The 112,472-nt window shown below is 70.7% G+C and carries 103 protein-coding genes and 2 tRNA genes (2 of these 105 cut by a window edge); 53 read left to right on the top strand and 52 right to left on the bottom strand.

What is annotated here, in order from left to right; translation table 11 throughout:
- The 3 genes from HDC37_RS08210 to HDC37_RS08220 form a co-directional block, all read left to right on the top strand.
- Positions 1 to 193, top strand: partial view of an alpha-E domain-containing protein gene (locus HDC37_RS08210; RefSeq protein WP_179559918.1) — the 3' end only. The gene continues 740 nt to the left of window position 1, outside the view; 193 of the gene's 933 nt are visible here — the last part of the coding sequence; its start codon lies off the left edge, out of view; its stop codon occupies positions 191 to 193.
- Between the two features lie 55 nt (positions 194 to 248).
- Positions 249 to 1,094, top strand: coding sequence for a transglutaminase family protein (locus HDC37_RS08215; RefSeq protein WP_179559919.1), 846 nt, complete (start codon positions 249 to 251; stop codon positions 1,092 to 1,094).
- A 117-nt stretch (positions 1,095 to 1,211) separates the two neighbouring features.
- Entirely contained in the window at positions 1,212 to 2,693 is a 1,482-nt protein-coding gene (locus HDC37_RS08220; RefSeq protein WP_179559920.1) for a radical SAM domain-containing protein, read from the top strand.
- Positions 2,694 to 2,817: 124 nt separating this feature from the next.
- On the opposite strand, the gene HDC37_RS08225 is transcribed toward HDC37_RS08220, so the two are convergent.
- From HDC37_RS08225 to HDC37_RS08240, 4 genes are read right to left on the bottom strand one after another with little or no spacing between them, the layout of a single operon-like run.
- The gene (locus HDC37_RS08225) at positions 2,818 to 3,969 is read right to left on the bottom strand and encodes an ABC transporter ATP-binding protein (protein WP_179559921.1); all 1,152 of its coding nucleotides are present in this window, start codon (positions 3,967 to 3,969) and stop codon (positions 2,818 to 2,820) included.
- A complete protein-coding gene (locus HDC37_RS08230; protein WP_179559922.1) occupies positions 3,966 to 4,850 on the bottom strand; it encodes an ABC transporter permease subunit in 885 nt (294 codons plus the stop codon). The genes HDC37_RS08225 and HDC37_RS08230 overlap by 4 nt, the downstream gene beginning before the upstream one ends.
- Positions 4,847 to 5,725, bottom strand: a complete 879-nt coding sequence (locus HDC37_RS08235; protein ID WP_308472142.1) for an ABC transporter permease subunit — start codon at positions 5,723 to 5,725, stop codon at positions 4,847 to 4,849. The genes HDC37_RS08230 and HDC37_RS08235 overlap by 4 nt, the downstream gene beginning before the upstream one ends.
- The gene (locus HDC37_RS08240; RefSeq protein WP_179559923.1) at positions 5,722 to 6,960 is read right to left on the bottom strand and encodes an ABC transporter substrate-binding protein; all 1,239 of its coding nucleotides are present in this window, start codon (positions 6,958 to 6,960) and stop codon (positions 5,722 to 5,724) included. Before HDC37_RS08240 ends, HDC37_RS08235 begins: the two co-directional genes overlap by 4 nt.
- 94 nt (positions 6,961 to 7,054) lie before the next feature.
- Here HDC37_RS08240 and HDC37_RS08245 point away from each other — a divergent pair, with 94 nt between their 5' ends.
- Both HDC37_RS08245 and HDC37_RS08250 read left to right on the top strand, forming a co-directional pair.
- Positions 7,055 to 7,819 (top strand): TVP38/TMEM64 family protein, encoded by a 765-nt coding sequence (locus HDC37_RS08245; protein WP_179559924.1) that lies wholly within the window; start codon positions 7,055 to 7,057, stop codon positions 7,817 to 7,819.
- Positions 7,812 to 8,441: a CDP-alcohol phosphatidyltransferase family protein gene (locus tag HDC37_RS08250; RefSeq protein ID WP_179559925.1), complete on the top strand. Its 630-nt coding sequence runs from the start codon at positions 7,812 to 7,814 to the stop codon at positions 8,439 to 8,441. The genes HDC37_RS08245 and HDC37_RS08250 overlap by 8 nt, the downstream gene beginning before the upstream one ends.
- 10 nt (positions 8,442 to 8,451) lie before the next feature.
- Here HDC37_RS08250 and HDC37_RS08255 read toward each other — a convergent pair whose 3' ends face one another.
- Complete coding sequence (locus HDC37_RS08255; RefSeq protein WP_179559926.1) at positions 8,452 to 9,933, bottom strand: FAD-dependent oxidoreductase; 1,482 nt, start codon at positions 9,931 to 9,933, stop codon at positions 8,452 to 8,454.
- A gap of 95 nt (positions 9,934 to 10,028) precedes the next feature.
- Here HDC37_RS08255 and HDC37_RS08260 point away from each other — a divergent pair, with 95 nt between their 5' ends.
- Positions 10,029 to 10,721, top strand: coding sequence for a class I SAM-dependent methyltransferase (locus HDC37_RS08260; protein ID WP_179559927.1), 693 nt, complete (start codon positions 10,029 to 10,031; stop codon positions 10,719 to 10,721).
- A 94-nt stretch (positions 10,722 to 10,815) separates the two neighbouring features.
- Here the strand turns inward: HDC37_RS08260 and HDC37_RS08265 are convergent, their stop codons facing one another.
- Together HDC37_RS08265 and HDC37_RS08270 are read right to left on the bottom strand one after the other, a co-directional pair.
- Entirely contained in the window at positions 10,816 to 11,010 is a 195-nt protein-coding gene (locus tag HDC37_RS08265) for a hypothetical protein (RefSeq protein ID WP_179559616.1), read from the bottom strand.
- Positions 11,007 to 12,659, bottom strand: a complete 1,653-nt coding sequence (locus HDC37_RS08270; protein WP_179559928.1) for an MFS transporter — start codon at positions 12,657 to 12,659, stop codon at positions 11,007 to 11,009. The genes HDC37_RS08265 and HDC37_RS08270 overlap by 4 nt, the downstream gene beginning before the upstream one ends.
- A gap of 84 nt (positions 12,660 to 12,743) precedes the next feature.
- Between HDC37_RS08270 and HDC37_RS08275 the strand changes: the two genes are divergently transcribed.
- Positions 12,744 to 13,982: an amidohydrolase gene (locus HDC37_RS08275; RefSeq protein ID WP_179559929.1), complete on the top strand. Its 1,239-nt coding sequence runs from the start codon at positions 12,744 to 12,746 to the stop codon at positions 13,980 to 13,982.
- A gap of 3 nt (positions 13,983 to 13,985) precedes the next feature.
- Positions 13,986 to 14,303, top strand: a complete 318-nt coding sequence (locus HDC37_RS08280; RefSeq protein ID WP_179559930.1) for a hypothetical protein — start codon at positions 13,986 to 13,988, stop codon at positions 14,301 to 14,303.
- Here the strand turns inward: HDC37_RS08280 and HDC37_RS08285 are convergent.
- Genes HDC37_RS08285 through HDC37_RS08295 form a run of 3 tightly spaced genes read right to left on the bottom strand, consistent with a single transcriptional unit; the run spans position 14,265 to position 16,982 of the window.
- A complete protein-coding gene (locus HDC37_RS08285) occupies positions 14,265 to 15,155 on the bottom strand; it encodes a hypothetical protein (protein ID WP_179559931.1) in 891 nt (296 codons plus the stop codon). The genes HDC37_RS08280 and HDC37_RS08285 overlap by 39 nt on opposite strands.
- Positions 15,156 to 15,189: 34 nt before the next feature.
- The gene (locus HDC37_RS08290; protein WP_257021376.1) at positions 15,190 to 16,554 is read right to left on the bottom strand and encodes an MFS transporter; all 1,365 of its coding nucleotides are present in this window, start codon (positions 16,552 to 16,554) and stop codon (positions 15,190 to 15,192) included.
- Positions 16,551 to 16,982, bottom strand: a complete 432-nt coding sequence (locus HDC37_RS08295) for a MarR family winged helix-turn-helix transcriptional regulator (protein WP_257021377.1) — start codon at positions 16,980 to 16,982, stop codon at positions 16,551 to 16,553. Before HDC37_RS08295 ends, HDC37_RS08290 begins: the two co-directional genes overlap by 4 nt.
- Before the next feature lie 702 nt (positions 16,983 to 17,684).
- On the opposite strand from HDC37_RS08295, the gene HDC37_RS08300 reads away from it, so the two are divergent.
- Positions 17,685 to 18,533, top strand: coding sequence for an alpha/beta fold hydrolase (locus HDC37_RS08300; RefSeq protein WP_179559932.1), 849 nt, complete (start codon positions 17,685 to 17,687; stop codon positions 18,531 to 18,533).
- 146 nt (positions 18,534 to 18,679) lie between these two features.
- On the opposite strand, the gene HDC37_RS08305 is transcribed toward HDC37_RS08300, so the two are convergent.
- The gene (locus HDC37_RS08305; protein ID WP_179559933.1) at positions 18,680 to 20,197 is read right to left on the bottom strand and encodes a DEAD/DEAH box helicase; all 1,518 of its coding nucleotides are present in this window, start codon (positions 20,195 to 20,197) and stop codon (positions 18,680 to 18,682) included.
- A 267-nt stretch (positions 20,198 to 20,464) separates the two neighbouring features.
- Here HDC37_RS08305 and HDC37_RS08310 point away from each other — a divergent pair, with 267 nt between their 5' ends.
- Genes HDC37_RS08310 through HDC37_RS08320 form a run of 3 tightly spaced genes read left to right on the top strand, consistent with a single transcriptional unit; the run spans position 20,465 to position 23,587 of the window.
- Positions 20,465 to 21,514 (top strand): biotin/lipoate A/B protein ligase family protein, encoded by a 1,050-nt coding sequence (locus HDC37_RS08310; protein WP_179559934.1) that lies wholly within the window; start codon positions 20,465 to 20,467, stop codon positions 21,512 to 21,514.
- Complete coding sequence (locus HDC37_RS08315) at positions 21,511 to 22,590, top strand: site-specific DNA-methyltransferase (RefSeq protein WP_308472143.1); 1,080 nt, start codon at positions 21,511 to 21,513, stop codon at positions 22,588 to 22,590. The genes HDC37_RS08310 and HDC37_RS08315 overlap by 4 nt, the downstream gene beginning before the upstream one ends.
- Positions 22,591 to 22,600: 10 nt before the next feature.
- The gene (locus HDC37_RS08320; RefSeq protein ID WP_179559935.1) at positions 22,601 to 23,587 is read left to right on the top strand and encodes an LLM class F420-dependent oxidoreductase; all 987 of its coding nucleotides are present in this window, start codon (positions 22,601 to 22,603) and stop codon (positions 23,585 to 23,587) included.
- Between the two features lie 527 nt (positions 23,588 to 24,114).
- Here the strand turns inward: HDC37_RS08320 and HDC37_RS08325 are convergent.
- Complete coding sequence (locus tag HDC37_RS08325) at positions 24,115 to 25,605, bottom strand: carboxylesterase family protein (RefSeq protein WP_179559936.1); 1,491 nt, start codon at positions 25,603 to 25,605, stop codon at positions 24,115 to 24,117.
- A gap of 117 nt (positions 25,606 to 25,722) precedes the next feature.
- On the opposite strand from HDC37_RS08325, the gene HDC37_RS08330 reads away from it, so the two are divergent.
- Genes HDC37_RS08330 through HDC37_RS08340 form a run of 3 tightly spaced genes read left to right on the top strand, consistent with a single transcriptional unit; the run spans position 25,723 to position 28,296 of the window.
- Positions 25,723 to 26,574 carry a sugar phosphate isomerase/epimerase gene (locus HDC37_RS08330; RefSeq protein ID WP_179560090.1) on the top strand — a complete coding sequence of 284 codons (852 nt, stop codon included), beginning with the start codon at positions 25,723 to 25,725 and terminating at the stop codon, positions 26,572 to 26,574.
- Complete coding sequence (locus tag HDC37_RS08335) at positions 26,571 to 27,698, top strand: Gfo/Idh/MocA family protein (RefSeq protein WP_179559937.1); 1,128 nt, start codon at positions 26,571 to 26,573, stop codon at positions 27,696 to 27,698. The genes HDC37_RS08330 and HDC37_RS08335 overlap by 4 nt, the downstream gene beginning before the upstream one ends.
- 4 nt (positions 27,699 to 27,702) lie before the next feature.
- Complete coding sequence (locus HDC37_RS08340; RefSeq protein ID WP_179559938.1) at positions 27,703 to 28,296, top strand: TetR/AcrR family transcriptional regulator; 594 nt, start codon at positions 27,703 to 27,705, stop codon at positions 28,294 to 28,296.
- A 47-nt stretch (positions 28,297 to 28,343) separates the two neighbouring features.
- On the opposite strand, the gene HDC37_RS08345 is transcribed toward HDC37_RS08340, so the two are convergent.
- The 3 genes from HDC37_RS08345 to galT all read right to left on the bottom strand — a co-directional run bounded on the left by HDC37_RS08345 (position 28,344) and on the right by galT (position 31,708).
- Positions 28,344 to 29,180, bottom strand: coding sequence for an alpha/beta fold hydrolase (locus HDC37_RS08345; RefSeq protein ID WP_179559939.1), 837 nt, complete (start codon positions 29,178 to 29,180; stop codon positions 28,344 to 28,346).
- A gap of 111 nt (positions 29,181 to 29,291) precedes the next feature.
- Entirely contained in the window at positions 29,292 to 30,497 is a 1,206-nt protein-coding gene (gene galK / locus HDC37_RS08350; protein WP_179559940.1) for a galactokinase, read from the bottom strand.
- Positions 30,494 to 31,708 (bottom strand): galactose-1-phosphate uridylyltransferase, encoded by a 1,215-nt coding sequence (galT, locus tag HDC37_RS08355; RefSeq protein WP_179560091.1) that lies wholly within the window; start codon positions 31,706 to 31,708, stop codon positions 30,494 to 30,496. Before galT ends, galK begins: the two co-directional genes overlap by 4 nt.
- 98 nt (positions 31,709 to 31,806) lie before the next feature.
- Here galT and HDC37_RS08360 point away from each other — a divergent pair, with 98 nt between their 5' ends.
- Complete coding sequence (locus HDC37_RS08360; RefSeq protein WP_179560092.1) at positions 31,807 to 32,799, top strand: LacI family DNA-binding transcriptional regulator; 993 nt, start codon at positions 31,807 to 31,809, stop codon at positions 32,797 to 32,799.
- Positions 32,800 to 32,909: 110 nt separating this feature from the next.
- On the opposite strand, the gene galE is transcribed toward HDC37_RS08360, so the two are convergent.
- From galE to HDC37_RS08380, 4 genes are all read right to left on the bottom strand, one after another.
- Entirely contained in the window at positions 32,910 to 33,890 is a 981-nt protein-coding gene (gene galE / locus HDC37_RS08365; RefSeq protein WP_179559941.1) for a UDP-glucose 4-epimerase GalE, read from the bottom strand.
- Between the two features lie 36 nt (positions 33,891 to 33,926).
- On the bottom strand, positions 33,927 to 34,484 hold the full coding sequence (locus HDC37_RS08370; RefSeq protein WP_179559942.1) for a LacI family DNA-binding transcriptional regulator: 558 nt from the start codon (positions 34,482 to 34,484) through the stop codon (positions 33,927 to 33,929).
- Between the two features lie 94 nt (positions 34,485 to 34,578).
- Positions 34,579 to 36,219 carry a phosphoglucomutase (alpha-D-glucose-1,6-bisphosphate-dependent) gene (gene pgm / locus HDC37_RS08375; RefSeq protein WP_179559943.1) on the bottom strand — a complete coding sequence of 547 codons (1,641 nt, stop codon included), beginning with the start codon at positions 36,217 to 36,219 and terminating at the stop codon, positions 34,579 to 34,581.
- Between the two features lie 61 nt (positions 36,220 to 36,280).
- The gene (locus HDC37_RS08380) at positions 36,281 to 37,237 is read right to left on the bottom strand and encodes a LysR family transcriptional regulator (RefSeq protein ID WP_179559944.1); all 957 of its coding nucleotides are present in this window, start codon (positions 37,235 to 37,237) and stop codon (positions 36,281 to 36,283) included.
- Positions 37,238 to 37,309: 72 nt separating this feature from the next.
- On the opposite strand from HDC37_RS08380, the gene HDC37_RS08385 reads away from it, so the two are divergent.
- The 3 genes from HDC37_RS08385 to HDC37_RS08395 are packed head-to-tail and all read left to right on the top strand — an operon-like array spanning position 37,310 to position 40,553.
- Positions 37,310 to 38,275, top strand: a complete 966-nt coding sequence (locus HDC37_RS08385; protein WP_179559945.1) for an EamA family transporter — start codon at positions 37,310 to 37,312, stop codon at positions 38,273 to 38,275.
- A gap of 5 nt (positions 38,276 to 38,280) precedes the next feature.
- On the top strand, positions 38,281 to 39,255 hold the full coding sequence (pheA, locus tag HDC37_RS08390; protein WP_179559946.1) for a prephenate dehydratase: 975 nt from the start codon (positions 38,281 to 38,283) through the stop codon (positions 39,253 to 39,255).
- Between the two features lie 47 nt (positions 39,256 to 39,302).
- Complete coding sequence (locus HDC37_RS08395) at positions 39,303 to 40,553, top strand: low temperature requirement protein A (RefSeq protein ID WP_179559947.1); 1,251 nt, start codon at positions 39,303 to 39,305, stop codon at positions 40,551 to 40,553.
- Here HDC37_RS08395 and HDC37_RS08400 read toward each other — a convergent pair.
- Positions 40,529 to 41,014, bottom strand: a complete 486-nt coding sequence (locus HDC37_RS08400; RefSeq protein WP_308472145.1) for a MarR family transcriptional regulator — start codon at positions 41,012 to 41,014, stop codon at positions 40,529 to 40,531. The genes HDC37_RS08395 and HDC37_RS08400 overlap by 25 nt on opposite strands.
- Before the next feature lie 108 nt (positions 41,015 to 41,122).
- On the opposite strand from HDC37_RS08400, the gene HDC37_RS08405 reads away from it, so the two are divergent.
- Positions 41,123 to 43,306: an MMPL family transporter gene (locus HDC37_RS08405; RefSeq protein WP_179559948.1), complete on the top strand. Its 2,184-nt coding sequence runs from the start codon at positions 41,123 to 41,125 to the stop codon at positions 43,304 to 43,306.
- Positions 43,307 to 43,812: 506 nt separating this feature from the next.
- On the opposite strand, the gene HDC37_RS08410 is transcribed toward HDC37_RS08405, so the two are convergent.
- The 5 genes from HDC37_RS08410 to HDC37_RS08430 form a co-directional block, all read right to left on the bottom strand.
- Positions 43,813 to 44,892 carry an LLM class flavin-dependent oxidoreductase gene (locus HDC37_RS08410; protein ID WP_179559949.1) on the bottom strand — a complete coding sequence of 360 codons (1,080 nt, stop codon included), beginning with the start codon at positions 44,890 to 44,892 and terminating at the stop codon, positions 43,813 to 43,815.
- A gap of 17 nt (positions 44,893 to 44,909) precedes the next feature.
- The gene (locus tag HDC37_RS08415) at positions 44,910 to 45,584 is read right to left on the bottom strand and encodes an NADPH-dependent F420 reductase (RefSeq protein ID WP_179560094.1); all 675 of its coding nucleotides are present in this window, start codon (positions 45,582 to 45,584) and stop codon (positions 44,910 to 44,912) included.
- Between the two features lie 109 nt (positions 45,585 to 45,693).
- Complete coding sequence (locus tag HDC37_RS08420) at positions 45,694 to 47,046, bottom strand: deoxyribodipyrimidine photo-lyase (protein WP_179559950.1); 1,353 nt, start codon at positions 47,044 to 47,046, stop codon at positions 45,694 to 45,696.
- A gap of 40 nt (positions 47,047 to 47,086) precedes the next feature.
- The gene (locus tag HDC37_RS08425; protein ID WP_179559951.1) at positions 47,087 to 47,941 is read right to left on the bottom strand and encodes an alpha/beta hydrolase fold domain-containing protein; all 855 of its coding nucleotides are present in this window, start codon (positions 47,939 to 47,941) and stop codon (positions 47,087 to 47,089) included.
- A gap of 33 nt (positions 47,942 to 47,974) precedes the next feature.
- Positions 47,975 to 49,363: a diacylglycerol kinase family protein gene (locus HDC37_RS08430; RefSeq protein WP_179559952.1), complete on the bottom strand. Its 1,389-nt coding sequence runs from the start codon at positions 49,361 to 49,363 to the stop codon at positions 47,975 to 47,977.
- Positions 49,364 to 49,407: 44 nt separating this feature from the next.
- Between HDC37_RS08430 and serS the strand changes: the two genes are divergently transcribed.
- From serS to HDC37_RS08470, 8 genes are all read left to right on the top strand, one after another.
- Entirely contained in the window at positions 49,408 to 50,682 is a 1,275-nt protein-coding gene (gene serS / locus HDC37_RS08435; protein ID WP_179559953.1) for a serine--tRNA ligase, read from the top strand.
- Positions 50,679 to 51,599, top strand: a complete 921-nt coding sequence (locus HDC37_RS08440; protein WP_179559954.1) for an HAD hydrolase family protein — start codon at positions 50,679 to 50,681, stop codon at positions 51,597 to 51,599. The genes serS and HDC37_RS08440 overlap by 4 nt, the downstream gene beginning before the upstream one ends.
- Positions 51,600 to 52,166: 567 nt before the next feature.
- A tRNA-Ser gene (locus tag HDC37_RS08445) sits at positions 52,167 to 52,251 on the top strand.
- Between the two features lie 22 nt (positions 52,252 to 52,273).
- Positions 52,274 to 53,578: an LCP family protein gene (locus HDC37_RS08450; RefSeq protein ID WP_308472146.1), complete on the top strand. Its 1,305-nt coding sequence runs from the start codon at positions 52,274 to 52,276 to the stop codon at positions 53,576 to 53,578.
- A gap of 71 nt (positions 53,579 to 53,649) precedes the next feature.
- Positions 53,650 to 53,741 (top strand) — tRNA-Ser (locus HDC37_RS08455).
- 355 nt (positions 53,742 to 54,096) lie between these two features.
- The gene (locus HDC37_RS08460) at positions 54,097 to 55,464 is read left to right on the top strand and encodes a 3' terminal RNA ribose 2'-O-methyltransferase Hen1 (protein ID WP_179559956.1); all 1,368 of its coding nucleotides are present in this window, start codon (positions 54,097 to 54,099) and stop codon (positions 55,462 to 55,464) included.
- Complete coding sequence (locus HDC37_RS08465) at positions 55,461 to 57,980, top strand: polynucleotide kinase-phosphatase (protein WP_179559957.1); 2,520 nt, start codon at positions 55,461 to 55,463, stop codon at positions 57,978 to 57,980. Before HDC37_RS08460 ends, HDC37_RS08465 begins: the two co-directional genes overlap by 4 nt.
- Positions 57,981 to 58,104: 124 nt before the next feature.
- Complete coding sequence (locus tag HDC37_RS08470; RefSeq protein WP_179559958.1) at positions 58,105 to 59,076, top strand: Abi family protein; 972 nt, start codon at positions 58,105 to 58,107, stop codon at positions 59,074 to 59,076.
- A 397-nt stretch (positions 59,077 to 59,473) separates the two neighbouring features.
- On the opposite strand, the gene HDC37_RS08475 is transcribed toward HDC37_RS08470, so the two are convergent.
- Entirely contained in the window at positions 59,474 to 59,791 is a 318-nt protein-coding gene (locus HDC37_RS08475; protein ID WP_179559959.1) for a DUF222 domain-containing protein, read from the bottom strand.
- A gap of 113 nt (positions 59,792 to 59,904) precedes the next feature.
- On the opposite strand from HDC37_RS08475, the gene HDC37_RS08480 reads away from it, so the two are divergent.
- The gene (locus tag HDC37_RS08480; RefSeq protein WP_179559960.1) at positions 59,905 to 61,278 is read left to right on the top strand and encodes a hypothetical protein; all 1,374 of its coding nucleotides are present in this window, start codon (positions 59,905 to 59,907) and stop codon (positions 61,276 to 61,278) included.
- Between the two features lie 26 nt (positions 61,279 to 61,304).
- Here the strand turns inward: HDC37_RS08480 and HDC37_RS08485 are convergent, their stop codons facing one another.
- The 8 genes from HDC37_RS08485 to HDC37_RS08520 form a co-directional block, all read right to left on the bottom strand.
- The gene (locus HDC37_RS08485; protein ID WP_179559961.1) at positions 61,305 to 62,999 is read right to left on the bottom strand and encodes a DEAD/DEAH box helicase; all 1,695 of its coding nucleotides are present in this window, start codon (positions 62,997 to 62,999) and stop codon (positions 61,305 to 61,307) included.
- 50 nt (positions 63,000 to 63,049) lie between these two features.
- A complete protein-coding gene (locus HDC37_RS08490) occupies positions 63,050 to 64,744 on the bottom strand; it encodes a thiamine pyrophosphate-binding protein (protein ID WP_179559962.1) in 1,695 nt (564 codons plus the stop codon).
- A 180-nt stretch (positions 64,745 to 64,924) separates the two neighbouring features.
- On the bottom strand, positions 64,925 to 65,731 hold the full coding sequence (locus HDC37_RS08495; RefSeq protein WP_179559963.1) for an HpcH/HpaI aldolase/citrate lyase family protein: 807 nt from the start codon (positions 65,729 to 65,731) through the stop codon (positions 64,925 to 64,927).
- Positions 65,716 to 66,501 carry a 2-keto-4-pentenoate hydratase gene (locus tag HDC37_RS08500; protein WP_179559964.1) on the bottom strand — a complete coding sequence of 262 codons (786 nt, stop codon included), beginning with the start codon at positions 66,499 to 66,501 and terminating at the stop codon, positions 65,716 to 65,718. Before HDC37_RS08500 ends, HDC37_RS08495 begins: the two co-directional genes overlap by 16 nt.
- Before the next feature lie 18 nt (positions 66,502 to 66,519).
- On the bottom strand, positions 66,520 to 67,665 hold the full coding sequence (gene hpaD / locus HDC37_RS08505; protein WP_179559965.1) for a 3,4-dihydroxyphenylacetate 2,3-dioxygenase: 1,146 nt from the start codon (positions 67,663 to 67,665) through the stop codon (positions 66,520 to 66,522).
- Between the two features lie 26 nt (positions 67,666 to 67,691).
- Complete coding sequence (hpaE, locus tag HDC37_RS08510) at positions 67,692 to 69,230, bottom strand: 5-carboxymethyl-2-hydroxymuconate semialdehyde dehydrogenase (RefSeq protein ID WP_179559966.1); 1,539 nt, start codon at positions 69,228 to 69,230, stop codon at positions 67,692 to 67,694.
- Between the two features lie 18 nt (positions 69,231 to 69,248).
- Positions 69,249 to 69,950, bottom strand: coding sequence for a GntR family transcriptional regulator (locus HDC37_RS08515; protein ID WP_179559967.1), 702 nt, complete (start codon positions 69,948 to 69,950; stop codon positions 69,249 to 69,251).
- Entirely contained in the window at positions 69,932 to 71,413 is a 1,482-nt protein-coding gene (locus HDC37_RS08520) for a fumarylacetoacetate hydrolase family protein (RefSeq protein ID WP_179560095.1), read from the bottom strand. The genes HDC37_RS08515 and HDC37_RS08520 overlap by 19 nt, the downstream gene beginning before the upstream one ends.
- A gap of 128 nt (positions 71,414 to 71,541) precedes the next feature.
- On the opposite strand from HDC37_RS08520, the gene HDC37_RS08525 reads away from it, so the two are divergent.
- Together HDC37_RS08525 and HDC37_RS08530 are read left to right on the top strand one after the other, a co-directional pair.
- Positions 71,542 to 72,924 (top strand): MFS transporter, encoded by a 1,383-nt coding sequence (locus HDC37_RS08525; RefSeq protein ID WP_179559968.1) that lies wholly within the window; start codon positions 71,542 to 71,544, stop codon positions 72,922 to 72,924.
- 164 nt (positions 72,925 to 73,088) lie between these two features.
- Positions 73,089 to 73,316, top strand: a complete 228-nt coding sequence (locus HDC37_RS08530; protein ID WP_179559969.1) for an RNA-binding S4 domain-containing protein — start codon at positions 73,089 to 73,091, stop codon at positions 73,314 to 73,316.
- Between the two features lie 117 nt (positions 73,317 to 73,433).
- On the opposite strand, the gene HDC37_RS08535 is transcribed toward HDC37_RS08530, so the two are convergent.
- Positions 73,434 to 74,846: an MFS transporter gene (locus HDC37_RS08535; protein ID WP_179559970.1), complete on the bottom strand. Its 1,413-nt coding sequence runs from the start codon at positions 74,844 to 74,846 to the stop codon at positions 73,434 to 73,436.
- Between the two features lie 75 nt (positions 74,847 to 74,921).
- Between HDC37_RS08535 and HDC37_RS08540 the strand changes: the two genes are divergently transcribed.
- Entirely contained in the window at positions 74,922 to 76,142 is a 1,221-nt protein-coding gene (locus tag HDC37_RS08540) for an FAD-binding domain-containing protein (RefSeq protein ID WP_179559971.1), read from the top strand.
- Positions 76,143 to 76,174: 32 nt separating this feature from the next.
- Positions 76,175 to 77,026 (top strand): DUF2207 domain-containing protein, encoded by an 852-nt coding sequence (locus HDC37_RS08545; protein ID WP_179559972.1) that lies wholly within the window; start codon positions 76,175 to 76,177, stop codon positions 77,024 to 77,026.
- Here the strand turns inward: HDC37_RS08545 and HDC37_RS08550 are convergent.
- From HDC37_RS08550 to HDC37_RS08565, 4 genes are read right to left on the bottom strand one after another with little or no spacing between them, the layout of a single operon-like run.
- Positions 77,017 to 77,712, bottom strand: coding sequence for a hypothetical protein (locus HDC37_RS08550; protein ID WP_179559973.1), 696 nt, complete (start codon positions 77,710 to 77,712; stop codon positions 77,017 to 77,019). The genes HDC37_RS08545 and HDC37_RS08550 overlap by 10 nt on opposite strands.
- 34 nt (positions 77,713 to 77,746) lie before the next feature.
- Positions 77,747 to 78,286: a flavodoxin domain-containing protein gene (locus HDC37_RS08555; RefSeq protein WP_179559974.1), complete on the bottom strand. Its 540-nt coding sequence runs from the start codon at positions 78,284 to 78,286 to the stop codon at positions 77,747 to 77,749.
- A 10-nt stretch (positions 78,287 to 78,296) separates the two neighbouring features.
- Entirely contained in the window at positions 78,297 to 78,710 is a 414-nt protein-coding gene (locus HDC37_RS08560) for a TM2 domain-containing protein (protein ID WP_179559975.1), read from the bottom strand.
- Positions 78,711 to 78,767: 57 nt separating this feature from the next.
- On the bottom strand, positions 78,768 to 79,520 hold the full coding sequence (locus tag HDC37_RS08565; protein WP_179559976.1) for an SDR family NAD(P)-dependent oxidoreductase: 753 nt from the start codon (positions 79,518 to 79,520) through the stop codon (positions 78,768 to 78,770).
- A 208-nt stretch (positions 79,521 to 79,728) separates the two neighbouring features.
- On the opposite strand from HDC37_RS08565, the gene HDC37_RS08570 reads away from it, so the two are divergent.
- The 5 genes from HDC37_RS08570 (at position 79,729) to HDC37_RS08590 (ending at position 83,883) form a co-directional block, all read left to right on the top strand.
- On the top strand, positions 79,729 to 80,511 hold the full coding sequence (locus HDC37_RS08570; protein ID WP_179560096.1) for an aldo/keto reductase: 783 nt from the start codon (positions 79,729 to 79,731) through the stop codon (positions 80,509 to 80,511).
- Between the two features lie 140 nt (positions 80,512 to 80,651).
- Positions 80,652 to 81,170: a thioredoxin family protein gene (locus HDC37_RS08575; protein WP_179559977.1), complete on the top strand. Its 519-nt coding sequence runs from the start codon at positions 80,652 to 80,654 to the stop codon at positions 81,168 to 81,170.
- 10 nt (positions 81,171 to 81,180) lie between these two features.
- Entirely contained in the window at positions 81,181 to 81,921 is a 741-nt protein-coding gene (locus HDC37_RS08580) for a cytochrome c biogenesis CcdA family protein (protein ID WP_179559978.1), read from the top strand.
- Entirely contained in the window at positions 81,911 to 82,711 is an 801-nt protein-coding gene (locus tag HDC37_RS08585; RefSeq protein ID WP_308472147.1) for a response regulator transcription factor, read from the top strand. The genes HDC37_RS08580 and HDC37_RS08585 overlap by 11 nt, the downstream gene beginning before the upstream one ends.
- Positions 82,708 to 83,883: a sensor histidine kinase KdpD gene (locus HDC37_RS08590; protein ID WP_179559979.1), complete on the top strand. Its 1,176-nt coding sequence runs from the start codon at positions 82,708 to 82,710 to the stop codon at positions 83,881 to 83,883. Before HDC37_RS08585 ends, HDC37_RS08590 begins: the two co-directional genes overlap by 4 nt.
- Here HDC37_RS08590 and HDC37_RS08595 read toward each other — a convergent pair.
- A complete protein-coding gene (locus tag HDC37_RS08595) occupies positions 83,858 to 84,748 on the bottom strand; it encodes an SDR family oxidoreductase (protein WP_306457552.1) in 891 nt (296 codons plus the stop codon). The genes HDC37_RS08590 and HDC37_RS08595 overlap by 26 nt on opposite strands.
- A 137-nt stretch (positions 84,749 to 84,885) precedes the next feature.
- Between HDC37_RS08595 and HDC37_RS08600 the strand changes: the two genes are divergently transcribed.
- The gene (locus HDC37_RS08600) at positions 84,886 to 86,697 is read left to right on the top strand and encodes a glycoside hydrolase family 15 protein (protein ID WP_179559980.1); all 1,812 of its coding nucleotides are present in this window, start codon (positions 84,886 to 84,888) and stop codon (positions 86,695 to 86,697) included.
- Between the two features lie 16 nt (positions 86,698 to 86,713).
- Here the strand turns inward: HDC37_RS08600 and HDC37_RS08605 are convergent, their stop codons facing one another.
- From HDC37_RS08605 to HDC37_RS08630, 6 genes are all read right to left on the bottom strand, one after another.
- Positions 86,714 to 88,267 (bottom strand): GMC oxidoreductase, encoded by a 1,554-nt coding sequence (locus HDC37_RS08605; RefSeq protein WP_179559981.1) that lies wholly within the window; start codon positions 88,265 to 88,267, stop codon positions 86,714 to 86,716.
- Positions 88,264 to 89,637 (bottom strand): alpha/beta fold hydrolase, encoded by a 1,374-nt coding sequence (locus HDC37_RS08610; protein WP_179559982.1) that lies wholly within the window; start codon positions 89,635 to 89,637, stop codon positions 88,264 to 88,266. Before HDC37_RS08610 ends, HDC37_RS08605 begins: the two co-directional genes overlap by 4 nt.
- Positions 89,634 to 90,533, bottom strand: a complete 900-nt coding sequence (locus HDC37_RS08615) for an SDR family oxidoreductase (protein WP_179559983.1) — start codon at positions 90,531 to 90,533, stop codon at positions 89,634 to 89,636. The genes HDC37_RS08610 and HDC37_RS08615 overlap by 4 nt, the downstream gene beginning before the upstream one ends.
- A 61-nt stretch (positions 90,534 to 90,594) precedes the next feature.
- Complete coding sequence (locus HDC37_RS08620; protein WP_179559984.1) at positions 90,595 to 91,896, bottom strand: glycosyltransferase family 2 protein; 1,302 nt, start codon at positions 91,894 to 91,896, stop codon at positions 90,595 to 90,597.
- On the bottom strand, positions 91,893 to 92,882 hold the full coding sequence (locus tag HDC37_RS08625; protein ID WP_218869496.1) for a hypothetical protein: 990 nt from the start codon (positions 92,880 to 92,882) through the stop codon (positions 91,893 to 91,895). The genes HDC37_RS08620 and HDC37_RS08625 overlap by 4 nt, the downstream gene beginning before the upstream one ends.
- On the bottom strand, positions 92,879 to 93,757 hold the full coding sequence (locus tag HDC37_RS08630) for a WcbI family polysaccharide biosynthesis putative acetyltransferase (RefSeq protein ID WP_308472148.1): 879 nt from the start codon (positions 93,755 to 93,757) through the stop codon (positions 92,879 to 92,881). The genes HDC37_RS08625 and HDC37_RS08630 overlap by 4 nt, the downstream gene beginning before the upstream one ends.
- Before the next feature lie 218 nt (positions 93,758 to 93,975).
- Between HDC37_RS08630 and HDC37_RS08635 the strand changes: the two genes are divergently transcribed.
- The 4 genes from HDC37_RS08635 to HDC37_RS17530 are packed head-to-tail and all read left to right on the top strand — an operon-like array spanning position 93,976 to position 97,998.
- A complete protein-coding gene (locus HDC37_RS08635) occupies positions 93,976 to 95,025 on the top strand; it encodes a glycosyltransferase (RefSeq protein ID WP_179559987.1) in 1,050 nt (349 codons plus the stop codon).
- The gene (locus tag HDC37_RS08640; protein ID WP_179559988.1) at positions 95,022 to 96,176 is read left to right on the top strand and encodes a glycosyltransferase; all 1,155 of its coding nucleotides are present in this window, start codon (positions 95,022 to 95,024) and stop codon (positions 96,174 to 96,176) included. Before HDC37_RS08635 ends, HDC37_RS08640 begins: the two co-directional genes overlap by 4 nt.
- Positions 96,173 to 97,177, top strand: a complete 1,005-nt coding sequence (locus HDC37_RS08645; protein ID WP_179559989.1) for a glycosyltransferase — start codon at positions 96,173 to 96,175, stop codon at positions 97,175 to 97,177. Before HDC37_RS08640 ends, HDC37_RS08645 begins: the two co-directional genes overlap by 4 nt.
- Complete coding sequence (locus HDC37_RS17530; RefSeq protein ID WP_179559990.1) at positions 97,174 to 97,998, top strand: glycosyltransferase family 2 protein; 825 nt, start codon at positions 97,174 to 97,176, stop codon at positions 97,996 to 97,998. The genes HDC37_RS08645 and HDC37_RS17530 overlap by 4 nt, the downstream gene beginning before the upstream one ends.
- Positions 97,999 to 98,019: 21 nt before the next feature.
- On the opposite strand, the gene HDC37_RS08655 is transcribed toward HDC37_RS17530, so the two are convergent.
- Positions 98,020 to 98,289 carry a hypothetical protein gene (locus HDC37_RS08655; protein ID WP_124292477.1) on the bottom strand — a complete coding sequence of 90 codons (270 nt, stop codon included), beginning with the start codon at positions 98,287 to 98,289 and terminating at the stop codon, positions 98,020 to 98,022.
- Positions 98,290 to 98,350: 61 nt separating this feature from the next.
- Here HDC37_RS08655 and HDC37_RS08660 point away from each other — a divergent pair, with 61 nt between their 5' ends.
- Both HDC37_RS08660 and HDC37_RS08665 read left to right on the top strand, forming a co-directional pair.
- Positions 98,351 to 98,827 carry a GNAT family N-acetyltransferase gene (locus HDC37_RS08660; protein WP_218869498.1) on the top strand — a complete coding sequence of 159 codons (477 nt, stop codon included), beginning with the start codon at positions 98,351 to 98,353 and terminating at the stop codon, positions 98,825 to 98,827.
- A gap of 164 nt (positions 98,828 to 98,991) precedes the next feature.
- Positions 98,992 to 100,707: an alpha-keto acid decarboxylase family protein gene (locus HDC37_RS08665; protein ID WP_179559992.1), complete on the top strand. Its 1,716-nt coding sequence runs from the start codon at positions 98,992 to 98,994 to the stop codon at positions 100,705 to 100,707.
- Between the two features lie 2 nt (positions 100,708 to 100,709).
- Here the strand turns inward: HDC37_RS08665 and HDC37_RS08670 are convergent, their stop codons facing one another.
- Both HDC37_RS08670 and manD read right to left on the bottom strand, forming a co-directional pair.
- Positions 100,710 to 101,243 carry a gluconokinase gene (locus tag HDC37_RS08670; protein WP_308472149.1) on the bottom strand — a complete coding sequence of 178 codons (534 nt, stop codon included), beginning with the start codon at positions 101,241 to 101,243 and terminating at the stop codon, positions 100,710 to 100,712.
- Positions 101,240 to 102,478, bottom strand: coding sequence for a D-mannonate dehydratase ManD (gene manD / locus HDC37_RS08675; RefSeq protein ID WP_179559993.1), 1,239 nt, complete (start codon positions 102,476 to 102,478; stop codon positions 101,240 to 101,242). Before manD ends, HDC37_RS08670 begins: the two co-directional genes overlap by 4 nt.
- Before the next feature lie 136 nt (positions 102,479 to 102,614).
- Here manD and HDC37_RS08680 point away from each other — a divergent pair, with 136 nt between their 5' ends.
- Both HDC37_RS08680 and HDC37_RS08685 read left to right on the top strand, forming a co-directional pair.
- Positions 102,615 to 103,601 carry a LacI family DNA-binding transcriptional regulator gene (locus HDC37_RS08680; protein WP_179559994.1) on the top strand — a complete coding sequence of 329 codons (987 nt, stop codon included), beginning with the start codon at positions 102,615 to 102,617 and terminating at the stop codon, positions 103,599 to 103,601.
- Between the two features lie 191 nt (positions 103,602 to 103,792).
- Complete coding sequence (locus tag HDC37_RS08685; RefSeq protein ID WP_218869502.1) at positions 103,793 to 104,614, top strand: hypothetical protein; 822 nt, start codon at positions 103,793 to 103,795, stop codon at positions 104,612 to 104,614.
- On the opposite strand, the gene HDC37_RS08690 is transcribed toward HDC37_RS08685, so the two are convergent.
- The gene (locus tag HDC37_RS08690; protein WP_179559996.1) at positions 104,604 to 105,473 is read right to left on the bottom strand and encodes an ABC transporter permease; all 870 of its coding nucleotides are present in this window, start codon (positions 105,471 to 105,473) and stop codon (positions 104,604 to 104,606) included. The two genes, HDC37_RS08685 and HDC37_RS08690, sit on opposite strands and share 11 nt — an antisense overlap.
- On the bottom strand, positions 105,470 to 106,447 hold the full coding sequence (locus HDC37_RS08695) for an ATP-binding cassette domain-containing protein (protein WP_179559997.1): 978 nt from the start codon (positions 106,445 to 106,447) through the stop codon (positions 105,470 to 105,472). The genes HDC37_RS08690 and HDC37_RS08695 overlap by 4 nt, the downstream gene beginning before the upstream one ends.
- Before the next feature lie 170 nt (positions 106,448 to 106,617).
- Between HDC37_RS08695 and HDC37_RS08700 the strand changes: the two genes are divergently transcribed.
- Genes HDC37_RS08700 through HDC37_RS08715 form a run of 4 tightly spaced genes read left to right on the top strand, consistent with a single transcriptional unit; the run spans position 106,618 to position 110,555 of the window.
- Complete coding sequence (locus HDC37_RS08700; protein ID WP_179559998.1) at positions 106,618 to 107,613, top strand: MetQ/NlpA family ABC transporter substrate-binding protein; 996 nt, start codon at positions 106,618 to 106,620, stop codon at positions 107,611 to 107,613.
- Positions 107,614 to 107,642: 29 nt separating this feature from the next.
- The gene (locus HDC37_RS08705; protein WP_179559999.1) at positions 107,643 to 108,698 is read left to right on the top strand and encodes a methionine ABC transporter ATP-binding protein; all 1,056 of its coding nucleotides are present in this window, start codon (positions 107,643 to 107,645) and stop codon (positions 108,696 to 108,698) included.
- Entirely contained in the window at positions 108,691 to 109,353 is a 663-nt protein-coding gene (locus HDC37_RS08710) for a methionine ABC transporter permease (protein WP_179560000.1), read from the top strand. The genes HDC37_RS08705 and HDC37_RS08710 overlap by 8 nt, the downstream gene beginning before the upstream one ends.
- A gap of 5 nt (positions 109,354 to 109,358) precedes the next feature.
- On the top strand, positions 109,359 to 110,555 hold the full coding sequence (locus HDC37_RS08715) for an acyl-CoA dehydrogenase family protein (protein WP_308472156.1): 1,197 nt from the start codon (positions 109,359 to 109,361) through the stop codon (positions 110,553 to 110,555).
- A gap of 67 nt (positions 110,556 to 110,622) precedes the next feature.
- Here the strand turns inward: HDC37_RS08715 and HDC37_RS17165 are convergent, their stop codons facing one another.
- The gene (locus tag HDC37_RS17165; protein WP_257021379.1) at positions 110,623 to 110,931 is read right to left on the bottom strand and encodes a hypothetical protein; all 309 of its coding nucleotides are present in this window, start codon (positions 110,929 to 110,931) and stop codon (positions 110,623 to 110,625) included.
- Positions 110,932 to 111,057: 126 nt separating this feature from the next.
- On the opposite strand from HDC37_RS17165, the gene HDC37_RS17170 reads away from it, so the two are divergent.
- Together HDC37_RS17170 and HDC37_RS08725 are read left to right on the top strand one after the other, a co-directional pair.
- Positions 111,058 to 111,768 carry an acyl-CoA dehydrogenase family protein gene (locus HDC37_RS17170; RefSeq protein WP_308472150.1) on the top strand — a complete coding sequence of 237 codons (711 nt, stop codon included), beginning with the start codon at positions 111,058 to 111,060 and terminating at the stop codon, positions 111,766 to 111,768.
- A gap of 17 nt (positions 111,769 to 111,785) precedes the next feature.
- Positions 111,786 to 112,472: the beginning of an NtaA/DmoA family FMN-dependent monooxygenase gene (locus HDC37_RS08725; RefSeq protein WP_179560001.1), read on the top strand. Its footprint extends 729 nt past the window's final position; the window shows 687 of its 1,416 coding nt (coding positions 1–687); it begins with the start codon at positions 111,786 to 111,788; its stop codon lies beyond the right edge, outside the window.

Raw genomic sequence — 112,472 nt, forward strand, 5'->3', positions numbered from 1 at the left:
CTCCAACACGGTGCTCCGTGCGCTCGGGCGCATCCGCAACGACCTCGAGTACCGGCCGGTCAGCGAGATCCTGAACGAGCTCCCGCATCACATGCAGCGGGTGCAGAAGGTGACGCGCGAGGCGTCGGAGGCGATCAAGTCGCGGTTCTTCCCCACCCAGGCCGAGCCCAGCTGGATCGGGGAGATCTCGTGACCCTTCGACAGGCTCAGGGACCGGTGCGGCGCTCCCGCGGACGGGAGCGCGTCTCATGAAAAGGCTCCGCATCGAGCACTCGACCGGTTTCTCCTACCAGGGCAACGTCTCCGCGTCGTACAACGAGGCGCGGATGCTGCCGGGATCGACCGACAGCCAGTTCGTCCTCAACTCCTCGCTGGAGATCGAGCCGTCGACATCCGTCAATCACTACGTCGACTACTTCGGCACGCGCGTGGCATCGTTCGATGTGCTCTCGCCCCACGCGGCACTGCAGATCACCGCTCGCTCGCTGGTGGAGGTGCGGTCGCGTCCGATCGCCCACACGCCCCTCACGTGGCATGGACTCGGCGATGAGGCGGCGGCCTCGGTGGCGACCATCGAGCAGCTCGGCCAGACCGCACGCACCCGTCCGCACCCCGAGGTGGCCGAGCTCGCCCGATCGATCGCGGCCGAGCACACCCACCCCGGTGAGGCGGCGCACGCGATCTCGATCGCCGTCGGCGACGCGGTGGAGTACATGCACGGGGTCACCGGGGTGCACTCCACGGCCAGCGATGCCTGGACGGCGCGCAAGGGCGTCTGCCAGGACATCACCCACATCACCCTCGGCGCCCTTCGCGAGGTGGGGATCCCGGCCCGTTACGTCTCGGGCTACCTGCACCCCCGGCCCGACGCAGAGGTCGGCGTCGCCGTCACGGGCGAGTCGCACGCCTGGGTGGAGTGGTTCGCCGGCGACTGGCACGGCTTCGACCCGACGAACAACATCGAGATCGGCGACCGCCACGTGCTCGTCGGACGTGGCCGTGACTACAACGACGTGCCGCCGCTGCGCGGCGTGTATGCGGGACCGTTCAAGAGCCAGCTCAACGTGAAGGTCACCATCACTCGAGAGATGTGAGGGCGCGTCGCGATCCGATCCGCGGCTCGTGCCGAAAAACCACCGAGGCGGGTTCTGCCTCCTCGTCCACGCGCCGCGGCGCGGGGCGTGACGACGACGACACGGCAGGGTGAACAGATGAGTTTCCGGCGGAGTCTGCGCGAGTTCGAGCTGGCCACGCGGCCGATCCACCCCGAGTCGAAGGCGGCGCTGGAGAAGCGGTGGCGCGAGCTCCCCCCGCATGCCCAGACCGACAACCAGCTGCTCGGACGGTGCGCGGTCGGATGCGAGGGGACCCACGGCGTCTTCCCGAAGTGCAACCTCACGTGCTCGCCGTGCTACCACTCGGCCGACGCGAACAAGGTGCGCATCGACGGCGCGCACACCGTCGACAACGTCGATGAGCAGATGCGGTACCTGCGCCGGATCCGGGGCCCGCGCGCCCACGCCCAGCTGATCGGGGGCGAAGTCAGCCTGCTGCCGGCCGCCGACCACGCTGCGGCCCTGCTGGCGATGCGCGCCCAGGGACGCGAGCCCATGTCGATGACCCACGGCGACTTCGATTACGACTACCTTCTCGACGTGGTGCTCGATGCCGAGGGTCGACCCAGGTTCGACAAGGTGTCGTTCGCGGCGCACTTCGACTCGCTGATGCGCGGCCGCCGCGGCGCGGTGCGGCCGCGCAGCGAGGTCGAGCTCCATCCGTTCCGCGAGGAATTCGCGCGGATGTTCGTCGACCTGAAACGCGATCACGGAGTGAATCGCTACCTCGCGCACAACATGACCGTCACCCCGTCGAACGTCGACGAGGTCGAGGAGGTCACGCGGGCGGTGCTGGAGATGCCGTACGACATGATGTCCTTCCAGCCCGCCGCCTTCATCGGCGACGACCGGCGCTGGCGCGAGGACTTCGGCGAGGTCACCATCGACAAGGTCTGGGAGCGCATCGAGAAGGGCGCGGGTCAGAAGCTGCCCTGGCAGGCCACGCAGTTCGGCGACCCCCGCTGCAATCGGTCCACGGTGGGGGTGCGCGTGGACGGCGTGTTCGCGGCGCTGCTCGACCCCGAAGACCCCAAGGACATCGCCGCCCGCGACAGGTTCCTCGCCCACCACGGCGGGATGGTTTTCGGCGACGTGCCGAGGCTTGTGCTCGCCTTCAAGGTCGCCCGCGCCGCGCTTACGCACCCCGGCGACATCCCGCCCCTCATCGGGCTGGCGCGCCGGGTCGTCCGCCGTGCGGGCGGTCTTCGCCGGATGCTTCGTGCCGCTCGTCGCGGCAAGCTGTCGTTCAAGACGTTCGTCGTGCACAACTTCATGGACGCTGAGCAAGTGGCGCCGGCGTGGGAGCTCATGGAGAAGGGCGTCGTCGCCGATGACCCGGTGCTGAAGGAGACGCAGGAGCGACTCGGATCGTGCATGTACGCCATGGCGCACCCCGAAGACGGCCGACTGGTGCCCGCGTGCGTCCAGCACAGCGTGCTCGACCCGCTCGAGAACATCGAGCTGCGCCGTGTGCTGCCGCTCGTCGGCGCGGGCGCCGCAGGTGCGGTCACACCCGCGGTCGTCTCGCGCCCCTCGGGTCTGACGGCGGTGCGCAGCACCGGTCGCGCGAGCGCCTGACCCACGCCGGCGTGCCGCCAACCGCTCGTCCCCCGTCACGTTCCGCCCCGCGGGGGAGGAACGAGGGGCGGATGTTGACGGGGGAGCGTGTCGGCGGGAGACCGCACCGGACGCGCCGCGAAGGTCAGGCGGTGACGACGTGCGCGGCGCCGGCGGGGATCGCGAGAGCGACGCGTTCACCGAGCCGGGGCGCCTGCGCCGAGGTGACCTCGGCGTGCAGCAGCACCGACGGGGTCACGCGTACGGTGAGATCCGTGCGGGCGCCGGAGGCGCGGGCCGATTCCACTGTTCCCGCCCACCATCCCGCAGCCACGTGCGCAGGCGTGGCGGTCTCCACCGCGAGCGGCGCCCGCCCGGCGGCATCCACGCTCCGGTCCCCATCGGACGGGGTGCCGAGTGGATGCTGCGACGGCGGCGTCTCCTCGGAACGCCACAGCTGCACGTCCTCCTGCCGGACGATGAGCACGGCAGGCCCGTGAGCCGTGGCATCCGGAATCGGAATCTCCCCCAGCTCGCTGCGGTGGATCCCGTCGGTCATGACGCCGGGAATGAGGTTCCGCGCTCCCATGAGCTCGGCCACTCGCACCGACGAGGGTGCGCGATAGGCGCCGGCGACATCGCTCTCGTGCTGCAGCTCGCCACCGTCGAGAACCGCGATGCGGTCGGCGACCCGCGACGCCTCGTCGCGGTCGTGGGTGACGAGGAGGATCGTGGGGCCTACGGTCAGGCGCAGTTCGTCCAGGAGTGCATGCATGTCGGCGCGGAGCGCGGGGTCCAGAGCGCTGAAGGGCTCATCCAGCAGCAGCACCGCCGGATCCGCGGCGAGCGCCCGCGCGATCGCTACGCGCTGCTCCTGCCCGCCCGAGAGCTCGTCCACCCGTCGCGCTCCGAAGCCGCGCAGCTGCACCATCTCGAGGAACTCCGCCGCCTGTGCGCGAGCTCGGCGGCGCGACTCACCGCGCACCCTGGCCGAGAAGGCGACGTTGTCGAGCACCGACAGGTGCGGGAAGAGCAGGGACCTCTGGAAGACCATCCCCACGCCGCGGCGCTCGGCGGCCACACCCGCCACGTCGTGGCCGCCGATGAGGACGCGTCCGCTGTCGGGGGCTTCGAGCCCGGCCACGAGCCGCAGAAGGGTACTCTTGCCCGACCCGCTCGGGCCGAGGACGGCGGTGCACGACCCGGCCGCGACGTGGAGCGTGACGTTCGAGACCGCTGTCGCCCGTGCGCCGCGAAAGCGCTTGGAGACGGCGTCGAGGGTGAGTGAGGCGGTCATGCCGGGATCCTCTCCGGGGTGGGCGGGACGACGGTCGCGGCAGGCGCGTATGCGGACCGCGTCGGCCGGCGGCGCCCCAGCGACACCGTCGCGAGCAGCAGGACGATGGGAGGGATGATCGCCGCGAGCGACATCACAGCCACGGCGGCGTCGTTGCCGACGGCGGCAGCGGCGCCCGCGACGACGAGGGGGAGCGTCACCAACTCACCGGCGCCGACGATGACGGTGACGAGGTAGTCGCTCCAGGCCACGAGGAAAGCCAGGAACGCCGCGCGCGCGAGCGCGGGGGCCAGGAGCGGCACCTGCACGCGCAGCAGCACGTCGCGGCGCGACGCCCCGAGCAGCCGTGCGTTCTCCTCGTACGACATGTCGTAGGCGCCGTAGGCGGTCCGCATCACGAACGCCGTGTAGGGGAGGGCGAGGACCACCAGCACCAGCACCGTCCCGGCGACCGGGGGCACGTAGGTGCGCAGCAGAACCACATTGACGCCGAGCACCGCCGCGAACGGCGGAAGCGCGATCGGCGACAGAAGCAGGGCGGCAACGGCGCGCGGCCACGGCACGCTGCCGAAGGTGAGCGCCCGGGCGGCCAGCGCCCCGAGCGGGGTCGCGACCGCCGCGACCGTCACCGCGAGCGCGGTGGAGGTGAGGAAGGCAGGCACGGCGCCGAACCCCTCCGCTGCGACGAGACCGCGCGTACCCCACGCGGTCGGGAGAGGCGAGGGGAACGACCAGCGGTCGGCTCCGGCCCAGAGCACCAGCGGCACGAACGGCAGGGCGAACCACGCGATGAGCAGGATGCCCGTGACAAGACGCACCGCACGGCCGGCGCCGTGCGAGGCGACCAGGGTCGATCCGGGTGATACCGGCCCCGGCCTCATCGCCACACCGCCGTTCGCCGCAGGATCGCGAACGTGCCGGCCACGACCGCCAGCGCGATCGCCGAGGTGGCGACGGCGACGGCGGCCGCATCGGGCCGCGAGTCGAGCGAGACGCCCTGGAACAGGCGGACCGCAAGGACCGGAAGCGGCTCGGGGTAGGTGCGGCCCAGGAGCCACGAGACCTCGTACGAGGCGAGGGCGTAGACGAAGCTGATGGCTGAGCAGATGAGCAGCGTCGGCGCGGTGAGCGGGAGGAAGACGCGGCGGAAACGCTGCCACCGCCCCGCACCGAGGAGGGCCGCGCTCTCGTCGAACCGGGCGATGCGCGTGGCGAGCGTGCCCGTCACCACAAGCGCGATGAACGCGGACTCCTTCCACGCGAACTCGAAGATGGCGGCGGCCCACAAGGGTCCGCCCACGAACGCCGGCCAAGCTTCGGGCGGTACCCCCAGCATCCGCGAGAGCATCCCCCCGTCGGCCAGCAGCAGTCCGATCGCGGCGGCCCCGATGAGGTGGGGGACGGTGACCGTCACCGCTCCGAGGGCAGCCACGACACGTCCGCCCCAGCGACCCGAGACCATCACGACCGCGGCGGTCATGCCGACGACGGCGGCGATGAGCGTCGAGGCTCCGGCTACCCAGAGCGAGACACCGACCGCCGCCCAGAGCGCCTCGGGGTCGCGGCTGTAAGCCGCGAACGACAGCTCGGCGTCGCCGACGACGGGCAGGAGCCCGAGGCTCTGCAGCACGGTTGCTCCGAGACCGCCGCCGACGACGATCACGGTCGCCGCCACCGCCGGCAGCACCATCAGCGTGCTCGCCCGGCGGTGCCGGGCGGACGGCGCGGGATGGGCGACCAGCGGAGTCAGGGTCACCGGCCGAGAACCTCCGTGCGCCACCCTTCGTCGATGGCGGGCACCCACTCGGCCGCGAGCTCGGCGTGGGCGTTCTGCGACAGCACCTCGTAGGGCGGCACCACCGGCGAGGCCGGCAGCGTGTCGAACAGCGCCCGGTCTCCCGGTTCCAGACCCTGGATGTCGAGGACGGTGAACTGTCCCCAGACCTCCGGCTCGGCCTTGGCGACCTGCTGCTGGACCGACAGGGACTCGTTCGCGACGACCATGGCGCCGGCGATGGCGTCGGAATTGGCGGGGAGGCCGAGGAAGCTGGCATTGCCGACCGTGCCGTCGGCGAGCTCCAGCACCTTCGTCCCCGCGGGGTAGGTGCCATCGGCGACGAGGCCGGTGAGGGTGGCGGGGCCGTAGGTCATCATCATGTCGATCTGACCGTCGGCGAAGAGCTGGCCGAGCTCGGCCTCGTTCGCGGGATACGTGTCGCCGCCGCGCCAGAGGCTCGGCGCCAGTCCGGCGAGTCGGTCGTACAGCGCCGGTGTGAGCTCGTCGAATGCCTCCTGCGAGAAAGCGGTGGGCACCTCATCGGCGCCGCCCGACACACTCGCGAGCACTTCGCGGACGAACACCGAGCCGGTGAAGTCCGGCGGCGCGGGGTAGGTGAAGCGACCGGGGTTGGCTTCGGCCCATTCGAGCACCTCCTCCATCGAGGTCGGGACGTCGGTGACGGTGTCGGCGTTGTAGACGAGGGTGAACTGCGCCTTGTGCCAGGGGGCCTCGCACCCGTCGACCTCGGTGCCGAAGTCCGACAGCAGCAGCGGGTCGTCGGGATCGGTGTTCGCCATGTTCGGCAGCAGATCGGTCCACCCGCAGAGCCAGGCGTCCGCCTCCTTGCCGGTGCGGAAGTTGTCGCCGTTGACCCAGATGAGGTCGACGGTGCCGTCGTCGCGTCCGGCCTGTATCTCGGTGAAGACCCGGTTCAGGGCGTCGCGCGTGTCGGTGACGGGCACCCGCTCCAGGGTGACGCCGTACTCGGCGACAGCCGGAGCGAGGATGTCGTCGACGTAGGCGTTGCCCTGGTCGTCACCGCCGTACATCCACAGCTGCACGGTCTGCCCCTCGGCATCGGCGAGCACCTGATCCCAGCTGCCGGGAACCTCGCTTCCGGGCGCCGGTGGGGCGGAGCAGGCGGCGAGGGCGAGCGCCGGAACGGCGAGGGCGGCGAGGGCCAGGCCTCGGCGGCGAGATACGAGGTTCATTGCATCGATCCTTCCAGGTGCGGGGAGCTCGGATATCGTGAGCGGGTCCACACCGACCGAGACCCGTGACGCGAGCACAGACGACGAGAGGCGCATGATCACGCGAAGCCGCCGCAGCGTTTCCCGGGGTGCGATCATCCGGCTGATCTCTCTCGGTGTCTTCGTCGCCGCGGCGGTTTCGGTTGGGCTGCTCCTGCCTCCACTCGACGTCGACGGCCTGCGTGATCGCTTCGGTGACCTCGGGTGGATCGGCCTCGCGACATTTGCGGCGATCTACGGGCTGCTCACCCTCTCCCCTGTGCCGAAGGGGGTGCTGAGCATCGGGGCAGGCGTGGTGTGGGGCTTCGGGGTCGGAGTGGTGGCAGTGTACGCCGGGGCGCTCCTGGGGGCGACGCTGGCGTTCTGGGCGTCTCGACTGCTCGGACGCGACGCGGTCGCACGGCTGATGGGGCGCCGGGTCGCCGCGATCGACGACCTGTTCGAGCGTCGCGGGTTCCTCTCGATCTTGGGCTTGCGCCTCGTGCCGGTGGTGCCGTTCACCGCCCTGAACTACGCGTCGGGCCTGACCGGTGTGACCTATCCCGCCTACGTTGCGGCGACAGCGGTGGGGATCATTCCCGGCACCGCTGCCTACGTCGCACTCGGCGCGTTCGGCATCGAGGCAGGACCGCTCTTCTGGGTCGCCCTGGGGGCGCTCGGGGCGCTCTCCCTCCTCGGGGCTGCCACAGGGGTGGTCGTGCAGCGCCGCCGCGTGCGCGCAGGCGCCGCGGGCGTGGCATCCGATGCTCCTTCCGGCTCCGAACAAGAAGCACCGACCGGCTTCGGAGACCGGAGCGGAAAGGGGTCCGAGCATGCTTGACGCGGCGCTGCGCCCCCGTCTCGCCCGCCCGCTCGAGGCCCTCACGGCACTGCTCGACCGGCCGGGGATCACGCCCGATCGGCTCACCGTGGCCGGACTCGCGCTGGGCCTGGGCTCCGCCGCGGCCGCGTCATTTCAGCTGTGGGCCGCGGCGCTGGTGCTCTGGCTCGTCTCGCGGGTCGTCGATGGCCTCGATGGCACGCTCGCACGCCGCCGAGCGGTGGCCAGGGGTGACGCGGAAAGCGGTACGCACGCGGGCGGGTTCCTCGACATCGCCGCCGACTTCGTCGTCTACGGCGCGACCGTCGTGGGAGTGGCGATCGGGGCCACCGCCGGCGGGGCGCCGTGGTGGCCGTTCCTCCTCGTTCTCCTGACCTACTACATCAACGGCACGGCCTTCCTGGCCTTCTCGTCGATCGCCGAGCGTGCCGGGCGCCGCATCGACGACGGGCGGTCGCTGTCGTTCCTCGGCGGGCTCGCCGAGGCGACCGAGACCATCGCGGTGCATGCGCTGTGGCTCATCCTGCCGTTCTGGGCGGCCGAGATCGCCGTGGTGTGGGCGGTGATCGTCGGGGTGAGCGCGACGCAGCGGATCGTCGTCGGCTACCGGACGTTGCGCTGACCCCGTCGAGTCACAGTGCGGTCCGGCGAGCGTGCCGCCGCCGCAGGAATCGGATCCCGCGGCCCACGATTCCGCGATCGAGGCCCTCTTGGGCGGCGCCGATCGCGGCGTTCCAGGCGGCGTCGGCGTAGGTGGGGTAGGCGTGGATCGTGCTCGCCAGCGCTCGGACGTTCAGCCCGGCGGCGACCGCGGTGGTCAGCTCTCCGAGGACTTCTCCCGCTCGCGGACCGACGACCGAGGCGCCCTGCAGTCGTCCGCGGCGGTCGATGACGAGCGTGGTGTGCCCGGCGGTGTCGTGGTCCGCCACGGCGCGGTCGACGTCGTCGTGCTCCTTGGTCACGACACGCAGGCCCTTCGCCTGGGCGTCGACCGGTGCCACGCCGATCGCGCCGACTTCGGGGGCGGTGAAAGTGACCCGGGGCACGGCCGCGACATCCACCGTGCGTGAGAGACCCAGTACGGCGTTCGTCGCCGCCGTGCTGGCGAAGAAGCCCGCGGTGTGGGTGAAGCGCGGGAGCGCGGTCACGTCCCCGGCCGCGCGGATTCGAGGGTTGGAGGTGCGAAGCGTGCGGTCGACCTCGACGTCGCCGTCAGGAGTGAGCCGCACGCCGGCCGCGTCGAGACCCAGGCCGGCGGTGGCGGCGCGGCGGCCGATCGCCGCCAGCATCCGGTCGAAGGCGACGTCCTTCCCGTCGGAAAGGCGAGCGGTGCCGGCACCGGAGGATCCGGCGGGTGTCAGGGCCGTCACGGTCGTCTTCACTCGGACGTCGACGCCGTCGCGGACGAGCGCGTCGTGGACGAGTCGGCTCGCCGCGGCATCCTCCCGGGGGAGGATCCGCTCGCCCCGGTGCACCAGCGTGACGCGGGTGCCCAGGCGCGCCATGGCCTGAGCGAGCTCGCACCCGATGGGCCCGCCGCCCTGCACGAGAAGCGACTCCGGCTGCTCGTCGAGATCCCAGAAGGTCTCGTTGGTGAGGATCGGCAGATCGGCGGCTCCGGGCACGTCCGGAGTCACGGGGTGGCTGCCGGCCGCGATGACCGCATCGCGGAACCGGAGGCGGTGTCCGTCGACCACGAGTTCGGTCGAGCCGGTGAGTCGCGCGTGCCCGGTGAGCACGAAGACGCCCTTGGCCACCAGGGCCTCGGGTGCATCGACCGGCTCGATATGCGCGATCGACGCGCGGACGTGGGCCATGACCCGCGCGAAGTCGACGGTGACTCCTTCGACGTCGACGCCGAGGCGCGAGGCGGTGCGCGCGGTGTGCGCGGTGTGTGCCGCCGCGATGAGAGCCTTCGAGGGCACGCAGCCGGTGTAGAGGCACTCTCCGCCGAACCGCGCGGCTTCGATCAGGAGCGTGCGTGCGCCCAGCGATGCCGCGGTCCGGCTGGCAACGAGGCCCGCGCTTCCTGCGCCGATGACGATGAGATCCCAGTCGCCGGCGGCCTCGGCGGCGGAGAGGATGCGGGGGCGGCGGGACGAGGGGGCAGTCACGGGCGTCAGCCTACGCGGCGGCCCGAGGGGTGGGTCGCGGGTGGCATCATCGAGGACACCGGCTCGTCGCGCGCCGCCTGATCCGAGGAGACCCGATGGCCAGGCCCTTCCGCCGCTACAGCGCGGGAGCTCGGTGGTACGACCTGCTCTCGGGGGAGCGGTGGGTCTACCGGGCGGGTCGTGTCGCCGGCATCGGGCTCATGGATCTGCAAGCCGGCGACGTCGTGCTCGACCTCGGCTGCGGCACAGGGCTGAACTTCCCGCTGGTGCGCGCCGCTGTCGGAGAGACCGGCCACATCGTCGGCGTCGACCGGAGCGCGGAGATGCTCGCCGTCGCGCAGGGCCGGGTGCGCCGCGCGGGCTGGCCGAACGTCACCCTCATCGAGGCGGACGCGGCCGAGCTCGACGTCGAGGAGGTGCGCGCACGGGTCGCAGGGGTCACCGGGCGCACGGACGGTGTCGATGCGGTGCTGTCGACGTACGCGCTGAGCGTCATGCGCGGCAGCGCGCGGGAGGCGTGGGTGCGAGCGGTGGAGGTCGTGCGTCCTGAGGGTGCACTCGCCGTCGTCGACATGCAGCCGCCCACCGGACGCTGGCGGATCTTCTCGCCGCTCGCGCGCCTCGCGTGCGCTTTCGGTGGCGCAGACATCCAGGCCCGGCCCTGGCATCTCGTCGCGCGCGACGCCGCGACCGGGTCGGTGCGGGAGGCCGTGGTGCGCGGCGGCCATATCGTCGCGGCCGTTGGCCGGTTGCCCGGTGAGGACGACGCCCCCGCCGCCTGCTCGTGATGACGGATGCAAGACCCGTGGTGCGGATGGCGCGTGGTGGGGCGGGTGAGGCGTGCCGGAGCGGGTCGACCCGGCAGGCGTCACCCCATCAGCGTCAACCCGTCGGTGCGTCGGGGTCGAGGGCGCGGATCTGATCCTCCTCGACGGCGTTGTCGGCCTCGAGGCGGTCCTCGGTCTTCTCGTCGCCGCCGGCCGGCCCGTCGCCGGGGGTCTCGTCGTCAATGGACTCGTCGACAGGGGCCTCGCCGGATCCGCGGTGGTCGTCCGGACGGTCGTGGTGCTCGCTCATGTCTCCACGGTAGGCCCGGGCACCCGATCGCTCGGAGGGCTTGCGCCAGCCCCCTCGTCGGTGCGCGACCGCGAGCCCGCACTGCCCGCGCCGCTCCCCAGTGACGCGGTGGCGGCCAGGCCGACGACGAGGAAGGCGGCGGCAGCCCACGTGGCGTAGCGGGTGCCGTCCGAGAACGCCTGCGCCGCGGCATCCGCGATCTCTGCCGTCTCGGGGTTCTGACGCAGGCCCGCGATCGCCCCACCCGCACTGTCGACCACCGACGAAACGACCTGGTCACGCTGCGCGGCAGGAACCCCCTGGTCATCGAGCGAGGCGGTGAGGGCGGCCGACGTGCTGGTGAAGAGGATGGTGCCGAGCACCGCGATGCCGAGCGCCGCGCCGACCTGGCGCGCCGTGGACTGCGTGCCCGATGCCTGGCCGCCCTCGGCGACCGGCACGTCGGCGAGCACCACACCGGTCAGCTGTGCGGTGGCGAGGCCCACGCCCAGGCCGTAGACGAAGAGGAAGGGCAGCAGCAGCACCCAGTTCGCGTCGGGCGTGATGACGAATCCGAGGCCGGCGATGCCGATGATCTCGGCGATGAGGCCCGCGCGCACGACCCACACCGGCGCGACCCTTCCGCTCGCAGCCCCCGCGACCCCACTCGCCACGAAGGAGCCGATCGCGAGCGCGAGGAGGATGAAGCCCGTCTGCAAGGCGTCGAAGCCCAGCACGAACTGCAGCCAGAGCGGCAGGGCGAGGATCACGCCGAACTCGCCGAGCGAGACGATCATCGCGGCGATGTTGCCGTTGCGGAACGAAGGGATGCGGAAGAGGTCGAAGCTCAGGAACGTCGAGCGCCCGAGCCTGCGGCGGCGCAGTCCCCACGCGATGAAGCCGACGAGGCCCAGCACGGCGACCGCGAGAGCGATCGGAACGGGGGAGAGCTCCCACGGCCAGGTGACCCCGGCCAGCTCGATGGGCCGGTCCGTCGTCCACCAGCCGTAGTTGCGTCCCTCGATGAGACCGAACACCAGGGCGGCCATCGTGATCACCGACAGGACGGCGCCGACGGCGTCGGTGCGGCGGGTGTCGGTGCCGCGCGACTCGGCGACGGTCATCATCACGCCGACGAAGATGAGGATGCCGAGGGGGATGTTGATCCCGAACGCCCAGTGCCACGAGAACGCGGTGGTCAGCCAGCCGCCGAGGAGCGGGCCGATGGCGGCCATGCCGCCGATCGTCGAGCCCCACACCGCGAAGGCGATGCCACGCTCGCGCCCCCGGAAGGTGGCGTTGATGAGCGACAGGGTCGTCGGCAGGATCATCGCACCGCCCACACCCTGGACGAAACGGGCGGCGATGAGCATGCCGCCCGAGGTCGACAGGGCGGCGAGGATCGAGGATGCCGCGAAGATGACCACGCCGATCAGCAGCATCCGCTTCCGGCCGATGCGGTCGGCGACGCTGCCGAAGACGAGGAGGAGGGCGGCGAAGACGAGGGTGTAGGCCTCCTGGACCCACTGCACCTCGGTCGAGGAGATGCCGAGGTCGTCGACGATCGCGGGGATCGCGACGTTGACGATGGTGGAGTCGACGATGATGAGCGACACCGCGATGCTGATGAACACCAGGCCCGCCCACCGGCGGCGCGACAGATCTGCCATATCGCTAGATTATCTAGTTATTGCGATGCGTCAAGCTTCTTGGCGAGCGGCGGCGGCCCCACGCCGCCCGCCTAGGGTGGAGGGATGTCTGACGCACTCGCGATCACCGGTGGTTACATCGTCCCCATCGTCGGGGACCCGATCGACGGGGGGACGGTGGTCATCACGGGCGGGGTCATCACCGCCGTCGGAGGCGCCACGACCGACATCCCCGAGGGCGCCCGCGTCGTCGACGCGACGGGGAAGTGGGTGCTTCCCGGGTTCGTCGAGGCCCACGGTCACCTCGGCGTCCATGAGGACGGCGAGGGGTGGTCGGGCAACGACACCAACGAGATGACCGATCCCGACGGCTCCCGTTTCCGGGCGCTCGACGGCATCGACATCGAAGAGGTCGGTTTCCGCGACGCGCTTCGGGGCGGGGTGACGACCGCGGTCATCAAGCCCGGGTCGGGAAACCCCATCGGCGGGCGCACGGTGGCCATGAAGACGTGGGGCGGCCGGACGGTCGACGAGCAGGTGCTGGCGCACGACGTGTCGGTCAAGTCCGCCCTCGGCGAGAATCCCAAGCGCGTCTACGGAGAGAAGAAGCAGACGCCCTCCACGCGGCTCGGCGTGGCGGCGGTGCTGCGTCAGGCGTTCGTCGAGGCGCGCACGTACGCCGAGAAGCGCGCGGCAGCCGCGACGAAGGGCGAGCCGTTCGAGCGCGATCTCGGCAAGGAGACCCTTGCGGCCGTCCTCGACGGCGACCTGCTGTGGGACCAGCACTGCCACCGCCACGACGACATCGCCACCGCCATCCGCCTCTCCGAGGAGTTCGGCTACCGCCTCGTCGTCAATCACGGCACCGAGGGGCACAAGATCGCCGACGTGCTGGCGGAGAAGGACATTCCGGTGATCTTCGGCCCGATGCTCACCTCGCGCTCCAAGGTCGAACTCCGCGACCGCGCGATCGGCAACCTCGCGCTCATCGCCGCCGCCGGCGTGCGAGTCGCGATCACCACCGACCACCCCGTGGTGCCGATCGAGCAGATCCGGCTGCAGGCGATCCTCGCCGTCCGCGAGGGTCTTCCCGCCCGGACGGCGCTCGAGGCGCTCACCGTGAATCCGGCGTCGATCCTGCGCCTGGACGATCGCGTGGGGGCGCTCGCCGAGGGCCTCGACGGCGACGTCGTCGTGTGGTCGGGCGATCCGCTCGACGTCGACTCGGCCGTCGAGCAGGTCTTCATCGGGGGCGCGCCCGTGCTCGAGCCCGCGGGCGACGATCCCGCACCGCGGGTGGTGGAGCGCTGGGAGCGCTTCGGCCGGCGTTCGTGGACGGCCTGAGACGTGGATGCCGCGCCGGCGCCGGCCGACCCGCCGCCCACCACGCGACGGGTCGAGCTCACGCTGCGCACGCCCGCGCTGAGGCTCTGGGGCGGCATCCGTCCGACCCTGGTGATCGGGGGCCGCGGTCAGCCGGTGCAGTGGGGCGTCGGAACCTGGCAGGTCGCCGCCGACCAACCCGTCGAGCTGGAGGTGTTCCTCTACGCGCGGGGATGGCGCTTCGGAGATGCCCGGGTGGTGCTCGCTCCGGCCGATCCACCCGCCCTGGCCTATCGCGCGCCGTCACTGCCGTTCGGCCGTGGGCGGTTCACCTCCGTCTGAGCGTTTCGCGTCGTCATCCGTCCGCGTCAGTCCCACGGGGAGCCCGGCCGCGCGACGAGCGGCGCGGTCGACCCGCTGCGTGCGGACGATGAAGACCACGAGGCCGATCCCGACGGGGATGAGGGCGAGACCGACGAGCCAGGCCGCGTCTGCGAGATACCACCCCGGGTCGGTGAAGAACCGCAGCGCGTTCTGCGCCCGCTCGACCCATGACCCTCCGCGTGCGTCGTTTCCTCCCCACACGATGAGCGTCGGGATGAGGAAGACCAGCGTGAGAACCCACGCCAGCGCGATGTTGGCGCGACGCACCTGCGCGGCGTAACGGGGGGTCACGTCGTTCATGTTCGCCGCGGCGAAATCCCGCGGGCGTCGGTAGGCGAAGACGAGCACGACGAGGAGGGATGCCACAAGCCCGGCGAGCATGCCGAGAAACCACCCGGCGAGGAACGGCAGCACGAACGGGTGGGGCTCTTCGAACCAGTAGTGGAAGCCGCTGGCGCGGCGTGAGGCGGCCATGGTGTCGGCGACGGCGGGTACCCAGGTGGTGAGGTATCCCGCGACAGCGGTGAGCAGGGCGACGAGGGGGCTGTAGATCATCGTGCGGCGGAACGCGTCGAGGAGGTTGCCGCCGCGACGCCAGACCACCTGGAGCACGACGGCGAAGGTGGCGAGCACGGGTCCTGCGAACATCCCGTTCCCGATCAGCGCATCGCCGCCGACGTCGGCCGCGGCGAACACGGTGGACACGAAGGTGAGGATGACGGCGAGCACCGTCACGGTGACGACGAAAGGGTTCGTCAGAAGCTCACGGAGCGGGGCGAAGGGCTTCGCCTCGTCGTTCTCGGAGCGCATCCCGACATCCTCTCAGGCCGCACGCGGCGCCGCGTCAGCCGGCGCGGCGGGCGGGAGCCTGACCGCGCTTGTCGCCGATCGGCAACGTGATCGGCGTGGTCTCGGCGACCTCGTCGCTGAACTCCTCAGGCGAGGCCTGCACCACCGACAGCGGGCGGGTCTCGTCGATCGTCAGGCGGAAGCGCGCGTTCTCGCGGCGGTGCAGGCGGCCGGAGACGATGAGCCAGGTGGCGCCGATCGCGAAAGCGACGAAGCCCGCACCTGCGCCGAGCAGGATCGCAGCGCGAGGGCCGAACTCCGCGGCGACCCAGCCGACGATCGGCGCGCCGATCGGCGTGCCGCCCATGAGGATCGCCATGTACAGAGCCAGCACGCGGCCGCGCAGCGCCGGGTCGGTCGTGGTCTGGACGTACCCGTTCGCGGTGGTCAGCATCGTCACGACGGCGAATCCGGTGAACATGAGCGTCACGGCATACAACCAGTACACGGGCATGAACGCCGACACGACGGCGGCGCCCACGAACAGCAGCGCTCCGCCGATGACGACGCGGATGCGGGCCCGGTCGCGGCGCGCAGCCAGCAGGGCGCCGAACAGCGACCCGATCGCGAGGATCGAGCTGAGGAGGCCGTATCCGTCGGCGTCGCGGCCGAACTCCAGCGCCATCGTCGACGCGAAGATCGGGAAGTTCATGCCGAAGGCGCCCAGCAGGAACACCATCGAGAACGTCACGATGAGGTCGGGGCGGCGGGCCACGTAGCGGAAGCCGTCCGCCAGCCGCGCTGCCCCGGGCGCCTTCGCACGGGGTATGAGCTCGTGCGGGCGGATGAGGGCGAGCGCGACGATCATCGCGAGGAATGTGGCGCCGTTGAGCAGGAACACCCACCCGGTGCCGACCGCGACGATGACGACCCCGGCGACGGCGGGACCGATCATCCGAGCGCCGTTGAACGATGCCGCGTTCAGGGCCACGGCGTTCGAGGCGTTCTCGCGCGCCACCAGATCCGACACGAAGGCCTGCCGGGCGGGGTTGTCGAAGGCGGCGATCACGCCGAGCGCGAGCGCGAAGGCGTACATGAGCCACAGCGTCATCACGCCGACGAGAAGCAGGATGCCGATGATGATGCCGAGCGCCATCAGGAGGCTCTGGGTCACCACGAGCAGCCGCCGCCGATCGAACCGGTCGGCGACCCAGCCCGTCACGCCGACGAGGAGGAGCGGCGGCGCGAACTGCAGGGCCATCGTCACGCCCATCGCCGCGGCGTCGTTGTCGGTCAGCTGCGTGAGAACGACCCAGCTGAGCGCCGTGGCCTGCATCCACTGACCGATGTTCGACACCAGTGCGCCGATGAACCACACCCGGTAATTGAAGATCGAGAACGAACGGAACATCGCGCTCATCGGTCGGCCACCTTTCGCATGAGGTCCGCCGCCTCGGCGAGGAGGTGCCGCTCGGCCGGTGTCAACTCCGACAGCGCCTGTTCGAGCCACGCGTCGCGGCGACGGACGGTCTCCTCGACGACCTCGAGGCCGGCGGGGGTCAGGGTGATGTTGACCTTGCGCCGGTCGGCGTCATCCGGAGTCCTGGTGAGGTAGCCGGCCTCCTCGAGGCAGTTCACGGTCCGGTTCATCGAGGGGGCGGTGACCCGCTCGCGCTCGGCGAGTTCGCCGAGGGTGTGGGAGCCGAACATCTTCAGCACCGCGAGGACGGCGAACTGCCCGTCGCTCATGCTGTCGATCGCGCGTTCGGCGCGGAGTCTGCGGGCGAGGCGGAAGGTCGCCATGCGGAAGTCGGATGCCTCGTCGGACAGGTTCTCGGGTGCGCTCATGTGTTTACTTAGCATAGCTCATTAGTTCTGCTAAAGGTCTGGGTTGCCGCCGGGCGGAGCGACCGGTGCCGCGCCCTCCACCGGCCAGCGCGCCGCGCGTCGCCCCCCGCGGCCGGTCCGCGCGCCGCGCGTCGCCCCCGCGGCCGGTCCGCGCGCCGCGCGTCGCCCCCGCGGCCGGTCCGCGCGCCGTGCGCCGCCCCCGCGGCCGGTCCGCGCGCCGTGCGCCGCCCCACTCCCACTTCGTTCGTCGCATATGCACGGCAGCAGGGCTCCGCGGCGTACATATGCGACGGACGAAGCCGGGGGACGGTGTGGGGCGCGGCGTCGCGCCGGTCGGCCCGCCGCGGCGCAGTGCGCGGCCGGCCCGCCGCAGCCCGGGCCTCCGCCGACCGCCGCACCCTTAGGCGCCCCACCCGACCTCGCCCCGGACGGACGCCCCCCGTTCGTTCGTCGCATATGTACGGGAGCGGAGCCCCGCGGCGTACATAAGCGACGAACGATATGCGGGGACGCGGGTGGGGCGCGCGATACGTACGACGGCAGAGGGAGGGGCAGCGAGGGAAGGGGGAGAAGGGGCGAGGGGAGAGGGGAGAGGGAAGGTGCAACGACGCGAGGGGAGGGACGACACGTCGGAGAGCTACCCCGACGGCAGGGCGAGAACCGGGCGGATGGTGCGGGCGCGCACGCCGTTAGGCTCGACGCATGCCCGAGTTCATCGACGCACACGGCATCACCATCCAGTACGACCTGCACCCTGCATCCTCCCCCCGGGGAGTCGTGCAGCTCCTCCACGGCGTCGGTGAACACGTCGGCCGGTACGGCGCCCTGATCGGCGCCCTCGTCGGCGCGGGCTGGACCGTGTACGCCGCGGACCACCGCGGCCACGGCCGGACCGGAATGGCGCAGCACAGGGACGATGCGTCCCGACTCGGACACCTGGGCGTCGGCGGCGTGCGGGCCACGATGGCAGCGATCTGGCAGCTCACCCAGACGATCCGCGAGGACAACCCCGGTCTGCCGCTCGTGGTGTTCGGGCACTCCGGCGGATCGTTCCTCGCTCAGATGCTCCTCGACGAACACCCCGACGCGATCGATGCGATGATCCTCTCCGGATCAGCCTTGCGCACCGTCCGCGACCTCCGGGCTGTCAACCTCAACAAGCGGTGGAACGGCCCTGAGGCGACGGGGCTCGAGTGGCTGGCATCGGACCCCGCGGTGGGTCGTGCGTTCCGCGCCGATCCACTGACCACCGAGGCGACCCCGATGCAGCTGTTCGGTCCGATCGAGGTGCTGAAGATCATGGGCAGGCCTCGGCGCAATCTCGGCCACGACATCCCGATGCTCCTCATGGTGGGGCGAGACGATCCCGTCGGCGGACCGCGCAGCGTCCACAAGCTCGCCGCCGCCTACCGCGAACGTTCGGGGCTCACCGACGTGACGACGCTCGTCTACCCGGACGTGCGACACGAGATCCTCCAGGACCGCACGCAGGCCGAAGTGCGCGCCGATCTCCTGGCGTGGCTCGATGCGCGATTCGCCGCGCGGGACTGAGCCGCGGCGGAGCTCCCGACCGGCGCCGTCGTCGGAGAATCACCGCGTTGTCGGAGAATCCCTGAAGGATCCCCCGACATTCGCGCCATTCTCCGACGGTGGAGACGGAAGAAGAGCGGATGCCGCGGCGCGGCCCTGCGCTCGACTCAGCCGCGCGCGCGGCGCGGCCGGCGGGTGCCCCGCTGGATGTCGGCGACGGTGCTGCCGGTGGTGAAGCGAGGCGTCGTCTGCGTGCGGCCGCCGCTCGCGGCCTGACCCGCGCGAGCTTTCGACTGACCCGACCGCGAACCGCCGGCCGTCGAGCCGGCGGAGCGCTCGCCGGACTGCGCCGAGCGCTCGCCCGCGGGTCGGCGTCCACGGGAGCGCCCGCGTCCGCCGCCTCCGGCGCTGTCGGCGTTGCGGGCCGCGCCGGAGGCGCTGCCCGAGCGGGTCCGACCGCGTCCGCCGCCGTTGCCCCCGCCGTTCGACGGCGCGACGACGGGAGTCGGCGTGACGTGCTCGGCAACCGCGCCGACGAGGGACGACACCGTGGCGTCATCGGCTGAGACCTGCTCGAGAGGCGCGGCGACCTGGGCCTTGCGCAGCAGGTCGCCGACCTCGCGACGCTGATCGGGGGTCGCGACGGTGACGACGACACCCTCCGCGCCCGCACGCGCGGTGCGGCCCGAACGGTGCAGGTACGCCTTGTGCTCGACCGGCGGGTCGACGTGCACCACGAGCTCGACCTCGTCGACGTGCACGCCGCGCGCGGCGACATCCGTCGCGACGAGCACGCGCACGCCGCCCTGGTCGGCGGGGGCGCCGAAGGCGGCGAGGTTGCGCTCACGGGCGTTCTGGCCGAGGTTCCCGTGCAGGTCGACCGCGGGGATGCCCGCGGCGGTGAGCTGCTTGGCCAGCTTCTTGGCCTGGTGCTTCGTGCGGGTGAAGAGGATGCGACGCCCGCGGCCCGATGCGAGGTGGCGCACGAGCGCGGCCTTGCCGTCGGAGGGCACGACGAACACGCGGTGGGTCATGACGCCGGCGGGCACGCTCTCCTCGTCGACCTCGTGACGCACCTCGTTCTGCAGGAAGCGGCGGACGAGCGCGTCAACGCCGCGGTCGAGGGTCGCGCTGAACAGCAGCCGTTGCCCACCCTGCGGGGTGGCGGCGAGGATGCGCGTCACGCCGGGAAGGAACCCGAGGTCGGCCATGTGGTCGGCCTCGTCGAGTACGGCGATCTGCACCGCATCCAGTCGGATGACGCCCTGCTTCATGAGGTCTTCCAAGCGGCCGGGGCAGGCCACGACGATGTCGACGCCGCGGTTCAGGGCCTGCTCCTGCGGCTTCTGGCTGACGCCGCCGAACACGGTGGTGACGGTGAGGTTCGCTGCCGCGGCGAGCGGCGCGATCGTCGCGGCGATCTGCGTTGCCAGCTCACGGGTGGGAGCGAGGACGAGGCCGCGGGGCCGGCGCGGCTCGCGGCGACCGCCGGCCAGGCGGGCGACGAGGGGCAGCGCGAAGGCGATGGTCTTGCCGCTGCCGGTGCGGCCGCGGCCGAGCACGTCGCGCCCCGCGAGGGAGTCGGGGAGCGTGTCGCGCTGGATGGCGAAAGGCTCGGTCTTACCGTCCGCGGTGAGGACGGCAGCGAGGTTCTCGGGCACGCCGAGGGAGGTGAAAGAAGACATGGATGCTTTCGATGAGGCTCGACGCCGCGAAGCGAGCGACGAGCAGAAGGAGGCGACGGCGCGGGATCGCGCATCGGTTCGCCGTTCGTCGTATGGCGGATCGGGGAACCAGCCGGTGGCCTCGCGAGAGGCGGGAGCGTGACGACGACGCAGCGGCAAGGAACTGCCGCGGGTCAACCGTAGCAGGCCGGGGGCCGGCGAAGCTGAACGCGCCCCGCACCAGCCCGCGCCGCGCCCGGCCCGTGGGCCCGCGGCTAGGCTGAGGCCATGCACGGCGAGTACAAGGTCCCCGGCGGAAAACTCGTGGTCGTTGACCTCGAGGTGCAGGGCGGCCGCATCGCCGACTTCCGCCTCGCGGGCGACTTCTTCCTCGAGCCCGACGACGCGCTGCCCCTCATCGACGCCGCCGTCACCGGGCTTCCGGTGGAGACGGATGTCGCGGGCATCGCCCTCGCGGTGCGCTCGGCGCTCCCCGAGGGGGCGCAGCTGCTGGGCTTCACTCCCGAGGCTGTCGGCACCGCCGTGCGTCGTGCCCTCGTGACCGCCCCCGGGTGGCGCGACTTCGACTGGGAGGTCATCCACGACGCCCCGGTCTCGCCCCGCATGAACCTCGCCCTCGATGAGGTGCTCACCGAACGCGTCGGCGACGGGCGGCGCCGCCCGACCCTGCGACTGTGGGAGTGGAACGAATCGGCCGTGGTGATCGGCTCGTTCCAGTCGTACCGCAACGAGGTCGACCCCGAGGGCGCGAACCGTCACGGCTTCGACGTGGTCCGGCGCATCTCGGGCGGCGGGGCGATGCTCATGGGTGCCAACTCGATCGTCACGTACTCCCTCTACGTGCCGGCTTCGCTTGTGGCGGGGATGACCTTCGCCGACTCCTACGCCTTCCTCGACGACTGGGTGCTGCAGGCGCTGCGGTCGCTCGGGGTCGAGGCGGTCTACCAGCCGCTGAACGACATCGCCTCCCCGGAGGGCAAGATCGGCGGCGCCGCGCAGAAGCGGCTCGCCAACGGCGGGGTGCTCCACCACGCCACCCTCAGCTACGACATGGACGGCCGGGTGATGACCGAGGTGCTCCGCATCGGCCGCGAGAAGCTCAGCGACAAGGGCACGGCGTCGGCGGCGAAGCGGGTCGACCCCCTGCGGCGACAGACGGGCCTCGCACGCGAGGCCATCATCGAGCGCTTCATCGAGACCTTCACCACGCTCTACGGCGCGGAACCGGGCACGGTCACCGACGAGGAGTACGCCGCGGCTCAGGCGCTCGTCGACAGCAAGTTCGCCACCTCCGCCTGGCTGCACCGCGTGCCGTGACCACCCCGCCTCAGCCCGCAGCGCCGCGCGGCTCGGTCATCGTGCACCACGGCGACAACCTCGACATCATCCGGGCCTTCCCCGATGCGTCGTTCACGCTGATCTACCTCGACCCGCCCTTCAACACCGGACGGATGCGGGAGCGCAGCGTCGAACGCGCCCGCGCGTTCCTCCCTGAGTCCCCCTCCCCCTCACCGTCCTCCGCGAGAGCGCAACGGGGCGCCGAGGATGCGGAGTCCACCCGCATTCTCGGCGCGCAGATGCACTCTCGCGGCCGGGGCGGGGACGGGGACGGGGCCGGGGACAGGGACGGGGCCGGGGACGGGGCCGGGGGCGAGGTGGGGGTCGTCCGGCGCGGGTTCCACGGGCGCGAGTACGAGCGGCTGCGCGGCGACCTCCGCACCTACGACGACCGGTTCGATGACTACTGGGGGTTCCTCGAGCCGCGCCTGGTAGAGGCCTGGCGTCTCCTCGCTCCCGACGGCACGCTGTACCTGCACCTCGACTTCCGCGAGGCGCACTACGCCAAGGTGCTGATGGACGCCCTGTTCGGCCGCGAGAACTTCCTCAACGAGCTCATCTGGGCCTACGACTACGGGGCGAAGACCCGGCGCCGCTGGCCGACCAAGCACGACACGATCCTCGTCTACGTCAAGGACCCCGACCGCTACTGGTTCGACTCCGACGGTGTCGATCGCGAGCCCTACATGGCCCCCGGCCTCGTCACCCCCGAGAAGGCCGCGCGCGGCAAACTCCCGACGGACGTCTGGTGGCACACCATCGTCCCCACCACCGGCCGGGAGAAAACGGGCTACCCCACGCAGAAGCCCGAGGGGATCCTCCGCCGCATCGTCCAGGCGTCCAGCCGCCCCGGCGACCGGGTGCTCGACTTCTTCGCCGGAAGCGGCACGACCGGCGCGGTCGCGGCATCCCTCGGTCGCCATGCGGTGCTCGTCGACGACAACCCCGCCGCGATCGAGGTGATCCGCCGCCGCATCCCCGACGCCGAGTCGGCGGCATCCGCCCCTCTCGATCAGGGCGCGCGATCGGATCCCGCCCTGGAGCCGCTCCCGTAGGCTGAGGCCCGTGCGATACGGACTCTTCATCCCCCAGGGCTGGCGCCACGACCTCGTCGACATCGACCCCGCAGATCAGTGGCGGGTGATGCGCGAACTCGCGCAGCACGCCGACCGGGGTCCCTGGGAGTCACTGTGGGTCTACGACCACTTCCACACCGTCCCCGTGCCGAGCGAGGAGGCGACGCATGAGGCATGGACGCTCATGGCGTCGTTCGCCGCCGTCACCGACCGCATCCGCCTCGGGCAGATGTGCACGTGCATGGGGTACCGCAACCCCGCCTATCTTGCGAAGGTCGCCGCCACCGTCGACATCGTCTCGGGCGGACGCACCGAGATGGGCATCGGCGGCGGCTGGTACGAGCACGAGTGGCGGGCCTACGGCTACGGGTTCCCGAAGATCGGCGATCGCCTGGGCATGCTCGAGGAGGGCGTGGAGATCATGCGCCAGGCCTGGACCACCGGCACCGCCACGTTCCACGGCCGTCACTACGACGTCGACGGCGCCCTCGTGCGCCCGCTGCCGCTTCAGGACGGCGGCATTCCGCTGTGGATCGCCGGCGGTGGCGAGAAGGTGACCCTGAAGATCGCGGCGAAGTACGCCCAGTACACCAACTGGTCGAGCGACCCCGAGGAGTTCACCCGCAAGGACGAGATCCTGCGCGCGCATGCCGACGACATCGGTCGCGACCAGGCCGAGATCGTGCGGTCGGCGAACTTCAACACCGTCATCGGCGAGAACGAGAAGGATGTCGCGGCGCGACTCGATCGCATCGAGCAGCGCGTCGCGCCCTACCTCGGGGACCGGACGGCGGCCTTCATGGCGGAATACCACTCCGGCCGCGGCCTCGTCGGCACCCCCGAGCAGGTCGCCGAGCGCCTCGCCGCGCTGCGCGAACGCGGCCTCGGCTACGCCATCCACTACTTCCCCGAGCACGCGTACGACCGATCAGGTGTGAGCGAGTTCGAGCGCCAGGTCATCCCGGCGCTGCGGTGAGGCGCAGGCCCAGGCCCAGGCCCGCTCTTCGCGCTCGCGAGGATTTTCGCGCTCCTGAGGATCGGATGCTGCGGGAATCTCCTCGTGAGCGCGGATCTCCGCCTGACCGAGGAATCACGCGTGTGCCCCTTCCCGGAAGGGTTCTCGCGCTCCCGAGGATTTTCGCGCTCCTGAGGATCCCGCACCGCCCGGTGATCCTCGTGAGCGCGGATTTCCGCGTGGGGGAGGAATCGCGCGTCTGCCCCTTCCCGGAAGGGTTTTCGCGCTCCCGCGGACTTTCGCGCTCCTGAGGATCCCGCACCGCCTGGCGATCCTCGTGAGCGCGGATTCCCGCGTGACCGAGGAATCACGCGTCTGCCCCTTCCCGGAAGGGTTCTCGTGCTCTCGAGGATTTCCGCGCTCCTGAGGATCCCGCACCGCCCGGCGATCCTCGTGAGCGCGAAAATCCTCGCGGAGGAGGGTCACACGAGCGCGGCCACGCCCGCGAAGGAGGGTCACACGAGCGCGGCGACCCTCGCGGAGGAGCGTCACACGAGCGCAGCGACGCCCGCGAACGCGTCGCGCACCACATCGGGTGCGGACGCGGGTCCGCCGAAGACACGCGCCGTTCCCGGCGTGCTCGCCCAGGTCGGCCACCCCGGGTCGCCGTCGCGGATGAGCGCCACCGCCGAACCGTGGACGGCGTCGGCGAGAGACCGCGGCGGGCTGTCGCCCGCGATCGCGGCGACGCCGTCGAGGTCGAGGCCGTCGAACCAGAACGGCACGTCGAGGCAGTGCAGCGACCACCTGCGCGTCGGGGAGGGCCACGAGAAGGCGTACACCCAGGTGTCGGCGTCGCCGCGCGCCTCGGCGGCGCGCACCACGGTCGAGCGGAAGATGCTGTCGCTGATGAAGCGGCCGATCAGGGCTGCCCCGCCCGTGCGCCGCTGAGGCCCGTTCGCGGTGAGGTAGGCCCTGACGACCTCGCGGCCGACGCCGATCCGTCGCAGCAGGAGAGCAGGCGGGATCAATCGCAGCGGCACGCGGAGGCCGTCCGTGATCATCGTGAACTCGTCGTCCGTCGCCCCGACGACGAGCGCCTTCTCCCCGCCCACGCCGGCGCGAAGCGACTCGATCGTCGCGCGGGGGAGGAGATCGCCGTCGACGACGGGCCCCCAGGGGAGTCCGTCGCGGAGGATGCCGGTCAGGGGCGCCAGCGGATCCTTCGACGCCACCTTCGCGGCATCCCGTTGCCGCGCGAGCAAGTGCTCCTCGGGAACGGAGCGGAACCCTTCGAGGGTGGCGGGGACGCCCGCCAGGTCGGCGAGTCGCTTCGAGCGCTCCCGTGCAAGCGACGCCGGGACGTCGCCGAGGGCGGGCGAGAGCGCCCACGCGGCGTGGAAGAGGTGCTGGGCCGCCGGCATGCCGAGAAGGGTGAGCACCGCCCCGCCGCCGGCGGACTGACCCGCGATCGTCACGCGCGACGGATCGCCGCCGAAGTCGCGGATGTGCCGCTGCACCCACTCCAGCGCCGCAAGCCAGTCGCGGACACCGCGGTTGCTCGGCGCGCCGGGGATCTCACCGAACCCGTCGAAACCGAGGCGGTAGGAGATCGAGACGGTGACGACCCCGTCGCGGTTGAACGCGCGCCCGTCGTACCAGGGGCTCGCCGGCGACCCCGAGGTGAACCCCCCGCCGTGGATGTAGACCAGCACGGGCAGAGCCGCCTCGGCGTCACCGGGGCGGGGCGTGAAGACATTGACGTTCAGGGTCGATTCGCCGTCGACCGAGGGCTCGGGGATCAGCGTGATGCCGGTGTCACCGCGCTGCGCCGTCGCGCCGTACGTGGTCGCGTCGCGCACGCCCTCCCAGGGTGCGACCGGGACCGGGGCGGCGAAGCGGCGTTCGCCGACGGGGGGCTCGGCGAAGGGGATGCCGAGGAAGGCAGCGGATGCTCCGGGGTCGCCCGGCTCCCCCCGCCACACGCCCCGCACCGCGCCGCAGGAGAGGGTGATGACCGCATCGTTCACGGTGGTCATCGTACGGCGTGCGCGCCACCGACTCCGGAGGAGAAAACCTCCACGTGGAGGTTTTCTGGTAGCCTCGGCTCCAACGTCCCGATCGGCCGACGAGCCGACGTGAGAGAAGAGGTCGCGATGGCGCATCCGGAAGCCCTGCCCGAAGCCCTGCCCGAAGCGTCGGTCCAGCTGTACACCCTGGCCGAGCAGTTCACCGCCGATCCCCGCCGATCGCTCGACCGCCTCGCTGAGATCGGGCTCCGCCACGTCGAGGCGTTCGCGTTCGTCGACCGACCCGACGAGATCCGTGCGGCGCTCGATGCCAGCGGGCTGGACGCCCCCACCGGGCACGCGCCGCTTCTCAGCGACGAGCTGTGGACCCCCGACGGCGCGATCCCCACGCCCGCTCCCGAGGTGGTCCTCGAGGCCGCCGCGCGCATCGGTGTGCAGACCGTGATCGATCCCTTCGTCCCGGTGGACCGCTGGCTCACCGAGGACAGCGTCGCCGAGCTTGCGGAGCGCCTGAACCGGGTCGTCGACCTCGCAGCGACGTTCGGGCTCACCGTGGGGTACCACAACCACTCGCAGGAGTTCGTCGCGAGCTTCGACGGGGTGACGGCCTATGAGCGCTTCGTCGCGCTCACCGATGCCCGCATCGCGCTCGAACTCGACCTGTACTGGGCCGCGGCCGGCGGGCAGGACGTGCCCGCGCTCGTCTCGCGGTTGGGCGGGCGGCTGCTGGCCGTGCACGTGAAGGACGGCGCCGTTCCGGCATCCAATCCCTTCGCCCCCGACGCCCCCGCCTTCGGGTCGGGCACGCTCGCGCAGCGCCATGCCGGCACGGGCGACGTGCCTCTCGCCGCGGCGCTCCGCGCCGGCGAGGGCGCGATCCGCTATGCGGTCATCGAGTACGACAACCCGCCGGGCGACGTCTTCGACGACATTGCCGCGAGCCTGGCCTTCCTTCGCGACGGGGGGTTCGTCCGATGAGCGGTGCGGTCGGGGTCGGCGTCATCGGCGCCGGGGTCATCAGCGACACCTACCTCGAGAACCTGCAGTCCTTCCCCGACGTGGACGTCGTCATCGTCGGTGACCTCCTCGTCGACCGTGCCGAGGCGCAGGCCCGGAAGCACGGCGTCCGGGCCTGGGGCACCGTCGACGACGTGCTGGCCAACCCCGACGTGCAGGTCGTGGTGAACCTCACGATCCCCGCCGCGCACATCGAGGTGTCGATGCGGGCGGTCGCGGCCGGCAAGCACGTGTGGACCGAGAAGCCCATCGGTCTCGATCGCGAGGGCGCCGCCGAGCTCCTCGCCGCCGCGGCGGCCGCGGGCCTGCGCGTCGGCTCGGCGCCCGACACCATCCTCGGACCCGGCTTCCAGACGGCCAAGCGCGCGATCGCCGCGGGTGTGATCGGCGAACCGCTCTTCGCGCAGACGCTGTTCCAGACGCAGGGGCCCGACCTCTGGCATCCGGCACCGCAGTTCCTCTTCGCCAAGGGCGCCGGCCCGCTGCTCGACATGGGGCCGTACTACTTCTCGGGGCTGGTCAGCCTCTTCGGCCCGGTCAATCGGGTGTCGGCTGTCGGGCGGAAGGCACGCGCGGAGCGCGACATCCACACCGGACCGCTCGCGGGCACCTCGTTCCCGGTGGAGGTACCCACGACGGTGCAGGTCGTCACCGGCTTCGAGAGCGGACAGCAGGCGCAGAGCCTGCTGAGCTTCGACTCCGCGCTCGAGCGCACGGGCGTGTTCGAGGTGCACGGCACCGAGGGCTCGATCGTGCTGCCGGACCCCAACCAGTTCGCCGGGCGCATCGCGTACGTGAAGCCGCTGGGGGTGCTCCGAGACGGCATGAGCGTCGAGCAGGAGTGGATCGACATCGCGCAGGAGGGTGTGGTCGTCGGCCGCGGGCTGGGCCTTCTCGACATGGTGCGCGCGGTCGCCGGCGGGCGACCCCACGTCGCGAGCGGAGACCTGGCGCTGCACGTCCTGGACGTCATGCTCTCGGCGGAGCAGTCGATCGAGACGGGCGAGTCCGTCCGTGTGGCGAGCACCGTCGACCCCGTGCCCGTCGTGGACGCGGACTTCGACCCGTTCGCCCGGACCCTCTGAACGGATGACCGCGGAACCGGCGTCGCCGGAGAGCCGGGGCGTCTCGCCGAAGGGCATCGCGCGGCGGCAGGAGATCCTCGATCGTGCGATCGAGGTCTTCGCCCGCCGAGGGTCGGACCGCACGAGCCTCCGCGCGATCGCCAGCGAGGTGGGGGTGACCCACGCTGCCCTCCGGCACTACTTCGGATCTCTCGAGGAGCTGCTGGTCGAGGTCTACCGCGAGTCGCAGCGGGAGCGCGCCGTGCCCCTGGCCTCCGAGATGACCCCGACCGAGCTCATGCGTCTCTCGGCCGAGCGCAACCGCGAGATCCCGGGCCTCGTGCAACTGTACTCGACCCTCGTCGCCGCCGCTCTCGAGGACGACCGCCCCGTCGCCCGCGAATTCGTCTCGACCCGCTTCGCGCGACTGCGCGAGGAGCTCTCGACCCGCGTCCGGGAGAACCAGGCTCAGGGGCGGATGCGCGTCGACGTCGATGCCGACGACGTCGCCGCCCTCGTCATCGCCGCCTCCGACGGACTTCAGTCGCAGTGGCTGCTCGAACCCAGCCTCGACCACGCCCGCATCCTCGCCGTGCTCGAACGGCTCCTCGCGCCCTGACGCGACGCTGGGTGCCGGCGCTTCGCTGTGCGCGCCGTCGCCCGGCTTCAGGACGCGAGGAATCGCAGCAGCGCCTCGTTGACCTCGTCGCCGTGGGTCCAGAGCATCCCGTGCGGGGCGCCCTCGATCTCGACGTAGGTCGCGTCCGGGAGCATCTCGCGGAACCGGCGACCCGTGGCGTCGATCGGCAGAATGTTGTCGGCGGTCCCGTGGACGATGAGGGTCGGGACGTCGATCTTGGCGATGTCGGCGCGGAAATCGGTCGGCCATGTCAGCGGGGCCGCCGCGATCGCGGTGTTCCCCGCGCGGTTCGCGGTCTGGATGCTGGCATCCACGGCTTCCTGCGAGATGCGGGAGCCGAGGGTGTCGTCGAGGTTGTAGAAGTCGTGGAAGAAACCGGTCAGGAACGCGTACCGGTCCTTCTTCACCGCGGCCGCGGTCTCGTCGAAGAACTCCTGCGGCGCGGCACCGTCGGGATTGTCGTCGGTCTTGAGGAGGAAGGGCTCGAGCGAGCCCAGGAACGCGGCCTTCGAGACCTGCCCGCTGCCGTAGTGGGCGAGGTAGCGGGCGATCTCGCCGGTGCCCATCGAGAATGCCACGAGCACGGCGTCGGCGAGGTCGAGGCGCTTCATCAGGGCGTCGAGGTCGGAGGCGAAGGTGTCGTAGTCGTACCCCGTGCCCACCTTGCTCGAGCCGCCGAAACCGCGTCGGTCGTACGCGATGACGCGGTACCCGGCGTCGAGCAGCGCGGCCTGCTGCTTGTTCCACGACTCTCCGTCGAGGGGGAAGCCGTGGATGAGCACGACCGCCTGCCCCGATCCCTGGTCGGTGTAGAAGAGCTGGATATCGGCAGAGTTGTCGGTTCCGACGGTGACGAAGGCCATGCGAGTTTCCCTCTTTCCGGTGGCGGCGCCGGGTGGCGCCATCCGCCAGCGTAGGACGGGGGATGCCACGGCGGCAGGTCTTGCGCGGGGTGGGGTGGGGGAGTAGACCGGTCAGCTCTCGCGGCGCGCGCCGTCGGCAGCGGTGACCGGGAAGATCGTCGGCGCGGCGAAGCCGCGCTCGACGAAGGTCCGCGTCACCGCGTCGGTCACCTCGGCGATGCGATCGCGGTCCACGAGGGCGATCGCCGCTCCGCCGAACCCGCCGCCGGTCATCCGCGCGCCGATCGCTCCGGCCTCGACGGCCGCGTCGACGGCCGCGTCGAGCTCGGGAACCGAGATCTCGAAGTCGTCACGCATCGACGCGTGCGAGGCGAGGAGAAGATCGCCGATCGATCGCGGACCGTTGCTTCGCAGCATCCGCACCGTATCGAGCACCCGCTGATTCTCGGTGACGACATGACGCACGCGCCGGAAGGTGACGTCGTCGAGCTCGCGCTCGGCGCGGTCGAGGTCGTTGATGTCCAGATCGCGGAGTGACGTGACCCCGAGCGCTGCCGCACCCGCCTCGCAGGAGGCGCGGCGCTCGCCGTAGCCGCCCGAGGCGTGCGAGTGCTGCACGCGCGTGTCCATCACGAGCAGGGTCAGTCCGGCGGCGTCGAACCCGAGGTCGACGGTCTCGACCTCGAGGCTCCGGCAGTCCAGGAGGATCGCCGCGTCGGCGGCGCCCAGGATCGAGGCCATCTGATCCATGATCCCCGTGGGGGCGCCAACCGCCTCGTTCTCGGCGCGCCGCCCGGCACGCGCGAGGGCGGGGCGATCGAGGCCGAGCTGCCACAGATCGTTCAGAGCGACGGCGACGGCGCCTTCGATCGCCGCCGACGACGACAGGCCGGCGCCGACGGGCACGTTCGACGCGATCGCGATGTCGAGCCCGGCCGCGTGCGCGGCCGCCGCGTCGGGAGCGGCCGCCTGCAGCGCCCAGGCCACGCCGAGCGGATAGCGCGCCCACTCGGTGATGGACTCCCGCGCCTGCGGGAACAGGCCCTCGAGGTCGGCGAGGGCGACGGAGACCGGAGCATCGGCGAAGGTCGAGGTGACACGAAGGACGTTCTCGCTGTTCGGCGCCACGGCGGCGACCGTGCGGTGGGGGATCGCCAAGGGCAGCACGAAGCCGTCGTTGTAATCGGTGTGCTCGCCGATCAGGTTCACCCGTCCCGGGGACGACCAGACGCCGGCCGCGGGGGCGTCGGTGAGGCGGGTGAGGGCGTCGAGCGCCGCCTTCCGCGGGTCGAGGGCGTCGGGCGATGCAGCGGTCACAGTGCTTCCTCGGGGACGGATGCCACGGCGTCGCGCAGACGCTCGGCAGCGGACTCAGGGGGGATGTCGCCGATCCATGCGCCCATCGCCGCTTCGGATCCGGCGAGGAACTTCAGCTTGTCGGCGGCGCGACGAGGCGAGGTCAGCTGCAGGTGCAGGCGTGCGCTGTCGCGGGCGACGTGGACGGGCGCCTGGTGCCAGGCGGCGATGTAGGGGGTGGGCGAGTCGTACAGGGCGTCGATGCCGCGAAGCAGTCGCAGGTACAGCGGCGCGAGCTCGTCGCGCTCGTCGGAGCTGGTCTCGGCGAAGTCGGCGACGTGGCGATGGGGGAGCAGGTGCACCTCGATCGGCCAGCGCGCGGCGAAGGGGACGAACGCCGTCCAGTGCTCGCCGCTGAGGATCACGCGGCCGGACGCCCGCTCGCTGTCGAGGATGCGCGAGAAGAGGTCGGGCCCGGCCTTGTCCAGCGAGCGGAGGAGCTGCTGGGTACGCGGGGTGACGTAGGGGTAGGCGTAGATCTGTCCGTGCGGGTGGGCGAGCGTGACGCCGATCGCTTCGCCGCGGTTTTCGAAGGGGAAGACCTGCTCGATCCCGGGGAGGGCCGACAGGGCGGCGGTGCGGTCGGCCCACGCCTCGATCACCGTGCGGGCGCGGATGGGTGTCTGGGTGCCGAACGAGCCCTCGTGCGCGGGACTGAAGCAAACCACCTCGCAGCGGCCGACCGAGGTGCGGGTGCGGCCGAGCGCCAGGTCGTCGAGGTCGTCGAGCCCCTGCGGCGGGTCGGCGGCTGCGGGCGCGTCGTCGCGGGCGGTGCGCAGCGCCGGGCCGAACGAGGGAGATCGGTTCTCGAAGACGGCTACGTCGTAGCGCGAGGGGATCTCGGACGGGTTGGTCGGCGTCTGCGGGGCGAGCGGGTCGAGTTCGGCGGGCGGGAGGAAGGCGCGGTTCTGGCGGGATGCCGCCACCGAGATCCAGTCGCCGGTGAGCACGTCGAGGCGCATCGTGGCGGTCTCGGGCCGAGGATCCAGGGCGCGGGCGTCGACCGACCGTTCCGGGCCGAGCGTGGTGTCGGGATCGTCGAAGTAGATCAGCTCCCGACCGTCGGCGAGGCGGGTGGGGCGTTTCGTGACGCCGCCGGACAGCGTCTCGGCAGCGGGGATCGTCGACGGGGCCTCGGTCGACGGGGCATCGGTGGCGCCGAACTCCTGCATGTTCACGTCAACATGCTAGCCCGACCCCCGTGATAACGTCAACACGTCGCGAATCGCCGGAGTTGCGTCGGGGGGAGTGAGCCGTGCGTCGAGTGTCGATGGCCGATGTCGCCGCCGCTGCCGGGGTGTCGGGTCAGACCGTCTCCCGGGTCGTCAACGCCAGCCCGCGCGTGGATCCGGCGACGCGCGCACGGGTCGAGGAGGCCATGGCCCGGCTCGGCTACCGCCCGCACCGCGCCGCGCGCGCGCTGCGCACCGGCCGTACGCAGACGATCGGCCTCGTCGTCGCCACCCTCGCCACCGTGGGGAACTCCCGCATGCTCCAGGCGGTGGCGGCAGCCGCCGCCGGGCGAGGGTACGGCCTGGCCATCGCGACGGTCGCCGGACCGGAGTCCGCCGACGACGCGTTCGCCCGGCTCGCCGATCAGGGGGTCGACGGCGCTGTGGTGCTGAACGAGGCGACGCCGTTCGCGGCGGCGGTTCCCGCGGCGGCGGGCTTCCGCCTCGTGCTGGTCGACGCTCCCGCGGATCCCCGATCGAGCGCGACGGAGGGGTCGGGAGCGCACGTCGTCCAGACCGACCATGCCGCGGGCGCGGCCGCGGCCACCGCTCACCTGCTCGCCCTCGGTCATCGCCGCATCGCCCACATCGCCGGGCCCTCCGATTCGTTCGCCGCCCGGGAGCGGGAGCGGGGATGGCGGACGGCGCTCGCCGAGGCCGCGCTCGAGGCGCCCGTGCCGGTGCGCGGCGATTGGAGCGCAGCATCCGGTCATGCCGCCGCTGGGAGCCTCGGCGGTGCCACCGCCGTCTTCGTCGCCAACGACCAGATGGCCCTCGGCGCCCTGCGGGCCCTGGCCGACGCCGGCCACGATGTGCCGCGCGATGTCAGCGTGGTCGGCTTCGACGACATCGCCGACGCCGCCGAGTACCGTCCGCCGCTGACGACGGTCCGTCAGGACTTCGACGCTCTCGGTGCCCGCGCCGTCGAGGTGCTCCTCGACGATGTCGAGTCGGCGGCCGACACCGCGCCGGTCGTCGAGACGCTCACTCCGACCCTCGTCGTGCGCGACAGCACCGCTCCCCGGCGCTGACCCACGGACCGCTTCCCGGCGCTGACCCGTGCCGACGCCTCGATGTCGGGGTTTCCCACCCTCCGCAGCGGGTGCAGCTGATGCGGGCGTCGCGCGGCGCCAAGAGAGCGTCACGCTTCGGCGGCCCGCCGCGCCTCCCACCCCGTGCGGACCATCTCGTCGACGCTGTAGCTCATCTTCCAATCGAGGTCGCGGGCCGCGAGCTCTCCGGTTGCGACGATCCGGTCGGGGTCGCCGGGGCGACGCGGCCCGATCTCGGGGGTGAAGTCGATGCCGGTGACACGCACCATGGCGTCCATGATCTGGCGCACCGACAGGCCGTCGCCCGACCCCAGGTTGTAGGCGGCCTCGACCGGGTCGCCCGCCGCAAGGCGCTGCGCGGCGACCGCGTGCGCGGCGGCGATGTCGGCGACGTGGACGTAGTCGCGCACGTTCGTGCCGTCGGGGGTGTCGTAGTCATCGCCGTTGATGCGGGGGGTGCGTCGCTCGATCAGCGCCTCGAAGACGAGGGGGAAGAGGTTGTGCGGTGAGGTGTCGGAGACCGAACGGTCGCCCGATCCCACCACGTTGAAGTAGCGCAGCGAGGTGTGGCGGAGCGGAGCGGCCGACTCGGCGGTAGCGACCGCCTGATCGCGGATCAGCCACTCGCCGATGAGCTTCGACTCGCCGTACGGGCTCGCGGGGCGCTTGGGGAGGTCCTCGGTGACGAGCGGTACGTCGGGGGTGCCGTAGACCGCGGCGCTGGAGGAGAACACCAGGTTCGTCACCCCTGCCGCCTCCATCGCCTCGAGCACGATGCGCGTGCCCTCGACGTTCTGGGCGTACGTGTGCAGGGGCCGCTTCACCGAGACGCCGGCGTACTTGAAGCCCGCGACATGGATGACGCCGGTGACGGCGTGCTCGCGGAGCGTGTGCTCCATGAGCTCCCGGTCGAGGATGCTGCCGCGCACGAACGGGACGCCGTCGGGGATGAACCCCGGGTGACCGCTCGAGAGGTCGTCAATGACGACGGGGGGAAGGCCCGCGGCATCCAGTGCTCTGACGATGTGCGCGCCGATGTAGCCGGCTCCGCCGGTGACAAGCCAAGACATGGCTCCATCCTGCCCCACCTGGCGGCGAGGCCCGGATCAGTCCTCGGGAAGGTTGCGGATGACACGGATGGCGCGGGCCGCCTCCTCCGCATCATCGTCGATGCTCTCGGGCGCGAGCGTGACCACCCGCGTCCCCATGGCCTGCAGCGCGGTGATCTCTGCCGCTGCGGGACCTTCGGCCCCAGCGACGCCAGCCCCGAGGATCAGCCCCTGCGGCCGCTGGCCGCGAAGCGTCTGCAGGATCTTGCGCTCCCGCTCGGGGTCGCCGCAGGTCTCCGCCACGGTGAGGATCAGTCCCGCCGCCTCGGTTTCGCGCGACAGCGCACGGGTCAGCGCGCCGAATCCCTCATCGGTCATGTCGGTGACGACGAACGCCGTGATCGCCGAGGCGCCGCGCGCGATCGCCTGCGCGGCGACGTTCGCGGTGTAGCCGAGTTTCGTCGCAGCCGCCTCGACGCGGACCCGGTAGCTGTCGGCGACCTTGCGGTTCGAGCCGTTGAGAACGCGCGATGCAGTCGCCAACGACACCCCCGCTTCGCGGGCGACATCGTGGAGAGTGGGGGCACCTCGGGTAAGTGCGACGCTCTCGGTCACAGGGTCAGTGTATGCCCCACGGGGTCGACGTGGGCGGATGAATTCGGTACGCTCCGCCCGCGCGTCGGCGCAGGGTCGAAAAGGGGGCGGCGGATCAGCCGTCCAGGGCCGCCGCGACGACCGCCCGTGCCTCCTCCTGGACCTGTCGCAGGTGCTCTTCGCCGCGCAGCGACTCGGCGTACAGCTTGTAGACGTCCTCCGTGCCCGAGGGGCGAGCGGCGAACCACGCGTCGGCCGTCTGCACCTTCAGCCCCCCGATGGCCGCGTCGTTCCCGGGGGCGTGCGAGAGCTTCGCCGTGATCGGGTCGCCGGCGAGCTCGGTCGCCGCGACGGCGTCGGGCGACAGCTTCGCCAGCTTCGCCTTCTGCTCGGGGGTCGCCGGGGCGTCGACGCGCTGATAGGCGGATGACCCGAACTCGGCCTCGAGCTCGGCGTAGCGCTTCGACGGGGTCTTCCCGGTGACGGCGAGGATCTCGGCGGCGAGCAGGCACAGCAGGATGCCGTCCTTGTCGGTCGTCCACACCGTGCCGTCCTTGCGGAGGAAGGAGGCGCCCGCCGACTCCTCGCCGCCGAAGGCGACCGAGCCGTCGAGGAGCCCGGGGACGAACCACTTGAACCCCACCGGGACCTCGTAGAGAGTGCGGCCGAGGCCCGCGACGACCTTGTCGATGATCATCGATGACACCAGGGTCTTTCCCACCGCCGCTCCGGCGGGCCAGTTCTCACGGTGGGAGAAGAGATAGTCGATCGCAACGGCGAGGTAGTGGTTCGGGTTCATCAGGCCCGCGTCGGGGGTGACGATGCCGTGCCGGTCGGCGTCGGCGTCGTTCCCGGTGAGGATGTCGTAGTCGTGACGCTTCGCCACGAGCGACGCCATCGCCGACGGCGACGAGGGATCCATGCGGATCTTCTCATCCCAGTCCAGCGTCATGAACCGCCACGTCGGATCGACGTCGGGGTTCACGACCGTCAGGTCGAGCTCGTACATCTCGGCGATCCGCGCCCAGTACTCCACCGAGGCGCCCCCGAGCGGGTCGGCGCCGATGCGCACCCCGGCCGAGCGGATGACGTCGATGTCGATGATGGTGGCGAGGTCGCGCACGTACGCCTCGCGGAAGTCGTAGCTGCCCAGGGTGTCGGCGTCGATGTCGCTGTACTTCGTGCGCGCGACGCCCGCGAGACCGGCCGCGATCAGCTCGTTCGCGCGGTTCGCGATCCACCCGGTCGCGTCGGTATCGGCCGGCCCGCCGTGCGGCGGGTTGTACTTGAATCCGCCGTCGGCGGGAGGGTTGTGGCTCGGAGTCACCACGATGCCGTCGGCCCGCCCCGGGTCATCCGCGCTCTTCCCGCGGTTGTAGGTGAGGATCGCGTGGCTCAGTGCCGGCGTGGGGACCCACGAGTCGCGGGAGTCGACGCGGACGTCGACGCCGGAGGCGACGAGCACCTCGATCGCGCTCCGCTCGGCGGGGAGGGAGAGCCCGTGGGTGTCGCGACCGAGGAACAGCGGGCCCTCGATGCCCGCCATCCGGCGGTAATCGACGATCGCCTGCGTGGTGGCGAGGATGTGGTCCTCGTTGAAGCTCGTGTTCAGCGACGATCCGCGGTGACCGCTCGTGCCGAACGCCACGCGCTGCGCGGGGAGGGAGGCGTCGGGTCTGCGGTCGTAGTAGGCGGAGATGAGGGCGTCGATGTCGATGAGATCGGAGGCCTCGGCGGGCTGTCCTGCGCGCGTCATGTCCCCAGTCTGCCTGTTGCGACCGCTGGGGAACACCGCTCCCGTGCTCGACGCTCCTCTGCTATGCCCGCGTGTCTTCGAGGGCGGGCTCGGCGCCGCGCAGGGGGAACCGGCGCCGCGCCTCCGCGATGAGCGCTCCCAACGTGGCGTGCAGGGCCGGTGAGTCGGCCTGCGATCGACGGTGCACCGCGACGACGTCGCGGGTGGAGGCGGGGTCGACGGTGGGAATTGCGACGAGATCCGGGTCGAGATCGCCGCGACCGAGCCGCGGAACGAGCGCGACGGCGAGCCCCGCGCGCACCAGCTCGAGGTGACTGTGAAATTCCATCGACTCGTAGCCGATCCGCGGCGCATTCGGCACTCCGTCGAAGAGGCGGCGCAGCCACTGACGACAGATCGTCGACTCGAAGGTGGCCACCCATGTGTCGTCGGCGAGGTCGGCGGGTCTCAGCACCGGGCGGTCAGCGAGGGGATGATCGCGGCGGAGAATGACGTCGGCAACGTCCGTGAAGAGGGGTGTGACGACCAGGTGCTCAGGCATGCTCAGTGCGACGCCGCCCCACTGATGCACGATACCGAGATCCCGTTGCCCGGATGCCACCAGCGCGACCGTTTCCCACGGCTCGCTCTCGCGCACCGGAACCCTCAAGAGCGGATGACGCCCGACGAGCACCGCCAACGCCGGAGCGACCAAACCTCGCACTGCCGTCGAGAACGCCGCGATGCGCAACTCGCCCGTGATCGCGGCGTCCTCGCTCGCGGTGGCGTGCAGGTCGGCACGCAACCGCTCGAGGTCGGCGAGGATCGGTGTGGAGTGAACCACGAGGCGTGTTCCGGCATCGGTGAGGATCACACCGCGTCCGACGCGCTCGAGGAGGGGCACTCCCGTCTCCCGCTCGAGGCGCTTGACCTGCTGCGAGACCGCGGAAGGGGTGTACCCGAGGGCGCCCGCCGCTGCCGACACGCTGCCATGCGTGGCGACCGCCCGCAGTGAGAGGACGGCCTCGAGATCGATCATGAAGCAACGTTATCGAATTATCGGAAGATCACGTTGCTTGTGCTTAATCCGCGACCGCTCTGTACTGAGGACGTGAGCCGTCGTGACATGATCCTCGCCGCCGCCGTGGCATCCCTTTGGGGCTTCAACTTCCTCGTCATCGACTGGGGGATGACCGGCGTGCCACCCCTGCTGTTCGTCGCGATCCGATTCCTCCTCGTCGCGGCGTTCGCGGTGATCGTGCCGCCGCCGGCAACGTCGTGGCGAACGGTCGTCGGGGTCGGCCTGTTCATGAGCCTCGGCCAGTTCGGGCTGCTCTACACGTCTCTTGCACTCGGACTGAGCCCCGGTCTCTCCGCCCTGCTTCTGCAGGCGCAGGCGGTGCTGACCGTCGTGCTCGCCGCGGGGGTCCTTCGCGAGCGGCCGACGACGGCTCAGAGCCTCGGGGTCGCGCTCGGCGTCGTCGGGTTGGCGCTCGTCGCACTCGGCCGCGGCGGACAGGCTCCCGCATTCGCGGTCGCCCTGGCTCTCGCTGCCGCGCTGTCGTGGGCGATCGGTAACGTCATCGCCCGCCGCGCCGGTGTCGTGAGCGGCCGAGGACGGCTCGGAGCGCTGTCCCTCACCGTGTGGTCGGCGCTGGTGGTCCCCGTGCCCGCGCTCGGGCTTGCGTTCCTGATCGACGGGCCGGCCGCGGTCGTCGGAGGAGTCGCCGCGTTCGGCGTCGAGGCCGTGCTGTCGACGCTCTACACGGGGGTCCTCTGCACCCTCATCGGCTATGCCGTGTTCAACTCCCTGCTCGCCCGCAATCGGTCGGCGTCGGTCGTGCCGTGGGTTCTCCTCGCCCCCGTCGTCGCGATGGCGTCGGCGGCGCTTCTCCTCGGGCAGCTGCCCACCGCCGGTGAAGCCGTGGGCGGGGTCATGCTGATCGGCGGCGTCCTGGTCGCCTCCCGTCCGGCGCGGGGTCGACGGCGGCGGGCCCGCCACCGCCTCCGCGGCGCACCCGTCACCACCGGTCTTGCTGGCTCGCACCCGGTGGAAGAGGTGGCCCGGCTAGGCTGAACGCCGTGACTTCCGACGCCGCCGGGCCCGTGGCATCCGTTCCCCGCCGCCGGACCTACAGCTTCCTCGGACCGGCCGGCACCTTCACCGAAGCGGCGCTCGCCCAGGTGCCCGAAGCGCGTGGTCAGATCTGGCGACCGGTGCACAACGTCGGCGAGGCACTCGCCGATGTCATCGACGGCCGCGCCCACGCGGCGATGATCGCGATCGAGAACTCCGTCGACGGTGGCGTGTCCACCGCCCAGGATGCCCTCGCCACCGTCGCGGGGCTGCGCATCATCGGCGAGTACCTGGTGCCGGTCGACTTCGTCCTCGTCGGGCGCCGGGGGATGCGGGTGGACGACGTCTCTCTCATCGCCGCGCATCCGGTCGCCTACGCGCAGTGCCTGCAATGGCTGACGCGCACCCTTCCCACCCACGCGCACATTCCGGCATCCAGCAATGTGGCCAGCGCCCTCGGCCTCCTCGACGGCACCAGCGACGCAGACGCCGCGATCGCCCCCCCGGGGATCCTCGAGCATCACGACCTGGAGCTCCTGGCCGAGAAGATCGGCGACAACGCCAACGCGGTGACCCGATTCGTGCTGGTGGGGAAGACCGTCGCCCCGCCCGAGCCGACGGGCGCGGACAAGACCTCGCTCATCGTCGAGCTTCCCGACGATCGCCCGGGGGCGCTGCTGGAGATGCTGGAGCAGTTCGCCACCCGGGGGATCAACCTCTCGCTCCTGGCCTCGCGCCCGATCGGCGACGAGCTCGGCCGCTACCGCTTCGTCATCGACGCCGACGGGCACGTCCACGACGAGCGGATGGCCGATGCGCTCATGGGTCTTCGCCGCTTCAGTCCGAAGGTGATCTTCCTCGGCTCGTACCCGCGGGCCGACCGCGCGGTCGTGCGCTACCCAGACCGCTACTCCGACGATGTCTTCGTCGAGGCGCGCGACTGGCTGCGGGGCCTTCTCAGCGGCGAGCCCGAGGGCTGACCCGCCGCGTCCTCCCGCCGGTCGGCTGCTCGCCCTACACTGACGTCGTGAGCCACGCCGACCCCCCGGCTCCCTCCGCCGGCCGCCGCCCCGGTCGGGTGCGCCTGCCACGACCGATGACGAGCGGCGAAGACAGCCGGGTCACGACCTTCGAGCTGTTCTTCGATCTGGTCTACGTCTTCGCCTTCACGCAGGTGTCTCGGCTCATGGCTGAGACGCACAGCGCGCCAGGCATAGCCCAGGCACTCATCGTCCTGGCCCTGTTGTGGTGGACCTGGGTCGGCTACGCGTGGCTGGCCAATCGCCTCCCGGCCGACCAGCCGTTCCTGCGCACCGGCATGACGGTCGCGATGATCGGCGTCTTCGTCTGCGCGCTGGCCATCCCCGAGGCCTTCGACGACTTCGACGGCGGGCTGGACGGTCCGCTGGTCTTCGCCGTCGCGTATGCGGTGGTGCGTGCCGTGCACCTCATCCTGTTCTTCGTCTCCGCGACGGACGACCCCGGGCTGCGCCGTCAATTGACGGTGTGGAGCCTCTCCTCGGTGCTCCCCGCGTGCGCGGCCATCGTCGTCGGCGCTGCGATCGGTGGCGAGGTGCAGGCGTGGATCTGGGTGCTGGCGATCGTCTTCGAAGGACTCGGCACCCGGGTGCTGGCACCGGGTGGCGGCGGGTGGCGTATCCATTCCGTCGCCCACTGGTCGGAGCGGCACGGTCTCATCGTCATCCTCGCCCTCGGTGAATCCATCGTGGCGATCGGCGTGGGGGTGGCCCGTGATCCGGTCAGCGTGCCGATCCTCCTCGGCACCGCGACATCCATCGTGATCTCCGTGCTGCTGTGGTGGTCGTACTTCCGTCGCCTCGCGACCGTGGGTGAGCACGCGCTCGCCCGGCTCTCGGGCGGGCCCCTCGTCAAGCTCGCTCGCGACGCGTACTCGTACGTCCACTTCCTGATCGTGGCGGGGATCGTGCTGACCGCCCTCGGCATCGAAGACGCCATGGCCCACATCACCGATACCGAGCCGCTCGGATGGTTCGGTGCGGCGGCCCTCGGGTCGGGCATCGCCCTGTTCGCTGCAGGGACGATCTGGTTCGCCGTGCTGGTCGGCGAGCGACGCCCCCTGTTCCGCGGCGCGGAGGCGGTCGTGGCCGTCATCTCCATCCCGCTTCTGGCGGTCCTCCCCCCGGCGGGGGCGTTGACGGCGGCGGTCGTCCTGATGGGGGTGGTCGCCGGCGCGGAGGGCTGGGTGCACCAGCGTGCGGACCGGCGTGAGGCTCAGTCGTCCTCGGCGGCGGCGTGAGCCCGGTAGGTCGCGATCACCCGTGACAGGTAGCGGGCGATGACCTGCTGCTCCTCCGGGGTGAAGTCGTTCAGCTCGCGGTCGACATCCTGGATCATCGGCATGAGCATGCCGAGCGCCCGGGCACGGGATGCGGGGGTCGGGACGACCATGACGCCGCGGCGATCGGTGGGGTGCGGCTCGCGGGTGACGTGACCGAGAGCGACCAGCCGGTCCACGGCGGTGGTCGTCGACGCCGTCGAGATGCCCAGGCGCTTGGCCAGCTCGCTGGGAGCCAGGGGGCCCGCCATCAGCAGGTGCTCCATCGCCTCGAGGTCTGTGGGGTTCACCGTGAGCTCGCGGCGCATCCGCTCCTCGAACAGCTCGGTGACCTCGAGCACTTCGCGCAGCAGAGTGGTGGGCGCGCGGAAGGACGGTGCGCCGGAGCGCGCCGGCGCAGGAGGGAGGTCTGCGGCGTGCACCCCCTCAGTATATGTGCGCTAGTCTTCCTCATATCTAGGCTTTCTAATTAAATGTCTCTCATCGATCACCCCTCTCCATTCCTCTGACCAAACCCCGGGAGAAGACGGATGTCCGGCTACCTGCGCTTCATCACTGCGGCCAAGACCTCGTGGATCGTCCTCGTGCTGGCTGCTGCGGCGGCTGCCGCCCTGTTCGCGTGGGGGAGCGGAGGCGGCTCCGACAGCGCGCCCCCGGTCGGTCTGCCGGACTCGGCGGAGTCGGTGCAGGTCGATCAGCTGCTCGAGGAGTTCCCGAGCGCCGACGCCACCTCGGCCTTCCTGGTGTTCCAGGCCGAGGGCGACGAGTTGAGCGTCGATGACCTCGAGACGATCAACGCCAAGGTGTTCGGCGACCTCGTCGACTTCACCCCCGACGGCTTCGTCCCGCCCGCTCAGGTCTCCGATGACGGCCGGGTCGCGTTGGTGATCGTTCCCCTCGAGCCCGAGACGAGCATCGAGACGCAGTCCGAGCGTGCAGATGAGATCCGGGATGTCGCCATGGCCGACCTGGGTGACGACGTGCAAGTCTTCTTCACCGGGCCTGAGGGCTTCGAGATCGACCTCGCCGCGGTCTTCGCCGGCGCCGATATCACCCTGCTCCTGACCACCGTCATCGTCGTGGCGATTCTGCTGCTGGTCACCTACCGGAGCCCGTGGCTGTGGCTGGTGCCGCTGGTGGTGATCGGTGTCGCCGACGCCCTTGCCGGCATCGTCGCCCGCAATGTCGCCGCCGCCGTCGGGGTCGAGCTCGACCCGTCGATCACCGGCATCCTCTCGGTGCTCGTCTTCGGTGCCGGAACCAACTACGCCCTCCTCCTGATCGCCCGCTACCGCGACGAACTCCGACTCCACGAAGACCGTCGCGAGGCGATGCGCCGCTCGGTGCGCGGCGCAGGACCGGCGATCATCGCCAGCGGCTCGACCGTGGCCCTGGCGCTCGCAACTCTGCTGTTCGCCGAGCTCGCGGGCAACCGCGCCCTGGGCCTTGCCTGTGCGGTCGGAATCGTGGTGGCGATGATCTTCGCCCTCGCGGTGCTCCCCGCCGCTCTGGTGCTGTTCGGTCGCGGCCTCTTCTGGCCTTACATCCCGCGTTACGGCTCGCGCGATGCCATTTCGCGCAGCCCCTGGGGCAAGCTCGGGCGCGCCGTCTCGCGCCGCCCCGCGATCGTCGCGATCAGCGGGTTCGTGGTGCTCGGGGCGCTCGCCTCGGGCGTGTTCTTCGTGCAGACCGGTCTGTCGCAGAACGACCGGTTCCTCGACAAGCCTGAGGCGGTGGTGGGCCAGGAGATCATCGCCGACGCGTTCTCGGCTGGGGCGACCTCGCCCGCCACGGTGGTGATCAGCCGGGATGACGCCGAAGCGGCCGTCGCAGAGATCGAGGCGCTCGACGGCGTGGACGCCGCAGCGATCGCCGAGGAGACCGACGATCTGGCGCGCATCGACGTCACGCTCGACGCCAGCGCCGAGACGCCCGAAGCCTATGCCGCCATCTCCGCGATGCGCGCCGCGCTGAATGACGTCGGCGCCGGCGACGGACTGGTCGGCGGACTCGACGCGCGCTCGCTCGATGTCGCCAACGCGCAGGCGCGCGACCAGGCGCTGGTGATCCCGCTCATCCTGGTGCTCGTCTTCATCGTGCTGGTCGTGCTGCTGCGAGCTCTCGTCGCGCCGCTGCTCCTGCTCGTCGCCGTGGTGGTGAGCTTCTTCTCGGCGGTCGGGGCGAGCTGGTGGCTGTTCCAGACGCCGCTGTTCGGCTTCCCCGCGATCGACACGAACGTCCTGCTCTTCAGCTTCCTGTTCCTCGTCGCCCTCGGCGTGGACTACAGCATCTTCCTCGTAACCCGCGCCAAGGAGGAGGCTGACCGACTCGGCATCACCCAGGGGATGATCCGGGCGCTCGCCGCCACCGGCGCCGTCATCACCAGCGCCGGCATCCTGCTGGCCGCCGTCTTCGCCGTCCTCGGGGTGCTGCCGCTCATCACCCTCACGCAGATCGGCATCATCGTCTGCATCGGCGTGCTCATCGACACCCTGCTCGTGCGGACGGTCATCGTGCCGGCGCTCACGTTCCTGCTGCGCGATCGCGTGTGGTGGCCGCGTCGCCCGAAGCTCAGCGACGCCGAAGCGGCCGCGCAGGGCGCGGACGCGTTCGCCGACCCGCTGGAGGTCGAGCGTCGCCGCGCGGCCGCCGCCGCGGCGGATGGGGTGGGGTCGGACGATCCGTCGAAGGAACCCGCCGTCGCAGAGCGCTGAGGCGTCTCCTGCGCCTCGCGCGGTGCAGCCTCGGGGATCCGCGCAGCCTCGGCCCACACCCCCGGATGGGCCGAGGTTGCGCCGATCTCCGAGGCTGCGTCGGAACGGGTGCCGCGGGTGCACTCCTCAGCGTCTTCCACCGCGGGCCTCGCCGCCCGCGTCGGCCCCGCGTCGGCCCCGCGTTGCCCGCGTTGCCCGCGTTGCTGAGGATTTTCGCGCTCACGCGGATCGGAAGCCACTTTCCCATCCGCGCGAGCGCGGAAATCCGCGCGAGCGAGCGACGAGGGCGGCGCGACCCACCCCCGCTCGCTGAGCGAGCGCGACCGACCCCCCGGTCGTTGAGCGAGCGCTTCCGCCCCCGTCGTTGAGCGAGCGCAGCGAGTCGAAACGCCCGCGCGCGCGACCGACCCCCGGTCGTTGAGCGAGCGCAGCGAGTCGAAACGCCCGCACATCTCCTCTCGTCGCTGCGCTCTACGCTCGACGAACGCCGCGTCAGCGGTCAGCCGTCAGCCGGCGACGAGCGCGGGCGTTGTCCCGGCGCGAGACCCCATCGCCTCGGCGAGGAGGGTGAGCGACCGGGTACGGCCCGCCGCGGCATCCGTCTGCTCCGACGCGAATGACCCGGCGATCGGCGAGACCATCACCTCGTCCACCCCGGCGCGCGCAGCGAGGCCCGCAAGCCCCGCGGCCACGTCATCGCCGGTGCCGACGAACCAGGTCGCGCGGGCAGCGGCCATGATCTGGTCGGCCATGGGGGCGAGCGGCGGCGCGCTCTGCGCGTCTTCGACGGTCTCGAGCGGGGTGAGGGGCTGGTTGGTGCGCAGGCGCACCATCATCCGCAGCTGCGGTAGCGCCCGAGCCTCGGCCTCCTCGGCGGTGGCCGCCGCGACGATGTTCGCCGTGACGAAGGTGCGCGGTGCCGGGTGCGCCTCGGACGGGCGATACTGATCGCGGTAGAGCTGCAGCGCGCGCTCCAGCCCAGACCCGGAGAAGTGGTTCGCGAAGACGTAGGGAAGACCGAGCGAGGCCGCGAGCTGGGCGGAGTAGTCGCTCGACCCGAGCAGCCACACGTCGGGGGCGCCCTGCGCGGCCGGCGTCGCCCGCACCTCGTAGGTGCTGCCCGACGTCAGGCGGATCGCCGCTCCGTCGGGGGAGGTGAGGGTGAGGATGTCGCCGATGTGGTCCGGGAAGCGCTCGACGTCGCTCGTGGTCCCCGACATCCGCAGCAGCTGTGTGATGACCGGGTCGCTGCCCGGCGCCCGCCCGATCCCCAGATCGATGCGTCCGGGGGCGATCGCCTCGAGCGCGGCGAACTGCTCGGCCACGACGAGCGGGGAGTGGTTGGGGAGCATCACCCCGCCGGACCCGACCCGGATCCGTGAGGTGCGCGCCGCCGCCGCCGCGATCAGCACCGGCGGCGTGGTCGACGCGACGGCGGGCATGTTGTGGTGCTCGGCGAACCAGTACCGCTCGTAGCCGAGACGTTCGGCGGTCTCGACGAGGGCGAGGGATGCCGCGACCGCCTCGGCGCTGGTCTGACCGGCGCGCACCGGCACGAGGTCGAGGACCGACAGGGTGATGCTCATACCGAAGGGTGCTCCGATCAGGGAAGACGGCTCGCGCGGGCGAGGTTCGCGCGCATCTCAGCGGCGGTCTGGCGCTGCCCGTACCCGGGGCGGTCGCGCTCGAGACGCCACGATTCGCTGAGTGGGCCGGCGTTGACGGTGTCGAAGCCGAGCTCGTCGTAGAGGCGCGTCATCGCCTCGATGGCCTCGGGGAAGTCGCTGGCGGTGCCGAGCGCGCGGCGGTTCGGCGTTCCGGCGGGCGAGCCGTCGGTGGTGATCTGCGCGGAGAGGATGTTGTTGAACGCCTTCACGACCTTCGAGGTCGGGAGGTGATCCTGCAGCAGCTGCGAGGTCGTGGTCTCGCCGCGGTCGAGGGCCTCGATGTGGCCGTCGCGCTCGAAGTAGTAGTTGTTGGTGTCGAGCACGATCTTGCCGGCGAGGGGCTCGACGGGGATGGCGCCGATCGCCTTGAGCGGCACCGTCACGACGGCGATGTCAGCCGCCTCGGCGGCCTCCTGCGCGGTGGCGGCGCGGAGCTTCGGCCCCACCTCGTCGACGAGACCCTGGAGGGTCTCGGGTCCGCGGGAGTTCGCGATGACGACGTCGTAGCCGACGCCGGTGAAGGCGCGGGCGAGCTGACTGCCGATGTGTCCGGCCCCGATGATTCCGATAGTGGTCATGTGTGGGCCCAACGGGCGGACCCGGTCGGGCATTCCCACCGCGCGCTTGTCCCGACCTCCAGCACGATGCGGCCGAACCCGCCTCCGCGGCCCGGATCAGCACCGCTCCGGCCGGTTATGCAGGAGTTGGGGACACACCTCGTCAGCGCGGCGCGCGCTTGACCTTCTCGTACGCCTCCAGCGCCGCCTTGCGCGATTCCTTCAGGTCGACGATCGGCGCGGGCGCATCGCCCGAGACGTGCTCGGGTGCCCACTCGCGGATGTACTCCCGCTTCGGGTCGAACTTCTCGGCCTGCAGCTCGGGGTTGAACACCCGGAAGTAGGGCGCCGCGTCGGCGCCCGAGCCCGCGACCCACTGCCAGCTGAAGGGGTTGTTCGCCGCGTCGGCATCGACGAGGCAGTCCCAGAACCACTCCTCGCCCCGCCGCCAGTCGATGAGGAGATTCTTGATGAGGAACGACGCCGTCACCATCCGCACCCGGTTGTGCATCCAGCCCGAGATCCAGAGCTCTTTCATGCCGGCGTCGACGAGCGCGACCCCGGTCTCGCCCTTCTGCCAGGCCCGCAGGTGCGAGGGCTTCAGCTGCGGCCACGGGAAGGCGTCGAACTCGCGGCGGAGGTTCACCGTGGCGAGGTCGGGGTGGTGGAAGAGCGTGTGCCAGGCGAACTCGCGCCACCCGAGTTCGGAGAGGAACCGGCGCGGGTTCCCCTCGTCGACCGCGGCGTCCCAGATCTGGTAGGGGCTCAGCTCGCCCCAGCGCAGGCGCGGCGACAGCATCGATGTCGATCCCGACGCCGGCTCGTCGCGACTCCGGTCGTACCCGCCGAGGTCGCCGGCGATGAAGTCCTTCAACCGACGCCTCGCCGCCGCCTCACCCGGTGTCCACCGCTCGCGAAGCCCGCCCGCCCAGTCGGGGTCGGTGGGGAGCAGCCCCCAGGCGTCGAGATCGTCGGAGTCCACGCGCCCCGAGAAGCCCGGCACCTCGCGGGGCTCGGGCAGCGGCGCCCGCGGCGCCGGCAGCGACAGGCACGCCCGCCAGAACGGGCTGTACACCGAGAAGGGGGTGCCGGCGCCGGTCTTCACCGTCCACGGCTCGAACAGCAGCGAGGCGGCGAACGACTGCACCGTCACGCCCCCCTTCCGCAGGCTCGCCTTCAGGTCGGCGTCGATGTCGCGTTCAGGCAGGCTGTAGCGCCGGTTCCAGAAGACCGCGCCGGCGCCGGTGTCGGCGACGAGAGAGGGGAGGACATCGGATGCTGCGCCCCGCTGCAGTACGAGGCTCGCCCCCTTCTCGGCGAGGTCTTCGCTGAGCGAGGTCAGCGAGTGGTGCAGCCACCATTTGGCCGCTCCGCCGAGCGGGCGCATGCCCGGGGAATCCTCGTCGAGCAGGTACAGTCCGATGACGGGCGCGTCCCGGTCGAGCGCCGCGCGCAGCGCGGGGTTGTCGGCGAGGCGGAGGTCGTCGCGGAACCAGACGATCGAGGGCGCAGCCATGCACCCATCCTGGCCTCCGCGCGACGCCCGGGGGTCGCGTTCAGGCTCCTGCCGTCGCCGTCGACCGTGTGCGGATCCACGTGCCGGACGTGGCGATGGCCTGGCCGGCTTCGGGGAACACGCCGAACCAGATGGGCCAGACGTGCTGCATCCCTTCGCCGACGACCAGTTCACCATCGGTCGATCGGGCGACCAGGCGCCGCGCGTCATCCAACAGGATCTCGTCGCTCCCCGCGAAAGCGAGGAGCGGAGGAAGGGCGTCGGGAGGACTGAATACGGGTGAGAGCCGGGGGTCGTGCGGCTCCGTGCCCGCCGCGTACCATCCGGCCATCTCGAGGAGGCTGTCGCGCGTGCACTCGATGTCCACCGCGGCGTTGGAGGCCATGGTGTCGCCCGAGCACGTCAGATCGCCCCAGGGCGAGAAGAGCACCAGGCCGTCCGCGTCGACCTCAGCGGCGGTCGCAGCAGCGAGTCCGCCCCCGGAGGAGTCGCCCGCGATGAACCGCGGGAGATCTGTCGGCAGGGAAGCGAAGGCCGCCCGGGCATCCTCGAAGGCGGCGGGGAACGGGTTCTCGGGTGCGAGCCGGTACGCCGCCACGACGACCTCGGCGGACGCTGCGCGCGCGAGGTGGCCGGCGGTCTTCCTCCGCGAGGCCGGGGACCCGAGCATGTAGCCGCCGCCGAAGAGATACAGCACCCTCGCGTGGATCTCGCCCTCTGCGGGACGGACCGACAGACCGAACGGATGGGCGCGCGTCGTCACGCCGATTGGCTCCGCGGTGGCGTCCTCGGCGTGCTCGCCCGCCTCGCGTCGCTGCGGGATCGGCAGCGACACCTGCTGAGGGGCGGACGCCATCGCCGCCCAGAAGGCGATCGCCTCCGGGGATGCGGTCATGCGCGACACGGTAGTCGCCGAACTGTCGCGCCGCTACAGCCCTTCGACCTTGTGCCCGCGAGGGAGGGCGAGCAGGAGCGAGGCGGGCTCCAGTCGCACCCGCACCTGAGCGGCCTCGCCGAACTCGTCGCCGTCGAGCTGGACGGGGTGGGGCTCGGAGGTCGCGAGGTCCACACCGAGGCCACGCGAGTAGCGCACCGCGTTGTCCTTCGTGCGCAGCGCCATGACGCGACGGCCGCTTCGGAACCGGCGGAGGAAGCTGTTGTCCCACGCCACTCGGCGCCAGACGAAGATCCAGCCGAGGAGACCCTTGGGCTGGATGAAGACGATGTCGAGGTTGCCGTCGGCGACCGACGCCTCGGGGATCAGCTCGAGCCCCGCCGGGAGCGACCCGCAGTTGGCGAACAGCACGCTCTGCACGCGTGCCGCGTGGATGCGGCGCTGCGGCAGCTGGTACATCAGGCGGAAGGGCTTCGCGGCGGGAAGCGACCGGGCCACGCCATCCACGTACGCCACCCAGCCGACCTGCTTCTTCAGTTTCGGGTTGGTGTTGGCGATCATCGCGGCGTCCAGGCCCATGCCGCCCATGACGACGAACGCGTGCTCGTCGACCGTGCCGTCCTGGCGTCGGAGGCTGGCGAAGCCGACATCCATCGCGAGGGAATCACCGTCGAAGGTCGCCCTGATCATGGCGTCGGGGTTGTCGAGGGGGAGGAGGAGGTTGCGGGCGAGGAGGTTGCCGGTGCCGCTCGGAACGATCGTCAGGGGAACCTCGGTGCCGGTCATCGCCTCGGCCACGGCGCGGACGGTGCCGTCTCCGCCGGCGACGAGCACAGCGGTCACGCCTTCCTTCAGGGCCTGGCGGGTGACGTCGTCGCCGAGGTCGTCGACGGTGGTCTCGTAGAACAGCGGTTCTGACCAGCCCGCGTCCTGCGCCGCGCGCTCGACGCGCGCGCGCAGGTCGTCGGCGTCGACCTTGGTCGGGTTGTACACGAGGGCGGCCTTCGGGGTCGGGCGCTCCTCGGTGTCGGCCATCGGCTCGGGCTCACCCTCCGCCGACACACGGCGGGCCTCGCCTTCTTCGCCGTCGGTGGTGTCGGGCTCGACGTCGTCGGGCTCCCGGATGACGTCATCGGGGGCGGCGGCCTCGGTCGGGTCGGGGGTGTTCTCAGAGCCGCTCGTCGGCTCCGGGGCGTCGGACGACGCTCCGCTGTCCATCTCCTCGCCGTCCAGGAGGTCGCCCGGCGTGATGTCGTCGTGCGAGAGCGCACCTTCCGCGACCTCTTCGACCTGCTCGGTGAGTTCTTCGTCGGCGGCGCGGAGTTCGGGCTCGTCGGGCCCGTCGGAGTAGACCGCATCGGACGGATGCGGCGGGTCGGCGCGGTCGGGCGCCTCGTCGTTGTCGTTCTGTCCCCCTGGCATGCACTCAGACTAGGACCCGGGAGGCCGGTGATTAGACTCGTCCCGTGATCGATGCCGTGCTTCTCCGTGACAATCCCGAGCTGGTCAAGCGCTCGCAGGAGGCACGGGGGGAGTCGGCGGACACCGTCGACGCCGCCCTCGACGCCGACCGCGCCCGCCGCGCGGCCATCACCGCGTTCGAGGAGCTGCGCGCGACGCAGAACGCCCACGGCAAGCGGGTGGCCCAGGCGCCGAAGGATGAGAAGGCCGCGCTCGTCGCCGAGGCGAAGGAGCTCAGCGAGCGGGTCAAGGCCGCCCAGCACGCCGTGACCGCGGCCGAGGAGGCCGCGGAGGCCGCGTTCGCGCGCATCGAGAACATCGTCATCGACGGGGTGCCCGCCGGCGGCGAGGACGACTTCGTCACCCTTCGCACCCACGGCGAGACCCCCACGTTCGACTTCACGCCCCGCGACCACCTCGAGCTCGGCGAGCTTCTCGGTGCGATCGACATGGAGCGCGGCACGAAGGTCTCGGGGAGCCGCTTCTACTTCCTCACCGGCATCGGCGCCCGGTTGGAACTCGCGCTCATGACCCTCGCGCTCGACCGCGCGCTGGAGGCCGGCTTCACGCCGCTCGTGCCGCCGACCCTCGTGCGCCCGGAGGTGATGCGGGGCACCGGGTTCCTCGGCCAGCACGCTGACGAGGTGTATCACCTCGAAGAGGACGACCTCTACCTCGTCGGGACGAGCGAGGTCCCCCTCGCCGGCTACCACATGGACGAGATCCTCGACCTCTCCCGCGGCGCCAAGCGGTACGCCGGCTGGTCGACCTGCTACCGCCGCGAGGCGGGCTCGTACGGCAAGGACACCCGCGGCATCATTCGCGTCCACCAGTTCAACAAGCTGGAGATGTTCGTCTACACCACCGTCGACGACGCCGAGGCCGAGCACCAGCGCCTCGCCGACATGCAGGAGGGCATGCTGCAGGACCTCGGCCTGTCGTACCGGGTGATCGACGTCGCCGCCGGCGACCTCGGCTCGAGCGCGGCACGCAAGTACGACATCGAGGCGTGGGTGCCCACCCAGAACGCGTACCGCGAGCTGACCTCGACCTCTAACTGCACGACGTATCAGGCGCGGCGCCTGAACATCCGCCACCGCCTCTCGGCCGACGAGGGCGGCAAGACCCAGTTCGTCGCGACCCTCAACGGCACGCTCGCTACCACCCGGTGGATCGTGGCGATGCTCGAGACCCACCAGCGGGCCGACGGCTCGGTGGTGGTGCCCGAGGTGCTGCGTCCCTACCTGGGTGGCCTCGAGGTCATCGAGCCGGTCTCATGACCCCCGAATCCGCGGAGACCGGGCTCCCCGACACGGGCGAGATCGAGCGCACTGAGCAGGAGGACGCCGCCGAGCTCGTCGAGGACCTGGCGACAGGATCCGAAAGACCGGATGCCGCGGGGGAGCGCCTTCTCATCGTGCTCGACATCGACGGCACGGTCCTCCTCGAAGACGAGACGCTCAGTCCCGGGGTCGTCGACGCCGTCGCGCACGCCGGCTCCGCCGGCCACGAGGTGATGCTCGCCACCGGACGCAGCTGGGAGTCCACCCGCGGCATCCTTCGCGTCCTCGACATCGCCCCCGAGTACGTGGTCTGCTCCAACGGCGCGATGGTGATGAAGCGGGTCGAGGCCGACGAGGTGCGCTACGACCGGTGGCACACCGAGACCTTCGACGCCGCCGAGGTGCTGCGCCTGCTGCGCGAGCACCTGCCCGACGCGCGGTACATGGTCGAGCTCCCCGACGGCAGCCGCCTCTACACCGAGTACCTCGAGGACTGGAACCTCGCAGGCGCCCGCCGCGTGTCGTTCGACGAGCTCGTCGCGCAGCCCGTGTGCCGTGTCGTCGTGGTCTCGCCCGGCGACAGCGAGGACGACTTCATCGAGCTCGTCGAGCGCGTCGGGCTGAACGAGGTGTCGTACGCGGTCGGCTGGACGGCCTGGCTGGATGTCGCCCCGCAGGGCGTCGACAAGGGCACCGCGCTCGAGCTGGTGCGCAAGGAGCTCGGCATCGACCCGTCGCGCGTGATCGTGATGGGCGACGGGCGCAACGACGTCGGCATGTTCGAGTGGGCGCTCCAGCACGGCGGCCGAGCCGTGGCCATGGAGCAGGGGCCCGACGAGGTGCGCGCCGCCGCCGGCGAGGTCACGAGCACCGTGCAGGCCGGCGGCGTGGCCGCCATCCTCCGCGCTCTGTAACGGCGGGTGCCGGTTCGCCGCCGGCCCGCCCGCTCCATCCGCCGCCGGTCCGTCCCGGCCCCGCCCGCTCCATCCGCCGCCGGTCCTCACCGGCTCGGCCGCTACATCCGCCGCCCGTTCTCACCGGCCCGCCCACTCCATACGCCGCCGGCCGGTCCCCACCGCTCACCCACCCCATCCGCCCCGGCCCGCCCGCTCCATCCGCCGCCCGTTCCCACCGGCCCGCCCACTCCATCCGCCCCGGATGTCTCAGAAGCGGCGGTCCCGAGGTGCTTTCTCCGCACTTCCTGAGACATCCGTCCTGGGGATGTCCCAGAAGGTGCGGCGTCACGGTCGCGAGCGCGCATCTTGTGCGACATCGGTGGCGGGAGGTGGAGACGGATAGGCGCGGTGGAGACGGATAGGCGCGGCGGAGACGGATAGGCGTGGTGCAGACGGACAGGCGCGGCGAAGACGGGCAGGCGCGCCTCCCAGGGCTCTGCCAGGCGCTGTGGGAAGAATGAGGGGTTGGCGCTGTCGACTAGACTCGACGCCGATTCGAGCGGATGCCGCAGGGCATGCGTTTCGGGAGGGTTGTCCGAGCGGCCGATGGAGCTGGTCTTGAAAACCAGTGGGCAGAGATGTCCCGTGGGTTCGAATCCCACACCCTCCGCTTCCTACCTGTGAGGACCCGAGTGAGTCAGACGAGCAGAACCGGCACGCGTGGTCGCAAGACGGTCGCCCGGCACGGCCGGCTGCGGTCGCCGCATCCGTTCGCGTCGATGATGAAGATGCTCGGCATCGTCGCGGCCGTCGTGCTGGTCTCGGGGCTCGGTGTGAGTGCGTACGCGTATTACGACCTGACCACGAGCTTCGCGTCGGAGGCTGTGGAGCTGGAGGGTCAGGGGTCCGTGCCGCCCGATATCGGGGCGATCGAGGGTGGGGTCAATCTCCTCCTTGTCGGCACCGATGAGTGCGAACCGGAGTACGCGCAATACTTCGGCGCGCGGTGCACAGGTCCGGAGGCGTCGGGGCAACTCAATGATGTCAACATGCTGCTGCACATCTCCGACAACCCGCGACGGGTGACGGTCATCTCGTTCCCCCGAGACCTCATGGTGCCGATCCCCTCGTGCACGCGTGAAGACGGCAGCGAGACGAGCGGATCGAGCTACGAGCAGATCAACTCCGCGTGGAACTACGGGGGCCTGAACTGCGTGGTGAAGACCGTCTCGCAGCTGAGCGGCATGAACATCCCCTTCGCGGCGAAGGTCAGCTTCGGCAATGTGATCAACATCACCGACGCGATCGGTGGCGTCGACGTCTGCATCGGCAACGGCGGCATGCGCGATCGGAACACCGGCATCGACTGGGCTGCGGGGCCGCGTAATGTCCAGGGCTTGGAGGCCCTCCAGTTCCTGCGCACGCGCTACGGCCTGGAGAACGGCAGCGACCTGGCGCGTATCAGCAATCAGCAGCAGTACATGTCTTCTCTCGCGCGGAAGCTCGTGAGCGAGGAGGTGCTGTCGAACCCGTCCACGTTGCTCCGACTCGCCACCACGGTCGTCGACAACGTCACTCCCTCGCAGAGCCTCACGAACCCGGTGACGCTCGTACAGATCGCGCGGGCCGTTCAGGGGGTGCCGTTCGAGGAGATGGTGTTCGTCCGCTACCCGGTCGTCACCGACCCCTACGACGCAAACCGTGTGGCACCGGACGAGGACGCGGCCGAGCAGCTGTGGGCAGCCCTCGAGGCCAACCAGCCGCTGCAGCTGACGAGCGATCCGAACACGAGCGGCGGCGTCATCACGGCCGACCCCGCGCCGACCGATGCACCCGTCGAGGGTGAGCCCGTCGAGCCCACTGAGCCCGTTGAGCCCACGGATGGTGCCGCGCCCGTCGAGCCTGCTCCGACCGAGACCGCCGCCGTGCTGCCCGAGTCGATCCAGGGTCAGACCGCCGCGCAGGAGACCTGCTCGGCCGGAAACCTTTCGGGGTGAGCTCCGTTTCGGTGTCGCGCGCGGCACCCGTTATGATGGCTGAGCGCGTCCGGGTTTCCGCTCGGATGCCTGGAGACGTCGCATAGTCAGGCCTAGTGCACCACCCTGCTAAGGTGGAGTCCCCTCACGGGGACCGAGGGTTCAAATCCCTCCGTCTCCGCCAAGAAAATCCCTGTTCAAGTCGCATTTCGGGATGCTTCTGCCACGAGATCTGCCATTCTGGCCACGATTGCGGCGGCGATCGGCTTGAGCAATACGCGCAAGCTCGCGCACGCTGGTTCAGTGAATTGTCCAACTGAATCTTTGCGGCGGCTGCGGACTGACGTGCGACGCAGGAGACCGAGGGCGCGAGTCCCTCGGCCCTCATCTGTGATTTCGCCCCCACCGGAGGTCTCGCTCCGCCGCTTTCTCGCCAGGACTGCCGCAGCGCTGACGGTCGTGTAGGGGCTCGGCCCCAGATCGGCGGTCTGTCGCTTGCCGCATAGGCTTGTGCGGATGCGATCGGGCGGGAGGTCACGATGCTGGTCACGGTGACCTATGAGCCGGAGCGCGACTCCGGCGTTGACGCGACGGTGTTCGGGTACCTGGTGCACAAGCATCCCGCCAAGGTCCAGACGTTCTCGGCTCCGGTGGGCGAGATCCAGGTGTTCTATCCCGAAGCGACCCCGGAGCGGTGCACTGTCGCGGTGCTGGTCGAAGTCGACCCGGTCGGGCTCGTGCGCAACAAGCGGTTCCGCGGCGACGCCGGAAGCCTCGACCACTACGTCAACGACCGTCCGTACGTCGCGTCAAGCATGCTCGCGGTGGCGATCGGTTCCGTGTTCCGCACCGCCATGACCGGTCGAAGCGACTCGTACCCCGAGCTCGCGGCGTCACCGCTTCCGCTGCGGATCGAGATCCCCGTGGTGTCCACGCGCGGGCGCGAAGACGAACTCGTCCGTCGCGTCTTTGAACCCTGCGGGTGGACCGTCACCGAAAACCGCATCCCCCTCGATCCCGCGTTCCCCGATTGGGGCGACTCGCGCTACAGCTCGGTCACGCTCGTCGGCCGCGTGCGCCTCGCAGAGGCGCTGCGTCAGCTCTACGTGCTGCTGCCGGTGCTTAATGACGCGAAGCACTACTGGGTCGGTGACGACGAGGTCGGCAAGCTCGAACGCGCGGGCGAAGGCTGGCTCGCTCAGCATCCGGAGCGCGATCTGATCACGCGGCGATACCTCGTGCATCAGCGTTCGCTGCTCCCGCAGTCCGAAGAGACGACCGAGACGTCGGCCGAGACGCCCTTGCGCGTGCATCGCGCCGAGGCTGTGATGGCTGCCCTGCACGACGTCGGGGCGCGTCGCGTCGTCGACATGGGCTGTGGACCGGGCGCCCTCCTCTCGCGGCTCGCGAGGGACCGCTCGTTCACCAAGATCGTCGGAGTCGACGTGTCGGCTCGCTCTCTCGAGACGGCTGCGAGGGTGTTGAGAATCGATGCCGCCTCCGACGCCGAGCGCGAGCGCATCGAGTTGCTTCACGGCTCGATCGTCTATCGCGACGACCGGCTCGCGGGATACGACGCCATGGCGCTCATGGAAGTCGTCGAGCACGTCGACCCGTCGCGCCTGGCGGCCCTTGAGGACGCCGTGTTCGCCAGTGCACATCCGGGTGCTGTCGTGGTCACTACCCCGAACGCCGAGTACAACGCGCTGTATCCGACCCTCGCGGGCGGAGCCTTCCGCCATGACGATCACCGGTTCGAGTGGACGCGCGCCGAGTTCCGCGCATGGGCGGGCGCCATCGCCGAGCGCCACGGCTATACCGTCGAGTATCGCTCCGTAGGTATCGACGACCCCGTGCTCGGCCCTCCGACCCAGCTCGCCCTGTTCCGGCAGGAGGTGCCGGCATGACCGAGCTCGACATCCCCGCACTGTCTCTCGTGGTGCTCGTCGGCGCCTCGGGCTCGGGCAAGTCCACGTTCGCGCGCGAGCACTTCGGCCAATACGAGACGCTGTCCAGTGACATGTTCCGCGGTCTCGTCGCGAACGACGACTCGGATCAGTCGGCCACGTCTGCTGCATTCGACGCCCTGCAGTTCGTGGCGGCGAAGCGGATGGATGCGGGGCTCCTCACCGTCATCGACGCCACCAGCGTGCAGCCCGATGCGCGCCGACGACTCGTCGACCTCGCGAAGGCGCACGACGTGCTGCCGGTCGCGATCGTGTTCGACATACCCGAGTCGGTAAGCGTCGCCCGCAACGCGGAGCGCACAGATCGAGCAATCCCTGCGGGCGTCGTCAAGCGTCAGAGCGACCACCTGCGGCGAAGCCTGCGCCACCTCACCAAGGAAGGGTTCCGCAAAGTCCACATCCTGCGCACCCCCGACGATGTCGCGAGCGCGACCATCACGCGCACGCGGCTGCTCAACGACCGCAGCGACGAGCGCGGGCCGTTTGACGCGATCGGCGACGTGCACGGATGCCGCAGCGAGCTCGAGACCCTGCTGGCGCGGCTCGGCTATGAGGTCGAGCGCGACGAGGAGGGCCGACCCGTCGACGCCCGGCATCCCGACGGCCGTCGCGTGATCTTCCTCGGAGACTTGATCGACCGAGGGCCGGATGTCGTGGGCGTGCTGCGTCTCGCCATGGGAATGGTCGCGTCAGGTAACGCGCTGGCGGTGCCGGGCAACCACGAGGCGAAGCTCGTCCGCGCGCTGCGCGGCGCTAAGGTGACCGTCTCGCACGGGCTCGAAGAGACCCTCGCGCAGCTGGCGGGCGAATCGGAGCAGTTCCGTGAGCAGGTGGCCGCGTTCTGCTATGACCTGGTCTCGCACCTTGTGCTCGACGGCGGCAGACTCGTCGTCGCCCATGCAGGGCTCAAGGAGCAGTACCACGGCCGCGCATCGGGTCGCGTGCGCGCCTTCGCATTGTACGGAGACACCACCGGAGAGACCGACGAGTTCGGCCTTCCTGTGCGGTACCCATGGGCGCAGGATTACCGCGGCAAAGCCACGGTGCTGTACGGGCACACCCCGGTGCCAACAGTCGAGTGGATCAACAACACGGCCTGCCTTGACACAGGATGCGTGTTCGGCGGCGCGCTTTCTGCGATGCGGTATCCGGAGCGCGAGGTCGTCTCGGTGCCGGCCGAACAGGTCTGGTACGAGCCGATCCGCCCGCTCGTCACCGAGGCACCCGAACGTGGCGCAGGCGTGCTGAACCTCGCCGACGTGCAGGGCAAGCTCATCGTCGAGACAAGCGTGCATGGTCGCGTCGGCATCAAGGAGGAGCAGTCCGCCGGCGGGCTCGAGACCATGAGCCGCTGGGCTGCCGACCCGCGGTGGCTCGTCTACCTGCCGCCTACGATGTCCCCGCCGAACACCTCCGCGCGCGAGGGCTACCTCGAGCACCCCGACGAAGCCTTCGGATACTTCCGCGAACACGGAGTGACCGATGTGATCTGCGAAGAGAAGCACATGGGCTCGCGTGCCATCGTCCTGGTGGCTCGGGATGCCGCCCGCTTCGGCGCTCCTGAGGGCTGGCGCGGCGTGATCCTGAGCCGCACCGGGCGGCCGTTCTTCGAGCCGGATGTCGAGGCTCGCATGCTCGGCGAGCTCGATTCGGCGCTCGCGGCGGCCCGCGTGTGGGACGAGCTCCGCAGCGACTGGGTGCTGCTTGACGGCGAGATGATGCCGTGGTCCATCAAGACCGAAGACCTCATCCGCGATCTCTACGCGTCGGTCGGAGCGGCCGGCGTCACCGCGACACAGGCCACCAACTCTGTCCTAGCGCGAGCTGCAGCGTCGGGGGTCGACGTCTCCGGGCTCACGGACCGCGCGGGCGCCCGAGCCGACGGGGTCTCGCGCTTCCGTGACGCATATCGCCGATATGTCGGTGACCCGGGCGAGGTGCGATTTGCGCCGTTCCAGGTGCTGGCGGCGGGCGACGAAACATTCGAGAACCGCGACCACGGCTGGCATCTGTCGATCGCGGACAGGCTCACGGCGGCTGCCCCGCACGTGATCGCACCGACCGGGCGACTGCGCGTCGACCTGAACGACGAGGCCTTCGTCTCGGCGGCGGTGACGTGGTGGGAGCAGCTCACAGCCACCGGGGGAGAGGGCATGGTCGTCAAGCCGTTCGCCAACCTCACTCGCACCGGTAAGGGCCTCGTGCAACCGGGGATCAAGGTGCGCGGACGCGAGTACCTGCGCATCATCTACGGCCCCGACTACACAGATCCCGCGAATCTTGCGCGGCTGCGAGATCGCGATACCGGTCACAAGCGCTCGCTCGCCGCCCGCGAGTACGCGCTCGGCATCGAGGCGCTGCATCGCTACACCACCGGCGAACCGCTGTGGCGAGTGCACGAGGCCGTCTTCGGCGTGCTCGCACTGGAATCCGACTCGATCGACCCGCGACTGTAGTCGGTTGCAATTGTTCAGGACGGTGTCAGAGAAGCCTGCTACTCTGACGGAGTCATGACCAGCCCGCTCGGGCTCCTTCGGGAGCCCACGGGCTGGTTTTCTTCCTGGCGGTACGGTTGCACTGATGAGCCAGCCACCAAAGGAGCACCGGACCTACGCGGAACAGGTGCAGACTCTCCAGGAACGCGGCCTCATCGTCGACGACGCGGAATCGGCAGCGCAGACTCTGGCGAACACGAACTACTACCGTCTCAGCGCCTACTTGCACACCTATCGACTCCGAAAGGTTGACGGAGATCCCGCGTACGACGAGCGGCTAAACGAGTTCGTCACCGGAGTCCGCCTCGAGCAGGTCGTCGCACTGTATGAGTTCGACCAGCGGCTGCGTGAGTTGCTCTTGGCCGGCCTCGAGAGCTTTGAGATCTGCTTCCGCGCAGTGCTCGCCTACCACGCCGGCATGAGGGACCCGCACATCCACCTCCGTCCAGACCTGCTGAGCGAGACGTTCACCAAGCAGCCCGCTGTCACCGACAGGGAGCGGCTGAGCGATTACGACAAGTGGTTGCAGAAGTATTGGGCGCGGTCGGATGACTCCAAGGAGGCGTTCGTCGCATGGCACGCCGCTCGTTATGACAATCGACTCCCGATTTGGGCGGCAGTCGAGATTATGGAGTTCGGCCAGGTCGCCAGACTGTACCGGGGGCTCGATCTCGCTGAACGCGACACAATTGCTCGCGATCTCGGGCTCCAAGCGCGCACTCTCGCCTCGTGGGTAGCAGCGTTCAACGGCCTTCGGAACACGTGCGCCCACCACGCGCGGGTGTGGAACCGCACACTCGTCATAGCCCCCGCGATCCCGCGCCGAGGGTCGGTGCCTGAACTCGATCACATCCACGATCTCGACAGCAGGCGGCAGAAGCGCATCTACGTGCCGACCGTCGAATTGGCCTGGTTCCTGCGCTCACGTGGCCTCCGTCCTGACTGGTTGGGGAAGATCAGGGCCCACTTCCTCTCGTTCCCGGACGACAAGGTGATCTCGCTCGCGGACATGGGCTTCGACGACGAGTGGGAGACGCTCGACGTCTGGATGCCGTAGGTCGACATGGGCGGCTCGTTTGCCTTCGTTGGCGAAGAACACTGTCCGCTGAATCCGCAGCGCGCAGTCGCGCCGTGCAGGAGATCGCGCGACGTTCCGACGACCGCGGAGATCGACTCACCGTCGATGCGATCTGTGCCATTCTCCGCGACCGATGCGGCATGATCGGAGCTGTCGAGATGATGGTCGAATGGTCGAGTGAGAGCGGGCGCCCGGACGTGTTCTAGGCACTCCATCGGTTCGTTCCTACCGCCACGTTTCTGCCACGAATCGAACCCAACCGACCTGATCGGGACGGCACTCCGCGAGGTCAGAACCCCCGGAGTCATGCGGGTTCAGCTAGGTCTGATTGCGATCGGCGCGATTTCAAATCCCTCCGTCTCCGCCACCCCCGCTGTCAGTTCGTGTGACGCGTACGCCATTCGGTCAGGGCCTCGTCCACGCGATCGGCGAGGATGAAGAACGCGTCCGCTTCCCGCTGTTCTTCCGTGCGTCTGTTCGGTGCGGCCCCAGGGAGGAAGCTGCGCATGTCGTCGGCACGCAACTTTGCCGTGATGCGTCCGAGTGCGTGAAGAAGTGCGGCGCCGCTGTCGCCTCCGATCTTTCCCGAAAGACTCGACATCCCGTCGGCTTCGTCCTTCACCTGCAAACCGAGCAGCGCTTCGAGAATCAATACGGCGGGTTCGTCTTCTACGAGGACATCGTTGATGGTCATTGCCGCACGCTACGCCCCGCTTCCGACATCCACTCTGGCCGGCTGCGACGCCGCCTCCGCCCGCTCCGCTGGATGGGGTGTTCGAGACGGAAGATGAGGGCCATCATGGCCCCATGACAGACCCTCGCATACCTCTGGACATCGCCGACCTCGAGGAGCGCGTCCGCGCCTTGGAGAAGGAGAACGCCGAGCTGTCCGCGGCGGTCGGTGGGAAGGCGCACGCGCACGGCTCGCGCTGGCGGGCCGTGGCGTCCGCGCTTCTCATCGTCGTGGCATCCCTCCTGCTCCCTGTCACGATCGTGGCGGCGTGGGCGCGGATCCAGCTGGTCGATGAGGACGCGTTCGTGCAGACCCTGGCGCCGCTCGTCGACGACCCGGCGGTACAGCAGCTCATCATCGACGAGACCCTCGACGCGATCGGCGAGCAGGTCGACTTCGAAGAGCTGACCGCCGATGTGTTCACGGGGCTCGCGGATCTGGGGCTTCCTCCTCGCGCGGCCGCGGCGCTGCAGCTCCTCCAGGCGCCGGCGGCGAGCGGGCTCGAGGGCCTGGTGTCGGGCGCGGTGACCGCGGTCGTCGAGTCCGACGCCTTCTCCGACGTCTGGGCGACGGCGACGCGGGCCGCACACCGGGCACTGACGGTGTCGGCGACCTCCGACGGCGGAGGACTCGTCGTCCGCACCGACGACGGCGTCGGCATCCAACTCGGCGCGATCGTGGAGCGCGTCCAAGAGACGCTGCTGGACCGGGACATCGCGATCGCCCAGTTCATCCCGGACGTCGACAGGGTGATCATCGTCGGCAAGGGGGAGGGGCTCGGTGCCATCCGCTTCGGCTACGCCGCGGCGGTGACCGTGGGCACCTGGCTGCCGCTGGTGACCCTGGCGCTGGCCGCGGGCGGGGTTGCGATCGCGAGGCGACGAAGCGTCGCCGTCGTAGGCGTCGGTATCGGCTTCGTCCTCGGGGCGGGCAGTCTGGCGATGTCGTTCCTCTTCGGCGGCGCAGCAGTGCGGATCGCGGCCGAACGGTTCGGTCTCGCACCGTCGGCGCTCGATGTGATCTACAGGCGCCTGGTCGACGCGATGACCGAGACCGCGGTCGTCTTCACCGTGATCGGCGTGCTTCTCGTGGCCATCGGCTGGCTGTCGGGGCGCTCGGCGGCGGCGCAGAAGACACGGGTCGGTGTCGGTTCAGTCAACGCGGCGGCTCGGCGCGGACTCCGCGTCCGAGGGCTCGATACCGGTCGTGTCGGCACCTGGCTCGCCGCCCGGCGGGTGCTCGTCCGCGTCATCCTCGCCGTCCTCGCCGTCCTCTGGCTGATCCTTCTGCGCCCCATCGGATTCGGCGACGTCGTTCTCGTCCTCCTCACGACCCTGCTGGTCATGTGGGTCCTCGAGCTCCTGCAGAGGCGAGAAGAAGAAGCCGAGCCGGATGCCACGGATGCGACGCTCACGGTGGAGGAATCGCCGGCGACGCTGCCGAGTTGACCCCGGAGCCGGTGCGGGATCCGCCCTCAGGTGCGCGGCCCGCGGCGGGGCCTGTCGTCGTCGCGGCGCGGCCGGCGTCCCGGGCCGCCGGTGTCGAGCCGCAGCTCGATGAGCCGTCCGGAGATGCGGGTGCTCTTGAGGCGGTCGAGGGTGTCGCGAGACAGGTCGGCGGCGAGATCGACGAGGGAGAAGTCCGGCCGGATCTGGATCGCCCCGAAGTCGTCGCGCTTGAGGCCGCCCTCATTCGCGAGCGCCCCGACGATCTGACGCGGCTCGACACGGTGACGTTTGCCGACGGCGATGCGATAGGTCGCCATCCCCTCTCGGGCAGGACGAGGACGTCGTTCGGCGCCGTCGCGGTCGTGGTCGGCTCGCCCCGGCCGTTCTCCGCGCTCCCGGCGCTGCGGCTCGGGGTCGGGCTCGAGCAGGAGCGGCGATTCGCCCTGCGCAACCACGGCGAGGGCAGCCGCGACATCCACCTCGGGGACATCGTGGTGGCGCACGTAGTGCGTGACGATGTCGCGGAAGCGGTCGATGCGCTCGCTTTCGGCCAGGGCCGCGGTGATGCGGTCGTCGAACCGGGCGAGGCGCGTGACGTTGACCTCGTCGACACTCGGCAGCGGGATCTCGGTGAGCGACTGACGCGTGGCGCGCTCGATCGCGCGGACGAGCCCGCGTTCGCGCGGGGTGACGAAGCTGATCGCGTCGCCCGACCGTCCGGCCCGCCCGGTGCGACCGATGCGGTGCACGTAGGACTCGGTGTCGGTGGGGATGTCGAAGTTGACGACGTGCGAGATGCGCTCGACGTCGAGTCCGCGCGCGGCGACATCGGTCGCGACGAGAATGTCGAGCTTGCCCGCCTTGAGCTGGTTGATGGTCTTCTCGCGCACGGGCTGTGCGACGTCGCCGTTGATCGCGGCGGCCGAGTAGCCGCGTGCGCGCAGCTTCTCGGCGATCTCCTCGGTCACGCTCTTGGTGCGACCGAAGACGATCAAGCCGTCGAAGTTCTCGGTCTCGAGGATGCGAGTGAGCGCGTCCATCTTCTGGGGGTAGGACACGACAAGGTAGCGCTGCGTGATCGTCGACGAGGTGGTCGTCTTGGTCTTGATCGTGATCTCTTCGGGATCGTGCAGGTACTGCTGCGAGATGCGCCGGATGGCGGCGGGCATCGTCGCTGAGAAGAGCGCCACCTGCTTGGTGTCGGGAGTGTCGGCGAGGATCGTCTCGACATCCTCCGCGAAGCCCATCTTCAGCATCTCGTCGGCCTCGTCGAGCACCAGGAACTTCAGCTCGGTCAGGTCGAGCGTCCCCTTGTCGAGATGGTCCATGATGCGACCGGGGGTTCCGACGATGATGTGCACCCCCCGGCGGAGAGCGGAGAGCTGGATGCCGTAGCCCTGGCCGCCGTACACCGGCAGCACGTGCACGCCGCGGCGCCGGGAGGCGTACTTCTCGAAGGCCTCGCACACCTGAAGAGCGAGCTCCCGTGTGGGGGCCAGGACGAGTGCCTGCGGCGTCTTCTGCGACAGGTCGAGTCGATCGAGGATCGGCAGCGCGAATGCCGCCGTCTTCCCCGTGCCGGTCTGTGCGAGACCGACGACGTCTCGGCCGGCCAGAAGGGTGGGGATCGTTGCGGCCTGGATCGCCGACGGTGTCTCGTACCCGACGTCGCGGAGCGCCGCGAGGACAGACTCACCCAACCCCAGGTCGGAGAAGGTCATCGTGGCAGGCTCCTCGGGAGCCGCTTCCTCGATTGGGTTTTCAGACGTGATCACACTTCGAGTATCGCGGACTCGCTCCGCCGCGGCAGGCTCACGCCGTTCACCCGCAGGATCTCCTCCTGGTAGGGCGCGATGACATCGCCCGAGATCCGGCAGTCCAGCACGAGGAACGGGCGGTCATCGGCAGGCGTGGCGGCCCAGGAGGCGAGGCGGTCGAGATCGTCGAGCGTCTCGACGACCACCCCCTCCGCCCCCACACCGGTGGCGAGGGCGGCGAAGTCGACCTGCGGTATGAGCATCGGCCGACGCGCGAGCCCTTTCAGCCCGTAGAGATTGATCTCGGCCCCGTAGGCGGCGTCGTTCCAAACCACCGCGAGCCCGCGCCCGCCGGCGACGCGCACCGCGGACTCGAGATCGGCCAGAGCCATCAGCCCGCCCCCGTCACCGGTGGTGAGGACCACGGTCGCCTGCGGATGCGCGAGCGCAGCGCCGGGCACGGAGGGCCACCCCAGGCCGATCGACTGGAACGCCGTGCCGACCATCATCATCCGGTCAGGGGAGGCGACCGGCCAGTACATGTTCGCCCAGCCGATGAAGTGGCCGCCGTCGGAGACGACCACCCGGTCGTCCGGGAGGAGCCGGCCGATCCGTGCGGCGACGGAACGCGGGTCGAGGCGACCGTCGGGGGCGACCCCGTCTCCCTCGTCGTATCGGCGGAGCGGTGCGAGATCGACCGACTCCCGCCATCCGCTCGGAGAGATCCCGGTCCGGCGCAGCTCGGCAACGATCTCCTGCGCCACGAGCGCGGCGTCCGCTCGGACGTACCCGCCGACGTGCGGGTGGGTCGCCGTCGGTGCGAGGTCGACCTGGAAGACCCGGGTGGCGGGGGCGAACAGGTCGCCGAATCGCATCGTGAACTGATTGAGCGAGGCGCCGAAGACCACCGCGACATCGGCCTCGCGCACGAGCTCCATCGCGCCCTCGGCGCCGAACCCCCCGGTGACGCCCAGGTCGTACTCGCCGCGGGGGAAGATCCCGCGGGCCAGCGACGAGCTGGCGGTGATGGCCCCGGTCGCATCGGCCAGAGCGCCGAGGGCCTCGCCGGCGCCGGAGATCCACGCCCCGCGACCGGCCAGCAGGAAGGGGCGCCGGGCATCGCGGAGGGCGGCGGCGATCTCGCGGACGGCCGCGCGCGCGAATGCGGTGGCTGGCGCCTGACGTTCGGGAAGGCGCGGTGCGGGTGCGTCGGGCACGCCGCCCGCCTCGATGACGACCACGTCGTAGGGGATCGCGAGCACGACCGGCACGCGATAGGTGAGGGCGTGCTCGATCGCGATCACGGTGGTGGCGGCGGCATCGGCGCGACCGACCGTGTAGGTGCGGACGCCCACGCCCGCTGCCAGCGCGATCTGGTCGACATCCCACGCCCGGGGGCCCGACGTGGGGGCGTCGCCCACCACGAGCACGAGCGGCACGTGTGCCTGGGCGGCTTCGGCGAGGGCGGTGAGGGTGTTGGTGAAACCGGCACCGTACGTGGCGGTGGCAGCTGCCAGTCGCCCTGACGCGCGGTGGTAGGCGTCGGCGGCGACGACGGCGCCCGCCTCGTGGCGGACGGCGGTGAAGCTCGCTCGGGTGTCGCGCTCGAGCGCATCGAGGAAGTAGGCGTTGCCGTTGCCCATCACGCCGAAGACGTGATCGATGTGCTGGGCGAGGGTGTGGGCGACGTGCGCGGAGACGGTGGGCATGACGGAGCCTTTCGGCCCTCACGAACGGTGAGGACGACGTACGGATGCGGGAACCGTATGTGTCTCACGCGTGCTGCGCTGCGTGCCCCTTTTTCGAGCACCGACCGGGTCGTCCGGGTCGGACGGAGAAATCATATACGACCTGGATGCCGCCGGCCAGGCGCGGAGCAGGTAGAGACGTCAGTAGCTCGCGCGGTCGGTCTCCGCGGTCGTCGCCGGCGCCCATCGAGCCGCCAGCGCTTCGGAGCTGCGGGCGAGGATCGAGACGTCGGCGGCGACGAGCACGAAGGACGCGCCGGCGTGGATGTACGACTGCGCCGCTTCCGGGTCGAAGGCGTTCACGCCGACCGGTTTGCCGACGGCGATCACCGCCTCGAACGCGCGGTGCACGGCGGCGATCACCTCGGGATGCGTCTGCTGCCCGAGCACACCCAGGGAAGCGGCGAGGTCGCTCGGACCGACGAAGACGCCGTCGACACCGTCGACGGCGGCGATCTCGTATGCCGCGTCGACACCGGCTGCCGTCTCGACCTGCACGAACAGCGAGACGTGCTCGTCGGCGTCGCCGAGGTAGCCGTCGATCCGGTTCCACCGGGCCGAGCGTCCGAGGGCAGACCCCACACCGCGCTGACCGCGCGGGGGATACCGCGCGGCCGACACGGCCGCCTCCGCGTCGGCCCTCGACGACACCATCGGCACGAGCAGGTTCTGCGCGCCGAGGTCGAGCACCTGCTTGATCACGACCGGATCGTTGCTCGGCACGCGGACCACCGGGGTGATCGGGTACGCGGCGACGGCCTGCAGCTGCGCGAGCACCGACTCGAGGCCATTCGGAGCGTGTTCCATGTCGATGAGCGTCCAGTCCAGGCCCGACCCGGCACAGATCTCGGCCACGAGTGGCGAGCCCGAGCACACCCAGATACCCGCGAGTGCTCGATCGGATGCCGCGAGAGCGGCCCGGAAGGTGGGGCTCAGACGAAGCGGCATGTGATCGTCCCCATCGGTCCGTAGTCGCACAGCACCTCATCACCGGCTCTCACCCACATCGGTCGGGTGAACGACCCGGCCAGGATGATCTCGCCCGCTTCCAGGCGGGCATCGTGCTGGGCGAGCTTGCCCGCGAGCCACGCTACTCCGGTGGCCGGGTGTCCGAGCACGCCGGCGGCGACACCCGTCTCGATGATCTCGCCGTTGCGCGAGAGCACGCCGGGGACCCACCGCAGGTCGATCTCGTCGGGACGCCTGCGCACGTCGCCGAGCACCATCGCGCCGTAGGCGGCGTTGTCCGAGATCGTGTCGACGATCGTGCGCCCCTCCAGCTCGATGTGCGAGTTCAGCACCTCCAGGGCGGGCACGGCGTAGTCGATCGCGGCCAGGGCATCGTCGAGGGTGCAGGCGGGGCCCTCGAGCGGTCGGCCGAGCACGAAGGCGAGCTCGACCTCGATGCGCACGTTCGAGTAGCGGGATGCATCGATCTCGTCGCCGGAGCGGTAGACGGTGTCGTCGAACATCACCCCGTAGTCGGGCTCGGTGATGCCGGTCGCCTCCTGCATCGCCTTGGACGTCAGGCCGATCTTTCGGCCTACGAGACGCCGCCCGGCGGCGATGTTGCGGTCGCGCCACACCCCCTGGATCGCGTAGGAGTCCTCGACCGTCGCCTCGGGGTACCGCGCGGTGATGCGGGGGATCACGCCGTTCGTGCGATCGGCCTCGGCGAGCTCCTCGGCGATCCGCGCGATGGTGTCAGCAGGCAGCATCCGGTGTCCTCCTCCCGCTCACAGCTGGTTGCCGAGCTTGAACTCGCCGTCGTTCTGCCCCGGGGCCCGGGTGTACGAGAAGCCGTCGGCGCCGATCGTCACCGCCATCTCGGAGGAGTCGGTGCGGGCGACGACCGGCTGCGGGTTGCCGTCGAGGTCGAGCACGAGGGAGGCCTCGGTGTACCAGGACGGGACGACGGGGTTTCCCCACCAGTCGCGCCGCTGGTTGTCGTGGACGTCCCAGGTGACGACAGGGTTGTCGGGGTCGCCGGTGTAGTAGTCCTGCGTGTAGATCTCGACCCGGTGACCGTCGGGGTCGCGCAGATACAGGTAGAACGCGTTCGAAACGCCGTGGCGGCCGGGTCCGCGCTCGATCGCGTCGGAACGGCGGAGCGCTCCGAGCTTGTCGCAGATGGCGAGGATGTTGTGCTTCTCATGCGTGGCGAAGCAGACGTGGTGCATGCGCGGGCCGTCGCCGCCGGTCATCGCCGTGTCGTGAACGGTGGGCTTCCGGCGCATCCAGGCGGCGTAGACGGTGCCCTCCTCGTCCTGGATGTCTTCGGTGACGCGGAAGCCGAGAGACTGCATGAAGTTCACCGCCCGCGGGACGTCGGGGGTCACCTGGTTGAAGTGGTCGAGCCGCACGAGCTCGCCGGGGCTGTAGAGGTCGTACCGCCACGACAGGCGCTCGACGTGCTCGGTGGCGAAGAAGAACTCGTACGGGAAGCCCAGGGGATCGATCACCCGTACGGAGTCCCCGATGCCCTTGGTGAACCCGTTCTTCTCGCGCCGCACCTCGCAGCCGAGCTCGGAGTAGAACGCCACCGCCTTGTCGAGGTCTTCGGCGGAGCGGACGCGGTACGAGAAGGCGGCCACCGCGGCGAGCGGGCCCTGGCGCAGCACGAGGTTGTGGTGGATGAACTCCTCGGTCGAGCGGAGGTAGATCGCGGCGTCGTCCTCCTCCGTCACGTGCAGGCCGAGCACGTCGACGTAGAACTCGCGGGAGGCGGCGAGGTCGGTGACGATCAGCTCCATGTACGCGCACCGCAGGATGTCGGGTGCCGGGGAGGTCGGGGTGGGGATCGGGTTCGCCGACTGGATCGGCGCCTCCTGGCTCACCCAGAAGCCGGAGGAGGTCAGGGTCATGGTGTCGCGGTGGCTCATGTCAGCGTCCTTGCGTGAGATTCTCGTCAGTGGGATGCGGCTGCGTCGCCGCTCTTACCGAAGGTGGGGTTGTGCACGGTGCCGAGCGTGATGTGCACGGCCTGCTGATCGGTGTAGAAGTCGATCGAGCGGTACCCGCCCTCATGTCCGAGGCCGGAGGCCTTGACCCCGCCGAAGGGGGTGCGGAGGTCGCGGACGTTGTTGGAGTTCAGCCACACCATGCCCGCCTCGACGGCCTGCGAGAAGTTGTGGGCGCGCTTCAGATCGTTCGTCCAGATGTAAGCCGCGAGCCCGTACTTCACGCCGTTCGCGAGCTCGAGCGCCTCTTCGTCGGTGTCGAACGGGGTGATCGCGACGACCGGGCCGAAGATCTCCTCCTGGAAGATCCGCGCGTCCGGCGCGACGTCGGCGAACACCGTCGGCTCGACGAAGTTGCCCGTCTCGAAGCCCTCGGGGCGGCCACCACCGGCGACCAGGCGCCCCTCGGACTTGCCGATCTCGATGTAGGAGACGACCTTGTCATAGTGCTCGGGGTGCACGAGCGCGCCGACCTCGGTGGCGGGATCGTGCGGATAGCCGACCCGGACGCGCTTGGCCTGCGCGGCGTAGCGCTCGACGAACTCGTCGTAGATCTCCCGCTCGACGAGGATGCGGGAGCCTGCAGTGCAGCGCTCGCCGTTGAGCGAGAAGACGCCGAAGATCGTCGCGTCGACGGCGGCGTCGAGGTCGGCGTCGGCGAAGACGACGGCCGGCGACTTGCCGCCGAGCTCCATCGACAGACCCTTGAGGTAGGGAGCGGCGTTGCCGAAGATGATCTGCCCGGTGCGGCTCTCGCCGGTGAACGAGATCAGCGGCACATCGGGATGCTTCACCAGAGCGTCTCCGGCCTCTTCGCCGAGGCCGTTGACGAGATTGAACACGCCTGTCGGCAGGCCGGCCTCCTCGAAGATGCCCGCCCACAGCGACGCCGAGAGGGGCGTGAACTCGGCGGGCTTCAGCACGACGGTGTTCCCGGTCGCAAGGGCAGGACCCAGCTTCCACGACTCGAGCATGAACGGCGTGTTCCAGGGCGTGATGAGGCCCGCGACGCCGATGGGCTTGCGGTTGACGTAGTTGATCTGGCGCCCCGGCACCTTGTAGGTGTCATCGGCCTGAGCGACGATCAGGTCGGCGAAGAAGCGGAAGTTCTCCGCCGCGCGCCGGGCCTGGCCGAGGGCCTGGGTGATCGGCAGGCCCGAATCGAAGGACTCGAGCTCGGCGAGGCGGGCGTCGCGCGACTCGACGATATCGGCGATGCGGTGGAGGATCCGCGAACGCTCGCGCGGCAGCATCCTCGGCCACGGCCCCTCGGTGAAGGCGACGCGCGCCGCGGCGACGGCGCGATCGATGTCGGCCTTCTTTCCCGCCGCCGCGGTGAGGTAGGTCTCGTTCGAGACCGGGTCGAGCACGTTGAAGGTCGCGCCGTCGAGCGAGTCGACGGATTCACCACCGATGTAGTGCTGAATGTGGTCGGGCAGATCGGCGGGCACATGGCGCTCGGTGGTGCGCGCGGCGGTGTCTGTCATGGTGCTCCTTCGCGAGGGTCAGAAGGCCGGGAGGCCGAGGGTCTCGTCGGGGTGTTCGTGGATCATGTAGGCGTCGAGGGTGGCTGAACGGTGTCGCCGCGCGGCTTTCTCGATCTCGCCGAGCGGTGCGCCGGTCTCGATGAGCCGGAGGATGTTCTCGTGCTCCTGCACCGACTCCTGCGCGCGTCCGGGCACGAAGCTGAAGGTCGAGTCGCGGAGGTGTCCGAGTCGCGCCCACTCCGACTCGACGAGCTCGAGCATCCGCGGGTTCGCACACTTGCCGTAGAGGGTGGCGTGGAATTCCTGATTCAGTCGGGTGAAGGAGCGGGGGTCGAAGTCGGCGAGCGAGGCGATCATCCGCGCGTTGATCTCGCGGGCATGACGGACGTCGTCGACGGTCAGCCGGCGGGCGGCGAGCGCCGTCGCCGTGCCCTCGAGGATCGACAGCGCCTGCATGCTGAAGCGGTATTGCGTGTCGTCGACCATCGATACCCGGGCGCCGACGTTGCGTTCGAACGTCACCAGGCCCTCCGCTTCGAGCTGGCGGATCGCCTCGCGCACGGGTACGACGCTCATGTCGAGCTCGGCGGCGATGGTGCCAAGCACCAGCCGGTAGCCGGGCGTGAACTCCTGGGAGGAGATGCGCTCCTTCACCCAGTGATAGGCGCGCTGCGATTTGCTCAGGCTCGCCGCCTGCGCGGTCACTTCTCCGCTCGCCATGCGCGGTACCGTTCCTTCCATTCCCCGGTGAGCGGGAAGAGGCCTTCGACCGGATGCCCCTGGGCGACCTGGTCGGCGATCCAGCCGTCTTCGATCTCCTGCTCCAGGGCCGCGTCGACGACGTCCTCGACGAGTGCCGGCGGGATCACGATGACACCGTCCGCGTCGCCGACGAGGATGTCGCCGGGCTGGACGGTGGTTCCGCCGCACGCGATCGTGAGGTCGGCGTCCCACGGCACGTGGCGGCGTCCGAGGACGGCGGGATGAGCCCCCGCCGTGTACACCGGGATGCCGACGGCGGTGACGGCGTCGATGTCGCGCACGCCGCCATCGGTGACGATGCCCGCCGCGCCGCGTGCATGGGCCCTGATCGCCAGGATGTCGCCGAGCGTTCCCGACCCGGCCTCTCCGCGCGCCTCGATGACGAGGACCTCGCCGTCGCCGACCGCGTCGAACGCGCGTTTCTGGGCGTTGTAGCCGCCGCCGTGGCCGTCGAAGAGGTCTTCCCGGTTCGGCACGAAGCGCAGGGTACGGGCGAGGCCCACGAGCTTCTTCCCGGGATGGAGGGGGCGGACGCCGTCGATGGTGACGTTGTCCAGGCCGCACTTGCGCAGCTGCTGCGACAGCCCCGCGACCGGGGTGCGTTCGAGCTTGGCGCGCAGCTCAGGTGTCAGGCCCGGAGGCGTGTCAGTGGGGAGTCCCGCCGCCTCCCGGGAGCCCCAGGCCTCGGCGCGCTGCAGGTCGTCGACAGCGGGGAGGGAGCCGATGCCGGCGTCGAACCCGTGCTCGCTCTGGACCACCGTCGTGCGCAGTCGGCCGGACGACGGGGCGCCGGGCGCGTGCGGGGCATCCACCTCGACCTCGATGACGTCGCCGGGAACGACGACCGATGACCCCGCCGGCGTGCCGGTGAGGATGACATCGCCGCGCTCGAGGGTCATGTGCTGCGACAGATCGGCGACGAGCTGGGCGAACGGGAAGATCATCCCGTCGGTGGTGTCGTCCTGCGCGAGTTCGCCATTCACCCAGGCTCGGACGCGGATGCCGGCGGGATCGACCTCGCGCGCGTCGATGAGCCCGGGCCCGAGCGGCGTGTAGCCGTCGCGGCCCTTGGAGCGGACGTTCGAGCCCTTGTCGCTCGCCCGCAGGTCGTACAGGCCGAAGTCGTTGGAAGCGGTGAGCCAGCCGACGTGCGACCACGCGTCATCGACGCCGACGCGGCGGGCATCGCGGCCGATGACGAGCGCGACCTCGGCCTCGAAGGCCAGCAGTTCAGTGCCGGCCGGGCGCTCGACGGTGTCACCGGACGCGGCGACGGAGCTCGACGGCTTGAGGAAGTACGACGGCGCCGCCGGGCGGCGGCCGCGCTGATCGGCACGCGAGGCGTAGCTGAGGTGGATCGCCACGATCTTCCCCGGGCGCTGGGGGAGCACGGAGAATCGCCGAGTGGCGGCATCCGTCATGGCGGTGTCTTCCATCATGAGCTCCCTTGCCCTCGCACTTGCAGCATATTCCAAATCGTATATTATCGTCACCGACCCGGCAAGCGATGCGCACCGCCGGAGACAACGTCGTCGTGAGGAGTCACAGGATGAGCGAGACATCGCAAGAGGGGTTCACCCCTACCGGCACCATCAGCACACCGAAGGATCGCCGCCGTGTCGTGTTCGCCACCGTGGTGGGAACCACGGTCGAGTGGTACGACTTCTTCATCTACGCCCAGGCGGCGGGGCTGGTCTTCGCCCAGCTCTTCTTCGCGCCGCTCGGCGAGACCATGGGGATCATCCTGTCGTTCCTCACCGTCGGTATCAGCTTCCTGTTCCGCCCGCTCGGCGCCTTCCTCGCCGGTCACTTCGGCGACAAGTACGGCCGCCGGATCGTGCTCGTGATCACGCTCATCCTCATGGGGGTCGCGACGACCCTCGTCGGCCTCCTGCCCACGTACGCGGCCATCGGCGTCGCCGCGCCCATTCTGCTCATCGTCCTGCGCATCCTGCAGGGCATCTCGGCGGGCGGTGAGTGGGGCGGCGCGGTGCTGATGGCCGTCGAACACGCACCCAAGCGCAAGCGCGGGCTCTTCGGTGCCTCGCCCCAGATCGGTGTGCCGATCGGCCTCCTCCTCGCCTCGGGGATGATGGCGCTGATGTCGGTCCTCGCCCCCGGGGACGCGTTCCTCGAGTGGGGCTGGCGCGTGCCGTTTCTCTTCTCGATCGTGCTCATCCTCGTGGGCTACTACATCCGTCGCCGCGTAGAGGAGAGCCCGGTCTTCGTCGAGCTGGCCGAGCGGAAGGAGCGCACCCGCACTCCGATCGCGCAGCTGTTCCGCAAGCACGCCCTGCTGGTCTTGATCGCCGCGCTCGTCTTCGCCGGCAACAACGCGGTGGGGTACATGACCACCGGCGGGTACATCCAGAACTACGCCACCAACCCCGAGGGTCCGCTGGCGCTGGAGCGCAGCAGCGTGCTGCTCGCCGTCACCGGCTCTGCGGTGTTCTGGCTGGCCTCCACATGGGTCGCCGGATGGCTCAGCGACAAGATCGGTCGTCGCACCACGTACATCGGCGGCTGGCTGCTGCAGCTGGTGGGAGTGTTCGCCCTGTTCCCCCTCGTGAACACCGGTGACATCGGTCTCCTCTTCGCGGGGTTGGCGATCCTCGCCATCGGGCTCGGCTTCACCTACGGTCAGCAGGCGGCGTACTACGCCGAGCTGTTCCCGGCCTCGATCCGATTCTCGGGAGTGTCGATCTCGTACGCGATCGGCGCCATCCTCGGCGGCGCGTTCGCGCCGACCATCGCGACGGCGCTGGTGCAGGCGACCGGGTCGACCTGGTCGGTCGCCCTCTATCTCGCGGGGATGACGGTGCTCGGCCTGGCGGCGACGCTCGTGCTGCGCGACCGCACCGGCATCCCGCTGGGTCCCGACCACGAGGCGGAGCAGGCGAAGAGCCCGATCTACGGACTCGCGAGAGCCTGAAGACCCGACCTCGACCACACCGGGGGGCCCGCATCGCGTCGGCGACGCGGATGAATCCGGCGATGTCGGTTCTGTGTCGCGCAGCGGAGGGCGATCTCGCACGAGTCCTTCCGTCGGTAGTGCGCAGGCCTCATCCGTTCTGCATGACGGGCTAGCATTCGAGGATGCCGGATGCGACGCCGATCACCGATGTCTCGATCGGCGGCGAGGGCATCCGCCTCGGGCAGTTCCTGAAGTTCGCCGGCGTTCTCGACTCCGGCGGTGACGTCAAAGAGGCGATCATCGACGGCTTCGTGACGGTCAACGACGAGGTGGAGCGCCGCCGCGGGCGGCAGCTGCAGCTCGGCGATGTCGTGATGTTCGAGAGACGACGGGTGCGCGTCTGCGCATGACCGGCCGAAGGTCGGTCCCGCGGGACGGGCGGAGGTCGCAACGCGGGCGGGTTCTGATCCTCGAGGTACGGTGAGCGACCTCGCCTTCCGGGTGGCATCACGGCCTTCCGGGTGACATCACGGTCGGCTCGGCGATGCCACGCCCTTCGGGCGGAAAAGCCCGGCGTGCTCGGCGACGAGCAACGTCACCCCCGTGACCAGGAGCACGGCGGAGTAGCCGACGAGGACCGCGTCGATGCCGGTCGGCGTCGGTTCCCCTCTGCCGATCGCCTCGATCACCCCCGAGACGATCACGACGCCGAGACCGCCGAGGGCGACCACGGGCATGAGCATGAAACTCGTCGCCTCGCCCGACATCCGGGGCGGCACGACCGTCTGCACGCCGATCTGTGCGGCTGAGAAGGTCATGCCTCCCGCCAGGCCGGCAGCGAACATCGCGACGCAGTACAGGGGGAGGGCGTCCACGAGCATGGCGGACAGGCCGACAGCGGTCAGGGCGGTGGTCGCCCCGAGCACGCGGATGGCCGACCAGCGCTGACACAGCTTTCCGACGATGGGCCCGGCGATGGCCACCCCGGTCGACCCGGCCAGGAAGTACAGGCCCGAGACCTGCGGATCGAAGCCGCGCACCGACTGCAGGGTGAAGGTCGCCGTGACGATGAGGACGTTCGTGCCCATGTTGCCGATCGTGCCGACGCTGAGCAGCGCGAGATAGGCGCGGTTGCGCAGCAGCGAGGCGTGGATCAGGGGATAGGTCGCGCGCCGCTCGACGAGAACCCAGAGAACGAGTCCCACCACTCCGGCAACGATGAGACCGGAGGACAGCGGCGCGAACCAGCCCAGTTCGGGAACATTGTCGATGCCGACGCTCAGCAGTCCGAGGCCCAGGATCACGGTCGCCACCCCCGCCCAGTCGATCGTGCGCAGCGACGAACCGGCCTCGGGATTGCGCGAATCACGCACCCGCGCGGTGCCGAGCGCCGCGACCGCGGCCAGCGGGATGTTCAGCCAGAAGACCCAGGGCCACCCGATGGTGGATGCCAGCAGTCCGCCGACGATCGGGCCGAGGGCGGTGCCGAGCCCGGATACCCCGATCATCCAGCCGAGCGCGCGCGGGCGCTCGGCGTCGTCGGTGTCATTGGTGATGAGCGCGAATGCGTTCGGCAGGATGAGCGCGGCCCCCACGCCCTGGATGAGGCGTCCGGCCACGATGGCGCCGACGCCCCCGCTCAGCGCGCACAGGACGGAAGCCCCGGCGAACAGGCCCAGACCGACGACGACGGCGGCACGCCGACCGATGACGTCACCCACGCGTCCGGCCGGAACCGAGAACGCTCCGAGGGAGAGCATGTACGCCGACAGCACCCATTGCAGGTCGGTGACGGAGGAGCCGAAGGCGGAGGCGATCGAGGGCAAGGCGAGACCGAGCGAGAAGAAGTCCAGTTGCACGCACAGCAGCGCCACCCCGACCGGCAGGAAGCGCAGCGTCGAGCGAGAGGGGGACGGCGCAGGGCGCGGGGCAGTGGTCATGTCATTCCCGGCGGTCGGTGCCTCGATGCTAGCCATATCGGAGCCCACCGCGTCCGGGGAACACATAATGGCGGCATGTTCGTCCCCACGCGTGCGGCCGGCCTCGAGGCTTTGGCGGACTTCGTTCCCCGAGCGGGGTCGGCTTACGCGCGACAGCGCAACGTCGACACCGGTCTTCCGCGCACGAACGTGTCGTCGCTGTCTCCGTACATCCGGCACCGGCTCGTGACCGAGCGCGAGGTCGTGGCGGCCGTGCTCGAGCAGCACAGCCTGTCGGCAGCCGAGAAGTTCGTGCAGGAGGTCATGTGGCGCACCTACTGGAAGGGATGGCTCGAGCAGAACCCCGAGGTGTGGCGGCGGTACCGGCGTGACGTCGCTGCGCTCATCGACGCCGGCAGCGCCGACACGCCGGAGTATCGCGATGCGGTCGCGGGGCGCACCGGCATCGACGCGTTGGACGCCTGGGCCGGCGAGCTCGTCGAGACCGGGTATCTTCACAATCACACGCGCATGTGGTTCGCCAGCATCTGGGTCTTCACGCTGCGTCTGCCCTGGCAGCTCGGCGCGGACTTCTTCTACCGGCACCTGCTCGATGGGGATGCCGCGTCGAACACCCTGTCGTGGCGGTGGGTCGCAGGGCTCCAGACGGTGGGGAAGACCTATCTCGCCACGGCATCGAACATCGCGCGCTACACCGAGGGTCGCTTCCACCCGCAGGGACTCGCCACCAGCGCCGCTGCCCTCTCCGAGGAGCCGCTGCCCCCGCGCTCGCCGATCCCGTCCGCCGAACCTGCTCCGTCAGGCCGACGCGTGGGGGTGCTGCTGCACGAGGAAGACCTGGCCCTGGACAGTCTTCGTCGCGAGCACTCCTTCCTCGACGACGCGCGCGTCGTCTCGCTCGCGGGGTACGCCGAGCCCGGCAGCCGCTCTCCGTTGGGAGCATCGGAAGCCGTCGGCGCCTTCACCGTCGGCGCCCTCGCCGATGGGCTCGCGCGCGCGGCGCACGGAGCCGCCGCCCACGCCGTCGGCGCCGGCTCGCCCGACGCGGTCGTCGAATGGGCCGCGGCGGAGAAGGTCGACACCGTCGTCATCCCGTACGCGCCGGTCGGTCCGGTGGCCGAGCGGACGACGGCGCTCCGCGCCGCCCTCCACGATCTCGGCATCGCGTTCGGCACGGCTCGACGTGGGTGGGACGCGCTCGCCTGGCCGCATGCTCAGCGCGGCTTCTTCCCCTTCCGCACCCAGATCCCGCAGCTGCTCGCGCAGCAGGGCATCCCGGCGTCGCCGCTTCGATGATCCGCGGCATCCGTTCCTGGAAGGGATGGCGCATGCGCGCCGCCGCGTTCGCCGCCGCGGGCGCTCTGCTCTCGACGGTCGTCGCCGGCGGTTCGGCGACGGCGGCGATCTCGACCGACGGCGACGACGTCGTCATCGAGACCATGCAGGCCGACGTGGGGATCGGCCGTGGGCAGAACGGTGTCAGCGCCCTCACCGTCGCCGAGACCTTCGTCGCCCGGTTCCCGGCGTCCGGCGAGAGTCGCGGCATGCGGCGCGACGTCGCCGACTCCTCGGGCGACACGGCGCGACTCCCTCGGCTGATCTCGGTCACCGACGGCGACGGAGCAGAGCGCCCGAGCGAGGTCGAGACCTCCGATGGTGGCTTCTCGATGACATCGCTCGCCCCAGAAGGCCTCCGCGGCACTCAGACTTTCGTCTTCACCTACACGGTGGACGGAGTCGTCACCGTCGGCGACGGCTCGCAGGCGCAGGAGCTCACCTGGGCCGTCACCGGGCGCGAGCGCTCGTCTGCCATCGGGGAGGTCCGCGCGACGTTCCGGGTGCCGGAAGAACTCGTCCCCTCGCTCGAGGGCCAGCCGCGGTGCCTCATCGCGCCGGAGGGGTCAACGAAGGACTGCGACCTGGCGATCACTCCAGGCCAGCTCGGCGCCGTGCTGATCGAGGCGTCCGCGACCGACCTCGCGGCCGATGAGACCATGTCCCTGGTCGTCGGGTTCGCTCCAGACACCTTCACGGCGGTCGAGGACGGCTCAGGCGCGACGGTCGGGTGGGTGCTTGCGCTGACGGGTGCGGCGGCGCTCGGCGTCGGGGCGGGGATCGTCGTGATGGGCAGGCGGCGTCGGAGCGGCGCGAGCCGGAAGGGCCCGCCGCGTCAGTCGTGAGGACTGTTGTCCGCGCGAACGACCGGGAGTTCCCGAGTCCGTTGCCGGTGGGTGTGCACGGCGTTCCAGATCAAGACCCCGCCGGCGATGATGACCACCACCGGCCAGACGTAGGTCAGAACGGTGAACCACTCCGCGGCGGTGAAGAGGACGATGATCGCGCCAGCGGCGAGCACGCCGGCGGGGATCCACGCCCACCACCGGCGGTTTGCGCCCCCCGGCAGCAGCGCCACCAGGGCGAAGGTGACGGCCGCGCCGAACAGGAACGTCGCGCCCACCACCGACGCGGAGATCGCCTCGGCCAGCCCCGTGACCACCGACAGGGTGATGAGGGTGCCGGCGGGAATCACCGCCCACCACCGTTCGTCGTCGCGCAGGTACACGGCCGCAAAACCCACGCCCAGAACCGCGAGCATCGGCACCTCCCTCCACTGTCCGAGACCGGCGGGGTCGAGCTCCATCACCATGGTGATGGCGGCGCCGATCAGCGCGGCTCCGGGGATCGCGGCCCACCACGAGGGGCGGTCGGCGAAGAACACGAACCAGAACGTGGCGCCGCCGGCGAGCAGCACGCCGGCCCAGATGAGCGGCGGTACCGTCGCCACCGCGGTTGCCTGGATCAGCAGCAGCGCCCCCGCCACCAGGACCAGGACCCCCAGGACGATCTGAACCGAAAGTCGTTTCATCATGTGCTCCTTCGCGCCGGGAAGATCCGGGACGTCAGGTGCTGACGATCGGGCGTCCGATGCGTTCCTTCGCGCCGAGCTCGTGCGCGATCGAGGCCGCCCACGTGCGGATCGCCGACCAGTCCCGGGCATCGCGGGCGTCGTCCGGGGTGTTGCGAACCATGGCGTTCTCGATGAATCCGTGCGGCTCGGTGGGAAGGCGACCGCCGAACACGACGTGTTCGCGCACACCCAGGGCTTCCGCGCGGCTCAGCACCCGCGGCGGCTCCTGCCAGCGGAGGTCGTCGTCGGTCGGGCTCGTCGCCTGCTCACCGAACGGCCCCGAGCTGAAGATCCAGAACGGGATCCCGCGAAGACGGTCGGACTCCTCCTTGAGGAAGCGCCGCGCGGGACGCAGCCACCGGTCCGCGTACACCGCGCTCCCGAGGATCACCGCATCCACGTCCGAGGCGTCCGCGTCGTGGGCTGAGCCGCATTCGACGTCCAGACCGTACGCCATCAGCTCATCGGCGATCGCCTCGGCGATCTCCTCGGTCGAGCCGTTCTTGCTGGCATAGGTGACGAGCACTCTCATCGCCGACTCCTCACTGTCCGACGGCCATCGCCAGCGCGGCGATGGCCGAGTTGATGATGCCGCCCAGGAGGGCGAGGCCGGCGAAGGCGCCGGTGACGATCCAGGCGGTCTTCTTGGCTCCCTCGTATCCGTACGGTGCCCGGTCCTCGGCGTCGCGCGTCAGGCCGGCGAGCAGCATCACGAGATCGACGACGTACCAGATGCCGAGTCCTCCGGCGGTGAGGAGTTTCAGGATGCCGGTGCCCACCTTGCCGAGATAGAACCGGTCCACCCCGAGGAATCCGAGCAGAAGCGAAAGAAGCCACGCGGCGACGAAAGACCGTGAACCTTCGGCGACCACGGGGGCGCTGTCGAGAGAGCCCGCCGCGGCGGGGGAGGTCCAGGCCGCGGCCTCCGGGCCGGCGGGCTGTCGATCGGTCGTCATGGGTCCAGGATCGACCGCGCGGCGTCCGTGGGCGGGGGCCGAAGGTCCCGCCGCCCGTCAGACGGCGGCCCAGCCGCCGTCGACACTCAGCACGGCCCCGGACACGTTCGATGCGTCATCGCTCAACAGCCATGCGATGGCCGAGGCGAGCTGCTCGGGCTGCGCGACGGGCGGCAGGTTGGTCTGGAAGAACGGTCCGAGTCGCTGCTGCGCCCACTCGGATCGGAAGGGCGCCTCGATGCTCGTAGCCACGGGTCCGGGAGCCACGACGTTGCAGCGCACGCCCTTGGGTGAGTAGAAGAAGGCCGTGCTGAGGGTGAAGCCGTTCACGGCGTGCTTCGACGTCGTGTACGGAGTGCCCGCGGCGGAACCCCGCTGCCCGGCCTCCGACCCGACGTTGACGATGCTCCCGCGCCCCCGTTCGACCATGCCCGGAAGGACCGCGCGGGTGAGCCGCATCATCCCGGTGAGGTTCACGGCGAGCACCCGATCCCAGGTGGCGTCGTCGATCTCCGCCGTCGGCTCGAAGCCGTCCATGATGCCGGCGATGTTCGCCAGCCCATCGACCTGCGGTCCCGCGGCGTCGAGGATCCGGCCGGCGGATGCGGAGTCGGTGATGTCGGCCGCGACGGCGACGAGGCGGCCATCGGTCGCATCGGGCAGGTGCACGAGTCTCTCCTCGAGGGCATCCACCGCGATCACCCGAGCGCCCTCGGCGAGGAGCCGCTTCACGGTGGCCTGCCCGATTCCGGCCCCGGCCCCGGTGACGATGACGGTCTGGCCTGTAAACCGATGCGAACCGTTCGACATGGATGCTCCTCCACTTCCCCCGGCATCCGGCCGGTGACGCTCAGTGCATCGCGGCGACCGGCTCGCAAGCGGGCCGAAGGTCCTGTGGCCGGGCGTTTCCGGGCGGCGTCGGGGTGGCTACCATGAGGCTGTGTCACCGTCGCACGCCGTCGAGCCGCCCGTCAGCCACGAAGAAGACCGTCGCGTGCCGCTGAACGATGGACACCGGATGCCGCGGGTCGGCCTCGGCGTGTACAAGATGACGGATGACGAGGCGGCCGCTGCCGTGGAGGTCGCCCTCGACGCGGGCTACCGCGGCATCGACACCGCCGCGATGTACGGCAATGAGGCGGGCGTCGGGGCGGGCCTCGCGCGCAGCGCCGTGTCGCGCAGCGAGGTGTTCCTCGCCACGAAGGTGCGCTTCGAGGACAACGGGTATGACTCCACCCTGCGAGCGTTCGACGACAGTCTCGATCAGCTCGGGACCGACTACGTCGACCTCTACCTCATCCACTGGCCGGCTCCCCTGCGTGACCGGTACGTGGATGCGTGGCGCGCGCTGATCCGTCTGCGTGAGGAGGGGCGGGCCCGCTCGATCGGGGTGTGCAACTTCCACCCGGAGCACCTCGACCGCATCGTCGCCGAGACCGGCGTCATCCCTGCGGTGCATCAGGTCGAGCTGCACCCCCGCTTCCCCCAGCATCACGTGCGCGCGTACGACGCGAACCTCGGCATCATCACGCAGGCGTGGTCGCCCTTGGCGCGGGGTCGTCTGATCGAGGAACCGGCGCTGGCGAGGATCGCCCGGGCGCACGGCGTCACACCGGCGCAGGTCGTGCTGCGCTGGCATCTCGAGAACGACATCACCGTCATCCCCAAGTCGGTGCACCCGGAGCGGATCCGGCAGAATCTCGATCTGTTCGGTTTCTCACTGACTTCTGCCGATCATTGCGCGATCGCCGAACTCGAGACCGGCGAGCGCACCGGCGTCGATCCGAACGATCGGAACTGACCCGGACCCCCGGGGCACACCCGCGGACCGAGGGAACGTCGTCCGTCACGAAACCGTAAGGACTCTCCCCTCCGCCGAGGGGCCCCGCTGGCTACCGTGAGAGGACAGACGGAGAAAGCGTCCGCGGGAACGGGTGGATCATGAGGAGAACACGCATCACCGGAGCGGCGGCGCTGCTGATCGCGGGCGGTCTGGCGCTGGCCGGCTGCGCGGGGGTGGAGGATGCGGCCGCGCCGTCGCCGGCCGACACATCCGCCATGGTGGGGGAGAGTTCGCCGAGCCCTGACCCCATGTCGACCGCAGAGGACGAGTCGTCGATGGCGCCGGAGCCCTCGGAGTCGGCAGCCGCGGCGGAGGGGGCCTACCTCGACTACTCCGACGGCGTGATCGAGTCCACTCCCGGGCCGAAGGCGCTGTTCTTCCACGCGTCGTGGTGCCCGCAGTGCCGTGCCCTCGACGAGGACCTGCGCGCGGCGGGTGCTCCCGACGGCCTCACCGTTTTCAAGGTCGACTACGACAGCCGCACCGATCTCCGTCAGAAGTACGGAGTGACGCTGCAGACCACGGTGGTGTTCGTCGACGACGCCGGAGACGCCGTCTCCTCGAGCGTCCTGTACGACGATCCGTCGGTGGACTCGCTCGTCGCCGCCATGCCCTGAGCCATCCGATATGACCGCTTCGCTTCTCGGCGCCCTCGCGGCTGGCATCCTCACGGTGGCCGCACCCTGTGTGCTGCCACTGCTTCCGGTCATCGTCGGCGGATCGATCGTGCGCGGCGGAGACGCCCGGCGTGCCCGCTGGCGACCGTATGTCATCGCGGGGTCGTTGGCCGTCAGCGTCGTGGCCTTCACGTTGGCGCTGAAGGCCACCACCGCACTCCTGGGCATCCCCCCGCAGGTGTGGCAGATCATCTCGGGTGCCATCGTCATCCTTCTCGGCGTCGACCTGCTCTTCCCCGCGATCTGGGATCGGATCTCCACGCTCTTCCGGCTGCAGGCGCGCACGAGCACCGCGCTCGACCGCTCGGTCGAGCGGCAGAGTTTCACCGGTGACATCCTCACCGGCGCCGCGCTCGGCCCCGTCTTCTCCAGTTGCAGCCCCACCTACGCACTGATCGTGGCTGCGGTGCTGCCGGTCTCGTTCGCCGAGGGGGTGACCTACGTCTTCGCGTACGCGCTCGGGCTCGCCGGCACGCTGCTGCTGATCGCGCTCCTCGGGCGCCGCGTCGTGCAGCGGTTGGGATGGATGGCCAAGCCCGACGGCTGGTTCCGCCGCGCGATCGGCGCGGTCTTCGTCCTCGTCGGCATCGCGGTGATCACCGGATTCGACAAGCAGCTGCAGACGTGGATCCTCGACGCGGGCCTCTACGACCCCATCGCCCGGTTCGAGGAGTGGATCGGTGCCGGCTGAGCAGTCGCCGTCCCCCGATGCGACCGACGCTCTGCTCGTCGGTCGCAGTGTGCTGATCGTCGACGACGACCCCACCGTGCGGGAGGTCAGCCGCGCCTACCTCGAGCAGGCGGGGTTCACGGTTCACACCGCCGCAGACGCCTTCTCAGCGCTCGACCGCGCCCGGGCGTTGCGACCAGACCTCCTCGTGCTCGACCGGATGCTCCCCGGCATCGACGGCCTGGAGGTGTGCCGGAGGGTGCGCGCCGAACGCCCCGACGTGCCGGTCATCATGCTCACCGCCCTCAGCGCCGAGAACGATCGCATCGAAGGCCTGGAGGCCGGCGTCGACGACTATCTGGCCAAGCCCTTCTCGCCCCGCGAGCTCACCCTCCGCGTCCGCACGGTCCTCCGGCGGACGCTCGCGGTCGAACGCTCGCCACGCACCTCCGACGAGGCGATCCTCACCCGCGGTCCCCTCCGCATCGACACCGCCGCGCGCACCGTCGTCCGTGGACACGACGACGTGCTCCTGACAGCGCGGGAGTACGACCTGCTGCTCTTCCTCGCCCGGAGACCCGGACGGGTGTTCTCGCGGGAAGACCTGCTCGAAGCGGTCTGGGGGTGGTCGCACGGTGATCCCTCGACGGTGACGGTGCACGTGCGCCGGCTCCGCGAGAAGATCGAATCGGATGCCGCGGAGCCGACGATGCTCGTGACGGTGTGGGGTTTCGGGTATCGGTTCGATGTCCCCGACTCCTCGGCGCCGGAGACGGGGCCGTCCGGCGGCGGGGGAGCGGAGGCGCGATGACGACGTGGGATCTGCTCCTCGTCGTGGCGTACTCGGCCGGGATCGCCGCTGCGGTCGGCCTGCTGGCCTGGGCGCTCCTCCGACTCATCGCCGGCGCGCGGATCATCGTCCATCTGGTCACGGTGGTCGTCGCCGCCGTCGCGGCCGTCGTCGGAGGCGTGCTGGTCGCGGCCCAGGCGATGTATCTGTCCGACACCGATGTACAGCTCGCGCTCGCTATCGCCGTCACGAGCGGAATCGTCGCGATCGGGGTCGCCTTGCTGCTGGGAGCCCGCATCAGCCGAGCGGCCCGGGTGCTCGGCGACGCGGCCCGAGACCTCGGAGCGGGCGTCGCGGTGTCACCGACCGCCGCGTCCACCCTGCCGGTCGGCGAGTTCCGCACCGTTCTGCGCGAACTGGCGGACTCCGACGCGCGACTGCGCCAAGCGCGGGAGGAGGTCGAGCGTCAGGAGACCGCTCGATCGGATCTCGTGGTGCGGATCGCCCACGATCTGCGTGTCCCGCTCGCCGGGATCCGGGCCCAGGCGGAGGCGCTGCAGGACGGACTCGCCCCAGACCCCGACCGCTACCTCGACCAGATCGCCGCACAGGTCGACCGTGTGAACAGGCTCGTCGACGACCTCTTCGCCATCTCCCGCATCGACGCGGGCACCCTTGCGCTCCGTCTTCAGCCGACATCCCTCGGTGACCTGGCCAGCGACGTGGCCGCTGACCTTCGCGCTGTCGCGGACGCCGCGGAGATAGACCTCTCCGTCGAGGTCGATGCCGACGCGACGATCGATGCCGACCCGCTTCAGCTCGGGCGCGCGATCGCCAATCTCGTCGCGAACGCTCTCCAGCACGCTCCTGACGGAGGGCATGTCCGCGTACGGGTCACCGTCGACGACGAGTGGGCGAGGGTGATCGTCGTCGACGACGGTCCGGGGATTCCCGATGCGGACCGGGATCGCCTCTTCGACGCCGGCTGGCGGGGAACGGCGGCGCGGTCGCCGCACGCGCTCGATGTCGGCGGCGGCGCCGGACTGGGTCTGGCCATCGCCCGGGGCGTCGTCCAGGCCCACGGCGGTCACGTGGATCTGGAAGACACCGGGGGTGGCGGCGCCGAGTTCGTCATCGCTCTCCCGGTCGCCGCCCCCCTCAGCGCGGTCAGTGCACCGGCATCCCGCCCGTGACGGCGATCGTCTCGCCGACGACGTAGCTGGACTCCTGAGAAGCGAGGAAGACGAAGGCCGGAGCAAGCTCGACCGGCTGGCCGGCGCGGCCCATCGGGGTCTGCGACCCGAACTCCTCGATCTTCTCGTTCGGCACAAAGGCCGGCTGCAGCGGCGTCCAGATGGGCCCCGGCGCGACGCCGTTCACCCGGATGCCGCGCTCGATCAGCTGCTGCGACAGGGCGCGGGTCCAGTTGGCGATCCCGGCCTTCGACACCGCGTACTCCGCGAGCGAGGGGGAGGGCTGGAAGCCCTGCACGCTCGAGGTCGTGATGATCGAGGCCCCGGGCTCCAGGTGCGGGGAGGCGGCCTTGGTGAGCCAGAAGAGGGGGTAGATGTTGGCCTTCACGACGTGGTCGAGGGTCTTGGTCTCGAAGTCGTCGATGCTGTCGACCGTCGGCATGGTGCCGGCGTTGATCACGAGGATGTCGAGCCCGCCGAGCCCCTCGACGGCCTTCTGGACGACCTCGATGTTCGTCTGCTCCTCCTGCAGGTCGCCCGGCAGGAGCACGGCGACGCGGCCCTCCTTCTCGATGAGTGCGGCCACCTCCTCGGCCTGGGCCTGCTCCTCGGCGAGGTAGCTGAGGGCGACGTCGGCGCCCTCGCGGGCGAAGGCGATCGCGACGGCGCGCCCGATGCCCGAGTCGGCGCCGGTCACGAGAGCCTTCCGGCCGGGCAGACGCCCCAGGCCGACGTAGCTGGTCTCGCCGTGGTCGGGCGCGGGGTCCATCTTGTGGATGTCGCCGGGCGCACTCTGCTGCTGCGGCGGGAAGGGCGGGCGCGGGAACTGGGTCGTGGGGTCTTGAGGGGTGTACATGTTCGCCATGCCCGCCACGCTAGGCGGGAAGACGGATGCGGCGGCCCGGGGTTGCGCCGGCGGCGAGAGCGCGATACGGCGCTACCCTCCGGCGCCGGTCGGCGCAACCCTGCCCCGAAGTGCCGCACCCTTCGTAGCCTGAATGCGTGACCCCGGCATCCCCCTCGCCCAGCGACCTGCGCGATTACGCGCCCATCGGTGACGGACGCACGATCGCGCTCGTGGGCCTGCGGGGGCAGATCGACTGGCTGCCGCTGCCCAACCTCGACTCACCGCCCGTGTTCGCGCGAATCCTCGACGACGCGACAGGCGGGTGCATCGAGCTGGAACCGGTCGGCGAGTACACCGTGCGCCGTCGCTACATCGCCCGCACCAATGTGCTGCAGACGACCTTCACGACGCCGACGGGCCGCGCCCGCATCACCGACGCGATGGTGACCGGAGTGGCGGGGCGTCTGCCGTGGGCCGAACTCGCACGGCGCATCGAGGGCGTCGACGGCGAGGTCGAGTTCCAGTGGGCCGTGCAGCCCGGGTCGCGCTTGCAGACGGCGGCGCCGTGGATCGAACAGCACGAGGGCGCCGCGGTGCTGCGCGTCGGGGGGATCTCGCTGGCCGTGGTCGGCAACGCGCACGGCCCCGACGATCCCGACCCCGACGGGGTCAGCGGTCCGCTCCTGCGCGGCTCGTTCACCACGGCGAGCGATTCGCGCCACCTCATCGTCATCGTCGCCACCGACGGCGAGCCCCTCCACCTCCCCGTGCCCCAGAACGTCGACCGCAGCGTCGACCGCACCATCGACGGCTGGCGCGCGTGGTCGCGCGAGTTCTCGTACGAGGGTCCGTGGCAGGACGCCGTGCAGCGCAGCGCCCTCGCGCTGAAGCTCCTCGTCTACTCGCCGACCGGTGCGATCGCCGCGGCGGCGACGACCTCGCTCCCCGAGAATCCGCGGGGCGGGAAGAACTGGGACTACCGCTTCGCGTGGGTGCGCGACCTCGCCTACACCGCTCACGCCCTCGTGCGCTTCGGCCTGCGGGAGGAGACGCACGCGGCCATCTCGTGGCTGCTGCGCACCATCCGAGACAACGGCCCCGACCTGCATGTCCTCTACTCCCTCCGCGGCGAGATCACGTCGGGCGTCGAGGAGTTCGACGTCGACGGGTGGAAGGGCATCGGCCCCGTCGTCTCGGGCAACCCGGCCCGCGATCAGCTGCAGCTGGGGGTGTACGGAGATCTGTTCGCGATCTGCCGGACCTACGTCGACGCCGGCAACATCCTGGATGTCGCGACGGGGCGCATGCTCGCCGACATGGCCGACCGCACCTGCGATCTGTGGCGGAACCCCGACTCGGGCATGTGGGAGCTTCCGGAGATCCGGCACTACACCTCGTCCAAGATGGGATGCTGGCAGGCGCTCAACGATGCCACCTGGCTCGCCGAACGCGGTTCGATCCCCGGCAACGCCGACCGCTGGCGCGCCGAGCGCGAGCGCATCCGGCAGTGGGTCGCCGAGTTCGGGTGGTCGGACGATGCGGGCAGTTACGTCATGTACCCGGGGTCGGCCGATCTCGACACCTCGGTGCTGCTGCACGCCGAGAGCGGCTTCGACCGGGGCGAGCGGATGTCGGCGACGATCGATGCGCTCACCGCGGCGCTCGGCGCCGGAAACGGTCTGCTCTACCGCTACACCGGGATGGCGGCTGAGGAGCACACGTTCGTCGCCTCGGCGTTCTGGCGCGCGGGAGCCCTGGCCTGCGTCGGCCGCCACGACGAGGCGCTGGCCGCCATGGACGCGCTGGTCGGCGCGGCGAATGATGTGGGGATCTACGCCGAGATGATCTCCGCTGACGATGGGGCGTTCTGGGGCAACCTTCCGCAGGCCCTGAGCCACCTCGCGCTGGTGAGCGCCGCTCTGACCATTCGCCAGCTCGTGTCGGACGACGAGCTCGAGGGGCGCTGACCCGGCGTTCTCGCGTTCAGGCCGCGCGGGAGCGCAGCATCCGGTCGGCCGTCCGCAGCGACAGCGCCATCTGCGCCAGGCACGGATTGGCCGCCAGGGCGCTGGGGTAGGTGGAGTTGTCGCACACCCAGAGATTCGGGATGTCGTGACTGCGGCCGTCGGCGTCGACGACGCCGATCGCGGGGTCGGTGCTCATCCGACACGTGCCGAGGGTGTGCGCCGAGCGGGCGAGCACGCGGATGTCGCGGGCGCCGCTCGCCTCGAGGATGCCGGTGAGGGTGCCTGTCGCGTGTTCGTCGATGGCCTTCTCGTTCGGGCCCGGGCTGAAGGTGACCTCGGCGCGCGGAACGCCGAACTCGTCGAGCTCGTCCGAGAGCACCAGCCGGTTCTGATCGGCGGGGAGGCACTCGGCGTTGATGCCGATCCCGACGGAGAACTGCCACGCATCGAGGGCGTCCATGAGCTCCCGGCCCCACAGGTCGCCGCCGCGCACCAGCATGGTGGCGTGGGTCACGGGCATCACCCCGAGGCTCTGGATGAGGTAGCCGCCGGCGAAGCCGGCGTCGGCGGGGCGCACGAAATCCTCGCTGATGAGGGAAGACGGATACCCGCGGTAGCCGCGGACCTGGGCGTCGACGCGCCCCCACGCCTGCAGCGCGCCGTGCGCGAGGAAGTTGCGTCCCACCATGCCGCTCGAGTTCGCCAAGCCGGTGTGGAGCAGCAGGCGCGGGGTCTCCACCCCTCCGGCGGCGAGGACGAGCGCGGCGCATCGCTGTCGCATCTCGCGGCCGTCGCGGGTGTAGACGACCGCGGCGACCCGGCCCGCGGCGTCGAGCTCGATGCCGTGCACCGTGCTGTCGGGGCGGATCTCCGCGCCGGCGGCCACGGCGGCGGGCAGGTAGGTGTTCGCCGTCGTCGCCTTGGCGTCGCTGCGATCGCCCTGGTGGATGCTGCCGAGGTTGAGGTTCCGCGAGCGGTGGCCGTAGTGCGGCTGATCGTGATCGCGGGTGAGGATCGCCGCGGGGGCGGTGGCGGTGCGGATGCCGCGGGCCTCGCAGCCGAGGGCCACGAGGTCGGCGGGAGCGTTGCGCTCCGTGCCGGGCCAGTGGTAGGTCCGCCCCTCGTCCCACGGGTAGGGGGTCGGGCCGGAGACCCCGACGGTGCGCTCGACCTCTTCGATGTAGCGGGTCAGCTCGTCGTGGTCGATCGGCCAGTCCTCGCCCACGCCGAACTCGGTCCGAAGTGTCAGGTCGCGCGCGTCGGGGCGCGGCGCGAACGCTCCCCAGTGGAGGGTGCCGCCACCGACCCCGCGACCGCTGTTGTTCGGCCCGAACGCGGTGGGGGCCTCGCCCCCGCTGATCCGCTCCGACATCCAGTTCACGCGCCGCCCCTCGACCTCGTCGGGGATCAGCTGGGCGGGATCGAGGCTCGGCCCGGCCTCCAGGGCCACGACCCTCAGGCCGGCGGCGGCCAGGCGGGCGAGGAGCGGGCCGCCCCCGGCACCGGTGCCCACGACGACGACGTCGACGATCTCGTCCGTGGGGTAGGTGCGCATGTCGGTGAGATTCATCGGTCGTCTTCCGTAGCGAGGGTGCCGAGCGTGTCGGGTTCCCAGGCGGCGCGGCGGTCGGCGCGGAGCTCGGAGAAGCCGGGGTCGGAGGCGGTGATCGCGGTGATGAAGCCGTCGAAGCCCAGCCGGGCGGAGGTCGCGGGATGCGACACCCACGCCTGTGCGAGGTCGACGCGGAGGTCTTCGAACCATCGCCGGGTGGTGTCGTCGTCCCACGGCGAGCCGGCGAAACCCTTTCCGGCGATGAGGTCGGAGATGAGGTGGTCCTGGCTCGTCGTGTCACTGGGCCAGACATCGGCGAGGGCGTCGAGCCCGAGTCGGTAGGCCTCGGCGTCGCAGGGGAGGCCGGGTGGGCGCCAGCCGTCGCCCCGGTCTGCGGCCAGTTCGCGGTCGACGACGCGGGCGAGGTCGAACCGGTCGTCGAGGTCTCGCGGCATCAGTCGTCCGGCGATCGCATCCAAGAGCGCCAGCTGCTCCTGCGTGAGAGCGAGCGGCGCGGCGCCGGGGTCGTCGGCGAGATGACGGCGGGAGAGGAAGCCGCGCGTTTCGGCATCGGTCCGGTCGGAGGCGATGATCCGGCCCCAGCTGTCGGGCACCCGGGTGGAACCGAGGACGACCGCGTTCCACAACGCTTCGATGGCCTCGGCGACCGCGGACGGGCTCTCCCACAGCAGCAGGTGGCCGGTGCCGGGCAGCGCCGTGATCGTCGCGCGCGGGAGGATGGCGGCCACGAGGTCGGGCTGCGCGTCGGCGCCGAGGTCGTCGTCCTCCTCGCCGGCGAGGACGACCGTGGGAACGGCGGCGATGTCCAGGTCGGCGCTGATGTCTTCGCGGCTGCCCGCTTCGAGCCACCGCCGCCAGGCGCGCGGCGACATGGCCCGCACCTGCGAGATCGCGGCCGCCTCGTCGGCGGCCGGCAACGGCGCGGCGACGTTGGCGGCGACGAACGCGCGCGCGTCCTCCTCGGAGATCGGCCCGTCGGCGACCCACGACAGCATCTGCTCTCGCTTCTCGGCGGCCATCGGCTCGGGGGTGGCCGGAGACGGCGCGAGAAGCACCAGCCCCGCGAGCCCGAAGAGGGGCGCATCCCCGCGGAGGACCCGATCGGCGACGGCGGCGGCGACCTTTCCCCCCATGCTGTGGCCGCACAGGATCCAGGGCCCACCGGTCGCCGTCTGGGCGATCGCCGCGATGACGCCGTCGGCGAGAGCGGAGACGCCGGCGTCCGCGGCATCCGGACTGCCACCGTGACCCGGCAGGTCGATGCCGACCACCGTGAGAGCGGGGGAGAGATGCGTGGCGAGGGGGGCGGCGGCCTCGGCCGAGAGTCCGAGCCCCGGCAGCACGTAGACCGTGCCTTCGGATCTCACGGGGTCATCATCCCGCCGTTGACATTCAGCGTCGCACCCGAGACGTAGCTGGATTCCGCGGAGGCGAGGAATACGTACGCGGGCGCCAGCTCGGCCGGCTGACCGGCGCGCTGATAGGTGTTCTCGTCGTCGAACGCCGCCATCTGCTCGTCCGAGACGCCGTCCGAGACCTGGAGCGCCGTCCAGACCGGGCCGGGCGCGACCACGTTCACGCGGATGCCGCGCTCGGCGAGCTGCTGCGCGAGACCCTTCGAGAGGTTGTTGATCGCCGCCTTCGTCGCGGCGTAGTCGAGGCGGTCAGGTGCCGGCTTGTACGCCTCGAGGGAGGCGGTGTTGATGATGCTGGAGCCTGCGGGAAGGTGGGCGAGCGCGGCCTTCGTCAGCCAGAACGGCGCGAAGACGTTCGTGCGGAAGGTCAGCTCGAACTGCTCGTCGCTCAGGTCTTCGACCCGGTCGACGGCGATCTGCCGCCCGGCGTTGTTCACCAGGATGTCCAGACCCCCGAGCACCGAGACCGCCTCGTCGATGATCGCGCGGCAGCGGGCGGCGTCGGCGATGTCGGCGACGATCGCGTGACCCCGCGCCCCGGCATCCGCGATCTGCTGCAGGATGTGCGCGGCATCCTCCGTCTCGTCGGGGAGATGCACGATCGCGACGTCGGCTCCCTCGCGGGCGAACGCGATCGCGACGGCGCCGCCGATCCCCGAGTCGCCGCCGGTGACCAGCGCCTTCCGGCCGGTGAGGCGTCCCGTGCCGCGGTAGGTCTCCTCACCGAGGTCGGGGACCGGCTGCATCCGGGCCTGCACCCCCGGCTCGGGCTGGTGCTGAACCGGCGGCTCGACGCGCGCATAGCGCTTCACCGGGTCATCGAACGTGTACTGGTCCCGAGTGCTCATGCGGTCACGATAGGTGTCCGACCTCGTGGATAGCCGGGGTTGCGCTCGTGGGACATTTGCGTCAGCGGAAGGAATCGGGTCCGCCCCAGCCGCCGACCCACGCCTCGATCCGGGGATCGTCGCCGACGGCGGACACGCCGGATGCGACGACGGATGCCGCGCGGAAGGCGGCTTCGGTGCCCCACCGCTCAGCGCGTCTCGTCGCGCGACGTGACCGCAGCACTCCGAGATGCGTGCCGGCGTCGTCCGCGAGGTGAACGGTCCCGACGTCTCCCGTGGCCAGCCGATCGACGAGATCGACCAGCTGGGCGGGATCGGTGACGACGACGGGCCGGTCGAGGCGGAGGGTGACCCGAGCGTCGGGGAGGGGCCCTGACGACACCCGGGGGTCGGGGAAGGGAATCTCGACCCCGTCGTCCAGAACCACCTGTGCCCGGGGGAAGGCGGCCAGTACCGAATCGACGGTGAGGAAGAGCGCCGCCGGAGAAAACGAACCCGGCACCTGCACGACGAGGTCGGGTGCCGTCGGCAGCAGCCCGCGCGGTGCGGAACCTCGGACGGGGATGTCGCGGGCCAGACGCATCGACTGCGCATTGGCTCGCTGAATGCTCGAGCCCTCGCGTCCTGACCACTCCGGCCCGTCGTGCCAGGCGACGGCGTCCGGCTCATGGGCGAAGACGGCGCCCGCCTGCCAGGCGCGATGGGCGAACTCCCAATCCTCCCCGCCGTACGCGGTGAACCTCTCGTCGAAGCCGCCGATCTCGTCGTACAGTCGCCGCGAGCAGGCCATCACCGCGCCGATGACGAAGCGGTACGACCGGTCGTCGGCGTCGAGCAGGTTGCGGCACTGCGCGTACGCGTCGCGAAGCCACGCGGGCTCGGGCAGTTCTCGCCCGGCAGTCGCCGCGGGGAGGGGGGCATCGGCAGCGATCCCGGCGAAGTCGGCGTGCCGCCGCCTGCCCACCGTCACGGCCTCGGGAAGAAGCGCCGGCAGCCGGGTCAGCCGGCGGACGTAGGCGGGCTCGGGCGCCGTGTCGGCGTCGAGGAAGCAGAGCACCTCGCCCGTGCCGGCCCGCACGCCGAGGTTCCGCGCGGCGGCGAGGCGGAACCCGCGGTCGTCCTGACGCACGAGCCGGACACCGGAGGGAACGGCGATCTCTCCGGGGCTGCCGTCATCGGCGACGATGACCTCCATGAGGTCGGCGGGGTAGTCCTGCAGGGCGAGCGCGTGGAGGGTGCGAGCGAGCTCGGCGGGTTGATCGAAATGCGCGACGATCACCGACACCCGGGGGATCGGCTCGGGTGAGACCCCGTCGAGAGCGTCCCAGGCGTTCCCGACGACCCAGGGTTCGCGGGGCGTCATCCCAGCTCCCGCCACCAGGACAGGTACGCGTCGGCGACCTCGGTAAGGGAGAACGGCACTCGGTGCAGGCCATGCCAGGTCGACGCCGGGTCGCCGGCCGCACGACGCACGGCGGTCGCGAGGTCTGCGGGGTCGGTGACGTGCAGCGTGCCCGGGCGAAGCCGCGCCATCTCATCGACATAGCGGTTCCGCTCGGCGACGGGACGCCGTCCCCAGCCGACCCACGTGGCGAGCGATCCCGAGGCTGAGACGTGGCGATGAGCCACCACGGGCACCGAGACGGTGCGGCCGCGTCGGGCGAGATCGGCGTCGTCGAGCCACCCCGTGACCTCGACGGCGACGCCGAGGGCCTCCGCGCGGCGGACGAAGGCTTCCAGGTCGGCGGCGTGACCGTCGGATGCCCGGCCGAGCACCGTCATCCGTGTCAGGCCCGCCTGCGCCGCCGCCTGGGCGGCCTCATCGTGGCCTTTGCCCGGGTAGAAGAAGCCGAGCACCCCCGCGGTGTTGTCGAGTGGTTCAGGGTCATCGAGTCGTCCGGGCCCGGTGCCCGCCGCGATGTCGACGGGGAGGGGGATGCTGACGACCGACCTCGGGCGGATGTCCGACGCGCCCAGCAGCGCGAGCTCGTGCTCGCTGTTGACCGCGACGGCGCGGGCGGCGCTCGCGACGGCGGCGTACGCGGCCCTCCGGCGCGGGAGGTTGCGAGGTCCATCCGATGGCTGGGGCATGTCGTGCAGCGTGACGGTCACGGGCCGGCGCGCGGCGAGTGCGGTGAACCGTGCGGCTGCGGACTCGGGCGAGTCGGCCCACAGGCGGTCGGTGAACTGGACGTGGACGGGGGAGCCCGCCGGCAGTGCGGGCTCGTCGGACACGTCGATCGTCTGGACTCCGGGCTGCCGCGCCGCGACCGCGGCGCCGAGCTGCCGGCCGTACACCGCGACGCCGTGCGTTCCCGCGTGCACGGCGACGACCGGCGCGGCGTTCATGGGCGACGCCACCGGGCGAGGAGGGGGGCGAGGCGGGTGAGCGCCGCGTCGACGAAGGCCGGCCGGGCGGCGTACCAGCGGCGGTGCGCCTCGCGCACCTCGGCGTCGTCGACCGGGCGGCCCTCCACCAGCCACTCGGAGCGCGGCTCGTCCGGCAGCGACCAGGCTGTCACGACATCGGGGGTGAGGGGGCTCCGTACCGACGCGAGGAGCGGGCGCCCCGGGTCGTGCACCGGCCCCGGGAGGCCGAGGGCCTCGAGCACGCGTTCCCCGAGTGGCAGCCAGATCGCGTTGCCGGGGTGGTTCACGGTCCGGGCGTGCTCCGCGGTGAGCGTGTCGTACATGTCGGAGACGGGCACGTCGATGCGCTGCTCGCGGGCGCGGAGCTCATCGAGCGAGTCTCGCGCGACAGCGCGCACGCCGTCGGGTGCGAGCGCCGCGTGCGTGGTGATCCCGCCCGCCTCGGCGAGGGTGCGCATGTCGTGGTAGGCCACGATCGGCGGGTCTTCGTCCACGCCCGGCACCCGGATCGCGGCCTGAAAGGGCTGAAGCCCGGCGAAGCGGACAGACGGCACGGTCAGCACGACGCCCGACGTCGCCTGCGCGAGCTGACCGGTGCCGAGCGGGAGGCCGCGGTAGTCCGCGCGGATCGGCTGAGTCACGACGTAGGCCGCACCCGCGACGATCTCGTGGAGCCTCGTCGCCTCGTCGGCGGTCATCTCGTGTACCGGGGGCACGCGGAGGAAGCGCCGATCCGGAGCATCCAGCACGATCCGCAACGACTCGGCCTGACAATTGCCGACGACGACCCCGAACCGATCGGGCACGGGGGACAGACCGAAGAACTCGGCGTAGTGCTGCCGACGCGTTATCACCGAAGGGTCTCCCGGCGCAACCGCGGAAGGCACATTCGAGGCACCGTTCATGATGTGAACGTAGCTTGTCGAGGACGTCGTCCCTCCCTCGCCCGTATCCATTGCGACGTCTGCGCGGATCTGGTAACGCGGAGCGCTCGACGGGCGGAGGGAGAGAAGACATACGCACCGTCATCGGCCTCGTCCGCATCGCCTCGATTCCCGCCGCACATCCCTACGTGGAAGCGATCACCGACCGCCGTTTCGTGGACGTCCTTCCCGATCCGCCTGTGCCCGGCGCTCCCGACGGTCAGTGGTGGCCGCCCGTCGCTCTCACGGCGGGGTGGCTGAGGCGGAACGCCGACCGGGTCGACGCGCTGCACGTGCACTTCGGACTCGAGTCGTTCTCACCCGCAGAACTCGGGTCGGCGCTCGCGACCGCTCGTGACCTCGACCTTCCGGTCGTCTACACCGTCCACGACCTGGAGAATCCGCAGCTCATCGATCAGACCGGGTACGGCGAGCTGCTCGATGTCATCGTCCCGGGCGCGGACCACCTCATCACCCTCACGGCCGGTGCCGGCGCCGAGGTCCTCCGCCGGTGGGGTCGCACGTGCGAGATCATCCCCCACCCCCTGCTGGCTGAGCACGCAGGAGGCGCCGCCGCGCCCGCAGCGCAAGGAGAGACGGTGCGCGTCGGGATGCACCTGCGCGACCTCCGGCCGAACATAAACGCCACTGCTGCCGTGCGCGCCGCGGCGGCGGCCGCGGAGTCGCTCGGGGGCGGCGAGGCGCCGGTGGTCATCGAGATCCTCATGAACGAGCGGGTGCGCGACGCCGACCTCGCCGCGCGTGTGGACGCGCTCGCCGCGCCGCACCCCGCCGTGCACCTGCGACGCACGGCTCGCATGACCGATGCCGACATCGAGGCATGGCTCTCGGGGCTCGACCTGTTCGTCCTGCCCTATCGTCACGGCACGCACTCGGGGTGGGTGGAGCTCTGCTTCGACCTCGGGGTGCCCGTCGCGGGCACCGCGGTGGGTCAGATCGCGTCGCAGCACCCCTCGTCCTTCTTCGCCATCGACCTCGACGAGCCCGCGTCTCTCGCCGCGGCGATCCGCCGTTGTCGGGTCGTCCGACAGGCGGCCGACGAACCGGCCGCGCGCGACGCCCGGCGCCGGGCGCGCCGTCGCGAACGCGACGAGGTCCGCGCCGCACACCTCGCGCTGTATCGACGCGTCATCGACGAGAGGGCGCAGGGTCGCCTGGCCGCGGGGGCGCGGCGATGAGCGGGGTGGAGCGCCTGCGGGTCCTGGTCGTCGCGCCCGAACGGCACGCACTCCGCCAGCCGCACGCCGGCGGTCTGGAGGCGGTGGTCTGGAACCGCGTGCGGTGGCTGCGGCGTCAGGGACACACGGTGTTCCTGTGCGCGGCCGATGGCTCCGACTTCCTCGGGGCGCACCCCGAGCTGCGGCTTCCCCGTCCGCGCTGGGATCGACCGGAGGACGCCTCCGACTCGCTGAGTCCCCGTGGACACGAGCGGCGGATGGGTGAGGCGTTCGACCGGGTGCGGCAGCTGCTCGATACCGGGATGCTGCCCGTCGACGTCGTCGACAACCACAGCCTCCACGGCGACCCGATCCTGTGGTCCCGCGACCTCGGGCTGCCGGTGGTGACGACGCTGCACACCCCTCCGCTGCCCGGGATGGTCGAGGCCTCGCGCCGCCTCTCGGGCCGAGAGCCCCACCGCTTCCTCGCCGTGAGCCAGTTCACGGCCCGGGCCTGGTCGGAGGCGGGCGTCGACTCGTTCGTCTTCCCCAACGGCGTGGACGCCGATCAGTGGCGTCTCGGCCCGGGCGGGACGGACTGGGCGTGGTTCGGGCGGATCGTTCCTGAGAAGGCGCCGCACCTGGCCATCCGCGCCGCGCGTCGGGCCGGGGCGCGCCTGCGGATCGCGGGCCGGATCGGCGACGTCACCTACTTCGCCAGCGAGATCGAACCTCTCCTCGGCGGCGGGATCGAGTTCCTCGGCCCGACGAGCCTCCCCGGGCTGAGCGCAGTGATCGGCGCATCGGCGGTGGCGATCGTCACCCCGGTGTGGGACGAACCGTTCGGTCTCGTCGCCGCCGAGGCGCTGATGACCGGTACGCCGGTCGCCGCCTTCGACGCGGGCGGCATCGGCGAGGTGATCGCCGGTATGCCCGCCGCGGCCGTCGTGCCGACCGGCGACGTCAGCGCGCTCGCGCGCGCCGCCGCGGGGCTTGCCGGGCTCTCACGCTGGGGTCTTCCTCGCGGTCGGATCAGGGATGCCGCGGTGGCGCGCTACTCGCTGGAGCAGCGTCACCGCGAGATCGAGCGGGTGCTGTCGGTCGCCGCCTCGGGGTGGGGGGTTTCCGCGCTCGTCTCGGCGGACGTCGTGCCCTCGGCGGTCGGGGCATGATCGGCTGGTACGTCCATCACCACGGATGGGGGCACGCCACCCGCCTCCGGGCGATCCTCCCGCACCTCGGCGACGAGGTCACCGTCTTCTCCTCCCTGCCCGAGCCCGCCGGCCTCTCCGCCGGCGTGCGGTGGGTGACCCTCCCCGCGGATGCGGATGACATCGTCGGCGCGGACGGTGTGCTGCGTTCTGCGCGACACTTCGGCGACGAGACCGCGCGCGGCGCGCTGCACTGGGCACCGATCGCGCACCCCGGGCACCGCAGACGGCTCGCGGTCATCGCCGACTGGGCCGCCGCGATCGAGGTGTCGGCCTTCGTCATCGACGTGAGCGCGGAAGTGGCGACGTTCGTGCGCCTGCTCGGGATCCCGACGGTGGTCGTCGCGCAGCCGGGGCGTCGGACGGATCGCCCGCACCGGATGGCGTACGAGATGGCCGACCGCATCCTCGCGCCGTGGGCGGCCGGCACCATCCCGGCCGAGGGCCTCGCGGGTTTCGACGATCGCGTCCGACGTGTCGGCGGGGTGTCGCGGTACGACGGGTGTGACGTGGGCGGCGCGGCGGGGCAGCGGGTGCTGTTCCTGGGGCGGACCCTCCCGGAATCCGTGCTGCGACGCGCGGCGACCCTGCTCGGCGACGCCGGGTGGACGGTCGAGACGGCAGGGACCGGCGACGATGATCGCGTCGACGACGTGTGGCCCATGATCGCCCGGGCGGGCGTCGTCGTCAGCGCGGCCGGGCAGAACAGCGTCGCGGATCTCGCCGCGGCGAATGCGCGGGCGGTCGTCGTGCCGCAGGAGCGGCCCTTCGACGAGCAGGGCGAGACCGGGCGCGTGCTGGCCGCCGGCGGATGGGCGGAGGTCGCTCCCGCGTCGGCCGATGCCGACGAGATCGCGGCGCTCGTCGAGCGCGCCGCGCTGAGGGCGCCTGACTGGCGCGGCTGGCAGGTGCGGGGAGCCGCGGCGCGTGCGGCGGCCGTCATCGCCGAGGTGCGGGTGTGACGCGGCGCGTCGCGGTCGTCACCGCGTGGTCGCGGAACCGTGAGGACCACCTCCGCCGTCAGCGTGCATTCCTCGCGGGCGTTCGCGCCCCGGGTGCCGAGGTGGTCCGTGTCGAGGTGGGACTGGACGCCGAGGCGGCTCCCGCGTCGCGCGGCATCCTCGGCGCGCACGTTCCGCCGGGGCGTCACGGAGTCCGGGTCGGGGCGGCGCGGAACGAGGGCGCCCGCATCGCCCTTGCCGAGGGTGTCGACGCGATGGTCTTCCTCGACGTCGACTGTCTGCCGGGGTCGACGCTGCTCACCCGGTACCTCGAGGCCCTGCGTCGTCATCCGTCCGACCTCTCCTGCGGGCCGGTCACCTATCTCGCCAGTGCGCAGCGCCCGGAGCGCCTCGCCGAGCTCGATGCGATGACGCGCCCGCATCCCGCGCGACCGAACCCGGCGCCGGGCGACACCGGCTCCGCGGCGCCCGACGAGTACGACCTCTTCTGGTCGCTCTCGTTCGCCGTCACCGCCGCCACCTGGCGCCGACTCGACGGCTTCGACGAGGTCTACGAGGGGTACGGCGCGGAGGACACCGATTTCGCTCGGCGCGCGCGGGCTGCAGAGGTGGGCCTGCAGTGGGTCGGCGGGGCGCACGCCTACCACCAGTGGCATCCGGCGGGCACGCCGCCGTGGCGTCACCTCGATGACATCCTGCGAAACGGCGCGCGATTCGCCCGCACGTGGGGGGAGTGGCCGATGCGGGGCTGGATCGACGCCTTCGTCGCCGCCGGCGCGGTCGAACCGCACGGCGACGGGTTCCGCCGCGTCGCCGCCTGACCGCTCAGCGTCGGTGGCAGGTCACCAGATGGTGCCGCCCCCGATCGAGATGCCGCCCCACGTGAGCAGCACGAAGATCGCCGCGAACACCACGGGGGCGATGCCCTTGCCGCTGCGGGCGAGGCCCTTGAGCAGGGCGATCACCACCAGAACCGCGGCGACCAGCGACAGACCTCCCCCGAGGATCAGCCCGATGAAGAGGGGGATCGGCATGAGGACGAGGCCGGCGAGCCCGACCCAGAAGGCGGCCCAGGCAGTGGGGTTGCGGGTGCGTGCGGCGGCGTTCGACATGACTCGATACTGTCAGAGCGAGGCCGCCGATGCGCCGGTGGCCGTGACCCGAGGGGGAACGGTGAGCGAAGAGCCGTGGCTGCCGCCGGATTTCGTGCACCCGGGGTCGGTGCCGCTCGTCGACGGGGTGCACCTCCGTCCGATCCGCGCGAGCGACGTCGACATCGACATGGTCACCGTCATGGCCAACCGCGACATGCTCTGGCAGATGTACGGCGAGGCGTGGGGGTGGCCGCCGGCGTCGATGACGCATGAGGAGGACGAGGAGGACCTCGCCCATCACGCCGCCGACATGGAATCGCACACGTCGTTCAACTACGCCGTCCTGACCGACGACGAGGCGCGGCTGCTCGGGTGCGTCTACATCGATCCGCTCCCCGACAGGCCTGATGGGGCTGCCGCGGAGGTGTCGTGGTGGATCGCCCAGGATGCCCCCGACGCGTGGCGCGATGCGCTGGACGCCTTCGTTCCCCGGTGGATCGCGGAGGCGTGGCCGTTCGCCCACGTGAGCACCCCGTTCCAGCTGCCGCGTCCCTAACTCCTGCACTTCGGGGCCGATCCGGCCCCGTTCGGCTCTACCAGGGGCTTTCCGCAGATTCTGCAGGAGTTCGGGACGGCGGGCTGGCCGCGTCAGACGTCAGAGGACCATCGCCGCTAGCGTGTCACCGACGACTCCTCGCAGGTGTCGCGGATGGGGGCGGCGTGGCACTTCAGGCAGAGGCGACGCCGGAAGGCGTGTACACCGTCGGCGACTATCTGCTCGATCGGCTCGCGGGCGCCGGTGTGCGGCACCTCTTCGGCGTTCCGGGGGATTTCACCCTGGCCTTCCTCGACCACGTGCAGGCCCACCCCGACATCGAGTGGGTCGGCTGCGCGAACGAACTGGGCGCAGGCTACGCCGCCGACGGCTACGCCCGACTTCACGGACTGGGGGCGCTGTGCACGACCTTCGGGGTGGGGGAACTGTCGGCGATCGCCGCACTCGCGGGCAGCCGCGCCGAGCACGTGCCGGTCGTCCACATCGTCGGTGCCCCGACGACCGCCACGCGGGCGGCTGGTCGGGCCACGCACCACACCCTGGGTGACGGCGACTTCGGACACTTCGCCCGAATGACCGCGGAGGTCGCCGCGGCACACGCGACCGTCACCGCCGGGGGGTACGCCGACGAGATCGACAGCGTCGTGATGGAGGCCCGCGACCGTCGCCTTCCCGGCTACCTCGTGCTCCCCGCCGATGTCGCCGCCGCACCCGCCACCCCGCCCTCCGCGCCGCTCCCCGAGCATCCCGGGGTCACTGACGCAGGCGTCGCGGCCGACTTCCGCGCGCGCTTGGTCGAAGGGATGACGTACGCGTCGAGCGTGACGCTGCTCGCCGACATCCTCGTCTCGCGTCTCGGTGCCGAGGACCACCTGCATCGCGTTACGACCCTCGGCGTGCCCCACGCGACGCTGCTCTGGGGGCGCCGCGTGGTCGACGAGTCGGCGCCCGGGTACCTCGGTTCGTACCTGGGTGCGTCGAGCGACGAGCACGTGCGGGTCGCGGTGGAAGATGCCGATCTGCTCGTCATGGCCGGCGTGCAGTTCACCGATCTGACCAGCGGCTTCTTCTCGCAGCGCATCGATCCGGCCCGGGCGATCGAGATCGGCGGCGAGGCGGTGTCGTGGGATGGGCGCATCTTCACGCCCCTGACAATGACCGACGCGCTGGACATCGTCGCCGAGGTCCTCGCCGGAACCGGCGCCGGTGATCGTGCGAGCGCGACGGATGCTGCGCCCACGCGCGCGACCCTGACGACCTCCAGTGATTGTGAGCCCGGTGTGGACACCCCGCTCGGGCAGGAGGCACTCTGGCGCGAGGTCGCTGACTTCCTCAGGCCCGGCGACATCGTCTTCGCCGATCAGGGCACATCGTTCTACGGCATGGCCGATCACCGCCTGCCCGGCGGTGTCACCTTCGTCGGGCAGCCCCTGTGGGCCTCGATCGGCTACACCCTGCCGGCGGTGCTCGGCGCGGCGCTCGCCGTCCCCGATCGGCGGCCGGTGCTCCTCATCGGCGACGGCGCCGCCCAGATGACCGTGGGCGAACTGGGTACGCTCCTGCGCCGCGGTGTGCCCGCCGTGGTGGTCATCGTCGACAACGCCGGGTACACCGTCGAGCGGGTCATCCACGGCGCGAACGAGGCCTACAACGACATCGGCACGTGGGACTGGGTGAAGTTGATGAGGGCGATGGATGCCAGGGGGTCGGCCCGCGGCATCCGTGTCGACACCGCCGCGGGATTGCACGCCGCGCTCTCCGAGGCGCGCGAGTCCACGTCTCTGACGCTCATCCAGGCCGTCGTCCCGCCGCAGGACGTGCCGCCGGTCTTGCGGACGATCGCCGCCGCCGCGGCGGCCGCGAACCGGCCGAAGGGCTGACCCTACGACGCCCGCGCCGCCGCCACCGAGAGCCGCTCGAGGGCGGCGATCGCGTCGCGGGTGACCTGTGCGGGGTCGCCCTCGACCGACACCGCGGCGCCAAGCTCATCGGCCTGGAGGGGCTCGAGCGTCTGCAGCTGCGACTCCAGGAGCGCCGACGGCATGAAGTGCCCGGCCCGATGGCGCAGCCGCTCGGCCACCCGGCCACGGGTGCCGGTGAGATGGATGAAGGCGATGTCGGGCCGCTCGGCTCTCAGGGCGTCGCGATACGCGCGCTTGAGCGCCGAGCAGGCGATGACGGTGGCCGGCTGGTCGACGTCGGCGAGTCGCGCGGCCACGCGCGCGAGCCAGGGCCAACGGTCGTCGTCGGTGAGCGGCTCGCCGCGCGCCATCTTCTCTCGGGCGTCGTCGGAGTGCAGGTCGTCCGCGTCGACGAAGGGTGCCCCCAGAGCGGCCGCCAGCGCGATGCCCACCGTCGTCTTGCCGGCGCCGGAGACGCCCATCACGATGACGGGGGAGTGCAGAGCAGAACTCACCAGTCGTGCACCGTCCCATCCAGCAGTCGGTTGTAGGGCAGGTACGCCCGCTCGTAAGGGTACTTGCCCGCCTCATCGACATCGAGTTCGACCCCCAGCCCGGGCTGGTCGCCCGGGTGAAGGTACCCATCGGTCCAGGTGAACGACTGCTGGAAGACCTTGTCGGTCTTCGCGCCGTGGGTCATGTACTCCTGGATCCCGAAGTTGTGGATCGCGAGCCCCAGGTGCATCGCCGCGGCCATGCCCACCGGCGAGATGTCGGTGGGGCCATGCATGCCCGACTTGATCTGGTACATCGCGGCGTAGTCGAGGGTCTTCTTCAGCGGTGTGATCCCGCCCATGTGCGTGACGGCGCCGCGGACGTAGTCGATGAGCTGGTCGCGGATGATGTCCTTGAAGTCCCAGATCGTGTTGAAGATCTCGCCGATCGCGAGCGGGGTGGTGGTGTGCTGGCGCACCAGGCGCAGAGCCTCCTGGTTCTCCGCCGGTGTGCAGTCCTCGAGCCAGAACAGGTCGTAGGGCTCGAGGTCCTTGCCCAGGCGCGCCGCCTGGATCGGCGTCAACCGGTGGTGACCGTCGTGAAGGAGCGGGATGTCGGGCCCGAATTCGTTCCGGACCGCCTCGAACACGCCGGGGAGGTGATTCAGATAAGCGCGCGTGTCCCAGTCCTCCTCGACCGGCTTCGCGCCGCGTCGGGCCGGCTCGTGGTCATAGCGCACGGTCGCATCGCCCACGTCGGCGCCCTGCGCGGCGATGCCGTAGATCGCTTTCAGAGTCGGGACGCCCGTCTGCACGCGGATCGCCTTGTACCCCTGCTCCTGGTGCGCGCGAATCGAGTCGAACAGCTCGGGCAGCTCCTTGCCCGACGCGTGTCCGTACGCCATCAGCCCGTTGCGGCTCGCTCCTCCCAGCAGCTGATACACCGGCATCCCGGCCGCCTTGCCCTTGATATCCCACAGGGCCATATCGACCGCCGCGATGGCCGCCATCGTGACGGGGCCCCGGCGCCAGTACGCCGACCGGTAGAGGAACTGCCAGGTGTCTTCGATCTTCGAGGCGTCGGCGCCGATGAGGAGCGGCACCACATGCTCGCTGAGGTAGGTGACCACGGCCAGTTCCCGACCATTCACCGTCGCGTCACCGAGGCCCGTGAGGCCGTCGTCGGTGATGAGCTTGAGCGTCACGAAGTTGCGGTCGGGGCTGGTGACGATGACGTCGGCCTTGTCGATGAGCACGGGTCGTCCTTCCGGTTCTGGGGAGGGGAGTGGCATGCTATGGAAACGCGGGCCGCACGTAGCGTCAACAAATTGCCAATCGTTGCCATCCTCTGCGAGCCACCGCTGCACCCCGGCAGAAGGACCGTGAGCACCCGTGCGCATCACCGCGAAAGACGTCGCCGAGCGCGCGGGCGTCGCCGCCTCGACGGTGTCGCGGGCGCTGAACTCACCGGGACGCATCAACGAGCAGACGCGGCAACGCATCCTGGAGGCAGCACGCGAGCTCGGCTATCCGGTGGCACCGCGCACGATCGAGCGGAAGGGTCTGGTCGGGCTGCTCGTCCCCGACATCACCAACCCGTTCTACTTCGACATCATCCGGTCGACCCAGGAGCAGCTTCGGACCGCCGGCTTCATGCAACTGCTCATCGACACCGGTGAGTCCGGCCGAACCGAGGCCGAGATCCTCCAGCAGATCTCGCAGGTCGTCGACGGCGTCATCCTCTCCGCGACCCGCTTGGATGCGGCGGCGCTGGCGAAAGCCGCTGACGCCCTCCCGCTCACCGTGATCAACCGGCAGCAGGAGGAGATCCCGGGGGTGCTGATCGACATCCGCACCGGCCTCACGCAGGCGGTCGACCATCTGAAGGCTCTGGGTCACCGCACCATCGCCTTCATCTCGGGGCCGCCCGGATCGTGGCAGAACCGATGGCGCGGGAAGGAGTTCGAGGAGCAGGTTCTCGCCCAGGGCCTCACCCCCGTCCTGGTCGGCCCGTACGCCCCCACCCGGACGGGGGGAGTGGCAGCGGCCGACGCCCTGCTCGTGACCGAGGCGACGGCGTGTGTGGCCTTCAACGACCTGCTCGCGATCGGCGTCCTCCAGCGACTGCGCCAGCGCGGCATCCGCGTGCCCGATGACGTGAGCGTCGTCGGCTGCGACGACATCTTCGGGGCCGATTTCAGTGCGCCACCGTTGACCACGATCGCCGGAGACACCGAGCAGGCCGGTCGACTGGCCGCCAGTCGACTCATCGCGACGCTGAACGGTGAGCCGCCGCGAGGGGGGACGACCCTCATCCCCACGCACCTGCTCGTACGCGAGTCGACCGGACCGGTGCGCACGCACACCTCGCTTCGCTGAGCCCGACCGATGAGCCTGCGGGACCTTCGTCTCACCACTGCCCAGGGATCGCACGACGATGGTGTCGGATCGGAGGTCGGCGAATGACGGGAATCGAGCCGGCGGAAACTCGTCACACTCACGCTGTCGCCGTCGTACGGCGACCATCGGGGGTCGGACTGTGGATCGTTCGCGTCACCGCGACGCATGTCGTGACTTATCTCGCGGTGGGCCTCATCGCGGCGCTCGCGATCGACTATGAGAGCGTCTTCGCTCAACCGGTCATCCGCGACTACATGAGGGAGTTCGGGTCGGTGGCGTCGTTCGTCGGGCCGCTCGTGCAGGTCGCGCGAGGCGTCGTGTTCGCCCTCGTCCTGCTCCCCTTCCGCTCGGTGATCGGCGCGCGGTGGGGGTGGCTTCGCCTGTGGCTCCTTCTCGTCGGAGTCGGCATCATCTCGACGCCGGCGGCCGCGCCCTCATCGATCGAGGGTGTCGTGTACAGCACCCTTCCGCTCTGGTATCACGTGCTCGGTCTTCCCGAGGTGCTGGTCCAGCTGCTGCTCTTCAGCGTCGTGGTCGCGTGGTTCGCCCGCCATCCCGGTCCCGTCGTCGAAGAGCTCCCGGCGCGGGCCGAGAGGGTCCTTCGCGCCGTGGTGGTGGCTTGCCTCTCGTTCGTCGGCTATGCGGTCGCGTCGGTGCTGTTCGCCGTGGCGGTGTCGGCCCCGATCTCGGCGGAGGGTAGTCTCACCTGGTCGGTGCAGGGGCTGTTCATCGCGCCGGTGCTCGCCAACGGTGTCATCGCGTTCGTGGCGGCCGGCTCTCGCGCACGGCCGCTGCGGGTGGGGCTGATCGCCGGTGCTTCCGCTTTCGCGGCAGGCGTCGCCACGATCGCCGTTTACCAGGCCCTGGTCTTCGGGTGGGCGAGCCTCGGCTACGTGATCCTCGCCCCCGTCCTTCCCGCCGCGATCGTCGGCGCGATGGTGCGGCCCGCGGGCTCCGCTCGCCCCGGCGCAGGCCGTCCTCTCAGCGGCTGAGGGTGGCGAAACGTCTGATGGACAGCGGCACGAACACGACGAGCATCACGACCGCGAACCCGAGGACGTAGATCGCGGGATGCTGCAGAGGCCACGCATCCGCCACGGGCGCCCCCGCCGGCACATTGCCGAAGAGGACACGCGCAGCCTGCACGAGCGCCGACACCGGATTCCATTCGGCGAACACCCGCAGCGGGCCGGGGAGGTTCTCGCTCGGAACGAAGGCGTTGGAGATGAACGTGAGCGGGAAGAGGATCAGGAACGACGCGTTGTTGATCACCTCTGGACTGCGCACCACCAGCCCGAGGAACGCCATCACCCACGAGAAGGCGTAGGAGAACAGCATCAGCAGCCCGACGCCCGCAAGGAAGCTCGGCACCGACGACTCCACGCGCCAGCCCACGACGAACCCCGTGCCCATCATGACCACGAGGGACAACACGTTGATGACCAGGTCGCCGACCGTGCGGCCGACCAGCACCGCCGACCCGTTCATCGGCAGCGTGCGGAACCGGTCGATGATGCCGTCCTTGAGGTCCTGCGCCATCGCCGAGCCGGAGTAGGTCGACCCGAACACGATCGTCTGCGCGAAGATCCCCGCCATGAGGAACGAGGTGTAGTTCTCGCCCGGCACCGCGATCGACGAACCGAAGACGAAGGTGAACAGCAGCACGAACATGATCGGCTGGATGAGGGTGAAGACCAGGATGTCGGGGACGCGGACGATCTTCTTGATGTTCCGCCAGGTCGCGACGTAGCCGTCGGACAGGAAGCGGCTGAAGGGTGTGCCCGGCTCAGCCTGCAGAGTGGTGGAGAGGGCGGCGGTCGACCCGCCGCTCGCGCGCGCCGTCGTGCTCATGCCGCAGCCTCCTCATCGGTGGTGCTCTCGGCGGAATGGCCTGTGAGCTGCAGGAAGACGTCGTCGAGGGTCGGTCGACGCATGCCGGCGTCGTGAAGCTCGATTCCCGCCGCCGCCACGTCGGCCATGACCCCGCTGAGGGCTGCCGATCCGTCGGCCACCGGCGCGACGAGCGTGCGCTCGCCGTCGGCCACGACGGCCCCGGTGCCCCGGCGCCGGAGGATCTCGGTGACCGCGTCGGCGTCGCGTCCATCGACGAGGGTGACCGCCACGCGCTGGCCGCCGACCGAGGCCTTCAGCTCATCGGCGGTGCCCTCGGCGATCACCTTTCCGGTGTCGATGATCGAGATCGAATCAGCCAGGCGGTCGGCCTCCTCGAGGTACTGGGTCGTCAGCAGGAGGGTCGTACCGCCCGCGACGAGAGACTCGATGACATCCCAGAGCGCCAGTCTGCTCCGCGGATCCAGCCCGGTCGTCGGCTCGTCGAGGAACAGCACGGGAGGATTGATGACCAGCGCGCCCGCCAGGTCGATCCGCCGTCTCATGCCGCCCGAGAACCCCTTGACCGGGCGGTTCTGCGCGTCGACGAGGTCGAATAGCTCGATCAGCTCACGAGCGCGCTGCGTCGCGCGGCGCCTCCCGAGGTGGTAGAGCAGGCCCACCATCAGCAGATTCTCGAACCCCGTGAGGTTCTCATCCACCGCGGCGTACTGCCCGCTCGCGCCGCTCATCCGGCGGATCGCCTGAGGGTCGGCCAGAACGTCGACGCCGTTGATGCTCGCCTGACCGGAGTCAGGGCGGATCAGGGTCGTGAGCACTTTCACAGTGGTGGTCTTGCCCGCGCCGTTCGGGCCGAGGAGGGCGGTGACCGTCCCCTCCGGCACCTGCAGGGTCAGGCCGTCGAGTGCGCGGACCTCGGGCGCGCCCTTGGGCCGGTACGTCTTGACGAGGTCTCGGGCCTCGATGAATGCCATGGCCGGATGGTACTCCTCGCGTGTGACATCCCGTCACCCTGAAACATGACGCCGTGCGACGCCGTATGACGCACCCTTGCGAACCGTGACGACACACGTTGCGACCCGCCGCGGGCGGCCCGTTTACTGACTGCCCACAGGCCACGTCCGCAGCATCCAGGAGACCGATCATGTCTGAAGAGATTCCCACCCCGTCCGGCGAAAGCGACCTTCGCACCGCCCTCACCGCGCAGAAGAAGAAGCGCCGCACCGTCGCCATCGCGGTCGGTGCCGTCGCCGTCGTCGGCCTCGTCGCCGGAGCCGTCGCGATCGTCGCGAACCTCGGCAGCACCGAGCCGGCCGCGAACGCCGCGGAAGCCTCGGCCGCGCCCGACGATCTGAGCGTCACCATCGCCACCGCCGAAGACAGTGTGTTCCAGGACACCATCGCCGAGGTCGCCGCCGAGAAGGGTCTCGAGGTGCAGTGGCTGAACGTGGATGACTGGGTGCTCCCCAACACCGAGCTCGTGGCCGGAACGGTGGACGCCAACGCGTTCCAGCACATCCTGTACCTGAGCGCCTTCAACACCGAGAACGACGCGGACATCACGCCGGTCTTCTCCACGGTCATCACCCAGTGGGGCATCTTCTCGGCCACCCTCGACGACGTCGACGGCCTGGACGACGGCGCTCGGATCGGGATCCCCGATGACCCGTCGAACGGCGGCCGGGCCCTGAACATCCTCGAGTCGGCCGGGCTCATCGAGCTCTCCGACGACGCCGGTGACTTCCCGACCGTGGACGACATCGAGTCGAACGAGCGGAACCTGCAGTTCGTGCCGCTCCCCGCCCGAGACATTCCGCTCCAGTTCGAAGACCCGAGCTTGGCCGCCGTGATCGTCGGCACCTCGTACTTCGACCCGTCGCAGGGGATCGGAGCAGACGACGCGCTCTTCCTCGACGACTCGCTCGACGAGAAGAACCTGCCCTACGTCAACGTCGTCGCCACCCGTGCCGACGACGTCGACAACCCGGCGTGGGACATCCTGCAGGAGGCGTACGCCGACCCGCGCGTCGCCGAGGCCCTGGAGGAGGAGTACTTCGGCAACACCGTCCTGGTCGACGTCGACATCGACGACCTCCGCGCCAAGCTCGCCGACCTGGAAGCCGCGGCCGCGCAGGGCTGAGCCCGGCGGTGCGCAGAGAGGACAGCGACATGACGACCGCCATCTCCTTCGAGGATGTGTCGAAGACCTTCACGGTCAGGGGACGCCGCATCGATGCCCTCCGCTCGGTCGACCTCACCGTCGACAGCGGTGAGATCTTCGGGATCGTCGGGTACTCCGGAGCCGGCAAGTCCACCCTCCTGCGCACCGTCAACGCCCTGGAGCGTCCGACCTCCGGACGCGTGGTCGTCGACGGTGTGGAGATCTCCTCCCTCACGGGCCGCGAGCTCTACGCCGCTCGCCGGAACATCGGAATGATCTTCCAGCAGCAGTTCAACCTGCTGCGCTCGCGCACGGTGTTCAAGAACATCGCGTACCCGCTGAAGCTCGCGGGCTACACGGCCGAGCAGATCGTCGACCGCGTCGAGGAGCTGCTGGAGTTCGTCGGCCTCTCCGACAAGGCGCTCGCCTACCCCTCGCAGCTCTCGGGCGGGCAGAAGCAGCGGGTGGGCATCGCCCGGGCGCTGGCGACGGGCCCCGACATCCTCATCTCCGACGAATCCACCAGCGCCCTGGACCCGCAGACGACGGGCGAGGTGCTCGAGCTCCTCACGCGGATCAATCGGGAGCAGGGCGTGACCATCGTGCTCGTCACCCACGAGGTCGACGTGGTGCGCGAGATCGCCCACCGCGTCGCGGTCATGGACGGCGGCCGGGTCGTCGAGACGGGAAGCGTCTACGACGTCTTCTCGAACCCCCGGAATCCGACCTCGCGACGGTTCGTGTCGTCGGTGCTCCGCCACGTCCCTTCCGCCGAGACGCTCGACCGACTGCGTGCGCGCCACCCGGGTCGGCTGGTGCAGGTGCGGATCGCCGACGACGACGGTGCGGGGACGGTGCTCTCCCGGGTCGCGCGTGACCACGGCGTCGACGCGAACGTGATCTACGGCGGTGTGGACGAACTGCAGGGCCGCACCTTCGGCACGCTGACGGTCGAGCTCGTGGGCCTGCCGTCCGATGTCGACGACGCCCTCGACGGCCTTCGCGCCGTGACCACCGTGTCGGAGCTGACCGGCACCCGAGTCCTGGAGGCCGCGCATGCGTGACTTCGACCTCGAGGCGTTCCTCCCTCGCTTCTTCCGGGCGCTCGCCGAGACTGGGCTGATGGTCTCCGTCGCGTTCCTCGGCGCCGCGGTCATCGGGATCCTCCTGGGACTCCTGCTGTACGCCTCACGGCCGGGGAATCTGCTGGAGAACCGGGTGATCTTCGGGGTGATGAACGTCGTGATCAACGTGATCCGGCCGATCCCGTTCCTCATCGTCGCGATCGCGCTGATCCCCCTCACCCGGCTCGTGTTCGGAACTGGCATCGGCCCGCTCCCGGCCACGCTGCCGCTCGTGCTGGTCGCGAGCGTCGCGATCGCGCGCGTCGCGGAGTCGAATCTGGTCGCCGTCGATCCGGGATCGATCGAGGCGGGAGCGGCGATGGGTGCGAGTCCCGCACGCGTGCTCTTCACGATCGTGGTGCCCGAGGCGCTCGGGCCGCTGACGCTCGGGCTCACCTACATCCTCGTCGCCCTCGTCGATGCCACGGCTGTCGCGGGCGTCGTCGGGGGAGGGGGGCTCGGTGACCTGGCGCTGAAGTTCGGCTACGCGCGGTTCGACTGGATCACGGTGCTGATCGTCGTGGTCACCCTCATCGTGCTGGTGCAGCTGGCACAGCTCATCGGCAACGCCGTCGCGAAGCGGGTGCTGCATTGAGCGCCGTGGACGCCGCGGCGATCCCGAGCGCCCGGGCACAGGAGGACGATCCGCGGGATGACCGCTTCGCCGCCTTTCTCGAGCGGGTCGCCGCGGGCGCGGTGGACCGCGAGCGCGACCGGCAACTGCTCTTCAACGAGGTCGCCGAGCTCCGCGCCCTGGGGTTCGGCGCGCTCCGGGTGCCGGCGGCGCACGGGGGCGAAGACCTCGCCTTCGCGGAGGTCATCGAGCGCGTCATCCGCCTGTCCGCCGCCGACGCGAGCCTCGGGCACCTTTGGCGCGGCCACGTCGCCTTCGTCGAGGACCTCCGCGCGCAGGGTGGGGGAGCGGATGACCGGTGGTGGCGTCGCATCCTCGCCGGCGACCTGATCGGCAACGCCCAGTCCGAGCGGCAGAGCACCGCGCGCCTGGACACCCGCATCGACAGGGTCGGCGACGAGCTGCTGCTCACCGGCACGAAGTACTACACCACCGGCAGCATCTACGCCGACTGGATCCACCTCGCCGCGCTCGACGGCGACGAGCGCGTCGCGGTCACCGTGGCAGCGGCGCACCCGGGCGTTCGTCCGGTCGACGACTGGGACGGCTTCGGCCAGCTCCTCACCGGCAGCGGCACCACGACCTTCGATCGGGTGCCGGTCGATCCGCGCGATGTGATCGCGTCGGTCGACGACGCGCGGCGATGGGCGGCGCTCGGGAGCGTCTTCCAGCTCACCCTCCTGGCCGTCGTCGCCGGCATCGCCCAGCGCGCGCTCGACGACACCGTCGCGTTCGTGCGGCCGAGGCGACGGACCTTCGGCTTCGCGGGTGAGACGCTCCCCGCCGACGACCCCCTCGTCCAGCTCGTCGTCGGCGAGGTGAGTGCCGCGGCCGCAGCGGCGCGGCGCCTCGTGCTGTCGGTCGCCGCCGAGCTCGGCGAGGCGCTTGATGACCACGTCGGCGCGGATGCCGATCGGTTCCGCGCGCTGCAGCTCGAGGTCTACCGGCTGCAGGAGGTCGTTCCTCGGCTGATCCTGGATGCCGCGACACGGCTCTTCGAGGTCGGCGGGGCCTCGGCGGTGAGTGCGAACGCCGCGCTCGACCGTCACTGGCGGAACGTGCGGACGATCGCCTCGCACAACCCGACCGTCCAGCGCACACGCGCGATCGGTCAGTGGGAGCTGCGGGGCACGCTGCCCGAGTGGAAGGCGCCCGGGCGATGACGCCGCCGTCTCGCGTGCTCGAGAACCACGCGGAGCCGCGCACGGACACCCGCGATATCGTCGAGCGCTACCGGGCGGTCTTCGACGAGATCGGCGCCGGTGCTGTCTCGCGGGAGAACGAGCGGCGGCTGCCGTTCGCCGAGGTCGAGCTTCTGCGGGCGTCCGGCTTCACGCGGGTCACGCTGCCCGCGACCTCGGCGGAGAGGCGGTCGACCATCTCACGCTCTTCGAGCTCCTCGCCGAGCTCGCCCGCCGCGACCCGAATCTCTCCCAGCTTCTCCGCTCGCACTTCTCGTTCATCGATCGCACCCTCCACGGCGCGGATGCCGCGACCGCTCGCGCTCGCCTCGCGCGTGTCGCGAACGGCGCGATCCACGGCAACGCGACCTTCGAGCGGGGCCCGGCGGGCGTCGGCTCGTATGCGACGACGCTGTCCCGCGACGAGCGCGGTCTGCGCCTGGACGGGCGCAAGTTCTACAGCACCGGAACCCTCTTCGCCGACGTGGTCGGCGTCCTCGCCACTCCCGATCCCTCACTCGGCTTCGGCGCCGATCCGGTCAGCGTGCTCGTCGCGACGGACGCCGCCGGGGTGACCCGGGTGGACGACTGGGACGGGTTCGGACAGCGGATGACCGGCAGCGGCACCACGATCTTCGACGGCGTCCGGGTGGAAGCGGACGACGTCCTCGCCCGCCCCGCGGCGCCCGGTCACGCGGGCGCGTTCGTTCAGCTGGTGCTGCTCGCCGCGCTCACCGGCATCGGGCGCGCCGTCGTCGACGACGCCGCGCGGTACGTCAGGGAACGCACCCGCTCCTTCTCCCACGCGAGCGCCGACCTGCCGCGTCACGATCCCCTCGTGCAGGAGGTCGTCGGCGATCTGTCCGCCGCCTCCTTCGCCGCCGACGCGGCGCTCGGCCGCGCGGTCGCGGCGCTCCAGCGGGCGGCCGAGGCGCAGCATCCGGATTCCACCGCTGATCTCGCGACCGCGCAGGCCCAGCTCGTCATCGTCCCGACCGTGCTGCGGGCAGCGACCGAACTGTTCGAGGTCGGCGGAGCGAGCGCCCTGGGCGAGTCGCTCGCGCTCGACCGGCACTGGCGGAACGCCCGCGCCCTGTCTTCGCACAACCCCGCGCGCTACAAGGCCCGCATCGTCGGCGACCACATCGTCAACAGCACCCCGATCGTCGCCTGGTGGACCAGCGGCGAAGCCTGACCCGGAAGAATTCCCTCATGACCTCTGCGTCCCGCGAGAAGAAGCCGCTCATCCTGAACCTGTTCGAGATGAACACCGTCAGCCACATCACCCACGGGCTGTGGACGCTTCCCGACAACAACCGTCACCGGCACGGTGAGATCGGGTACTGGACCGAGCTCGCCCAGATCCTCGAGGAGGGCGGCTTCGACGGCGTCTTCCTCGCCGACGTCATCGGCGCGTACGACACCTTCCGCGGCGGGCCCGACACCGCGGTGAAGGAGGGGCTGCAGATCCCGTCGCACGACCCGCTGCTGGTGATTCCGCTCATGGCGGCCGTCACGCGGCACCTCGGATTCGGGGTGACGTTCTCTACCAGCTACGAGCCGCCGTTCTCCTTCGCGCGGCGCATGTCGACGCTCGACCACCTGACGAGCGGGCGCGTGGGGTGGAACATCGTCACCTCCTACCTGCCCAACGCCGCCCGCAACTTCGGCCTGGCCGAGGAGATCCCGCACGACGAGCGCTACGAGATCGCCGACGAGTTCCTCGAGGTCGTCTACAAGCTGTGGGAAGGGTCATGGGATGACGACGCCGTCGTCGCCGACCAGGAGAACGGGGTGTTCGCCAGGCCCGAGATGGTGCGCTACGTCGACCACGTCGGCGAGCACTTCCGGGTGGCGGGGCCGCACCTGGTCGAACCGTCTCCACAGCGGACGCCGGTC

Origin of the sequence: Microbacterium sp. AK009, assembly GCF_013410955.1 — a bacterium.
GTDB lineage: Bacteria > Actinomycetota > Actinomycetes > Actinomycetales > Microbacteriaceae > Microbacterium.

What these genes read in the sequence shown, in the direction of transcription:
- HDC37_RS08265 (WP_179559616.1), bottom strand. Translation starts at nt 11,010, where the DNA reads ATGAGCGAGCACCACGACCGTCCGGACGACCACCGCGGATCCGGCGAG.
- HDC37_RS08580 (WP_179559978.1), top strand. Translation starts at nt 81,181, where the DNA reads ATGACCGCTTCGCTTCTCGGCGCCCTCGCGGCTGGCATCCTCACGGTG.
- HDC37_RS08540 (WP_179559971.1), top strand. Translation starts at nt 74,922, where the DNA reads ATGTTCGTCCCCACGCGTGCGGCCGGCCTCGAGGCTTTGGCGGACTTC.
- HDC37_RS08330 (WP_179560090.1), top strand. Translation starts at nt 25,723, where the DNA reads ATGGCGCATCCGGAAGCCCTGCCCGAAGCCCTGCCCGAAGCGTCGGTC.
- HDC37_RS08615 (WP_179559983.1), bottom strand. Translation starts at nt 90,533, where the DNA reads ATGAGCACTCGGGACCAGTACACGTTCGATGACCCGGTGAAGCGCTAT.
- HDC37_RS08460 (WP_179559956.1), top strand. Translation starts at nt 54,097, where the DNA reads ATGCTGGTCACGGTGACCTATGAGCCGGAGCGCGACTCCGGCGTTGAC.
- HDC37_RS08700 (WP_179559998.1), top strand. Translation starts at nt 106,618, where the DNA reads ATGTCTGAAGAGATTCCCACCCCGTCCGGCGAAAGCGACCTTCGCACC.
- HDC37_RS08520 (WP_179560095.1), bottom strand. Translation starts at nt 71,413, where the DNA reads ATGACGGATGCCGCCACTCGGCGATTCTCCGTGCTCCCCCAGCGCCCG.
- HDC37_RS08530 (WP_179559969.1), top strand. Translation starts at nt 73,089, where the DNA reads ATGCCGGATGCGACGCCGATCACCGATGTCTCGATCGGCGGCGAGGGC.
- HDC37_RS08480 (WP_179559960.1), top strand. Translation starts at nt 59,905, where the DNA reads ATGACAGACCCTCGCATACCTCTGGACATCGCCGACCTCGAGGAGCGC.
- HDC37_RS08500 (WP_179559964.1), bottom strand. Translation starts at nt 66,501, where the DNA reads ATGCTGCCTGCTGACACCATCGCGCGGATCGCCGAGGAGCTCGCCGAG.
- HDC37_RS08545 (WP_179559972.1), top strand. Translation starts at nt 76,175, where the DNA reads ATGCGCGCCGCCGCGTTCGCCGCCGCGGGCGCTCTGCTCTCGACGGTC.
- HDC37_RS08565 (WP_179559976.1), bottom strand. Translation starts at nt 79,520, where the DNA reads ATGTCGAACGGTTCGCATCGGTTTACAGGCCAGACCGTCATCGTCACC.
- HDC37_RS08415 (WP_179560094.1), bottom strand. Translation starts at nt 45,584, where the DNA reads ATGCCCGACCGGGTCCGCCCGTTGGGCCCACACATGACCACTATCGGA.
- HDC37_RS08225 (WP_179559921.1), bottom strand. Translation starts at nt 3,969, where the DNA reads ATGACCGCCTCACTCACCCTCGACGCCGTCTCCAAGCGCTTTCGCGGC.
- HDC37_RS08470 (WP_179559958.1), top strand. Translation starts at nt 58,105, where the DNA reads ATGAGCCAGCCACCAAAGGAGCACCGGACCTACGCGGAACAGGTGCAG.
- HDC37_RS08360 (WP_179560092.1), top strand. Translation starts at nt 31,807, where the DNA reads ATGGCCGATGTCGCCGCCGCTGCCGGGGTGTCGGGTCAGACCGTCTCC.
- HDC37_RS08430 (WP_179559952.1), bottom strand. Translation starts at nt 49,363, where the DNA reads ATGCCAGGGGGACAGAACGACAACGACGAGGCGCCCGACCGCGCCGAC.
- HDC37_RS08215 (WP_179559919.1), top strand. Translation starts at nt 249, where the DNA reads ATGAAAAGGCTCCGCATCGAGCACTCGACCGGTTTCTCCTACCAGGGC.
- hpaE (WP_179559966.1), bottom strand. Translation starts at nt 69,230, where the DNA reads ATGACAGACACCGCCGCGCGCACCACCGAGCGCCATGTGCCCGCCGAT.
- HDC37_RS08440 (WP_179559954.1), top strand. Translation starts at nt 50,679, where the DNA reads ATGACCCCCGAATCCGCGGAGACCGGGCTCCCCGACACGGGCGAGATC.
- HDC37_RS08560 (WP_179559975.1), bottom strand. Translation starts at nt 78,710, where the DNA reads ATGACGACCGATCGACAGCCCGCCGGCCCGGAGGCCGCGGCCTGGACC.
- HDC37_RS08230 (WP_179559922.1), bottom strand. Translation starts at nt 4,850, where the DNA reads ATGAGGCCGGGGCCGGTATCACCCGGATCGACCCTGGTCGCCTCGCAC.
- HDC37_RS08485 (WP_179559961.1), bottom strand. Translation starts at nt 62,999, where the DNA reads ATGACCTTCTCCGACCTGGGGTTGGGTGAGTCTGTCCTCGCGGCGCTC.
- HDC37_RS08275 (WP_179559929.1), top strand. Translation starts at nt 12,744, where the DNA reads ATGTCTGACGCACTCGCGATCACCGGTGGTTACATCGTCCCCATCGTC.
- HDC37_RS08285 (WP_179559931.1), bottom strand. Translation starts at nt 15,155, where the DNA reads ATGCGCTCCGAGAACGACGAGGCGAAGCCCTTCGCCCCGCTCCGTGAG.
- HDC37_RS08240 (WP_179559923.1), bottom strand. Translation starts at nt 6,960, where the DNA reads ATGAACCTCGTATCTCGCCGCCGAGGCCTGGCCCTCGCCGCCCTCGCC.
- HDC37_RS08620 (WP_179559984.1), bottom strand. Translation starts at nt 91,896, where the DNA reads ATGACGCCCCGCGAACCCTGGGTCGTCGGGAACGCCTGGGACGCTCTC.
- HDC37_RS08260 (WP_179559927.1), top strand. Translation starts at nt 10,029, where the DNA reads ATGGCCAGGCCCTTCCGCCGCTACAGCGCGGGAGCTCGGTGGTACGAC.
- HDC37_RS08710 (WP_179560000.1), top strand. Translation starts at nt 108,691, where the DNA reads ATGCGTGACTTCGACCTCGAGGCGTTCCTCCCTCGCTTCTTCCGGGCG.
- HDC37_RS08655 (WP_124292477.1), bottom strand. Translation starts at nt 98,289, where the DNA reads ATGTCGAACGCCGCCGCACGCACCCGCAACCCCACTGCCTGGGCCGCC.
- HDC37_RS08295 (WP_257021377.1), bottom strand. Translation starts at nt 16,982, where the DNA reads ATGAGCGCACCCGAGAACCTGTCCGACGAGGCATCCGACTTCCGCATG.
- HDC37_RS08220 (WP_179559920.1), top strand. Translation starts at nt 1,212, where the DNA reads ATGAGTTTCCGGCGGAGTCTGCGCGAGTTCGAGCTGGCCACGCGGCCG.
- galT (WP_179560091.1), bottom strand. Translation starts at nt 31,708, where the DNA reads ATGCAGGAGTTCGGCGCCACCGATGCCCCGTCGACCGAGGCCCCGTCG.
- HDC37_RS08575 (WP_179559977.1), top strand. Translation starts at nt 80,652, where the DNA reads ATGAGGAGAACACGCATCACCGGAGCGGCGGCGCTGCTGATCGCGGGC.
- HDC37_RS08325 (WP_179559936.1), bottom strand. Translation starts at nt 25,605, where the DNA reads ATGACCACCGTGAACGATGCGGTCATCACCCTCTCCTGCGGCGCGGTG.
- HDC37_RS08340 (WP_179559938.1), top strand. Translation starts at nt 27,703, where the DNA reads ATGACCGCGGAACCGGCGTCGCCGGAGAGCCGGGGCGTCTCGCCGAAG.
- HDC37_RS08695 (WP_179559997.1), bottom strand. Translation starts at nt 106,447, where the DNA reads ATGGCATTCATCGAGGCCCGAGACCTCGTCAAGACGTACCGGCCCAAG.
- HDC37_RS08245 (WP_179559924.1), top strand. Translation starts at nt 7,055, where the DNA reads ATGATCACGCGAAGCCGCCGCAGCGTTTCCCGGGGTGCGATCATCCGG.
- HDC37_RS08705 (WP_179559999.1), top strand. Translation starts at nt 107,643, where the DNA reads ATGACGACCGCCATCTCCTTCGAGGATGTGTCGAAGACCTTCACGGTC.
- HDC37_RS08310 (WP_179559934.1), top strand. Translation starts at nt 20,465, where the DNA reads ATGCACGGCGAGTACAAGGTCCCCGGCGGAAAACTCGTGGTCGTTGAC.
- HDC37_RS08555 (WP_179559974.1), bottom strand. Translation starts at nt 78,286, where the DNA reads ATGAGAGTGCTCGTCACCTATGCCAGCAAGAACGGCTCGACCGAGGAG.
- hpaD (WP_179559965.1), bottom strand. Translation starts at nt 67,665, where the DNA reads ATGAGCCACCGCGACACCATGACCCTGACCTCCTCCGGCTTCTGGGTG.
- HDC37_RS08425 (WP_179559951.1), bottom strand. Translation starts at nt 47,941, where the DNA reads ATGACCGCATCCCCGGAGGCGATCGCCTTCTGGGCGGCGATGGCGTCC.
- HDC37_RS08625 (WP_218869496.1), bottom strand. Translation starts at nt 92,882, where the DNA reads ATGAACGCCGCGCCGGTCGTCGCCGTGCACGCGGGAACGCACGGCGTC.
- HDC37_RS08595 (WP_306457552.1), bottom strand. Translation starts at nt 84,748, where the DNA reads ATGGCGAACATGTACACCCCTCAAGACCCCACGACCCAGTTCCCGCGC.
- HDC37_RS08475 (WP_179559959.1), bottom strand. Translation starts at nt 59,791, where the DNA reads ATGACCATCAACGATGTCCTCGTAGAAGACGAACCCGCCGTATTGATT.
- HDC37_RS08335 (WP_179559937.1), top strand. Translation starts at nt 26,571, where the DNA reads ATGAGCGGTGCGGTCGGGGTCGGCGTCATCGGCGCCGGGGTCATCAGC.
- HDC37_RS08290 (WP_257021376.1), bottom strand. Translation starts at nt 16,554, where the DNA reads ATGAGCGCGATGTTCCGTTCGTTCTCGATCTTCAATTACCGGGTGTGG.
- HDC37_RS08690 (WP_179559996.1), bottom strand. Translation starts at nt 105,473, where the DNA reads ATGAGCACGACGGCGCGCGCGAGCGGCGGGTCGACCGCCGCCCTCTCC.
- HDC37_RS08590 (WP_179559979.1), top strand. Translation starts at nt 82,708, where the DNA reads ATGACGACGTGGGATCTGCTCCTCGTCGTGGCGTACTCGGCCGGGATC.
- HDC37_RS08420 (WP_179559950.1), bottom strand. Translation starts at nt 47,046, where the DNA reads ATGGCTGCGCCCTCGATCGTCTGGTTCCGCGACGACCTCCGCCTCGCC.
- HDC37_RS08465 (WP_179559957.1), top strand. Translation starts at nt 55,461, where the DNA reads ATGACCGAGCTCGACATCCCCGCACTGTCTCTCGTGGTGCTCGTCGGC.
- HDC37_RS08380 (WP_179559944.1), bottom strand. Translation starts at nt 37,237, where the DNA reads ATGATCGATCTCGAGGCCGTCCTCTCACTGCGGGCGGTCGCCACGCAT.
- HDC37_RS08270 (WP_179559928.1), bottom strand. Translation starts at nt 12,659, where the DNA reads ATGGCAGATCTGTCGCGCCGCCGGTGGGCGGGCCTGGTGTTCATCAGC.
- HDC37_RS08405 (WP_179559948.1), top strand. Translation starts at nt 41,123, where the DNA reads ATGTCCGGCTACCTGCGCTTCATCACTGCGGCCAAGACCTCGTGGATC.
- galE (WP_179559941.1), bottom strand. Translation starts at nt 33,890, where the DNA reads ATGTCTTGGCTTGTCACCGGCGGAGCCGGCTACATCGGCGCGCACATC.
- HDC37_RS08495 (WP_179559963.1), bottom strand. Translation starts at nt 65,731, where the DNA reads ATGCCGCTTCGTCTGAGCCCCACCTTCCGGGCCGCTCTCGCGGCATCC.
- HDC37_RS08550 (WP_179559973.1), bottom strand. Translation starts at nt 77,712, where the DNA reads ATGAAACGACTTTCGGTTCAGATCGTCCTGGGGGTCCTGGTCCTGGTG.
- HDC37_RS08410 (WP_179559949.1), bottom strand. Translation starts at nt 44,892, where the DNA reads ATGAGCATCACCCTGTCGGTCCTCGACCTCGTGCCGGTGCGCGCCGGT.
- HDC37_RS08640 (WP_179559988.1), top strand. Translation starts at nt 95,022, where the DNA reads ATGAGCGGGGTGGAGCGCCTGCGGGTCCTGGTCGTCGCGCCCGAACGG.
- HDC37_RS08305 (WP_179559933.1), bottom strand. Translation starts at nt 20,197, where the DNA reads ATGTCTTCTTTCACCTCCCTCGGCGTGCCCGAGAACCTCGCTGCCGTC.
- HDC37_RS08250 (WP_179559925.1), top strand. Translation starts at nt 7,812, where the DNA reads ATGCTTGACGCGGCGCTGCGCCCCCGTCTCGCCCGCCCGCTCGAGGCC.
- HDC37_RS08515 (WP_179559967.1), bottom strand. Translation starts at nt 69,950, where the DNA reads ATGGCGAGCGGAGAAGTGACCGCGCAGGCGGCGAGCCTGAGCAAATCG.
- HDC37_RS08645 (WP_179559989.1), top strand. Translation starts at nt 96,173, where the DNA reads ATGATCGGCTGGTACGTCCATCACCACGGATGGGGGCACGCCACCCGC.
- pgm (WP_179559943.1), bottom strand. Translation starts at nt 36,219, where the DNA reads ATGACGCGCGCAGGACAGCCCGCCGAGGCCTCCGATCTCATCGACATC.
- HDC37_RS08490 (WP_179559962.1), bottom strand. Translation starts at nt 64,744, where the DNA reads ATGCCCACCGTCTCCGCGCACGTCGCCCACACCCTCGCCCAGCACATC.
- HDC37_RS08345 (WP_179559939.1), bottom strand. Translation starts at nt 29,180, where the DNA reads ATGGCCTTCGTCACCGTCGGAACCGACAACTCTGCCGATATCCAGCTC.
- HDC37_RS08570 (WP_179560096.1), top strand. Translation starts at nt 79,729, where the DNA reads ATGCCGCGGGTCGGCCTCGGCGTGTACAAGATGACGGATGACGAGGCG.
- HDC37_RS08300 (WP_179559932.1), top strand. Translation starts at nt 17,685, where the DNA reads ATGCCCGAGTTCATCGACGCACACGGCATCACCATCCAGTACGACCTG.
- HDC37_RS08535 (WP_179559970.1), bottom strand. Translation starts at nt 74,846, where the DNA reads ATGACCACTGCCCCGCGCCCTGCGCCGTCCCCCTCTCGCTCGACGCTG.
- HDC37_RS08525 (WP_179559968.1), top strand. Translation starts at nt 71,542, where the DNA reads ATGAGCGAGACATCGCAAGAGGGGTTCACCCCTACCGGCACCATCAGC.
- HDC37_RS08605 (WP_179559981.1), bottom strand. Translation starts at nt 88,267, where the DNA reads ATGAATCTCACCGACATGCGCACCTACCCCACGGACGAGATCGTCGAC.